Source organism: Rhodanobacter sp. G1 (assembly GCF_055397855.1).
The window spans coordinates 2,252,095-2,365,054 of sequence record NZ_AP039674.1 but is presented as its reverse complement, the minus strand read 5'-3'; the positions used below and the strand labels follow the sequence as shown (position 1 = coordinate 2,365,054).

Genomic DNA, 112,960 nt, shown 5'->3' with positions numbered 1-112,960 from the left:
AAGCGTTACCCGGACGTGCACGTGACGGTGGCCGGTTACACGGACAGCAAGGGCAAGCCGGACTACAACCAGGCGCTGTCGGAGCGTCGTGCGCAGATCGTGTACGACTACCTGACCAGCCACGGCATCGACGCGAGCCGTCTGGAAGGCCCGATCGGCCACGGTGCGAACGATCCGATCGGCGACAACGCCACCGACGCGGGCCGTGCGCAGAACCGTCGCGTGGAACTGCAGGTTCAGCAGTAATCCGACGACGTGTTGCAGTATCAAGAGAAAGCCCGGCTCAGGCCGGGCTTTCTCGTGTCTTGGATACAGTTGAAACAACGACGATTCGACAACCCTGAACGATAGTGTACTGGCCAGTGCAAAAGTTGTTCTGCAGCCGGTGCGGCGGCTTTAACGATTTTGCTACACTCGTCTCCGCTTGCAGAGCACAAGCGCCAAGCCGCAGGCGTTACAAGCTGTCGACAGAAAAGCAGCACGCGCAGCCCCATCCCCGATTGGCGCGTAGTGAACGCGAAGATCAAATTTTGACGAGGAGAGACCTGATGAAGCACAAGGGCCTTTATTTCATGGTTGCGCTGGCCTTGGCCGGCGCTGGCGCCACCCACGCGCAGGACAATACGGCGAGCACCGGCAGCAGCGACAGCGCCGCCGCGCCGGCGTGGCCGAACGGCTTCGATGACCGTTGGTACATCGCGCCGACCATCGGCGGCTACTACAACGACACGGATCGCAACACCAACAGCCGCCAGTTCTACTACGGCCTGGGCGTGGGCAAGTTCTTCGCGCCGAACCTCTCGCTGGATCTGTTCGTCGACCGTACCAAGCGCAGAACCGATGTGGGTGACAGCAGCTGGGCCAACAATACCGTGGGTGTTGCCGCGCGCTATTACTTTGGAGGCGGCTCGTGGCGTCCCTATCTGTTGGGCGGTGTGATGGGTAGCCATCACCAGAATGTGGTGGATAGCGGTTGGGCTCCGGCGGCCGAGTTGGGTCTGGGTGTGTCCAAGGCAGTGGCCGATAGCACCGACGTCCGCGTGGAAGCGGGCTACCGCTACGACTGGGACGACAAGAGCCAGCCGAGCAAGAGCGGCTACGGCGACTGGTTCCTGGGCCTGAGCATCGTGTCGCGCTTCGGCGCGGTGCCGGCGGCCCCGGCTCCGGCTGCCGCCCCGGCTCCGGCCCCCGCGCCGGCCCCGGTGGAGGAAGCCCCGGCTCCGCAGAAGGTGGTGATTGACCTGCGCGGCGTGAACTTCAAGTTCGACTTCCCGAAGAAGGGCCACGTGCACGCCTCGGAGATCGAGAAGGCGCTGGCGGTGCCGACATCGGACTCGGTGGCGATCCTGGATCAGGCGGTGGACACGCTGAAGCGCTATCCGGACGTGCACGTGACGGTGGCCGGTTACACGGACAGCAAGGGCACGCCGGTGTACAACCAGGCATTGTCGGAGCGTCGTGCGCAGATCGTGTACGACTACCTGACCAGCCATGGCATTGACGCCAGCCGCCTGGAAGGCCCGATCGGCCACGGCGAGAACGACCCGATCGGCGACAACGCCACCGACGCGGGCCGTGCGCAGAACCGTCGCGTGGAACTTCAGGTTCAGCAGTAACCCGACCTGTTGCAGCATCAAGAGAAAGCCCGGCTCAGGCCGGGCTTTTTCTTTGCTCGCGCGTCGCCTACGCTGCTGCGATGATCAAGATACGACAACATCAACCGCAGGATGGCAAGCGTCATGGCCTTGCCCGCGCCCTCAGCAAGCTGGGCGCGTGTTCGCGCAGCCAGGCCGAGGTGGCGGTGCGGGCAGGGCGTGTCGGCGTGGATGGCCGCCTGGTGCGCGACCCCGAGCATCCGGTTGATGCGGAGCGCCAGAAGATCAGCCTGGACGGCGTGGCGGTGGTGGCAGTGCAGCGCGCCTATCTTGCGCTCAACAAGCCACGCGGCATCGTGGTGAGCGCCGCCGACGAGCGCGGTCGCGATACCGTGTACGACCTGCTGCGCGATGCCGGCTTGCCATGGCTGGGGCCGGTGGGACGCTTGGACAAGGCCAGCGAGGGCCTGCTGTTGCTCAGCAACGACAGCGTGTGGGCGGCGGGCATCACCGAGCCGAGCACGCATCTCGACAAGACCTATCACGTGCAGGTGGCGGGACAGCCGGATGCCGAAGCCTTGGCGGCGATGCTGATCGGTGTGCGCGAAGGCGCGGATCTGCTCAAGGCGCGGAAGGTCGAACTGCTGCGTGCGGGCGAGAAGAACGCCTGGCTGGAAGTGGTGCTGGACGAAGGCCGCAACCGGCACATCCGCCGCCTGCTGGCGGCGTTGGGTTTCGAGGTACTGCGGCTGGTGCGTGTGGCGGTCGGGCCATTGCAGCTTGGCGAGCTTGCCAAGGGCCAATGGCGCCACCTCGATCCCGTCGAGGTGGCGCAGCTCAGGCGGCGTTGAGCGTCAGATCACGCCCAGTTGCTTGCCCACCTTGGTGAACGCCGCGATGGCACGATCAAGGTGCTCGCGGGTATGCGCCGCGCTCATCTGGGTGCGGATGCGCGCCTGGCCTTGCGGCACCACCGGATAGAAGAAACCGGTGACGTAGATACCCTCGTCCAGCAGCGCGGAGGCCATCGCCTGCGCCTTGGGCGCGTCGTAGATCATCACCGGCACGATGGGATGCACGCCGGGCTTGATGTCGAAGCCGGCCTGGGTCATCCGCTCGCGGAAATAGCGGGTGTTCTCCTGTACCTTCGCGCGCAGGTCACCGGCGGCTTCCAGCATGTCGAACACCTTGATCGCGGCGGCCACCACGTGCGGCGGCAGCGAGTTGGAGAACAGGTACGGGCGCGAACGCTGGCGCAGCATCTCGATCATCTCGGCACGGCCGGTGGTGAAGCCGCCCAGCGCACCGCCCAGCGCCTTGCCCAGCGTGCCGGTGAAGAGGTCGATCCTGTCCATCACGCCGTTGACTTCGGCGGAGCCGCGGCCGGTCGCGCCGAGGAAGCCGGTGCAATGGCACTCGTCGATATGCACCAGCGCGTTGTACTTCGCGGCCAGCGCGGTGATCTGGTCGAGCTTGGCGATGAAGCCGTCCATCGAGAACGCGCCGTCGGTGCTGATGAGCTTGGTGCGCGCGCCGGCTTCGTCTGCGGCCTGCAGCTGCTTCTCCAGGTCGGCCATGTCGCTGTTGGCATAGCGGAAGCGCCTGGCCTTGCACAGGCGGATGCCGTCGATGATCGACGCGTGGTTGAGCGCGTCGGAGATCACCGCGTCCTCCTCGCCCAGCAGCGGCTCGTACAGGCCGCCGTTGGCGTCGAAGCAGGCGGCGTAGAGGATGGTGTCCTCGGTGCCGAAGAAGTCGGCGATCTTCCTTTCCAGTTGCTTGTGCAGATCCTGCGTGCCGCAGATGAAGCGCACCGAGGCCATGCCGAAGCCGTGGGTGTCCAGCGCCTGCTTGGCGGCCTGGATGACCGCGGGGTGGTCGGCCAGGCCCAGGTAGTTGTTCGCGCAGAAGTTCAGCACCTTGCGTCCGCCCTCCAGCTCGATCTCGGCCGACTGCGGCGAGACGATCACGCGCTCGGCCTTGAACAGGCCCTGTTCGCGGATGGATTGCAGTTCGCTGGCGTAGCGCGCCTGGCCGGGGTAGCTCATGTGCGGAATCCTGGGTAGGGAAGCGCTTATTGTCGGCCTTTTTGCGACTGCCATCCATGGCGATCGCCCTTGGGCCATCGCTGATGCGACGCCAGGAATCGCTGCTGGCGGTTTCCTGAGTGCCGGGTATAACCGCCTAGTGCAGGCCGAAATCGACGCGCGTGGTCTTGCCCGTATCGTCGATGCCCTTGGCATCGAGCCTGGGCGCGAGCACGAACACGCGGTTGTCGTCGAGCTTGCCGCGCAGCGCGGCGCGCACCGCATCGGCGCGGCGTTCGGCAAGATGGCGCAGCGCGTCCGCGTCCACCGGCATGTTGGTTTCCAGCAGCGTGCGCATCACCTCCGGCGGCTGCGACTTGGTGAAGCCGATGGCGTCGCGCGGCTTGGGGAACTTGGCATGTTTGTAGGCCTTCTTCAGGTACTTGTCGTACTGCTTCGGCGTGAGCTTGGCGAGGTCGGCACCCTTGCCGGCTTCCTGTCGCACCAGGTCGTCCACCATCACCTTGCGCAGGCCGCTTTCGTCGAACTTCGGATCCATGCGGCCGGTGATGTCCAGCTTCAGCGAGGTCTTCTGCTGCAGGATCTTCACGATCTGCGCGAGCTTGTCCTGCGCCTTCGCGTCGAGCACGGCCGAACCGGGGGCGAATGTCACGTAGCCCAGATCCTGCTGCTTGCCGCCGCCGCCCATGGCCGAGGCGATCAGCCGGAACGGCGAGGTCACGGCGCGGCCGATCAGGTTCACGAAGGCGTGCCAGATCAGGCTGCCCACGCTGAACTTCGGATCGTCCAGCGAGCCCGACACCGGCACGTTCACGTCGATGTTGCCGTCGGCGTCCTTCAGCAGCGCCACCGCCAGCTTCACCGGCAGGTGGCTGACGCCGGGGCCCTGGATGGCATCGCCGAAGGTGAGCTGGGTGATGAAGATGTGGTTGTCGGCGTCGAGCTTGCCGTGGTCGAGCCGGTAGTGCACGTCCATCGTCAGGCGGCCCTTGGTGATCGGGTAGCCGGTGTACTTGCCCGAGTAGGGCGACAGATGGGTGAGCTCCACGCCATCGGCCTTGCCCTTCACGTCGAGCGAGGCCATCGGCGCCAGCGGGTCGATTGTGCCGGTGATGTCCACCGGCGCGTTGTCGTCGAGCTGGCCCTGCAGGTTCATCTCGGCGGGCGGGCCGCCCGCGGTGCCGAACGCGCCCACCTTGCCGGCCAACTGGGTGATGTTGGCGGTGTAGTTCGGCTTGATGAAGTTGTCCGTGTAGTTGAGATGGCCGCCGGCCAGCGTGATGCCGCCGATCCGGATGTCGGCGGCAGGCGCGGGCGCGCCGGCGACTTGCGGTTTCGGGCCCGGCGCAGCTGGCGCCTGCCGCGCCTGCGTCACCGAGACGGGCGCGGCAGCCGGGTTGGCCACCACGTCCTGCATGTTGATGCGGCCGTTCGCGTTGATGATGACGCGCGCGTAGAAATCGTCCAGCGCGAGCCCGGCCACCGAGACGTGCGGCACGTCCTCGCCCAGGCGCACGTCGAGGCCGCTGGCGTCCAGCGAGTTCCAGCGCAGGAAGTCGTCGCCGGTGAGCTTGTCCTGCACGCGCACGTTGCCGAGCGTGACGCGGCCGCGCCAGTCCACCAGCGCCTGCGGGCGATGGTCGCGATAGCGCACGCGGCCGTCCGCGCTGAGCAGGGCGCTGGAGAGCGTCACGTTGAGCGGCACGTCGACCAGCGACTGCAGCGGGGCGATGTTGAGCCGGGTGGTGCGCACGCGCAGCTCGGCGTCCAGCGGTTGCGGGCGCAGCGTGCCGTCCAGGTGCAGGCTGCCGCGGCCGATGCCGCCTTCCACCGCCAGTTTCAGCGGCTTGCGCATGTCGTCGGAGAGGCCGTCGACGTTGGCGCGCGTCAGCTTGAATTCGGTGCGGCTGCGCCGACCGGCGATGCGGGGATCGGTGAGCGCCAGCGTGCCGTCCGCGCCGACGTGGGCGATGTTCCAGTGCCAGCCGGGCGAGGGTTTGCGCGAACCATGCGACGGCGCGGACTTCACCAGGCCGGTCAGGTCGATGTTGCCGTTGCGCAGGCGGCGCGCCTCGACCTGCAGGCCGTGCAGGGTCACGTGGTCGAGTTGCGCCGTGCTGCTGGCGAGATCGAAGCGCGTGATGCCGGCTTCCAGCGATTGCCAGGCGAGCGGCGTGCGCTTGCCCTGCCGCAGGGCGAGATCGGCGATCGTCGCGGTGGTGTTTTGCAGCGTGAGGTTGAAAGCCTTGCCCCAGTCCGCCTGCAACTGGCCGTCGGCGCTCAGCGTGCCCTTGGCCAGTTCGGCGTCGAGCAGCGGCGGCGCCAGCGGCAGCAGGGGCGGCAGGCCCACGCCCTTCATGCCCAGCCTGCCGTCGTAGCGGCTGGCTGCCACGTCCAGCTTGCCGTTCATCGCAAGGCTGCCGCCATCGAGCGTGGCGGCGATGTCGAGCGCGGCGGGCGGCGCGGCGATCGTGGACAGTCCGCGCAAGCTGCCATGGATGTTTTCCAGCGCCAGCGTGGCAGGTTTGTGGCCGCTGGCATCGGTGTACTCGAAGCGGCTGCCTTGCAGGGCCAGGGTGGCGATGCTCACCTCGGTGGCGGGCGCGGCGGGCATGGCCGCTGGGGCTGGCTTCGCCGCATCGCCACCGGTCAGCGCGTCGAAGTTGCCGTGGCCGTCGGCCGTGCGGGTGTAGTGCAGGGCCAGGCCATCCAGTTGCACCGCACCGAGGCGGTAGCGCGAGAGCAGCGGCTCCACGTCGTCCAGCGCGGCGTCGGCATGCTTCATCTCGAGCAGAGGCGCGCCGTCGGGCGTGGCCAGCGCGAAGTCGTCCAACTGCAATTGGCCGCCGAGGCGCACCTGCGGGCCCGACTTCGCCTGCACGAACTGCAGGTCGAGCTTGCCGGACAGCTGGCCGCGCGGAATCGCCACCGGCAGCTTGGCCGGCACGTAGCCGAGGTAGCGCGGCAGGTCGAGGTGATCCAGCGTGAAGTCGACGTCCGATTCGCGGCTGTCCGCGAACGGCTTGGTCTGGCCGGCGATGCGCAGCGGGCTGCCGTCCACGTTCATCGCCAGCAGCGGCTGCACGAACACGTCGGTGTCGCGCGGCAGGTTGGCGATGAACGGGATGCCGAGGTCGAGGTGATCGATGCGGTGCGTGGCGTTCGACACCGCATCGGCGAACGTGACGTCGCCGTCGCTCACGTGGATGTTGGACAGCGCAAAGCGCGCCGGCTGGCCGTCCGGCTTCGGCGGCCCGCCCGCGAACTTTTCGACGAGGTCGGAGAAGTTGAACTGCTGCGGCGCGGTGCGCGCGATGTGCAGTTGCGGATGCTGCAGCGAAAGTTCGTCGAGGATCGGCGCCATGCGGAACAGCGACGTCCACGAGGCGTTGACCACGACGCGGTCGACGTCCACGAACGGCGAACGACCGTCGCGGTCGGCGATGTGCAGCTTGTCCAGCTCCAGCCGCAGGGTGAAGGGATCCAGGTGCACCGCTTGCACGCTGACCGGGCGGTCGAGCAGGGCGGTGAGTCGCGTCTGCAACTGGCTCCTGATGATCGGCGGCGCGACAAGGAAACCGAGCAGGCCGAACACGATCAGCACGATGGCGGCGATCAGCGTCGTCTTGCGCGCGCGCCGCGAGTGGTACAGCCGCTCGGCACGGTCGCGCGCCATCGCCAGACGGGAAGCTGCTGGTGGGCGGGGATCGTTCATGGTGGCGGTATCCGTTGGCGTTTCGAACCGGAGATGGATCGCCGGGGCCTCCCCTGACCGGCGCCTTGCGCCGGCCGGGAAAGTTTACGCAGATGCCGCGTCGAGGTGTCGCGACGGCGAAGCGCCGGTCAGTTCCAGGAACAGACGACCTTGCCGCACTGGCCGGCGTCCATCAGGTCGAAGCCCTTCTGGAAATCGTCGATGTGGATCTGGTGGGTGAGCACCTTCTGCAGCGGGAAGCCGGTGAGCACCATCTGGGTCATCTTGTACCAGGTCTCGTACATGCGGCGGCCGTAGATGCCCTGCAGGGTGAGGCCCTTGAAGATCACCCTGTCCCAGTCGATGCCGGCGCCCTTGGGCAGGATGCCGAGCAGGGCGACCTTGCCGCCGTGGTACATGCAGTCGAGCATGTCGTTGAAGGCGCGCGGGTTGCCGCTCATCTCCAGGCCCACGTCGAAGCCTTCCATGTGCAGATCCTTCATCACGTCCTTGAGCGAGGTGTTGGCGACGTTCACCACGCGGGTGGCGCCCATGTCGGCGGCCAGCTTCAGGCGGAAGTCGTTGACGTCGGTGACCACCACGTTGCGCGCGCCCACGTGCTTGGCGATGCCGGCGGCGATGATGCCAATGGGGCCGGCGCCGGTGATCAGCACGTCCTCGCCGATCAGGTCGAACTCCAGCGCGCAGTGCGCGGCGTTGCCGTAGGGGTCGAAGAAGGCGGCCAGCTCGGAGGGGATCTGGTCGGGGATCGGCCACAGGTTGGAGGCCGGCATGGTCATGTACTCGGCGAAGGCGCCGTTGCGGTTCACGCCGATGCCGATGGTGTTCGGGCACAGGTGCTGGCGGCCGGCGCGGCAGTTGCGGCAATGGCCGCAGACGATGTGGCCTTCGGCGGAGACGCGGTCGCCCACCTTGTAGCCGGTGACGCCGGGGCCGATTTCCACGATGCGGCCGACGAACTCGTGGCCGATGGTGAGACCCGGCTTGATCGTGCGCTGGCTCCACTCGTCCCACTTGTAGATGTGCAGGTCGGTGCCGCAGATCGCGGTCTTCTCCAGCTTGATCAGCACCTCGTTCGGGCCGACCTCGGGCACCGGCACCTCTTCCATCCAGATGCCTTTCTCGGCGTGGCGCTTCACCAGGGCTTTCATCGTCTGCGGCATGGGGGAATCCAGTGGCTGGCCCGGATGGGCGGGAAAGGCCGCGATTATAAATCCACGCCCCGGCGTCCCGCAGGCGAGGCGGGGTTCTATCCACAGCGGATGTGGATACGCACGGGACAAGCATGTGGACAACTCCGGTTCGCGCCGTCGCAACAGGCACTTGCCACGCGTTGGCGAAGTTTTGCGCAGGCGCGTTCGGCTACGCTTGCGGCTTCGTTGCCGCATCGACCCGCATGAGCCTCGACGCACGCCCCCTCGCGATCTTCCTGATGGGCCCCACGGCTTCGGGCAAGACCGCGCTTGCCTGCGAACTGGCGGATCGCTTTCCGCTGGGCCTGGTCAGCGTGGATTCGGCGCTGGTGTACCGCGGCCTCGACATCGGCGCGGCCAAGCCGGACGCGGCCACGTTGGCGCGCTGGCCGCATGCGCTGGTCGACATACGCGACCCGGCGCAGCCGTACTCGGCGGCGGAGTTCCGTGCCGATGCGCTGGCGGCGATGCGCGACATCGCGGCGCGGGGCAGGGTGCCGTTGCTGGTGGGCGGCACTGGCCTGTATTTCCGGGCCCTGCAGCGCGGGTTGTCCGAGCTGCCGGAGGCCGATCCGGAAGTCCGCGCGCAGTTGGCGGATGAAGCCGTGCGCATCGGCTGGCCGGCCATGCACGCGCGGCTGGCGCGGCTCGATCCTGCCGCTGCGGCGCGCATCGGCCCGAACGACGCCCAGCGCCTGCAGCGCGCGCTGGAGGTGATCGGGCTCAGCGGCAGGCCGTTGTCCGAACTGCAGCGTGGCGGCCATGGCGAGGCATTCCCGTGGCGCGTGCTCAAGCTGGCGCTGTTGCCGGCGGATCGGCAAGCGCTGCATGCGCGCATCGCGCGACGCTTCGATGCGATGCTGGAGGAAGGCTTCCTCGGCGAAGTGCGTGCGCTGCGCGAGCGCGGCGACCTGCATGCCGACCTGCCGGCGATCCGCGCGGTGGGCTACCGGCAGGGCTGGGAATACCTGGACGGCCAGGGCGACGCAGCCGCTTTCCGCGATCGCGCGATCTTCGCCACCCGCCAGTTGGCCAAGCGGCAGATCACCTGGCTGCGCGCCGAGCTGGATGCGCGCGTGTTCGATCCGGAGCGTGCGCCGCCACTGGCGCGGGCGGTCGACGCCGTGCGGCTGTTTCTCGGGGCGGCGCCCTGAAACGGGCGCAACTTCGTGCGCTGCCGCCCGAAAAACCGCTTCCTTCAACACCTTGAACCCGGTTACCATCGCTGCCGTTGGGCCGGGGCGCCGCTGGCGTTTTTTCCCCGGCCTGTTCGTCGCATCAGGGGAGAACAAGAAATGTCCAAGGGGCAATCGCTGCAGGATCCTTTCCTCAACGCCTTGCGCCGCGAGCGCGTGCCGGTGGCCATCTACCTGGTGAACGGCATCAAGCTGCAGGGCACGGTCGAGTCGTTCGACCAGTTCGTGGTGCTGCTGCGCAACCAGGTCAGCCAGATGGTGTACAAGCACGCCATCTCCACCGTGGTGCCCAGCCGCAACGTGCGCATCGGCACCGGCCACGACGGCCACGAGGCGCATGTCGACGCCGCTCCAGCGGCCGACGCCGCGGATGCTTGATTGACGGCCGGTCGGCCCATATGAAGGCGGAACCGTTCCGCGCAAAGGCCGCCATCCCACGTGTTTGACCGTCAGAAGAAAGGCGAACGCGCCGTACTCGTGCTGCCGCACGCGCGCGGCAGCGGCGACGCCGAACGCCGCGCGGCCGAGTTCGCCGAGCTGGCCAAGTCCGCCGGTGCCGAGGTGCTGGGCAGCGTTTCCGCGCGCGTCGAGGCGCCCAATCCGCGCTTCTACATCGGCAGCGGCAAGGCCGACGAAGTGGCCGAGATGGTGCGCGCGCTGGGCGCCGACCTGGTGCTGGTCGACCACCTGCTCAGCCCGGTGCAGGAGCGCAACCTCGAAAAGCACTTGAGTGCGCGCGTGGTGGATCGCGCCGGCCTGATCCTGGACATCTTCGCCCAGCGCGCCCGCTCGCACGAAGGCAAGCTGGAAGTGGAGCTGGCACAGCTCAAGCACGTCGCCACCCGGCTGGTGCGCGGCTGGACCCACCTGGACGCCCAGCGCGGCGGCGCCATCGGCAACCGCGGCCCCGGCGAGACCCAGCTGGAAACCGACCGCCGCCTGCTCGCCGAACGGGTGAAGCAGCTCACCAAGCGCCTGGAAAAGGTGCAGACCCAGCGCGGCCAGCAGCGCCGCGCGCGCCTGCGCAACACGGTGCCGCGGGTGGCGCTGGTGGGCTACACCAACGCCGGCAAGTCCACCCTGTTCAACACGCTCACCGCCGGCGGCGTGTATGCCGCCGACCAGTTGTTCGCCACGCTCGACCCCACCGTGCGCCGGCTCGACGACCTCGCCTGCGGCCCGGCGGTGATCGCCGACACGGTGGGCTTCATCCGCGAACTGCCGCACGACCTGGTTGCCGCCTTCCGCGGCACGCTGGCCGAGGCGCGCGACGCCGACCTGCTGCTGCACGTCAGCGACGCCGCCGACGAGGAACGCGAGCCGCTGCGCCGCGTGGTCGACCAGGTGCTGGAGGAGATCGGCGCGGGCGACGTGCCGCAGTTGCGGGTGTTCAACAAAATAGATCTGGTTGGGGGCGACGGTACCAGTGCCGGCATCCATGCCGGCGAGAGTCAAGAAGCCGCCATCCATGGCGGCACTTTGGAAGCTGGTGCCGGCGTCCTTGCAGGCGAAAATCAAGAAGCAGCCATCCTTGGCTGCACTCCGAAAGAAAGCTCTGCTCTGGCTGCGACGATGCAGCCGCGCATCGACCGCGACGCCGAGGGCCGACCGCAGGCGGTGTGGCTGTCCGCCGCCACCGGGGCGGGCATCGAGCTGCTGCGCGAGGCGCTGGGCGAGCTGCTCGGCGGCGAGCGCGTGCAGTCCGAGCTGTGCCTGCCGCTGACGGCGGGCCGGCTGCATGCGCGGCTCAAGGCCGCCGGCGCCATCGCCGGCGAGCAGGTGGACGAGCACGGCTGGCGCCTGCGCATCGACGCGCCGCGCAGCGTGATCGCGCCGCTCAACGGCGGCAGCGCGTCGGAAAACGAATTGCTGCGCGGCCTGCTGGCCGACGCACCATCGTGATCTTGTCCGCGTCTGCTAGAATGCAGGCGTTTGTGCGGCCTGAAAACCAGCCGCCACATCGACATGCAGCCCCGTCACGCCACATGCGATTTCCGTTCAACCCGATGCGTTCCGGCGCGGTTTGCCGACCTTCCCAGCGACGAGACTGACAATGGCCTGGAATGAACCCGGCGGCGGGCAACGCGACCCCTGGAACCGGCAGCGCCCGAGCAGCGGCGATTTCTCGCCGAACCAGTGGCTGAAGAACCTCAGTCGGCATTTCGGCCGGCTGGGCCGCGGCCCAGGCGGCATCCTCGTCGCGGTCGTCGTGATCGTCGCGGTATTCCTGCTGATGAGCAGCTACACCATCATCGACGCGCGCCAGGTAGGCGTGGTGCTGCGCTTCGGCGAATACTCGCGCACCTTGCCGCCGGGCTTCCACTTCAAGCTGCCCAGCCCGGTCGAGGTGGTGGACAAGGTCGAAGCCACGCGCATCCGTTCGGTCAACGACCGCGTGTCCATGCTCACCCGCGACGAGAACATCATCGCCATCGACTTCACCGTGCAGTACCAGGTGGACGACGCGCGCAAATACCTGTTCTCGGTGAGCGATCCCGACGGCAGCGTGAGCGCGGCGGCCGAGGCGGCGGTGCGCTCGGTGGTCGGCTCCAGCGACATGGATCAGATCCTTTCCGCCTCCGGCGCGAACCTGGTGACCGAGGCGCAGCAGGCGCTGCAGAAGACGCTGGACGCCTACGACAGCGGCCTGCGCGTCACCGAGGTGAGCTTCCAGAACGTGGCGCCGCCGGCCGAGGTGAAGGACGCCTTCGACGACGTGAACAACGCGCGCGAAGACAAGCAGAGCATCGAGAACAACGCGCTGGGCTACGCCAACAAGGTGGTGCCGGTGGCGCGCGGCGACGCGGCGCGCATCGCCGCCGAGGCCGCGGGCTACAAGGCCGAGCGTATTGCGCACGCGCAGGGCGACGCCGCGCGCTTCGGCCTGCTGCTGAAGGAATACAAGGCCGCGCCCGCGGTGACCCGCAAGCGCCTGTGGCTGGAGACGATGGAACAGGTGATGGCCGACAACCCCAAGGTGATCGACGGCTCCGGCGGACGCAACATCATCAATCTGCCGGCTGGCTATCATGCGCGCGCCGCGGCCACCGACGGCGGCAAGGCTGCCGCGGCCACCGCGCCGGCGACGGCGGCCCCGAACGGCGATGCGGCCGCGGACAAGGGAGCCCAGCCATGAAGCGCGTCGTAGCGGTTCTCGTCGTGCTGCTGCTGGCGCTGCTCGGCCTCAACAGCGCGTTCGTGGTGAGCGAAGGGCAGAGCGCCCTGCTGCTGCAGTTCGGCCGCATCGTGCGCGCCGACTACACGCCCGGCCTGCACCTCAAGCTGCCGGTGATCCAGCAGGTGCTGCATTTCGACAAGCGCATCCTCTCGCTGGACGCGCCGCCGGAGCGCTACTTCACCTCCGAGAAGAAGAGCGTCAACGTCGACTTCTACGTGAAGTGGCGCATCGCCGACAACGCGGCCTACTACCGCGCCACCGGTGGCGACCAGCTGCAGGCGGAGCAGCGGCTGCTGCCCATCGTCAAGGACGCGCTGCGCTTCGAGTTCAACGCGCGCACGCTGCAGGAGCTGATCTCCGGCGGCCGCAAGGACATCACCGAACGCGTGCGCCAGCAGACCGATGCCTCGGCGCGCAGGAACCTCGGCATAGCCGTGGTGGACGTGCGCATCAAGCGCATCGACCTGCCGGACGAGGTGAGCGAGTCGGTGTACAAGCGCATGCGCGCCGAGCGCCTGCAACTGGCCAACGAGCTGCGTTACACCGGCCAGGAGGCCGCAGAGAAGATCAAGGCCGACGCCGACCGCCAGGGCCAGGTGCTGCGCGCCGACGCCGAGCGCGACGCCGCCAAGGTGCGCGGCGAGGGCGACGCCGAGGCGGCGGCGATCTATGCGCAGGCCTACGGCCAGGATCCCGAATTCTTCGCGTTCTACCGCAGCCTCGCCGCGTACCGCAAATCCTTCGAGAGCGGCAACGGCGTGCTGATCCTGAAGCCCGATTCCGAATTCCTGCATTACTTCGGCAACCCCGACGCGGCGAAGCACTGACGCGATCGCGGCAGCCGGCGAACCATTTCAACATTCCAGCGAGAACATCATGGGCAAGTCAGTCGTCATCCTCGGGGCCCAATGGGGCGACGAAGGCAAAGGCAAGATCGTCGACCTGCTGACCGAACGGGTCGGTGCGGTCGCGCGTTTCCAGGGCGGCCACAACGCCGGCCACACGCTGGTCATCAAGGGCCAGAAGACCGTGCTGCACCTGATCCCTTCGGGCATCCTGCGCGACGACGCGCTGTGCCTGATCGGCAACGGCGTGGTGCTGTCGCCGGCCGCGCTCAAGCAGGAGATCGAGGAGCTGGAGGCGCAGGGCGTGGAAGTGCGTTCGCGCCTGAAGATCAGCCCCGCGACCCCGCTGATCATGCCGTACCACATCGCCGTCGATAAGGCGCGCGAGATCGCCGCCGGCAAGAGCGCCATTGGCACCACCGGCCGCGGCATCGGCCCGGCGTACGAAGACAAGGTCGCCCGCCGCAGCGTGCGCGTGGCCGACCTGATGTACCCGCACGAGCTGCCGGAGAAGATCAAGGCGGCGGTGGAGTACCACAACTTCATCCTCACCCAGTGGCTGAAGGCCGAGCCGGTGGACTACGACACCGTGCTGCAGGATGCGCTGGCCTACGGCGAATTCATCCGCCCGATGGTGGACGACGTCGCCACCATCCTGCACGACGTGCGCAAGGAAGGCGGCCACATCCTGTACGAAGGCGCGCAGGGCGCGTTGCTCGACATCGACCACGGCACCTACCCCTACGTCACATCAAGCAACACCACGGTGGGCGGCGCGCTGGCCGGCACCGGCGTGGGCGCGCATGACATCGACTACGTGCTGGGCATCTGCAAGGCCTACGCCACGCGCGTGGGCGGCGGCCCGTTCCCCACCGAGCTGCACGACGAGATGGGCGAGCGCCTGCGCAAGGTCGGCAACGAGTTCGGCGCCAGCACCGGTCGCCCGCGCCGCTGCGGCTGGATCGACCTCGTCGCGCTGAAGCGCGCGGTGCAGATCAACGGCATCAACGGCCTGGCCATCACCAAGCTCGACGTGCTCGACGGCCTGCCCAGCATCAAGGTCTGCATCGCCTACGAATACCGTGGCAAGCGCCGCGAACTCGCGCCGCTGGATGCGGACGGCTGGGACGAGTGCAAGCCGGTGTACCTGGAGTTCCCCGGCTGGGAAGAGTCCACCGCCGGCATCCGCGAGTGGGACAAGCTGCCGCCTGCCGCCCGCGCCTACCTGCGCGCGGTGGAGGAACTCTCCGGCTGCAAGCTCTCCATCGTCGCCACCGGCGCCGACCGCGACGACACCATCGTGCTGGACGATCCGTTCGCCTGATCGCTCCGCCTGTCCAAGCCGTACAACGAAAGAAGGCCCCGCATGCGGGGCCTTTTTCGTTTCGCGCGATGCCGTCCAGCATCGTGGCAAGGGGAATCAATGCCCCTGCGCGCTCGCGTCCGCGCTGCCGCCGGCCTGCGCCGAAGCGGAGATGCCGTGGCCGGCCTGGCCGCTGGCGCCGGCCTGGCCACTGGCCGAACCGCTCGCATTCGAGCCGGTGCTCGTGTTGCCGCTGGCGTTGCCCGAACCCGAGGCGCCGATGGACGTGCTGCCGTTGGTGGCGCTGGTGACCGAGCCAAGCGCGTTGCCTGCGTTGCTCGTAGTGGACGCGGCCGCATTCTCCAGCTTGCCGGCAGCCTGCGAACCCAGCGAACGTGCCGTGGACGTCCCGTCGGCGGCGACCTGCCGGGTCTTGCTGGCGCCGGTTCGGGCAATGTTCCCGGCGTCCGTGCGGGCGTCCTCAGCCGCATTCCGCGTGCGGTTCACTGCATTGGTGGCTCCGTGTTTGGCCGTCGAAATGGCTGAACGCGCCTGGTCGGCCGCAGTGCTCGCGGCGTCGCTCGCGCCGGAACCATCGAGGCTGCCGGAGCCGGACGCGCCCGCCCCGGCGGTGCCGCCCAGCGCGGCCTGACCGGCCACCTCGCCGGCAGCGCCGGCGAGGTGGCCGGTTCCGGTGGCGCTCGCCTGGCCGCTCGCACGCTTGGCGGTCTGCATTGCCGTCGTGCCGGTCGAGGTGGCGCGTTGGCGCAGGCGTTCGGCGCGCTGTTCGGCCATGCGCGAATCGATGTCGGGCATGCCGAGGTTGCCCATGCCTTGCATGGAGCCGCCAGCGTGGCCGTTCAACTGGCCCATCGTCGCGTGGAGTTGGCCGGCCGCACCGCCCACCAGACCACCGCCCAGGTGCTGCGCATATGCGCTGGTCACCGAGGCCAGCGCGAGCGCGCCGCTGCACAAGGCGATGCCGAGGGTCTTGTTGTTGAGGATTGTGTTGCGCATGTCGGAACCTCCTGCCGGCGGGGAATCCGCGGCTTCCGGGATCCACTACGCGTGCGGCTGGAGCATCCTTCCATCGCAGCCGGCCACGGTTGCTTGCGATTCAGTTTCAGGGCGACAGCAGGCCATGGCCGCAGCGTTGTCCCTGGCTTGCGGAAGGTGGCGACTGAACTTCGCCGATCAGGCCCTGCAATGCCTGGGCCGCGGCCCCGGGACGGGGAGCATCCAGCATCCTGGCCGCCTTGCGCGCCACGATGGGCGCCGCGAACGAGGTGCCGCGCAGCATGTCGCGACCGCTGCCGACCACGCCCAGCGCGCAGAAGGCCACCTGCTTGCCGCTGGCGGATTCGGGCAGCACGCGGCCGCGCGCATCGACGGCGCCGACGCCGATCACGCCGGGATAGGACGCCGGAAACAACGGCGGTGCCGCAGGCCCGTCGTTGCCCGCCGCGCCGACCAGCACGTGTCCGCGCGCGATCATTGCCTGCACCGCGCGGGCGAGCACTGGATTGTCGGGGCCGACCAGGCTGATGTTGATCACCGCCACGTGCTCGCGATCCATCCACGCGAGTGCATCCACCAATCCGGAGGTGGCGCCGCCGACCTCGTCGCCGCACCACAGGTCGGCGGCATACAAGATGTCCGCATCGCCGGCGACCAGGCGCGCGGCGACCGCCGTGCCGTGCCGCGAGGCGGTCGTCGCGCTGCAGCCGTGCCCTTCGATGCGTGCGTGCGCCAATGCGGGATCGCCCGGATCGACGCCGCCGTCGACCATGCCCACGTTGCGCGCCGCCACGGCGGACATGGGCGCGGGCGAGCTGGCGGCGGCCGCCGCGCCGGTATCGCCCGCAGGAAGGTAGAGGTGCTGATAGGTGAACGTGGCATCCGGCGCGGCCTGCTGCAGGACGCGCATGGCTTTCCGCGTGCTGCGCCCGCGGGTGTCGTGCAGCACCGTGAAGTCCAGCCCCAGTGTCGCATCTGCCGCGGTCTGCCTGTGCGCGGTGAAGCCTTGCGCCTGCACGGCGTCGAGTCGGACATCCGACAGGCCCATGGCGAGAAATTCCCCGCGCAGGATCGGTGCGCCGCTGGGATCGACGGTGACGCGCCGCGGCTCCCTGCGCAGCAGCGCATCGACCTGCACCTTCAGGCCGAGCGCCAGCGGCCGGTGCAGCAGGTCGTCGACTTGCTGCAGATCCGCGCCGGGCACCACGCCGGACAGCGGTGTGGACGGAAGCGGCAGGTTCGGCAATCCCCGTTGCACCGGGCCAAGCACCTGCGCCTGCGCGGGAGCGCCGCCAACCAGCGCGAGCACGATGGCCAGCACCGGAACGGACAGCATGGAAGCGCGACGCAACGGCATCTCCGGGCATCTCGGGAGCGACGGAGCCGGATGCTAGCATTGCCGCGCTTTATGTCCCCGAACCGCGCTGGTGCGCGCGAGGGAAGGAATCCGTCCCGCCAGGCGTAGTGGAGGGTGATGCGTGCAGACGAGCGATGCCGTGCGCGAAGGGCTGGTGGCGCTGCTGCCGCGACTGCGACGGCTGGCGCGGGCGCTGGCGGGACAGGCGGCCGATGCCGACGACCTGGTGCAGGTGGTGCTGGAACGCGCGCTGGCCCGTTCCGCGCAGTGGCGGCCGGACGCCGCGCTGGATAAGTGGGTGTTCGCGATCGCGCGCAACGCCTGGCGGGACGAGCTGCGCGCACGCGGTCGGGCGCAGCACCTGTTCGCGCCGGAAGAAGCCGGCGATACGGTGGCCGACGGCAGCGATGTGCGGCACGCGCGGCAGATGGAGGTGGCGGAGGCGCTTGCGCTGCTGCCGCCCGACCATCGCGAAGTGGTGGCGCTGGTGCTGGTCGAGGGCCTGTCCTACGACGAGGCCGCCGCCTTGCTGGAGGTGCCGGTGGGAACCGTGACCAGCCGTCTCGCACGCGCCCGCACTGCCTTGCAGGCCCATCTTGGGAACGACGCATGAACCCGATCGACGACGATACCTTGCAGGCCTACGTGGACGGCGAACTCGACGTGGCGTCCCGCGCGCGCATCGACGCCGTGTTGGCGCAGGACGAAGCGCTGGCCCGTCGCGTGCGGCAGATGCAGGCGCTGAACGCGCAACTGCGGGCCGCGTTCGATCCGGTGCTGGACGAGCCGGTGCCCGCGCGTCTGTCCGCCCTGCTGCAGCCGCGTCTGCCGCTCACGGTGCTGGAAGGCGGACGCGCGGATGCCGTCCGCCCTCGCGCGCCCAGCCGCTGGCTGGTGCCGGGCGCGGCGCTGGCGGCATCGGTGGCGCTGCTTGCCGTGGGCCTGTGGTGGCATGCCGGCAACGAGCTGGTACGCATGAGGAATGGTGAACCTTACGCAGCCGGCGTGCTCGGCCGCGCGCTCGACCAGTCGCTGGCGAGCGAGCCGGATGCGCAGGCTCCGGTCGCGATCGGCCTGAGCTTCCGCGCGGCCGACGGACAGATCTGCCGCACCTTCACCGTGCGCACGCCGCCGGCACGCGCCGGACTGGCTTGCCGCTCCGCGGCAGGCTGGGCCTTGCCCGTGCTGGGCCCCTCGGCTCCATCCGAAGGCGGTGATCTGCGCCAGGCGGCAAGCGATCTGCCGCCCGCGGTGCAGGCTGCGGTCGACGCCCGCCTGCGCGGCGAGGTCTTCGACGCGCAGCAGGAGCGCGCGGCGCGCGCGGCAGGCTGGCGTTGAGGCTGGTTGCCGAAGCCATGGTTCTTGGATCGGCTGCGCGCGCCCCCATCTCGGTTCGCGTCGACCACAGCGGAGACCTGCCATGCCCGATTACCGCAAGACACCCGAAGCCCTTGCGCGCCTGACGCCGGAGCAATACCGCGTCACGCAGGAGAACGCCACCGAGTACCCCGGCACCGGCGAATACCTGCACAACAAGGCCGCGGGCATCTACGTGGACGTGGTGTCGGGCGAACCGCTGTTCGCCTCCGCCGACAAGTTCGATTCGCACTGCGGCTGGCCCAGCTTCACCAAGCCGCTGCAGCCGGCCAGCGTGCGCGAGCTGCGCGACAGCACACACGGCATGATCCGCACCGAGGTGCGCTCGTCGCAGGGCGACAGCCACCTGGGCCACGTTTTCCCGGATGGCCCCGCCGAGCGCGGCGGCCTGCGCTATTGCATCAACTCCGCCTCGCTGCGCTTCGTGCCGCGCGCCGAGATGGAGGCCGAAGGCTACGGCGCGTACCTCGACCTGGTGGAGGGCGCATGATGGCCACCGAACGCGCCGTGCTCGCCGGCGGCTGTTTCTGGGGCGTGCAGGAGCTGCTGCGCCAGCAGCCGGGAGTGCTGTCCACGCGCACGGGCTACGCCGGCGGCGACGTGCCCAATGCCACCTATCGCCACCACGGCACGCATGCCGAGGCGGTGGAGATCGTGTTCGATCCCGCGCGCATCGGCTACCGCGAGCTGCTGGAGTTCTTCTTCCAGATCCACGATCCGAGCACGCCGAATAGGCAGGGCAACGACCGCGGCAGTTCCTACCGCTCGATGATCCTCTACACCAGCGAGGCGCAGAAATGCATCGCCGAGGACACCATCGCCGACGTGGACGCGTCGGGCCTGTGGCCAGGCAAGGTGGTCACCGAGGTGCAGCCGCTGGGCGATTTCTGGGAAGCCGAGCCCGAGCACCAGGACTACCTGCAGCATTATCCCACCGGCTACACCTGCCATTTCGTGCGGCCGGGCTGGCGTTTGCCGCGCCGCGAGGACGCGAGCTAACGCGCTTGCGCGATGCCGGCGGCACGCATGCAGCGGTCGAACGCGACGTTACGCAGATCGATGCTTGTGCTGTCCATCGCGTAAGCGGGAGCAACGGCGGCGCTTACCCTGCAGTTGCGCTCGGCATGCAGGCGCAGGATGTCGTGATCGAGGGGTTGCGAGGCGCATGCGGCCAGGCAAAGACCGGCCAAGCCGGCCAGGGTCAGCTTCAGCATGATGGGTTTTCCCGTGGTGGTGGGTGTTGCGCGCGGCCGTGTATGACCGGTCGCGCGTGGGGGATCACATGTTGCGGAACAGCGCCATGAAGGGTTGGCTTACGGTGAGGGTTTCGGGCCGCTGCTTGAGGCGCACGGTGCCCTTGCCGCTGTCGTCGCGCACGATGGCGGCGATCGCTTTCAGGTTGACGATGGTGGAGCGGTGGATCTGCTTGAACACGGCCGGGTCGAGCTGCTCCAGCAGTTCGCGGATCGGCTTGCGCAGCAGGGCTTCGCCGTCGGCGGTCATCGCCACGGTGTACTTGTGGTCGGCGCGGAAGTAGGCGACGTCGTCCACCATGATCAGCCGCGTCTCGCGGCCGGTGCCGGCGGTGATCCAGGTGAGCGGCGGTGCGGCGCCAGTCCGCGCAGCGCCCTGCGCCAGCTCGCGCAGCAGCAGGGCGAGGTCGCCGCGCGCAGTCTGGCCCGCGGTGGCGCGGCGCTTCAGCCGCTCGACGGTGGCGGCCAGGCGTTCGACGGCGATGGGCTTGAGCAGGTAGTCGATCGCGCCGCGCTCGAAGGCGTCGATGGCGTACTGGTCGTAGGCGGTGGTGAACACCACCTGCGTGGCGGGGCTGGCTTCGGCGGCCGCCGCGGCCACTTCGAGGCCGCTCAGGCCCGGCATGCGGATATCGAGGAAGGCCACGTCCGGCTGCTGCGCGGCGATGGCGTCCAGCGCGTCGGCGCCGTTGTCGCACTCGGCGACCACCTGCAGTTCCGGCCACGCCTCGCCGAGCAGGCGAGCCAGCGCGTCGCGCAGCAGCAGTTCGTCCTCGGCGATCACGGCGCGGGTCATGGCTGCGCTTCCGTTGCGACCAGCGCCGCCTGCTGCGCCGGCACGGTGAGCGTGGCGGCCACGCCTTCCGGCACGTTGGCCACCACCGCCAGCGAGGCGCGCGGGCCGTACACGAGTTGCAGGCGTTCGCGCACGTTCTTCAGGCCGATGCCGGTGCCGCCGCCGGCCGCGCCGAAGCCCTGGCCGTCGTCGGCCACGGTGATCGCCACGCTGTCGCCGTCGCGGCGGGCGAGGATCCACACGCTGCCGCCGCCGGGCTTGGGTTCCAGCCCGTGCTTGATCGCGTTCTCCACCAGGGTCTGCAGCATCATCGGCGGCAGCGTGACGGCGCGCAACGCATCGGGCACGTCGATCTTCAGCTCCAGCCGCGCGCCCATGCGGATCTTCAGGATTTCCAGGTAGGCGCGGGCGCGTTCCAGCTCCTCGCCGAGCGTGGACAGCGTTTCCTCCGCACTGGGCAGCGAGTGGCGCAGGTACTGAATGAGGTGGCCGAGCATGCGGTCGGCCTGCGCCGGCTCGCTGCGCGTGAGGTACTGCGCGCTGGCCAGCGTGTTGTAGAGGAAGTGCGGCTCCACTTGTGCGTGCAGCAGGTTGAGCTTGGCCTGCGCCAGTTCCTTGTCGGTGGCGGCCTGGGTGGCGGCCTGCTGTTCGCGGCGGCGGCGCTCGACCGTGCGGCGGGCGAGGGCGCGGGAGATGGCCTCGGCGTTGACCAGGTTGGTGCCGTCGTCCACGCGGAACCAGTCGGTCCAGGCGCCGCTTTCCGGTTCGCAGACCAGGGTGACGCTGCCGATGCCGTCGCCCGGCGTCACCGTGGCGAAGATCTGGTTGCGCCGGCTGCCCAGCCAGCTGAAGGGGTTGAGCCAGCCGAGCACGGTGCGGCCGTAGGGGTTGGGGCGGCGCACCTTGGCGCGCACCTGCAGGCTGTCGCGGGCGCTCTCGATTTCCTCGGTGTAGGGCAGCTCGCGGATCGCCGCGTCCAGCATGTCGAACGCCTCGTCGGCCTCGAACGGCAGCTCGATCTGCCGGCGCTGGCGGTTGCCCAGGGTGGCCAGGTTCACGTGTCCGGCGATCAGGCGCACCCGTCGCAGGTGGGAGAACGCGCCCGTGACCACCAGCGCCAGCACGACGCTGCCGATGATCACCGGCAGCAGCCCCGTGCTCTGGAACGGGCCGCTGCTGAACATCAGCGTCAGCACGACGATCAGCGCCAGCAGCCAGGCGACGACCAGCCGCATCACGAAGAAGAAGCCCTTGATCACGATGGAGTCCCCGTTGGTTGATCGTCGGGAGCGAGCATAGCGGCCGATTCCGCGGGTTTCGCCGGGCATGCGACCAAGCCGGGTTCGGCGGGTGCGGAATGGGCGAAAGGCGGCGCGAAGCCGCCATGGCAGGCATGACTTCCGGCCATTCCTGCCCATCGCGGCTGGCGCCACCATGGGCGGCAATCCATTCCCCACGCCCTCCAAGGAGAGGTTTCCATGCGCAAGTCCCTGGTTTCCGCGATCGCGCTGGCGCTCGCCGTGTCCGCCGGCGCCACGCTGGCGATGCCGGCGCAATCGGCGGCGGCCGCAGCGTCGCTCGCCCCCACGCAGTTGCCGCGCAACGTGCGGCCCACGCATTACGCCGTGGCCATCACGCCGCATGCGGACAAGCTGAACTTCGACGGCCAGGTCACCGTGGACGTGCAGGTGCTCAAGCCCAGCACCAGCATCACGCTCAACGCCGCAGGCATGACGTTCTCGTCGGTGACGCTGGCACCGGCCGCGGGCAAGGGTGCGGCCATCAAGGCCAAGGTCGCGGTGGACGAGAAGACGCAGACCGCCACCTTCAGCTTCGACAAGCCCGTCGCGCCGGGCCACTACAAGCTGGCGATGGACTACGTGGGCACCATCGGCACCCAGGCCAACGGCCTGTTCGCCATCGACTACCCCACGGCGTCGGGCAACAAGCGCGCGCTGTTCACGCAGTTCGAGAACTCCGACGCCCGCCGCTTCATCCCCTCATGGGACGAGCCGGCGTACAAGGCCACCTTCGACCTCAGCGTCACCGTGCCCGCCGGCGAGATGGCGGTGAGCAACATGCCGGTGGCCGCGAAGGCCGGTGTCGGCGATGGACTGGAGAAGGTCACCTTCCAGACCACGCCGAAGATGTCCACCTACCTGCTGTTCTTCGGCCTCGGTGACTTCGACCGCGTCACCACCAGCTCAGACGGCACCGAGATCGGCGTGGTCATGCAGAAGGGCAAGGGCGCGCAGGCGGCCTTCACGCTGGATTCGGCCAAGACCGTGCTGCACGACTACAACCAGTACTTCGGCATCAAGTACCCGCTGCCCAAGCTGGACAACATCGCCGCGCCGGGCAGCAGCCAGTTCTTCTCGGCGATGGAGAACTGGGGCGCGATCTTCACCTTCGAGTACGCCATGCTGCTCGACCCGTCGTACTCCACCCAGGGCGACAAGATGGAGGTGTTCAACACCGCCGCGCACGAGATGGCGCACCAGTGGTTCGGCGACCTGGTGACCATGGACTGGTGGGACAACCTGTGGCTCAACGAGGGCTTCGCCTCGTGGATGGCCGAGCGCGAAACCGAGAAGGTGCATCCGGAATGGAACACCGTGCTCGAAACCGTGGGCGTGCGCGAGGGCGCGATGTCGGTGGACGCGGTGGCCACCACGCACCCCATCGTGCAGAAGATCGCCACGGTGGAGCAGGCCAGCCAGGCCTTCGACACCATCACCTACTCCAAGGGCGAGGCGGTGATCCGCATGCTTGAGGCCTATGTCGGCCCGGAGAACTGGCGCCAGGGCGTGCACAACTACCTCAAGGCGCACGCCTACGGCAACACCGTGTCCGACGACCTGTGGCACGCGATGGACGGCGTGGCCGGCGGCAAGCCAATCACCCAGGTGGCGCACGACTTCACCCTGCAGCCGGGCGTGCCGCTGATCAAGGTGGACTCGGCCATGTGCAGCAACGGCGAGACCACGGTCAAGCTCACCCAGGGCGAGTTCACCAAGGATCGCCCGAACAAGCAGCCGCTGCGCTGGCACGTGCCGGTGATCGCCGAGGTGGTGGGCAACGCCAGCGCCAGCACCCTGGTGAACGGCTCCGCCACGCTCAAGCTGAAGGGCTGCGGCCCGGTGCTGGTGAACGCGGGGCAGAGCGGCTATTACCGCACGCTATACGCGCCCGCGCAGCTCGCCGCGCTGAAGCAGGACTTCAACAAGCTCGCGCCGATCGACCAGCTCGGCCTGATGAGCGACACCTGGGCCGAGAGCATGGCCGGCCTCGAACCGGTGTCGGATTTCCTCGACATGGCCAAGGCCACCCCGGCCGACGCCGCGCCGGAAATCTGGGCGGAAGTGGCCGAGAGCCTGGAAGGACTGGATCAGTACTACCGCGGCGACAAGGCACGGCAGGATCGTTTCCGCGCCTACGCCGTGGCGCAGCTCAAGCCGGTATTCGGGCGGGTGGGCTGGGACGCCAAGCCGGACGAGAGCACCTCGACCACGCTGCTGCGCACGCAGCTGATCGGTGCGCTGTCCGAGCTGGGCGACCAGGACATGCTGAAGGAAGTGCGCCGCCGCTACGACGCGCAGGCCACCGATCCCAAGGCGGTGCCGGCGGCCCTGCGCAAGACCATCCTCGCCATCGTGGCGGAGCATGCCGACGCGGCCACCTGGGACAAGCTGCACGCCGAGGCCCAGGCCGAGAAGTCGCCGATGATCAAGGATCGCCTGTACGGCCTGCTGTCCTACGCCAAGGACAAGGCGCTGGCGCAGCGCGCGCTCGACCTGGCGCTCACCGCCGAGCCCGGCGCCACCAACAGCGCCGGCATGATCCGTGGCGTGTCCTGGCAGCACCCGGAACTGGCCTACAACTTCGCCATGGCGCATCGCGCGCAGGTGGACAAGCTGGTCGATTCCACCTCCAGCAGCCGCTACTACCCGTCGCTGGGCAGCAGCTCGTTCGATCCGGCGATGATCGAGAAGATCAAGGCCTACGAGGCCACCATCGATCCCTCCGCACGCCGCCCGGCGAACGCCGTGATCGCCAACATCCAGTACCGCATGATGGTGCGCAAGGATCGCCTGCCGGCGGTGGATGCTTGGCTGGCGAAGAACGGCGGTTGAGGGTTTCCGCAAGTGACACGACAAGGCCCCGCATGCGGGGCCTTGTTTTTGGGGCGTCGGTCAGGAAGTGAACCTGCCCCCGTTTTGGCGGAACTTTAGGATCGTCGTCTCGTCCGGAATCGCGTCCTCGTTCAACTCCAGCTAGGCGAGCCGGCGCATTGACTCGATCGCGCGCCACTGTTGCATAAAGTGGATTCGCAGCATTGTCGACGCAGACATCGGCGGGCAACCACGGAGGCTGGACGTCGGATAGTTTGGCTCAATCAGCGCCAGCAACGCCTCCCACGGCACGACCTTGTCACTTTTCTCGCTGGGTCGGCTTCTTCTTGGCGTCGAAACTCAACGAGGCGAACGAACGCTGCTTCATCGGGGATGTGCTTCCTGTGGCTTGTCGCTATGATGCCGCAGACGGGGAATAAATCAGAGCGTCCCTGGTGTGCTCGACTGGGTGGAATTTATTTCCCTATTGCGCCAAGCAGACGGCCAAACTCCTTTGACAATTTTCGACCCGCCAATGCTTCTTTTCTCCAGAAAAGAAGGCGCTCAACTGCGCTGGCGCCCTGAATGTCGCCAAATAGAAATGCCCTTAGATAATACCTTGCTGCTTCGGCAAAATTCTTTTTGACTCCCACTCCTTGCTCATAACAAACTGCCAAATCAAAGGCTGCAAAAGCTATATTTTCTTCGGCTGCTTCCCGAAGAAGCTTGATTGCCGTCCGTATATTTTTTTTGACAAAAAATCCATGCAAGTACCATGTGCTTAATGCATACTTTGAGCTTGCATCGCCAGCTTCCGCGGCAGCCTCAAGTAACGCATATGCTTTGTCTTCACTGCCGCCGCGATTCATAATTCTTAAGGCATTTTTATATCGTTTGTCCACCGGCCCTGCATTATTGGGCTGGTTTAGGTGGCCATGGCCCTTTCCATTTGTCAGGTCGTTGACGCGGGAGTTGTGGACGGTTTTTGTCACCTTTTTCTCCACCCGCGTCTTGCTTTTTTCGCGTATTTCCTTTCTCGTGCTTCCCTTTGCTGCTCGGCCTAGCATTTTTTGTGTGCTCCTTAGTAAGCTGAACGGTCGAAGTATTTTTAATTTCTTGAGCAACTTTGGCTGTTACAGCAGTTGCTGTAGTGACAGCTAATCCGGTGCATACTGTGTTTGCAGCGCAAGCTGCTACCGTTTGCGATGCTGAGAGAGTAGTCGTGGTGGCGGCAGCCCCTGCAGCTACCTCGCTGGCTTCATAGGCTGAAACAAGGTATTCGACTCCCTCTGCTAGAAGGATGCCTTCACCGATGCAAGCATCTTCGAGGCATTTTCCATTCGGGTCGGTGTGGTTAATGGGGTTGTTATTGGTATACGCATACCGGTTGAAGTCAAATATATCTCCAGGGGTTGGTGTCACCGGATCCGGACTCAAGAATCTCCCGGTTGGCTGGTAGTACCGCGCCTGCATGTACACCAGCCCCGTCTCCGGGTCGTTCACATGCCCGGTGTAGCCTGGCTCATTCGGAGGGATGCCCAGCGACGACACCGAGTTGCCATAGGGTGTGTAGTCGTAGCGTGCAATGACGTTGCCCTGCGCATCCGTCTTCACTAACGGCGTGCCCTGTGGGTCGGTGTAGTAGTAATGCACCGTCCGCGTCTGTGCGTGGCATCGGCCTGACAGCGCTAGCATCAGCATAGCCACTGCCCACAGACAGATCCCTTGTCGACATGCACGCATTGCGTTGTCTCTCCCTGGGCCGGCGTGTTGCACGCAGGCAGGCTTTTACGAGTAGCGCGATGGCTTCATCGTGTCAATTGATCAACACAGTGGAGGCTGCGCTTTTGGCGACGCGAGGGTCTGAAAGCGGGGGCAGGTTCACTTAATTTTTCCTTCCATCTCAATGAGATGTCGCCTCGATGGCCTTCAGCGCCGCCTCGACGTCGCTTCGCGGCGTCCCGATGTTCATGCGCATGAACCCGCTGCCGCCAGGGCCGTAGTCGGTGCCGGGATTCAGGCCGAGCTTGCAGCGCTGCACGAAGAAATCGCGCAGTGCGTCGTCGTCCATGCCCAGCGCGCGGCAGTCCAGCCACAGCAGGTAGCCGGCTTCAAGTGATTGCAGGCGGATCGCCGGGATGCGCGTGCGCAGGCGTTCGGCGACGAGGTCGCGCGTGCCTGCGAGGTAGGCCAGCAGGGCGTCGAGCCAGTCGTCGCCGTGCGACCACGCCGCTTCCGCCGCGGTGACCGCGAACGGGTTGGCGCCGTCGAGATGCAGCGCGTCGACCTTGCGTGCCGCCGCCGTGCGCAGATCAGGCCGCGAGGCCACCAGCGTGGATAGCGCCAGGCCCTGCAGGTTGAAGGCCTTGCTGGGCGAGATCACCGAGACGATGCGGTCGTCCGCGCGGGCGAGCGTGGCCAGTGGCGTGTAGCGGGCGCCGGGCAGGGCGAGGTCGCCATGCACCTCGTCGCTGACGATGGCGAGTCCGTGGCGGCGCGCCACGTGCAGCAGTTCGTCCAGCTCGGTTTCGCTCCAGACGCGGCCTGCCGGGTTGTGCGGGTTGCATAGCAGCAGGGCGCGGGCGCCGTCCATCGCGTATTGCTCCAGCTGCGCGAAATCCATCGCGTAGCCGGCGTGGCTCTCGCGCAGCGGGTTGTGCAGCAGGCGACGGCCGCAGTCCGTCGTTGCCCGGAAGAAGCCGTTGTAGACCGGCGGCTGCACGATCACCGCGTCGCCGGGCGAAGTCACCGCCTGCAGCGCGGCGGAGAGCGAGGCCAGCACGCCATTGACCGGCACGATGTCTCCGGGGGCCACCGGCCAGCGATGGCGGCGCGCGCACCAGCCGGTCAGCGCCTCGAACAGGCTGGCCGGGTAGCGTGTGTAGCCGTAGACCGGATGATGCGCGCGCTCCCGCAGCGCTTCGACCACGCACGGCGGTGCGGCGAAATCCATGTCCGCGATCCACAGCGGCGCGACATCGGCCGTGCCGAACTTCTGCATGCGGCCGTCGAGCTTGGTGGCGTGCGTGTTGCGGCGGTCGATGGACTGGTCGAAGTCGGAAGGCACGGCCGGATCACCTGCGGCGGCACCGCTGCCGTTCCCGCGGAGGCAAGAACCCGTGGGGTTTGCTTGCATCAGGACTCGAGCGGAGCAAAGTCACTGGGCCCCGGCTTTCGCCGGAGCGACGGTGGGGCTATTGGAGTTATGGAGGCGACGGCTCACGCGCGCCGCCGCCACAGCGTCACCTCGGACAGGGTGTGCTGGAACTTGCGTCGCGTCTCGCGTATCACGAACGGCACCGCGCGCGGTTCGCCCAGCCGCTCGAAATGCACGCCAAGCACCGCGTCGAGGCCGTTCAGCGTGGTGAAGCTCTCGCCGTCCTTCTTGAAACCGCCCAGCCAGTCCGCGCGCGGCGTGTGTTCCACCAGCCAGGTGTAGGGCGAGGTAATCATCAGGATCCCGCCGGGATTCAACCGCTCGTGGATCGCTTCGAGGAATTGCGCGGGGTTATACAAGCGGTCGATCAGGTTGGCGGCGAGGATGAAGTCGTAGCCGGCGAACTGCGGCTTGAGGTTGCAGGCGTCGCCCTGGAAGAACTCCACCTTCGCGGCCGTGTCCGCGAGGCCGAGCTCGGCGAGGTTGCGCGACTTGTACTCGACCAGTTCGCCCTCGTCCTGCAGCAGGTAGCGCAGGCTGTCGCCGCGCGCCAGCGCCACGCCCTGGCCGATGAAGCGGGCGGAGAAGTCCACGCCGGTGACGTGGCCGAAGTGGCGCGCCAGTTCGAAGCTGGCGCGGCCGGAAGCGCAGCCGAGGTCGAGCGCCTTGCGCCTTGGTGCGTCGCCGAGAGCAGATATCGCCAGTTCCGCCAGCGCCTTCGAGAAGTTCGGCACGTCGAAGTAGGTGTCGCCGTAGTGGAACTCGGCGTATTCGGAGAGCAGCTTGTCGGTTTCGTAGTGCGAGGCCGGGGCGGGCTTGTGGTGCTTCGACACCACGTAGCGGAAGCCCGCGTGCTGGAAGAAGTGGCGGCGGAAGGCGTAGCGCGAGGCGGGTTCGGCCTCGTTGCCGGTGGCGATCCACGAGCCGCCCTTCATCAGGTTGTGGCGGCCGTCGAAGGTGGGCGTGGTGAAGTCGTCATAGATCGGGTGCACGGCGAAACCCTCGAACGGATAGATCGGGGTTTCCGTCCACTGCCAGGCGTTGCCGGCGACGTCGAAGAACTCGCCCTGCGCGAAGCGGTTCACCGGGCACGAAGAGGCCCAGTGCGCGAGGTTGAGGTTGGCGTCTGGTGCTTCGCCGTCCGGCGCGCCGCGCCGGCTCTCGGCGTACAGGCGATACCACTCGTCCTCGGTGGGCAGGCGTACCGGCTGGCCGCCATGCGCCGACTTCCAGCGGCAGAACGCCTTGGCCTCGTGGTAGTTCACCTCCACCGGCCAGTCCCACGGCATGGCCACTTCGCCGGTCATCAGGCGCAGTTGCCAGCCTGCGGCCGAGCGGCGCCAGAACGTGGGGTGTTCGGCCTTGGCGAATTCGCGCCAGCCGTTGCCTTCGTCTTCCCAGTACCCGGATTGCGCGTAGCCGCCGGCCTCGACGAAGGCCAGGAATTCCTGGTTGCTGACCAGGTGGCGGCTGGCCTCCAAGGCCGGCACCTCGGCTTCGTGGCGGCCGTATTCGTTGTCCCAGCCGTAGACGGCGCTGGAGATGTCGCGGCCCAGTGCGACCTTGCCGGCAGGCACCTTCACCAGCGTGTTCTCCGGTGCTTTGCCGGTCTGCGTGCAGGGCTGCCACGCAGGATGCGGCTTCACGTAGGCCAGCTTGTGCTGGCGGATCAGCACCGACGAGGTTTCCAGGTGGATGTGCTCGTGCTCGATGCCCATGACGATGGCCCACCACGGGTTGTCCCAGCCGATCGGCAGGGTCAGCGGCGCCTCGTCGATCAGGCGCAGCACCAAGGCGCGCACCTTGTCGCGGTAGGCCTGCACCTCGGCCACGCTGGGCCAGTCGTAGTGCGCGTCGTTGAGGTCGTCCCAGCCCATCTCGTCCACGCCCACCGCGAACACGGATTCCAGGTGCGGGTCGATGCGTTCGTCGATCATCCGCGTCAGCAGCAGCTTGTTGACGAAGAACGTCGCGGTGTGGCCGTAGTAGAAGATCAGCGGATGGCGCAGGGTGATCGGCGGCTCGTACCAGGCCGCGTCGACGGCCAGCGTCTGGAACAGCGACTCGTAGCGGTCGAAGCTGCTGGTGAAGTATTCGCGCAGCGTTGCGCGCATGCGTGCGGGATCGGTTTCGTGCAGGTTCGGTGTGCGCGGCAGCGGCGTGGTAGCGGCGCGGAGCGCAGGCTCGGCGAGCGTGGAAGCGTTCAAGGCGGTACCTCTCGATCCCGGGGAAACGTTGGTGCCTGGAGCCTGCATTCTGGCACGCGAGATGCCGTGCGGCCCGACGGGCTTGCGCATCCGTCATACGTGAGGCGTGTCGCCGCGGATTCAATGCCTCGATCCAGGCAATCGTTCCCGATCGCGAGAGTTGAACGGGCAGCCATCGATGGCCGCACTCTACAAACGAAAAGCCCCGCACGAGGCGGGGCTTTTGTCGAAGCCCCTCTCCCGCTTGCGGGAGAGGGGGGAAGGCTTTACGCCTCCACTTCTTCCTTGTACGCATCCACCGGAATGCAGGCGCACATGATGTTCTTGTCGCCGTAGACGTTGTCCACGCGCGCCACTGGCGACCAGTACTTCTGCAGCCTCAGCGAGGGCAGCGGGAAGGCGGCCAGCTCGCGCGGGTAGGCGTGCTCCCACTCGCTGGCGCTCACCGCGAACGCGGTGTGCGGGGCGTTGCGCAGCGGGTTGTCGTCGCGGTCCAGCTTGCCTTCCTCCACCGCGCGGATCTCGTCGCGGATCTGGATCATCGCGTCGATGAAGCGATCCAGCTCGTGCTGCGATTCGCTCTCGGTGGGCTCCACCATCAGCGTGCCGGCTACCGGGAAGCTCAGCGTGGGCGCGTGAAAGCCGAAGTCGATCAGGCGTTTCGCCACGTCCTCCGCGCTGATGCCGGTGGCGTCCTTGATCGGGCGCAGGTCGAGGATGCACTCGTGCGCCACCAGGCCGTTGCGGCCGGTGTAAAGGGTGGGGTAGTGCGGCGCGAGGCGCTTGGCGATGTAGTTGGCGTTGAGCAGGGCCACCTGGGTGGCCTTGCGCAGGCCCGCCGTGCCCATCAGGGTGATGTACATCCACGAGATCGGCAGGATCGACGCGCTGCCGAAGGTGGCGGCGCTGACCATCGCGCCGTTGCCGGTGCCCTGCGTGCGAGCGCCCTCGTTGCCGAGCGCGCCCGGCAGGAACGGCGCGAGGTGCGAGCGCACCGCGCACGGGCCCACGCCGGGGCCGCCGCCGCCGTGCGGGATGCAGAAGGTCTTGTGCAGGTTGAGGTGGCTGACGTCCGAGCCCCACTTGCCGGGCTTGGCCACGCCCACCAGCGCGTTCATGTTGGCGCCGTCGGTGTACACCTGTCCGCCGTGCTGGTGGACGATGTCGCAGATCGCCACCACGTCCTCCTCGAATACGCCGTGGGTGGACGGATAGGTGAGCATGATCGCGGCGAGGTTGGCCGAATGCTTCTCGGCCTGCGCGCGGATGTCCGCCACGTCCACGTTGCCGTTGGCGTCGCACTTGGTGACCACCACCTTCATGCCGCACAGGTGCGCGGAGGCCGGGTTGGTGCCGTGGGCGGACTCGGGGATCAGGCAGATGTCGCGGTGGCCTTCGCCGCGCGACTGGTGGTAGGCGCGGATCGCCAGCAGGCCGGCGTATTCGCCCTGCGCGCCGGAGTTCGGCTGCAGGCTCACCGCGTCGTAGCCGGTGATCTCCACCAGCTGCGCTTCCAGTTCGGCGATGAGCTCCTGGTAGCCCCGCGTCTGCGCGGCCGGCGCGAACGGATGGATGTTGGCGAACTCGGGCCAGGTCACCGGGATCATCTCGGCGGTGGCGTTGAGCTTCATCGTGCACGAACCCAGCGGGATCATCGTGCGATCCATCGCCAGATCCTTGTCGGCCAGCGCGCGCAGGTAGCGCAGCAGCTCATGCTCGCTGTGGTGGGTGTTGAACACCGGGTGCGTGAGGAACTCGGAGGTGCGCCGCAGCGCCGGCGGGATCAGCGCTGGCGCGCTGGCGTCCAGTTCGTCGATGCTGGGCAGGCTGGCGTCGTCGCCGCCGAAGATGCGCCACAGCAGTTCGATGTCGGCGCGCGTGGTGGTCTCGTCCAGCGAGATGCACAGGTACTCGTCCCATGCCTTGCGCAGGTTGGCGCCCAGCGCCACGGCACGCGCGGCGATGGCGTCGGTGCGTTCGCCGGTCTTCAGGCTGATCGTGTCGAACGCACTGTCGTGATGGCTGGCGGTGAAGCCGAGCTGCCCGAGGCCGGCCTTGAGGATCGCGGTGAGGCGCGCCACGCGCGAGGCGATGCGCACCAGGCCTTCCGGGCCGTGGTAGACGGCGTACATCGAGGCCATCACGGCGAGCAGCACCTGCGCGGTGCAGATGTTGCTGGTGGCCTTCTCGCGGCGGATGTGCTGCTCGCGCGTCTGCAGGGTGAGGCGGTAGGCCTTGTTGCCTTCGGCGTCGATGGACACGCCGATCAGGCGGCCCGGCATCGAGCGCTTGTAGGCGTCGCGGCAGGCCATGAAGGCGGCGTGCGGGCCGCCGAAGCCGAACGGCACGCCGAAGCGCTGCGTGTTGCCGATCACGATGTCGGCGCCCATCTCGCCCGGCGGCTTGAGCAGGGTCAGCGCCAGCAGGTCGCTGGCGAAGATGGCCAGCGCACCCTTGGCGTGGATCTTGGCGACGTCGCCGCTCCAGTCCATCAGCCAGCCGCTGCTGGCCGGGTACTGGATCAGTGCGGCGAAGTAGTCGTCCGCGGCGATCGCGGCGTCCCACGCCTCGGCGGAGTCGGCCAGCTTGACCGTCAGCCCCAGCGGTTCGGCGCGCGTGCGCATCACCTCGATGGTCTGCGGGTGCGCGTCGCCGGACACCACGATGACGTTGCCCTTGGCCTTGGCCGAACGCTTGGCCAGGGTCATCGCCTCGGCCGCCGCGGTGGCCTCGTCCAGCAGCGAGGCGTTGGCGATCTCCATGCCGGTGAGGTCGGCGCACATGGTCTGGAAGTTGATCAGTGCCTCCATGCGGCCCTGCGAGATCTCCGCCTGGTACGGCGTGTAGGCCGTGTACCAGGCCGGGTTCTCGAGGATGTTGCGCAGGATGACGTTGGGCGTGTGGGTGCCGTAGTAGCCCTGGCCGATGAAGCTCCTGAACACCTTGTTCTTGCCGGCGATGGCGCGGATCTTGGCCAGCGCCTCGACCTCGGTCATCGCGGCGGGCAGCGCCAGCGGGGCGGCGGACTTGATCTTCGCGGGCACGATGGCGTCGGTCATCGCCTCCAGCGTGTCGTGGCCGACGGTGTGCAGCATGTGCGCGATCTCGGCGTCGTTGGGGCCGATGTGGCGCGCGATGAAGGCGTCGTGGTTTTCCAGCTCGCGCAGGGAAATGGGGGTCTGGCTCATGGCAGGGGCGTCCGAAAGCAACGTGCGAGCCGCACGCGGGGCGCCCCTCTGTCCTTTTGCCTGAGAGTTTGGAAGCTTGCGCTTCGTGCCCCTTCGGCGGCGGATTCAACCGCTCTCTCCAGAGTGCTGTACGCAGGATGGTATGGGGCCTGAGCGATTACGGGCGTTGCGCCTTCGGCAGCGGTGCGTTCGCGCGGAACGGCCGCTTCTCCCACCCTGCGTTTACCACGGCGATTATACAGGGGCGGGATGCCCTATGGCCGAGCTGAAGAGGCCGGCTCAAGACATCGGATCGAGCGCCGCAGCCAGTTCGCCGCAATCGGCGAAATGCCAGTCCGCCAGGTCGGGCCAGCGGTTTTCCGGCAGGTTCACCAGCACCGCCTGCGCGCCGGCGGCACGGGCGCAGGCCAGGTCGTAGGCGTAGTCGCCGACCATCGTCAGTTGCGCGGGCTCGATCGCCCAATGTTCGGCCAGGCGATGCAGGCCGGCGGGATCGGGCTTCGGCGGCGCGTCCTCGCGGCCGATCACGTCGGCGGGGGCGAAGCAGTCGGCCAGGCCGATCGCCTCCAGCGAGAGCAGGGCCAGTTCGCGCAGGTTGCGGGTGAGGATGCCGAGCCGGCAGCCGTGCGCCGCGAGCGAGCGCACCAGCGCCACTGCGCCGATGGCAGGACGCGAGGCCAGTGCGAGTTCGCGTTCGTGTCCGAGCAGCCATGCGCGCTTGGCGTCGGCCTCGTGCGCGGGCAGGGCGGCGATGTGGGCGAGGATGTCCTCGTCGTCGCGGATGGCCAGTGCGCGGCGGATCGCGGCGAAATCATGCACCGCAACGGTCAGTGTGCCGTCGAGGTCGAACACCCAGTGGCGATTGGCGGCGAGTGCGTGTGGCGACGATGGCATCGGATGGATCGTCCGTTCGCGCGAACGTGGATCGCAGAAACGACGAAGCCCGCATCGCTGCGGGCTTCGTCTACAATTGGTGCCAGGAGAGGCGCCGAACTTGTCTCTAACATTTTGATTTTTATTATTTCAATTTTGCTGTTTTCTAAAAACATACCCAAAAGCATACCCAAGGATCACGAGTTGATGTGGTGTTTAGCGGCCGCGCCCTTTATGAGGGCTCGGCATTTATGCCGTCATGAACGACGACTGTAGTTCTGTGACCTGCCATGAGGGGCGTCTTGTTTGTTTCAGGAGTATGCGATGCAGGCTGCTTACTGTACGGCCGCCGGCGCACGCCCGATGACGTTGCCTTTGCCGTCATTGCAGATGTACTGACCGCAGGTGACGCCGCCTTGGCCAACATCCGCCGGGTTTACTGGAAACATCTCCTTGGCAACATCTGCAGCCGCTCCCATGGGTGTACCCGTACCGCCAACGCACTGGCCGTTAGACTCGCACTCGACTTGGTATTCAGGGTAGCCTGAGGGGGCCATGTCCATGACGGTCAACTCCGAGTGGATCAAGACCAGTGCGTCATCTATAGCGTCCAGCGGCGACTTTCCCGGATAGAACGAAGTCACTACGTTGCCGTAGGTGTTCATCGTCACCTTCGAGCTGCTGCCTTGCGCTTGAGTCGCCGCGTCCTGCTGGACAGCCTGTTGCATCGCCTGCTGACTTGGAGCTTGTGTTGGCTGCTGGACCTGAGCCGCCTGCGGCACCGGCGCACTGGCCGCAGAGGATCCCGAGCTACCTGTCCCATCGCTCGAATCGCCCAGCACGCTCGAAAGGGCCGATGTGTCGCTGCTAGCGGGACTGTTGTCCGGAGTGCTTCCGGCATAATTATCGAGTGTGTGCGAGCCACTATATAGGTAGCCAAAGCCACCCACCGCGGCAACAGCCACGATGACGATCAAGAGCACCCAAACTCCCTTGCCCACGAGGCGCTTCCCCGCTGGGGGAGACAATGTTTGGGAAATGGTCGCTTGGGGCGCGGGTGGCGGCTCTACGGCCGTCGCGTGGCCCTGGAGTACTTCTGCTTGGGCAACCTGTGGCCTGTCCGTCGCGAGAGGGGTTTGTGGCGCCGCCGCTTGGCCGATCTGTAACTTGGCTCGCTTGTACCCAAGAACGAACACGATCAAACGGACGAACACCAGAAAGCCCGCGAACATCTGGCCCGCAAAGTTGAACAGCAGCATGATGGCGAACATGATCGCAACCTGGATCCAGTAGCGCTGCAGCGGCTTCTGCGTGTTTCGCCAGCCCTGGAGCCAGCCGGCATGCTTTGCGCGCGCAGTCGGCTGGGGAAATTTATCGCCATAGGCCTTCATCACCATCACCGACAGATTGAAGGCTATCAGCAACGTCAAAATCAAAGTTACAGTGTCCATTATTCCCCCTACTGGTTTGGGTTGGTTACAAGCCCGGGCACAAGCACGAAGCGCTCCTTGCGGAGCGCTTCGTGTCTGTGGGCGGTCGTTCCAAGCAGCGTCTATCTTTCGACGTCAGCCGCCGAGGTTTGTTTCGACAACGTACTGCGCGTAGGTCGTCGTGTCGTTGCGAATCATGGCTTGGATGGCATGCTGAGTTCCGACGTCGTAGTAGTTCCTCAGCTTCTCTTTGCCGTTCTTATATTTGACATCGGAGCCAGCAAAGATAAGCACGGGGTCGCCGTTCTCGGACATGCTCCACTGGAACAGTTCCGCGATGCTGGTCGGTCTGTAATCTGCTATCCGCTGTAGCTCAGCCGCCTGATCGGCATCTACCTTGGCGAAGAATTTGTCCTTGTCGCCGAAAACGGCAGGGTTGTAGTCGTGCTTTGCCATCTGCGCCATCGAGTTGATTTTGTTGGTCGCGTTGGCCTCTGCCGTGTTCACGTAGTCATCAGCACCATTGAAAAAGCATCGGTACTCGACGATCTTCCGGCCCCGATCATCGGTGATCTCGTCCCACTTGACGGAATCGCACACTTTCCGATTGTCGAAGGCCTGCCCAACGGTGTAGGACTGATCCTGGTCGAGCGTCTGCTTCTTCACGGCGCTGATGTCGCTGTTACCGCACCCGGCAAGGCAGGCACACCAGGCTAGCGGCAGCACTTTTAGAAAGGCGTGCGGAACTGACTTGGCACCCCGAACTACATGCTTCATTTGTGTTCCCCTTCTTGCTTGATTTCAACGAGTTGGTCTCACTTCAAGGCACTAGCTGCTTGCAGCTTCTAAACGGCCGTAGCCTAGCTGTCCTACCGCCAAACATCAAATCTTTTGATATCAAATGTCGGCGTATCTAAACATGAGATTTAGGTTCACCTCGAACACGAGGTGGATCGATGCAGAAGCCCAAAAAACAGCGACCGAAGGCCCCGCCAGCACCGAAGAGCTTGCACCGCCCCGAATACGCCGCGGTGCTCAAGGTGTTGCTTGAGTTACGCGAAGAGGCTGATTTACTGCAGTCAGAGCTTGGAAAGAAGCTCGGGCGTTCGCAGTCCTACGTATCGATGGCTGAGCGCGGCGCGATCCGCCTCGATGCGCTGCAGTTACGAGATTGGTGCGCGGCATGTGGCACCACGTTAGCGGCCTTCGTCGAAACGCTTGAAGGAAAATGGAGCCAGGGAAAAAAGCGATAACTTCAACCGAGCTATTGGGCATCGGTTCCCTCTAAGGACAGAAAGAACCCGAGTGATACCGGGCTCTTTGCTGCCGCTCCTTTCAAGCCACCAGCTTCATCGCTTCGTCCCAAGCACGCTGCTTGAGCTGAGCACCCTGGCCGAACCATGCTGCATCCCTGCGGTGGTCATCGCTACGTGCACGGCGGTGGAAATCGACGTACTCCGTGACGCTGTTGAGCAGCCCCCACGCCGTATCGCGACTGCTGACCAGTTGGGCACCCCGGCCATGGCCGTCGTACAAGGCGCGGACGTTCGCTAGTGCCTGTTCACTGACCACGCTGACCTTGCCTTCCTGAACTGAGTAGGTGAGGACGCGACGCAGCAAGCCTTCGACCGAATCGGGATCGACCCGGCATTCGACTAGCGCCTTCATGCGATCCACGAACCCATCCCATGTGGCTACCGTGATGCCGAGCTGGCGCTTCACGGCAGAAGCATCGAACTCGGAACGGTGATGTACCTTCACCGCGCCACTGGCATTCCGTAAGGCGACGGCCAGTGTGTTGTTGCAGACCACGCGAACGGAGGTGAATTGTGCCGTGGTGGCCAACGTACCATCGCAGGCCGTGGCGAGCAGCAGATAACCGTCGACCTGATCCCGACCTTTCAGTGTGGTGCTCTGGCCGGTGCGCGCCAGCGCCCAGAACTTTCGCCCCTCCCGTAACACGCCTGCGGTTTCCAGTTCGAAGCCGTTGTCTTTGGTCAGGTCGCGGTAGAACTCCAGCACTTCGCCTGGTTGCACGACCTTGTAGCGGCTGGATACCACCGACAGCGGCATCTTGGTATCTGAGCGATAGAGCACTTGCTGACCGGGGTAATCGTGGATCGAACCGATGCCGCCTTTGCCGGCGATGTAACGCACGTCCGATGCTTCAATGTGCCAGTCCATGCCGGCCTGCTTGGCCCAGACTTCAATGGGTTGACCTGGAAGAAGGCGATTGCCCAGGCCATGCCATGGGGTTCTTCCGGCATAAGCCATCGTTTGTACGAGATGCATAAGTGACTCCTTTTCAGAGGGGCATAAACGCCCGGCGCCCGGTCAAAGCCGGGCGCTGGGCGTATGCGTGGATTGAGGGAAAACGGGCAACTTCCGCGTCAGGTAGGCTTGCTGCCGAAGGTGTAGCCGCAGTCGGTACAGCGGTACTTGTCGAGTACGTTGTCGTCGATGACTTCGCCGAACGCGGCGCCGGCTGCGCAACCTGTGGCACCCCCGATCAGCATGGCGAGCACGCCGCCGGTGAGTGCACCGATAGCCGAGCCGACGGGGCCACCCACGGCTCCGGCGACTGCTCCCATCTCGGCACCCGAGAGCACCAGGGCGACACCGCTGGTGGCACCAGCTACTGCACCGATAGTGCCACCGACTTTCTTGCCATACAGGCGGGTTTGGATGCGGATTGAACGGCACACCGGACAAGAGGGAGCACCCGGTATCAGGTCAGACGCTGGGATGGGTTCGTCTCGGTCCAGCGGGATAAGCGACGTTTGTTCATGCATCACCAACACTCCTAAGCAAAGAGGCACCCGTGCAGGGATCTGCATAGATGAAGCGGTACGGATGACCCGCTCGCATAGGTGATGTATGGCTGAAAAACTTTCGAATGAACGCAGGCATCGCCGCACGCTGAAGTCCCCTTTGGCCACAGTCGCTGGCAAGAGACGTATTGCGCACCCAAGCCATGCTGTACCACTAGCGGGAGGGATGGAGCCCATCGGCAAACGATGGTCGCCGCATTTCGTCAATCGAGCACCGTTTCGACACCAAACTCGCGTAACTCGTTCAGGGCCGACTTTTCAGAATCGGACATGAGGCGTACGCGCGCGGGACCGAGGTGATGTTCCGGCTGGCGGTCGATCCCTTGGTCCTTCAGGCTGCGATGATCGACACGTGCGGCGATTCCGCGAACAGCCAGGGCCTGGTTGATCGTGTCCGCAGCCTTCTTGCGCAGCGCAATCATGTCTTCGCGCAATTCCGTAGGGTGTTTGCCGCCGTTGTCCTTGCGGCGGCCACCTAGCTCCGGGTGTTCGCGGTTGTAGCGCGAGAACGTCTGTTGGGGGGAGCGTTCAATCCCGTCATCGACCCGATCCGAAACCATTAGGTGCATGTGAGGGTTCGCTGTGCCACCCAGCTTGCCCTCCGAAGTGTGGATCGCAAGCTGATAGGGTTTGTCTCCGGCCAACTCATTCGCTAGTTCTTTAGCGAGCGCGATGTTGGAAGCCTTGTCTAACTCGATGGGTAAGGCGATGACAAGCTCCCGGTACGCAGCACCGTTCTGACGCTCGTGCCGGTCAGCCGCTTGCCAAAATTTCCTGGAATCATTGCCTGCCCAACTGGGAAGGTTGCCATGTTCGCGATATGCCAGGTCTTCACGCTTGCCATGCTTGCCAGCTCGGTCGATGTACCGGGAATGCTCGCGGGCTGTGCCGCGCCGGCCGCTACTGATCTGCGTATGAAAACTTGCCATGGGAAATCCTCGTGCAAAAAAAAGAGCGCCTTAGGCGCTCTGTGATTGAAATCGAGTCGAGTCGTTTCCGGTGCTACGAGAAACGGTATGTGCGCGGGCCCTATGGCCCCCCCTATATATCGAGATCACTCACCGTTCATCCGACCAGTGCTCTTGCTCTTAGCTTTAGCTCTTGCTCTTAGCTTTTGCTTCCGTGCGCGCGCTCCATCACAACATAGGACCTAAAACGGTAAACTTTTACCTAGTATCGAAAGATAGGAGCTTGGAGCATTGCCAGGGATAGAGCCCTGGCAGGCTTGTCGGCAGCGATGTAGTACATTTGCATTCATGGAGGTGGCATTCCTCCACCCCCGGTACCCCGGGAGAAACCGCCACTGTGGCCGATGATGCCTGCTCACATTCCGGAGATCGGTTTTACCGTCTCAGGATGCAGGAGTCAGGTACGTGGACAATTCTCCGGCCCACCATGGGCTGCCATTTGCCAGCATTCTGTATCCGGGGTCGCTAGAGGCGGCTCCGGTGTTCGACCAGACGGCGCCTTCTTGCTTTCAGGACCTGCGTCTCGACCAGATCGTGGCGGCGGCAACCACCGGTCATGGTGGCAACGATTTGGGTCCCTTCTTCTATACACCGCTGCGGGACTTGGACGCGATTGCGTATCGCCAGGAAGTGATGCGGGATCTTGAAGATGGCCAGCTGATGGAGGCCATCCGCGCTTTCGGTCAGCGGATGCAAACGATGCGCGGACAGCTTGCCGGCATCGAGAAGGTCTACTGCAAACCCGAGAAGGAGCGTTGGTTCCTCGAGGCTGTCGTCATCTATTGCGATGCCGTCGAACGGCTGGCTCAGGCGTTGCGGATCACGTGCCCTCCCTCATCGCGTGGGTTGTGTGCGCTGCGGGAATACATCGAGTCGTACATCGCATCACCATCGTTCGCCCAACTCGCGGAAGGTGCACACGCGCTTGTCGTCAGTCTGGCCAACATTCGTTATTGCCTGCGCATCAAGGGCAACAGCGTGACGGTACGGCTATATGATGGCGAAGAAGACTATAGCCGGGTCGTGGAAGGCATCTTCGAGAAGTTTCGACGCAGCGGAGGCAAGGATTACCGCTCGGCCTTCGGCCATCGAGTCACCCTCAACCAGGTGGAGGAGCAAATACTCGACAGAGTAGCCTTGCTGTTTCCCGAGCAATTCCATGCCCTGGAAGCCTATTGCGCCAGTCATGTCGAATTTCTGGATGAGTGCATCACTCGTTTTGACCGCGAGGTTCTGTTCTATGTAGCGTGGCTTTCATACATCCGACGCTACCGTTCTACCGGCTTGGGCTTCTGCTATCCGGAGCTTTCTGTCACCTCGAAAGAAGTTGAGGCTGATAGCGCCTTCGATCTCGCATTGGCCGGGAAAATCCTGGATGAGGGCAGGCCGGTTGTCAGCAACGATTTCGCCCTGCGCGATCCGGAGCGCCTTCTGGTGGTCTCCGGCCCGAACCAGGGGGGCAAGACTACCTTCGCGCGGATGTTCGGTCAGTTGCACTATCTGGCGAGCCTGGGATGTCCGGTGCCGGGGCGCAAGGCCACGCTGTTCCTCTTCGATCGCTTGTTCACGCACTTCGAGAAGGAAGAGGACGTGGCGAGCCTGCGCGGCAAGCTCAAGGACGATCTGGTGCGGATACGCTCCATCCTCGACCAGGCGACACCGAGCAGCCTCGTCGTGATGAATGAGATCTTCGCGTCGACCACGTTCAGGGATGCGTTCTACTTGAGTCGACAGGTCATGGCGGCACTTTCGGATTTGGACGCACTGGGCGTGTACGTCACCTTCCTGACGGAATTGTCCACGTTCAACGAAAAGACGGCGAGCATGGTGGGAGCTGTCGATCCCGACGATCCATCCATCAGAACCTTTCGCATCGAACGCCGCGCTGCCGATGGATTGGCCTATGCCCAGGCCGTCGCACGCAAGCACCGCGTAACCGGCGAGTGGCTCCGCCAGAGGATTCCATCATGAAGGCGCGGCTGATGCACCCCGATCGCGATTTCGATCTGCAACGGATGTTGCCCGACCATGCGTCGGACTTGTGGCGAGATCTTGCGCTGGATTCGTTGTCTCGCATCATGGCGGATGGCGACGAGTTCATCTTTGACGTATCGCGGAAGACGTTGCTGCTGAGCACGACGCTGCACACCGACGCTGTCATCTACCGACAGGAAATACTGCGCGATGCCATCGCCAATCCGCAGGTGGTTCGCCGATGCTACGGCCTGGCAGCTGAGGCCATCCAGGGAAAACGCAAAAGCCATTGGGCCTTTGCCAGCAACTACCCTTCGTCGATCCTGCATGGCGCCATCGATATCCTGACGATGTTCGTGGACATCTTGCGCAAGCTGAGAGGGGAGGCCGATGCGCAGGCCGGTCGTTTCGGATCGAGAGGCTTCCGTTCGCTTTTCGCGATGCTGCAAACCGAGTTCACGGACGCGTACCTTGCCCAAGTGAGTGCTTGCCTGACCACGTTGAAACTCGATGATGGCGTCCTGTTGAGCGTGAAGCTTGGTCCAAGCAACGAGGGCAACGGTTATACGCTGAGGGAGATGAAATACAGCGATTCGCACTGGATCGATCGCCTGTTCAACAAAAGAGCGTCGTCAGGCTACACATTCCGGATTGCCGACCGCGACGAGGCCGGTGCCAGGGCCCTGTCCGATATCCGCCATCGCGGCATCAACGATGTCGCCAACGCGCTGGCGCAGTCGATGGATCACATCCTGGCATTCTTCGAGATGCTGCGGACGGAACTGGCCTTCTATGTCGGCTGCGTGAACCTGCACGAGCGATTGGAGGCGCTTGGTGTGCCAACTTGCTTTCCGCAGCCGTCATCCATGGGGACGGGAACCCTGCATTTCGAAAACCTTTCCGACCCTTGTCTGGCATTGAGCATGAACGGTGCCGTGGTGGGCAATACGCTCGATATCAGTGGCAAACGGCTGACGATCATCACGGGCGCCAACCAGGGTGGAAAGTCGAGCTTCCTGCGCAGCATCGGCCTTGCGCAGGTAATGATGCAGAGCGGCATGTACGTCGCCGCTACCGCCTTTGCCGGGGATCTGTGCGCTGGATTGTTCACGCACTACCGGCGCGAGGAGGACCCGGCCATGCGTGGCGGTCGGCTCGACGAGGAACTCCAGCGGCTCAGTGCGATGGCGAACGAACTGGTTCCGGGCGCGATGGTCCTGTTCAACGAGTCGTTTGCTTCGACGAACGAACGGGAAGGGTCCGAAATCGCCATCCAGACAGCGAGCGCCTTGAGGGATCGTGGCATCAGAGTTTTCTTCGTGACCCACTTGCATGGCTTCGCACATGGCTTCTTTGTGGAGAATGCGGGAGACATAGCGTGCCTGCGTGCGGAACGTCTGGCTGACGGTCGGCGCAGCTTCCGGATTGGCTTCGGTGCTCCGCTGGAGACGAGCCATGGCGAGGATGTCTATAGGGAGGTGTTCAATGCTTCGCCGCGGCAATAGGACTGCACAGGCCGGTGAAGTTGATCAGTGGAAGCAGTCGATCATGATCATCACGCAGTTACCCTTATTTGCGTGAGGTCACCGGCCGCAATCGGCCAGAAGCCGACGTACAAAGTTCCCCCCAGCCGAGATCGGACCTCCCCAGACCATTGTCAAGAACGTTCGAACGCCACTGGCCAATCTCCAGATTGCTGCTCAGAACGGTCGATGAAAATTTTTCCAGCTGCCGCTCCCTATCGTCTGACTAGCGGCGCAACCACTCGTCTCGGATCCTGTCGATCGCAAGATCCTTCCACTGTTGCTGCCAGAGATCCCAGTAGGGAATATCGGTCGATGCTGGGGCCACCGTGCAGACCTCGATCTGGACTACGGACGGCAGGGCGATCGATTCTCCAACCAGTAGCGCCTCACCCTGCTTGAAAGCCGGCATCTTGTCAATGAGCGTTCCCAGCGAGTCCGGCAGCAACTTGCGGACATAACCTTGGTCGACCGGATTGGTCAGGCGCATTGCGATAAAATTATTACACTGTGAAAAGATCGTCTCGGAGATCTCCGAGGGCCGTTGGCTCGCGAGGAGCAAGGTAACGCCATACTTGCGCCCCTCCTTGGCAATGCGCTCGATCGACATCTTCGACGCTCGGAATTTCGACAGTTCGCTGTTCGGCACATATTTGTGCGCCTCCTCGTAAACCAGAAGAATGGGCGCATCGTTGTTGATCTTTTCCTGCGGATCGGCGGCGCAGCGCAGGCGCTTGTAGAAGTAGCCATGCTCGAAGATCAGCCGTGAGATCAGCGAGACCGTGATGCTCAAAACCTCGAACGGGACACCGCTCAGATCGATGACGGTGACGTTGTGCTGCTTACCCGTGCTGTAGCCGAGAATGGATCGGAGCGTTTCCTCGAAAGAGATCGACTTGGATTTCTCGCCAAGGAAGAAGTCGAGGCGCCGGTCGTTGATCTTGCTCTCGAGACGATTCACAAAGTTGGTCAGTCGTCCATAGAGGCTGCCCTGCGTGAGCTTCGGCTGCCCGGCCTTCTCCTTGTTGCTCGCAGCATACACCTCGCCGCTATCGACCATCTCGGTGTTGCGATAGTTGGCGTGGGCCAGAACGTCGCGAATGTCGAACGGGAGCGGTGTGTCCAGATGGATGCGGCTCTTGTCGTCATCTCCTCCCGTGAAGTGCGCCTTACGGCTCTGGATCACGGCATCCTTAAACACGCTGCGCTGATTGTGATCATTCGCCTCTGTATCGAGGAAAAACTCCTCCAGTTCATCACCGCTAAGCATCCAGTAGGGGAGTACCAGGCTGGCGCTATCGATGAAATTCGCCTCCGGAAAGGCCGCACGATATTCTGAATGGATATCGAAAATGATCACGTGCGAGTTGTTCAGCGTGTAGTCGCCTTTCGCCCCGATCGCCTTCTGAACGATCTTTGCGACGGTGTGGGACTTACCGGAGCCCGTGGAACCGACCACCGCGATATGCTTGTTGAAGAATTTGTTCCCGTCGACGGGAACCTCGACCTCTTTGTTCGTCGCAAGCCTCGAGAAGCAGAAGCGATCCTTCACGGGCAAAGAGCTGCCATAGATCAGACGAATATCGTCGATCGTCGCCGGCTGGACCGTCTTCGGCGGGATCGCGAGGGCGTCTCCGCCGCGCTCAAACTTCTGATCCCGCAGAACGCCGAGCGGGAAAGCCTCGATTACATAGTCCTGGCTGCCGTCGTCGCGCGCCTGGATCTGGAAATTCTCAATGATGGCGACCAGTACCGCATTCTCATTGTCGGCGATCTTCAAATACGAGCCGACGCGGAGAGACTCCTCAGCGATCCTAAAATTCTCGAGGTCATCGACGACGATCTTGACTTTGTTAGGAAAGACCGCGACGACTTCCGCTTTTACATCACTCATGCCCACCCCCTAAATGATCTTGTCGATATCTTCATACTTGGGAATCTGGAATCGAATGTGGCTGATGGCACCATCACCAAAGTCTTCAACCGGCTCACTGCAGTAGAATTCGTAGATCTTGCGCGAGCGCTTGAACGATAGAAAGGTCTGCCGCGCCTCCGCCAGATCGCAGAATAGCCTCAGGGCCGGTCCGGCGGCGGCGAAGGAGGCCGGTCGGGAGATAGACCCGGCGTCGAACTGGGCTCCTTTGAAATCGTAGCCGTCGACGAAGCGAACGTCTTCGTTGTGTAGCTCCTGCTTGAGGCCGACAAGTTCGCTATCGTCAATGCCGACGAGCAGAACGTACGGCGAAAAGGGTTTTGCGTCGCGCTTGGACAGCTTGGAATATTTCCGGGAGATGGTCTTCAGAAGCGTTTTGACCGCGTTCCTACTGTAGCTGTCGCCAGCCGGATGGATGATGAAAAGCCGTTCGGCCGGGGAGACGTTGACGCCCGTTGCGAAAAACTCGTTGCGCAACCCGCGATAATATTCGGCCGTACCGAGCTTGGCGATGAACCACTCATCAAAGAGATACGATGATGTATCTATTCGTTTTATGAAGGCCGCCCTCGTTATGACACGCAGAGCCTCCTCCGGTTCGATGGCGAGTTCTTTGATGACCCGTAGGGCGCTGTTATAATAAAAGAACTCGGCTGCGAACGGCGAGCAGCCGAACTGTTTGACAAGACTCTCGATGATCGCCTGAAACTGATCCTCGAATTTCGCCGCATTCACGTCGATGGACAGACGTTTCAAGAAGTCCTCAAGCTCCGCATCACTGACACCCAGCTCTTCATGCTTTTTTATCGTTTTCTCTTTCGATGTAGTCGTGAGAAAACTGGCCTTGAGGAAACCAATATCGAATGGGAGCACCAACTTGTCCTGCCCCGACTCAAAATGGCCGCTGAGTTGGTATTGGATCGTTGGCCGACCGGCCGTGAGGCCCGCTTTGTAGTGCGCGAGCATGAACATGATCGCGGGCTTGATAATTGAATGGTTATACTCGGATTTCTCGTAGTATTTGCACTGGACGGCGGTCGTTTCCGTAGCTGTGTGGACGTCAATATCCTCAATGCATTCGATCGCCACCGAGTCATTCGCGCCGGTTAGCCCCAGGATGCTCAGGATCGAGCGATCGAACTGATAGAAATAGCCAGCAATCGTCGAAACTGCGCTCCGATCGGCCATCATTACCCCCTACGGTGATCTTCCGCGCGAACGTCACGTCCGCATTCGTTAGCCATCGAAATCCCCATTTTTCGGCCGTTCCCGTTTCTCGATGATCGCATATCCGCGATTGATGACTTCATGCTCACAACGCGATCCGATTTCCAGCGACATGTCTGAAGGCGCGATCGCGGCAGGTGAGGAGGACGACCTGCATGCGGGTCGCGGCCTCCGACAGAATCTCGATCATCGTGTCGAGACGGGCATCGTCGGAATAGACCAGCGGATCGTCGAGGATCAGCGACACGGGCTTCCCCTGCTCCAACAGCATATCGGCAAATGCAATCCGCGTGAGAACGGCAAGCTGCTCCTGTGTGCCGCGCGACAGGCTCGTGCAGCTTTCGTCCACGCCCGCACGGATCACGCTTTCGAGACCGAGATCCTCCGAAAAGGTGAGCTCGCATCCAGGCAGGAGGCGCTCGATATGACGCTTCGCCCGCGCCGCCAGCGGACCAACAAATTTGGCCGACGTCTCGTTACGGGCGGCGTCGAGGGTGCTTCGCAGCACCTTCAGCGTTTCCGCTTCATCGGTGATGCGCTGAAGAGCAAGACGAGCCGCCTCGACTTCCTCGGAGGCAGCAGCTGTCCGATCGGCGAGGCCGAGCCCGCCCTCGCTCTCGATCGTCCCTTCAAGGCGCGCGATATCGGTCTCCAGCCGCGTTCGCGTTTCCCCGGCCGTGCGCGCCCTCGCATCGATCAATTCGATCTTGCGTGTGATCGCCGCGACGTCGTGCGCAGAGGCATCGCGGAGCGCGTCTTCAACCTTGACCGAAGCCTCGGCAGCCTGCTCGCGCGCCTTGGCCAGATCTTCGGTCAGCGTCGTCCATTCAGGTCGTCGCTCGATCGCCTCAAGCGCGCTGACGGCGTTGGCAACATCGCTCGTGGCCCTGGCTTCTGCCGTCGCAAGCGGCGCTTCCTCCTGCTCGGCGCGACGCAGGGCCTCGATGGCGCTGTCCTGGGCCCCTTCGGCACGGGCTGCAGCGCTATCGGCCGTCTCCATCGCCTTCGTGAGCGCCGCGATATCGGGAAGTTCCCCCTTCCATACAGCCTCTTCCATGCCGAGCTCGGCGACGAACAGCTTGAGCGCCGCGGATCCAGCGGCAAGCTGAAGGGCATCATCGGCGGGCGTGGCCGCTTCGATGCGCGCCACCAGGGTTCGCAGATCCGCTGCGGCATCCCTGGCGATCTCGGTGCGGGCTCTCGCGGCAGCAAGATCGACGACACCGAGATCGTCGAGCGCCGTTTTCCGCTTATGAAGCGCAGACGCCAAGACCTCCGCGGCGCTGGCGGCAGACGCCGGTGGCGTGATCTGAAGCTCTGCGGCGCCGAAGCGGATATGAACCTCGCGATCAAGGCTCCGCGCGCCGAGTGCCATTGGCTCGCCATCGATCGTGATGCCGTCCGCTGAGCCGGACAACGCAATCCGGGTCGCGCCGGCGTTCACCACCGCCTGCGCTTCCGCAACGGTGCGATCATGCGCTTCAAGCGACGTGAGTACTTTCGGGGCGATCGTCGTGTCGGAGAGCGCCTTCGCGGCGCTATGTTGTTCCTCGAGCTTCAGGAGGTCGGCATGCCGCCGGCGCGCGGCCTGGATCGCTGCACCGCGACGGCTTTGTCGGATCCGCTCTTCGCCTTCAGCCAGGGCTGTTCGCGTGGCATGGCGGTCCGTGCGCGCGGAATCGAGCGCGGTGCGCGCATCTACGACCTTCTGCTTCGCCGCCGACAATATGTCGGCAACCCTGAGACGCTGTTCACTTGCCTGGGTCAGCGCGGCGTCCGCTTTCGTCCGGGCCAGCGTCGCGTCGTCGTGGCGCTGCCGAAGGTCCGCGAGCGCCTTCACCTTGCCGTTGACCGCTTCCTGCTCGGCACGACGGGTTGTGAGGATCTGGGCCGCCGCTCGTGCGATATCGAGCGAAGCAACCAGGCCGCTACGCGTCTGGGCGTCTGTGTTGTCCGCCATCTCGCGCTGGATGATCTTCAGGCGGCCGCGAGCCGCCTCGACATCTGAGAAGCTGCGCTCCAGCGTGGCCAATCGATCCGCGGCTTCGCGCGCCGTGGTCTCGGCGGCTTCGAGCCGCTCACGCGCGTCGGTTTGCCGGCCACGCTTCTGGCCCGTCGGTGTCCAGTAGAGCTCATATTGAGCTTCGACCCGATCCCTGACACGGCGATAGGCAGCGCCGCCCATGATCGACCCGACTTCCGCCTCAAGCGTCGAGGTGACGCTGTCGCGCACGATCTGGCCGGGCGCGGTCACGGACATGGCCTCGGTCTGGGCGACCCAAAGCAAACCAAGCGCGCCATAGGTCGCGACATCGCCGCCCCGGCTCGTGTCCCGGACCGAACCGAGCAGCGCATTCAAGCGCGCCTCGGCCTCCTCCCCTTGCGCACGGCCCTGAGGCCCCGAGACCTCGACCGATGCGCTGCGCAAGAAATGCTTGGTCACCGACCAGGGCGCGCCATCGACATCGAAAGCGACCTCGACCTTAGGACCGACCGCATCGCCATGTGGGGCGAAGGATTGGGCCAGCTGATTGCGCGTGTTGAAGCGGACGAAAAAGGCCGCGCGCAAGGCCTCGAGAAGCGTCGACTTGCCCGTCTCATTCGGCTCGATGACGACGTTGAGGCCGTCGGTGAGGCCCTCGATCACGACGGGTGCGCGGAATTTCCGGAAATTCTCCACCGCGATGCGACGAATGACGAGGCTCATGCCGACTCCTCCCGGCTATATTCGACGAAGAGGCGCTCAAGGGCCCGCTTCGCGACAGCCGCATCCTCGCCGTCGCCTTCGATCCTGGTATTAAGCATCGCCGCCGCCGCCCCGAGCATGCCCTCGACGGCCAGGTTCGCAATGTCTTCTTCGCTCGGCCGCCCCACCAGATCATTCGCGCGCACGTCGAGATACCGCAGCTGATGGCCGATATCGTTTTCGAGCCTACCTAGCATACCAATCCGGTCGCTGAGACTCGTGATACCAGCCAGCGTCAGGCACAAAAGCGTTGTGGGCGCGTCGATCGCGCCGAGGAGCAATTCGCACTCGGCATCGAACGCTGCCTGGTCACTAACCATCCAGTCCCGCAAAAGCCATTGGAAGCGGCCCGTGCGGATCGGCGTGACGGCTGGCTCCGCACCGGTGGACAGCTCCACGACGAGGGCCTGTCCGGGATCGTCCCGCTGGAAGCGGTCGACTTCGGGCGTACCGGCATACCAAGTGCGACCATCGACGCGGAGTGCCCCATGCCAGTCACCGAGCGCCAGATAGTCGAGGCCCGATCGGCGTGCGCGATCGGGAGCGATCTGGTTCTTCGTTTCGCCTTGCGAGCCAAAGTCGCGGATCGAACCGTGTGCGAGGCCAATACGCAGGGTCGCGCCGGGCGTCTCCATGGAGTCGAAACGGGCGGTTGGATCTTCGAGATTATGGCGATGCTCAAGCGGTGCGGGCAGCAGCCAAACGCCGGGGTTCATCTCGACCGGCTCGGGCGTCGACAAGATGACGATGTTCTCGCTCGCCCGTTGACGGACGCGATCCCATAATCCGCCGTTGCGCGCGAAATCATGGTTGCCTGGAAGCAGCCACCAGCGACAGCTGTGACGACTCATCCGGGATATAGCTTGGATAATCGTCCGGTCCTCCGGCCCTTCGGTGTCGAAGATGTCGCCGGCAACGACGACGTGCTTTGCCCCGTGTTCGAGCGCTGTGCGCCCAAGTGTGTCGATTGCCTCGAACCGCGCCTCGCTAAGGCCGGCCCGGACTTCGGGCTCGAAGCGTCGATACGGTTTGCCGAGTTGCCAGTCAGCAGAATGGATGAATTTCAAAATACTTCCCCCTGGTCAGGCGCTCCAGATCCTCGCTAGGCGCGAGAAGTTCTCGGCCGCCGCCGGCTCGATCTTAACCGGCAGGACGATGTTCGGCACACACAAATATCCTGTCGCCCCTTCGCTGGTTTTCAACCCCGCTAGGCATAGCGATTAACGCGTCAGGCGCTCGCGCGTCCCGACCAAGCAAGGGCCGCCTGCAGTACGACGTGGGCTTCTTTTATGAGTGCCACGTCGCGCTCCCACTGGCCATCCGGCCCACCACGGAATTTCTCGCCATGCAGGTAGTTATTTCGCACTCGGCAAACGCCTTGGATAATTAACTCGTACACGTTCGTTAAGGGCGCGGGTATTTCAGGTGCCCACACAAGGTCGTTCATCAGCCGACGCGGCGGCTCGCCGATCAAGGTCTTAGCGATGCCATTGTCGACGACCGCGGCGAAGAATTCTGGTCCGAGATCGCGGGCAAACGCATCCCAATCGGCCTCGGCAGTCTCCTTGTTTAGCCGAATCCGGCCGGATCGCTTCAAAGCGTATTCGGCATCGCCGAACTCTCTCGCGAAGGCTCCTGCGACGACGTAGGGATTGTCCAACGAAATCCTCCAAGCCTGATCCGTTATCCGGCTAAACGTTGTGTGCCGGCATACACTGCAAACGACTTTCTGAATGACCGCTTTGGGTCGATTCTGTTGAAAAACTCGCTTGAAGCGGCGCGGTGAAGCTGGTCCACTGACATCCCATCGATCGAGCGGGAAGTGGCGCGATGATGGGACGTCAGGAGGCGCAACAGGCGCCGTTGTTCTACACCTTCAACCTCGAGGGCCACGTGCCCGCCGATCATCTGTTGCGCGGCATCGATCGGTTCCTCGATCTGAGTGAGCTGCACCAGCATCTAGCGCCGCACTACAGCCCTACGGGACGCCCTTCCATCGATCCGGTGCTGCTGATCCGCATGCTGATCGTGGGCTACTGCTCCGGTATCCGTTCCGAGCGCCGGCTGTGCGAGGAGGTGCACCTGAACCTGGGTTACCGCTGGTTCTGCCGGCTGGGTCTGGAAGACAAGGTACCCGACCACTCGACGTTCTCGAAGAACCGGCACGGCCGCTTTCGCGACAACGACACCCTGCGGTTCGTCTTCGAGAAGGTGCTGGCGCGTTGCTTGGCGGAAGGCCTGGTCGGCGGCGAGGGCTTCGCTGTCGACGCCAGCGTCGTCAAGGCCGATGCCAGCCGCCAGCGTGGCGTGCCCGGAGAAGATGCCGAATGGAACCGGGAGTCGCCCTTGGCGCGACCGGTGCGTGAGTACCTGGAGGCGCTCGATGCGGCCGAGGAGCCACGCGCAGCGCCCAAGAACATTTCGCTGACCGACCCGGCGGCGCGCTGGACAGCAGCACCGGGTGGCCCGGCGTTCTACGCCTATTCCACGAACTATCTGATCGACACCAAGGCCGGGATCATCATGGACGTGGAGGCCACACCGGCCCACCGTACCGACGAAGTCAACTCGACCCGCACTATGGTCGAGCGCGTCGAGGATCAGCTCGCCATCAAGCCGAAGTACCTGATCGGCGATACCGCTTATGGCACCGCGCAGTTGCTGGGCTGGATGGTCGAGGAGAAGGCCATCGAGCCGCATGTCCCGGTCTGGGATAAGAGCGAACGCTCCGATGGCACCTTCTCGCGAAGCGACTTCCAGTGGTGTGAGGACGCCAACGAATACCGCTGTCCGGCCGGCAAGGCCTTGCGGAGTGACCGGCGACGATTCACGGTGCCCCGATCAGGCGTGACCAAGGCTGACACCATCATCTTCCGGGCGAGCACCAGCGACTGCGGCGAGTGCCCAATGAAAGCCAAATGCTGTCCGAACACATCGATGCGCAAGATTGCGCGTCAGCGCCACGAGGCGGCGCGTGACGTGGCCCGGCAACTTTCCAAAACGCCCCGGTATGAGCTATCGCGACGGCACCGCAAGAAGGTCGAGATGCTGTTCGCCCACCTCAAGCGCATCTTGCGTCTGGACCGCCTTCGGCTACGGGGGCTGAGGGGTGCCCGGGATGAATTCCTGATGGCCGCCACCGCGCAAAATCTGCGAAGGATGGCCGCCTGGTTGATGCCGATGCCGCAGGAAGCAGAGGTAAGGGTGCCTATCTGAGCGATGTGGGCGCCTGCGTCTCGAAAATGTGGTGTCGATGCGAGTCAGATCCGCATCGAAGACGAGCGGTTTTGCCGGCAGCTGCTTCCAACGAGGAGTTTTTCAACAGAATCGGTCGGTTTCGGTCGGTCGATTTAAACCCGTAGCTGACCATATTGGCCGGCGAATTGGTCATCGCCGATCGATCGGCTGATGTATCCGATCCGATGCTCGGAACTGACGGTGGCGATCACGCCGCGGTGCTACAAGGTGTCACGTCAGCGGATAAAGGCGGCCCGCCCGTCGAAACGTGCCTGTTCGCCCAGTTCATGCTCGATCCGCAGTAGCCGGTTGAATTTGGCGGTACGTTCGCCACGACAACCCGCTCCTGCCTTGATCTGGCCGCACCCCAGCGCGACAGCCAGATCTGCGATGAAGGTGTCCTCGGTATCGCCGGAACGTTGCGATACACAGCAAGCGTAGCCGGCTTCCTTCGCCTGCGCCGCGCAATCCAGGGTCTCGGTCACCGTGCCGATCTGGTTGGGCTTGAGCAGTATGGCGTTGGCAACTCGTTCGGTGATGCCGCGCCGGAGCCGGTCAGGATTGGTGCTGAAGATGTCATCGCCAACCAATTCGACCTGATCGCCAATTCGGGAGTACAGGGCGGCCCAACTATCCCAGTCGTGTTCGGAAAGCGGATCCTCAAGCATCACGATCGGGTAGTGCTGCACCCAGTCTTCCCATAGCGCAATCATGGCCGCACTGGTGCGCTCGATCTGGCTGGACTTGAAGAAACGATAGCGGCCGTGATGCCACATTTCGCCAGTAGCCGGATCTAGGGCGAGCGAAATGTCGCTCCCGGTCCGGTATCCGGCGCGATGGATGGCCTTGAGGATGAATTCCATCGCTTGCTCGTTGCTGTGCAGGTCCGGAGCGAAGCCGCCCTCGTCGCCGACGCCTGTCGACAGGCCGTGTTCCTTCAGCAGCGCACGAAGGGCATAGGACACTTCTGCTCCCATGCGTATCGCCTCGGAAAAGCTTGGTGCATGGTGCGGCACGATCGCGAATTCCTGGAAGTCGAGGGTATTGTCAGCATGCCGTCCCCCATTGATGACATTGAGGCACGGCACGGGCAGTAGCGTGGCATCCGCGCCGCCCAGGTGGCGATACAACGGCTCGTGTGCGGCCTGGGCACAAGCGCGGGCATAAGCGATCGATACGGCGAGGATGGCATTGGCACCCAGGCGACTCTTGTGTGGTGTGCCATCCATTTCCCGCAAACGCTGATCGAGCGAGCGCTGGTCGCCGGGATCAGTGCCAACCAGCACGGCGGCCATCTCCCCGCGTACATTCGCGACGGCCTTACGCACGCCCATGCCCCCGTAACGGCCTGGATCCCCGTCCCGCAACTCGACGGCTTCGTGCATGCCGGTGGATGCACCGGAGGGGACCAGCGCCAGCCCAGTGGAGCCGTCTTCCAACTGTAAGCAGACTTCCACGGTGGGATTGCCGCGGGAATCCAGAGCTTCAATGGCGTCCAATCGGCTGATACGCATGAGGTTGCCTCCAGAGCCGGGTCGCGATGGGGTGTCCTGCCTCTTGTTAGTGGACGCCAAGTGACCTTAGTCGAAGTGTCTTAGCAGTGGCGCGGGCTTCCAAGCGGCTATTGACGCCACCATGGCGAACTGGTCGACTATGCTTGATGTCGGGAGATGGCATACCTCCCTGAACCGCCGTAAGGCTGATGATGCCTACCATCCCGAATCCTCGGGTGGTGGCAGTGCGAACCGCCCCTCGATCCGGATCTTGATTTCGGCAGGTGGCGACGTGCACCCAAGAACTCTCCGATTTCCTGTCTGGTTGGTGGTCCGCATACGGCCGCATTTCTGCCGTTCGCATCCACGCATAGCGGGCGACGACGCGTTCCGGCCGAGAAAACTCGTTTGCCATGTCGACGAACCTCGTCACCGGGAGGCACCATGCAAGGCTATTCGCTTCGTTTCTACATGCACGAGAACCAGAAGCACCGCGGCATACTGTTGTACGAGTGGCTTCTGGAACAGGCAAAGAAGGCAAAGATCCACGGCGGCTCGGTGTTCAAGGCGATCGCCGGCTACGGACGGCACGGCGTGTTGCACGAACAGCACTTCTTCGAACTGGCTGGCGACATGACGGTGCTTGCGGAATTCATCGTCAGCGAGGACGAAGCCACCAAGCTGCTCGCTATCATTCATGAGGATGGCGCGCCATTGTTCTGGGCGAAATTCCCGGCAGAGTTCGGTATTGTCGAGAACGAATAAAGGCATGCCGTTTCACCCATCGATGCGTGCGGAACGGGCCAGCAATCGCAGACAGGTCCATGGCGCGCGCCAGAGCACGCGTGGCGGGAGGTCGGTTGCCGAGATATCGGCCTGGTGCCCTGCAATCAAGGTGGCCAGTACGGTGAAAGCCTTGCGCCGGACACGATGGTTTCGGTCCCCAAGGCGCTCGACCAGCCACTGCTGACGGCTTGGTAAGGGATAGCGCAAAAGGCAGGCCGTTGCCGCCATTCTGACTTGGACGTCGTCATGGCCAAGCATGGTCTCCAGCCATGGTGCGACAGGTTGGCGCCAGCGGAAAAGCGCCTCGGCCAAGTCGTCAGGTGAAATACCACGCACGATGTGGTGCAGGCGTTCTGCCGCATCCCCCGCCTGGCCGAGCATGATGTCGAGCAGGGCTCGCCGCGAAGTTGGGTTAGGGTAGTGGACGTTGCCGTAGACATCCGTTTCCTCATTCGCCTGCCAGGCGCGCACCAGCGGTTCAATGGGCCGGCCAGGGATGCTGCGCAGGTGTTCGCGGCAGGCCGCTGCCAGTTGTTCATCGGTACCGAGTGCCCCATGGGCAAGTGCTGATGCAACGGCATCCGCATCGCCAGGCGTCGTCTCGCCCATGCTCAATGCCGCAGCGGCGCGAACAGGCGAACAGGGATGGCGAAGCGCCTGCTGATGTGTTTCTGGCGGTGGTCGCTCCGCTGCGACTCGCAGCCAGAGGAATGCGCGGATCAATGCCAGGCGTGTGCGGGATGTGTCGGTATCCCCGCAGAGCCACGCTGCGATCGCCGCCAGGACGTCCGGCGTGCTTTCTGGGCGCAATGCGTGCAGGGCTTCGGCGGCAGCCTCTGCGAGCACGTCGTCCACGAGCAACGCGGCTATTGAGGGAGCCAGCGCATGCAGGCGGAGTTTGCCGGCGGCGCGCAAGGCCGAAGGCAGACGTTCGCCATGCACGCCGAAAGCCACATCGTCGGCTACGGCCGCACTCCATTGTTCGGCCAGGCCGGCCACGGCAGCGTCCTTGACGCGATATTCCGACTCCGCCAGGGCAGGTGACAGGTTGTGCAGCGGGTTGTCGTGCAGCAACCGGCGCAGACGCTCGGCCACGCGTGGATCGTGCAGCCGGGAGAGCATGCGTACGGCGAGTTCGCGTGGCTGGGAAACGAGCTGCGGTCCGCGATCGAGGTAGGCAGACAACGGGCCGATGGCGGCATGGCCGAGGATGAGGATGCCTTCGATCGCGCGCTCCGGATTGGCCAGATCATCGATCCAGTCCGCGACTTGCTCATCCAGCGCGAGCGCGCCTCCGGATGCCATTACGCCGTGACTCCTTGCTGGTCGTCACCTTTCAGCAGCGTGTCGAGATGGTGCAGGTCGGCTTCCAGTGCTGCGCGGTCGTTCGCTGCCGATAGCGTTGGTGTGTCTTCGAACGACTCCATCGCATGACGCCGCAGTTGTCGTACGGTTTGGTCGAGCCAATGGCCGAACTCGCTGGCATAGGCGTCGAAGCTGCTCTGCAGTTCCGAATTCCAGCGTCCCTGCAGTTGTCGCCGCAGCCATGCGCGGCGCCATGGCACCAGGGCTGCGCCGGTGGTCACAGAGCCTTCCGTCAGTGTTGCGGTGAACGGTGGGACGCCGCGCAGGGCCTGTACCGCGGCGGGGGAGGCGATGCGCGAGGCGATCTCGCGCAATTCGCCAAGAACGTCGCGGACCACCGCATCGGCAAGGCTGGCTGCACGGCCTGCGAGATTGCCGGCGTCCAGGGTGATGGCGGCAGGCGTCTGTGTAACGGCCTCCTCGACGATCACGTCGGAACCGCGTTCGGCCAGGTCGCGCACGAGATTGCGCAGGCGCCGATTGGTGTCGTCGAGGCTCGCCAGCGTGCTGCCGTGCCGCTGTGCCTCGCTGGCCGCTGCCGGTGTCGTTGCTGTGGCTGGCAGTTCGGCCAACGCCTGGCGTAGCGTAATCTGCACGCGCGTGGCCAGTTCGGCGATGCGGTGACGGTGGCGTTCCGAGGCTTTTTCGGCAGCGCGTTCCAGTTTCGGGCGCAGCACGTCGTCGCGCCAGGTCTCAAGCTCGCTGCGATGGGCGTCCTGCACGCTGAGCGCAGCCACTTGCACCGGCGATTGCAGGGCTTCGGTCAGTGCGTGTTCGATGTAGCGGCGCTGTTGGGTGAGCGCCTCCGCGCCGATAGTATCGGCCTTGGTCAGCACCACCAGCCAGTCGGCGCCGCCATCGCACAACGCGCGCAACAGGTCGAGATCCTGCGGCATCAGCGTGGCGGCTGCATCGACGGCGACGATGCCAAGATCGCAGCGCGGTAGGTAGTCCAGCGCATGCGCGGAGGCGTTCGCATGCAGTGAGCCGAGGCCGGGCGTGTCGGTGAGCACAATGCCGTGTTCGAGGATAGGCGCTGGGAAGCTCACATCCACCTCGCGCAACCGGCGCCGGTTGCCGGGATTGCCTGTCTCGTCGATGTAGTCGTGCAGTTCACCTGGGGCGATAGCCTGCACGTGGCCATCGATGTCCAGCGCGCGCACATCGACCGTGGCGCCATGACGCAAGCGCGTCACCACCGAGGTAACGGGTACCGCACCCACCGGCAATAGCGGTTGGCCGAGCAGGGCATTGACCAGCGAGGATTTGCCGCTGCTGACCCGGCCGAGCAGGGCCACTTCCACGCGGTCACCGTGCTCGCGCGCGAGCAGCGCCTCGACGCGGCTGCGGTATTCGAGCAGCCGGTGGTTTTCCACGATGCCGGCCAGCACGTCCAGCAACGCGTCGCCGCTACCGTCCGCGGGTAGGCGCAGCGGTTCGCGACGCAGTTCGCCTGCCATCGTATCCAGCAACACGCCCAGTTCGGCAGCTAGCGCGCGACAAGCCTGCTCGTCGTCGGTGTCGAGCGGTCCGTAGCCACGTACGTAACGAGGGCGCAGCTCGTAGGCGGCGTTGCGCACCATCGCCAAGCGAGCCTCGTAGCCCCGGGTGACCTCGATGACCGAGTCACCGGGATAGGCGATGCGGTAGGTATCCATGAAACGCCGCATCGCCGCGCGCAAACGTGCCTGCTGGGCGTGCAGGGCGTCGATGCGTTCCTGTGCCGGAAAGTCACGGTAGCGGGGAAACAATGCATCCGGTTCGCCGTCGTGCAGCAGTTCCACCGCCTCCTGCACTTCGTGCTCGACATGGCGCAGTAGGTTCTGCAGGTAACGACGATGGTTGTCGGTGAACATGCCGTCTCGTCAGGCGAGTCCCAGCGCGAGGATCAGTATCAGGAGGATGCCCACCATGCCCAGGTAGACGTTCATGTGGCCGGACTGCAACGGCCCCAAGGCACGCGCCAGTCGCCGCACAAAACGCGTGGGTGCACGGAAGATCGCTGCCTCGAACAGCGGAGAAACGCTGGCGTTATGGGTCATGCGCTGCACGAAATACGCCTGTCCCTCGCGCTCGACCTCGTCGGCTGGTCGGTAGACGAAGCTGTAGAAGGTGCGCATCGCATTGGAGAAGCTCAACGCGGTCGTGCGCCCGTGCGCCGGTCGCGGCAGGCCGCCGTACCACGCTGGTGCATGCCGCGGGCGATGGCGCGCTCGCGCGATGGCCAGCAGTGTCAGCGGTAGCAGGGCCAGCAGCGGGCAGACGATCACTAGCAGCGTTGGCGAGATGAAGGCAAAGGTGTTGGTCAGCGGTACCAGGATCAGTCCGTCGTGCAGCGGTGCCGCAGGCATGTCGGCAAAACGCACATGCACGGCCCCGTCCACCGCTGGCAACCACCACGGCATGCCAACGGCCAGCGCCAGCACACCCAGACCCAGCAGGCCGCTGGCCAGGGCGTAGCCTGGGTCGACTCCGGCGCCGCTGCTCGTGCGTCGCCCATCGCCGAGTATCCCAAGGCCGCATACCTTGACGAAGGTGGCGAAGGCGATCGCGGCGGTGAGCGCCATGCCCGCGCCGGCCAGCGACAGAGTCAACCGCCCCGGCATGCCGGCAAGATGGAAGCCTTGGAACAACGTTTGGAAGGTGAACCACTCGCTGACAAAGCCAGCCTGTGGCGGCATGGCCGCCAAGCTCATGGCGGCGAACACCACACCGACACCGAGCAGCCATGGGCTACGCCGCAGCAAGCCGCGTTGTACCAGGTTGTAACTGCCAGTCGCACCCCAGGCGCCATCGGCGGCCAACATCAGTGCACCTTTCGCCAGAGCGTGACCGGCGAGGTGCAGCAGCGCCACGGCAAAAGCCAGTGCAGCCAGCGGAAGTTGGCTCTCGCCGCGGAACAGCCGGCTGGCACCCAGCATGGTGACTGCAATGGCCGCATTCTCGGCGCTCGAGAAGGACAGCAGTCGTCGCCAGTCGTCCTCCTGGAAGGCATACAGCACGGTGAGGATGGCGCTGAACACGCCAACGGCGATCGTGACCACCGCCAGCAACACGTCGCCCGGCAGCCACGCCACGAATGCCCGCGCCAATGCGAAGAAGGCTGCGTTGAGCACGATGCCCGACAGCAACGCACCGCTGGCGCCGCTGCCCTGGCCATAAGCGTCGGGATACCACTCGTAGAACGGAAGCAGTCCCAGCTTGGCGCCAAAGCCGATCAGCAGCAGTACACCCACCGTCACCAGGCGCCAGCCGGTGAAACTTGTGCCCGCGCTGGCAAAGTCCGCAAAGTCTAGGCTGCCGGCACTGTGCGAGAGCATCAACATGGCTGCCAACAATGCGACGGCTCCCACTTCGAGCAATCCCAGCATGAACAGCAGGCTGCGGCCATCGCGCGTGGGTCCCAGCCGTTCGCCGATCAGCAGCACCGCGCCACCAAGGCTCATCACCTCCCATGACACCAGGAAGCTGGCAGCGTCCTGCAGACCAAAACAGCCCAGGGCACCCAGCAGGCAGCAGGCAGCACCGGCCCCCCAGCTTCGCCAACGCGGCGAGGGCGTACCCAGCGCGGTGGCAAAGAACGCGGCCAGCGCGCCGAACAACAGCAACCACGAGGCATCCGGTTCCAATGCAAAGCGCAGACGACCGGCGACGCCCCATGGAGCCAGCAGTACCGGCGTGGCCGCACCTGACGCGAGTTGCCACAGCGTGGCGAGGATCACCAAAAGCACCCCGAGCGCCAGTGCGATACGCGCCACCGCGCGTCCGCGACCGGCGCAGGCCAGCAACAACGCCAGCAACCAGAGTAGGACGGCTGCCAGGAGAAGCAGTTCAATCCGCATGCATGCGCCCTCCATGGATGCGTTGTGGTTTGCGTTCGAGGAGCAGCAGCAGCGCATCGATGATGGCGGCGGGATTGGGTGGGCAGCCTGGCAGCCACACGTCCACCGGTAACACGCCTTCGAGTCCGTGGCCGCTGGCGTAGGTGCCCGCGCTCACGCCGCCGCACACCGCACAGGTGCCGCAGGCGAGCACGCGACGGGGTTCGGGCATGGCCTCCCAGGTGGCCAGCAGTGATTCGTGCATCGCCGCGGTCACCGTGCCGGTGACCAGCAGCAGGTCGGCGGCACGCGGCGAGGGCGTGAAGAAGATGCCCAGGCGGTGCAGGTTGTAGAACGGATTGACCAAGGCCTGCAGCTCCGATTCACAGCCGTTGCAGGAACCGGCGTCGACATGGCGAATGTGCAGGCTGCCGCGGAAGCTGGATTCGATGCGTGAAGCCAACGCCTGCACAGGTGGCGTATCGGCATCCAGCGACCAGCGCAGGTCCTCGCGCTCGCGTACGCCAAAAGCCCATTCATGGCTGCTCTGCAGGGTACCGGAGGGGCAGCTCTCCACGCACAGCTGACAAGCGACGCAGCGGCCGTAATCGAGTTCGGCGAGATGCCCTCGCGTATCGAGCCGAATCGCCTTGGTCGGACACACCTCGGCACAGGCACGGCAGTTGTCATGGCATGACTGGGCGCTGATACCTGGCATGCCATAGCCGCCCTGTTGACCGTCGTCGCCTTTGGCACCATCTGGCCAGCGCGTGGTGGCGATGCCCTGGGTTAATCCTCGCAGTGTCCACAGTGGCATGGGATCTCCTAGCGATCGCAGCCGGCGATGCTGAGGCCAAAGCTGGCCTCGTTGATGGCGAAGTCCATCATGTTGGTGCGGTGTACCGTGAACGGAAATACGCGCCAGTTGGAGAACGAAGGCGACTTGATCTTCACCCGCGCCAACCGGCCGTCGGCACCGACGTGCACCGCGTAGAACAACGAGCCGCGCGGCGACTCGGCCCAGCCCAGGCCTTCCGCGCCTGGCGACGGCCGGCATTCCGCACGGATCGGGCCATCGACCAGCGTCGGTACGAGGGCATCGAGCAGTTGAAAGCTGGCGCGCAGCTCAGCCGCACGCACTTTTGCGCGGGCATAGGCGTCTCCTTCCTCCGCCAGCGGCACATCCAGCGTGTGCCATGCATAGGCGGCGTAGGGATGATCGCGGCGCAGGTCACGATCGAGTCCCGAGGCGCGTTCGACCGGACCGGTGGCGCCTTGGTCGAACGCCACCTGGCGGGTCAGTACGCCCGTGGTGATCAGGCGGTCGAGGTAGCTGGTGGTGCGTTCGAGTTGTTCCAAGTAGCCGTTCACTTGCTCGCGCAGCAGGTACATCGCGTGGAGGAAGTCGCCAGGCAATGCGATGTCGCGGCGCAAGCCGCCGGGAGTGAGCAGGTTGCGCAGGAAGCGGCTGCCGGTGAGGCGCCCGTTCAACTGCTTGACACGTTCGGACAGCAGCACCCCCTCGGCATGGCCAACCTTGAGCGTGGTGGTGTCGGCGAGGTGGCCGAAGTAGTACAGGTGGTTGTACAGCCGCTCCAGTTCGGCCAGCACCGAACGCAACTGTTGTGCGCGCTTGGGAACCTCGCAGCCAGCGGCGTCTTCCACCGCCTGGCAATAGGCCAGGGCATGGGCCACGCTGCCAGTACCTGATACGCGTTCGGCCAGCGTGGCGCTGTTGCAGGGATCCCGTCCCTCGAAGGCGCGTTCCATGCCGCGGTGCTTGAAGAACAACCGCGGCTGGTAGTGCAGGATCGCCTCGCCGATATAGAAGAACAGGTGTTGTGCGGATTCGACCACGCCAGCCCGTACCGGGCCCGAGCTGAGCAACTGCACGTCTTGGCCATGGATTTCCGGCACATGGCCAGGCGCGTGCAGGCAAGCCTGCACATCGTGGGCATTCACCAGAGGAGCGTCTTCCGTCCAACCTCCAGCGACCAGCGGGTAGGGCATCGGAAGACCGTCGAAGCGTACGCCGTACAGATCCTGGATCTCGCGTTCATACCAGCTGAGCAGCGGCGTCTGTGCGGTCAGGCTGGGCAAGGTGGGCGTGGCCGCGGTGCAGCACCAAAACTGGAATGGCTGGTTGGCACCGGGCGAGCCCAGATACCGCACCTGCACGCGATCCGGCTGCGGAAACCAGGCATACGCCATCTGCATGCGGCCGCCCGCAGCAAGCAAGTGGTCAACCCGGCCAGCCAACGCCGATGGAAGCACGGTGAATTTTTCCGCCGCACCGTTCATGGCGTGGCTCCCAGTCCGGCGGCAATGTGCTGGTACAGCACCGTCCATGCCGCGGGCCACCACACGCCGAGGACCAACAGGGGTGCCAATGCCAGCGCCATTGGCCAGGTCCGCCACAGGTTGCCGGAAGCCTCGTCCGACACGGACGGCGCCGGGGGCGACTCTAGGTACATGGCCCGGAAATGATTGAGGAAGGCGATGAAGATCACGATCAGCAGTACCAGCATCACGATGGCCGCCCACAGATACGTCCCGGTCCAACCGGCGCGCAGTATGGTGAATTCGCTGAGGAACAGGCCGAACGGTGGCGCGCCGGTGATTGCCACCGCGCCGCACAGCCACAGCCAACCCGAAACCGGAAACACGGACAGGACATCGCGGATGTCCCGGATGCGCTTGCTGCCGTAGCGGTGCATCGCGTTGCCGGCGCCGAAGAACAGCAGCGGTTTGCACAGCGAATGGTTGAGCATGTGGTACAACGCGCCGGCGATACCCAGTGGTCCGCCGAAGCCGAAGCCCAGCGCCAGCACCCCCATGTGCTCGATGCTGGAATAGGCCATCAACCGCTTGATCTGTTTCTGCCGCACGATGAACAGCGCGCCCACCAGCAGCGACAGCACGCCCAGCACCACCAAGGCGGTATGCGGCAGCAGGCCTTGGCCAGCGGCGTCAGTGGCGGCCAGGAAGCGCACGATGCCCAGCATCGCGGTGTTGAGCAGCGCGCCCGAGAGCATCGCCGACACCGGCGCCGGGCCCTCGCTGTGTGCGTCGGGCAACCAGGTATGCATGGGTGCCAGGCCGACCTTGGTGCCATAGCCGATCAGGGTGAACAGGAAGCCGAGCTTGAGCAGCACCGGCGGCATCTTCGGCGCCGACTGTGCCAGCGATTGCCAGGTGAGGTTGTAAGACTCGCCCAGCACGAAGCTGCCGCCCCAGTAGAGCAGGGTGGTACCGAGCAGGGCGAGGCTGATGCCGGCCGACACCACGATGATGTACTTCCATGCCGCTTCCATGCTCTCCGCGCTGCGCTCGAAGCCGACCAGGAAGGTGCTGACCAGCGTGGTCAGCTCGATCGCGATCCAGTACACGCCGACACTGTTGACCAGCGGCGCGAACAGCATGGTCAGCGCGAAGCCGGCGTGCAGCGCGTAGAACACGGGCAGGCGGCGATCGCCCGCCTCGTCATGGCGCATGTAGCCGATCGCGTAGATCGAGGAGAGCAGGTAGACCACCGCCACGCACAGCACCACCCACGCGCCGAGCGGATCGAGCAGCAGGTAACCGTGCAGCATCTCGCGCGGCGCATCGAGACCAAACGGCAGCGGCAGCGCGATGGTCAACACGACCAGGCTGGCCAGCAGGTTGAGGTATTCCGAGACGCGCGGGCGACGCACGGCCAGGCCGACCACGATCGGCAGCAGCGGCGCCAGCAACAGGATGGCAATGCGCACTTCCATGTTTACCCCGTCAGCCGGTTCAGTTCGCGACTGCTGGTGCTGCCGATGTGCGCCAGCAGGTAGCGCACCAGCACGCCGAAGCAGGCCACTGCCACCAACAGGTCGAACAACAGGACTAGCTCGATCATCAACGGCATGCCCGGCACCAGGATCTGGCTGCCGAGGAAGATGCCGTTCTCCAGCACCAGCAGGCCGAGAATGTGGCTGATCGCCTCATGCCGCAGCGTGAGCATCTGGAAGCCGATCAGCTTCATCGAGAACATCACGGTGAGCGCCAATACCACGACGTTGGAGGCGAGGCCGAGTGCGGAAGTGACATGCACGGCCACCAGGAAGGCAAAGATCACCAGCGCTGCGCCGAGGACCAAGCTGCTCGAGGGGCTGACAATCTCGTGCAGTTCGCGCTGCGCCGGCAGCTGCCGCAGGATGCGCAGGATCAGCCATGGCAGCACCAGGCCACGAAAAAGCACGGTCAACGCGCCCACCGCGTACAGTTCGTGATAACCGCCGTAGTAGCCGATCAGTGCGGAAAGGATGCCGATCAACCACGACTGCACGCCGAAGGCCAGCATGTAGTCCTTTAGCCAGCGCGAGCCCAGCATCACGAAGGCCAGCAGCAGACTGCCGATGACCAGCAGGCTGAAAAGGGCGGCGGCGAGCGGGGAAAGGTGGGCGGCAAGCATGGCGGTCACCGGATCTGATTGGCGACGATGGCCAGGATGGCCAGCATGAAGGCGGCCGCCAGCGGCTCCTGGTAGCGGTAGAAGCGCAGGCGGGACTGCGCCGTCTCCACCAGGATCACCGCGCACGCCACGATGCCGAACTTCACCAGGATGCCGAGCACCGCACCGCCGATGCCGGCCACCGTGCCCTGGTGCGAGAGTCCCCAAGGCAGCAGCAACACCTCGCAGAAGATGGTGTAGAGGATGAACTGCTTCATCATCGACGCCCACTTCAGAAGCGCCAGCAGCGGACCGGAGTACTCGAGGATGCGCGCCTCCTCGATCATGTACACCTCGATGTGCGTGCTGGAATGAATCGGCAGGCGGTCCGTCTCGGTCAGCAAGAGCACGAAGAAGGCAGCCACCAGAAAGAGGTGGGTCGGTCCCAGGTACACCTCCGGGTGGGCCACGAGAAGGTGATTCACCACGAATGGCAACATCGCGTGTGCCATCAGGGTGATACCGACGAACACCAGGATCAGTGTGGGCTCGGCGAGGATGGTGATCATCACCGTGCGACTGGCGCCGATGCCGCCATAGGCGCTGCCGGTATCCAGCGCCGCGAGGTTCACGAAAAAAGTGCCCAGGGTGAGGATCAGGCCGCCGCCGAGGATGTCACCCATGTCCGACAGGGGCAGGGGATAGTCGGTCAACACCGGAATCAGGATCGGTACCGTGAGCATGGCCGTGAACGACACGATGGGCGCGGTCCAGAAGATCCAGCTTGCCGTGTCGGGCACCACCAGTTGCTTGCGGAACAGCTTGCGCAGATCGCGATACGGTTGCAGCAACGATGGGCCGCGTGCCCGTTGCACGCGTTCCTCGTAGCGATGGATGAACCCTTGCAACAGTGGGGACAGCAGCAGCACCACCAGCACCTGGGCGGCTTGCGTCGCGATGTCGCGCCACATGGTGGCAAAGCCTCAGTATGGCCGCCGACGGAATGCCGTGATGCGCTGAGGTCTGACGAGCCTGGCGGGCCGGCGCAAGCCGGCAGCCGCTACGGCGCCAGAGAGGACGAGCAGGGATGACAGGACGATACAGGTCATGACGAAGCTCCAGGGCTGGAAAGCCGGATCGATCACTAGCCTGTAGGTGTCATCAGCCCTGAGGGCAGTCGAAGGCGGACACCATCGCCCCGTTGCGATGCAAATTAGCACGAATGCTTGCGCGCAAGGAATCCTTTCGCGCCGAAAAAAGCGGGATCTTCGTGAAGGCGGCGTGGAAGGCCATGGCCCGCGGATCGAGGTTCTTGCCGGCCCTGGGCGACCCCGATATTCTCGGATCAGGGAGATGGCATTCCTCCCGGCACGAAGTAACCGCCGCAAGGCTAATGATGCCTACCAAACGCGCGAATGCACGCGCGCCTCGGTAGGTTTCGCCCGGCGAATCCCGCTCAGGTACGTCTGTGTTTCGCGCACGGAAACCATTTCGCGCGGAGTGCATTCATGCCCATTTGCCACTGGATTACCACTGTCATCCTACCTGTGCCGACCCGCTATGGCCTCCAGTTTGAGGGGGTGTGGCCGTGAGCATGGAGCGCTTTCGCCTGCGCGCCGAGCGCCTGCTGGACAAGGCCGACGTACGCCTGGATGGGGTGCGTGCCACGGATCTGGCGATCCATGACGATCGTGTGTTTGCACGCACATTCGCTCACGGCACGCTGGGTTTTGGCGAGTCCTACATGGACGGCGACTGGGATGCCGAGGACATGCCGGGTCTGTTGAGCCGCTTGCTTGCGGCGCGGCTCGACGAGCAACTGCACAATGTCGAGACGTTGCTGCTTTGGGCGCGCGCGCGTTTCCTCAACATGCAGCGCGGACGGCATGCCTACACCATCGGCCGGCGTCACTACGATCTCGGCAACGACCTCTTTGCAGCCATGCTCGGCCGGAGGCTGGTCTACAGCTGCGGCTACTGGGCATCGGCCGAGGATCTCGATGCGGCACAGTGGGCCAAGTTGGACCTAGTCTGCCGCAAGCTTCAGTTGCGCCGCGGTATGCGCGTGCTCGACATTGGGTGCGGCTGGGGCGAGGCGCTGAAATTTGCCGCCGAGCATTATGGCGTGAGCGGTGTCGGCGTCACCATTTCAAGACAGCAGGCCGATTATGCGCGGAACCTCTGCGCGGGCCTGCCCGTCGAGATCCGGTTGCAGGACTATCGCAGCCTTCACGAGCCGTTCGATGCCGTGTTCTCCATAGGCATGTTCGAGCATGTAGGAGCACGCAACTACAGCCACTACTTCGATGTGGTACGCCGCTGCCTCGCGCCGGATGGATTGTCGCTGCTGCACACCATCGGCACCAACCAGATGCCGGATCGCCCTGATCCGTGGATCGAGCGCTACATTTTCCCCAACTCGCAGGTGCCAGCTATGAGCCAGGTCGCCAAGGCATTGGAAGAGAAATTCGTCGTCGAGGACTGGCACAACTTCGGTGCCGACTACGAGCGAACCCTGCTCGCATGGCTCGCCAACTTCGATGCCGCCTGGCCCGGGTTGGCCACACGCTACGATGAGCGATTCCGGCGCATGTGGCGGTTCTACCTTGCTGCTTCGGCAGCCTCTTTCCGTACCCGCCGCGATCAGCTTTGGCAGGTTACCTTGTCGTCACAGGGCGTTTGCGGTGGCTATCGGGTACCGCGCTGAGGTCGATATGGCTTGACACCCTAGCGTGCGTCCCAGATCATCTAAACCAAGGGAGATGGCATTCCTCCCGGGCCGTGCCCAATCGCCGCAAGGCTGATGATGCCTATCGAACGCGCCAGTCCCGTGGCGTGGTGTTGCGGTAGGCGCTTTCTCTCTCCCGCGATCCTGCGTTTCGACTCTGGCGTCCGATAGACGACGGCACCGGAGTCGAGCCATGCGCTTGCCCTGCAAAACTGATGAAACCCCACCCCATGCGGGATGGATGCCACGGACGGCACATGGACGTATGCCCCGTCCCACGGCTGCTGCCGATCGGGCTTGGGTATCCGCAACGTCCTGCGAGTCGAGAACGAAAAGACATAGCGTTCCCTGTATGACGCGACTCCGCGAGGAGCCGCTGCCATGACGACTCGAATCCTCGCGGTCTATAACCGCTCCCCGCTGGGCGATCTGGCGGTCGAGACCGCTTTCCAGTTTGCGCGTACCTGCGATGCAGCCGCACTGATCGTGTTGGCTGTACCCGAGGCGCCAGGAGACGCCAAGCAGCGCGAGGTGTTGCACGACGATTTGCTGCTGTTCGTCCATCTCGGCCAACGCCTGGGCATCGCCGTGGACGGCGAGATGATCGATGCACCAAACGCGGAACAACTCGCCCTGGAAATACTGCGCAGACGAGTCGATCACGTGATCATCGTCGAACCCGCCGAAAAGGGGCACGGGGGCACTGCGGAATACATGTCGGCTCTGGATACTGCGGCAGGAGCAACGGGTGCCACCACGATCGTAGTGCGTGAGGAAAGCCCATGAGCGCCAGCAATGAAGCCGTCATACTGACGTTGCGGTCCGAACACAATGCTCTCCGCGCGCGTCGCGCACTGCGTTTCGTCGTCATGGTCGGGATCGTCAGCCTGTTTGCCGACATGACCTACGAAGGAGCGCGCAGCATCAATGGCCAGTTCCTTGGTGTGCTGGGTGCCAGCGGATTCTGGGTTTCGGCCATCGCCGGCATGGGCGAGCTGACCGGCTACGGATTGCGCATGTTCACCGGTTGGTTGGCCGATCGCACGGGCCGTTACTGGGCCGTCACTATTGCGGGCTTTGCGGTAAACCTGCTGGTAGTTCCGTTAATGGCGCTGGCTGGGCATTGGCAGGTTGCCGGCTTGCTCATCATAGGTGAACGCATCGGCAAAGGCATCCATACACCCGCACGGGACGCCATGCTGTCGCATGCGGGACGTAGCCTCGGTAGCGGTTGGGCGTTTGGTTTGCACGAAGCACTGGATCAGACCGGTGCCACCGTAGGCCCTTTGCTGGTGACCCTTGTGCTTTTCCTTCACCGTGGCTACCACGCAGCCTATGCACTGTTGCTGTTGCCCGCAGTCTGCGCGTTGTCCGCCTTGTTGCTGGCCCGCGTCGCCTTTCCCACGCCCCGCGATCTGGAGCCACCGCTGCATATACCGGTGGTGAATTCGAACCGGCGCTTCCTGCTCTACCTGATAGGCACTTCGCTGGTGGCAGCGGGCTTTGCCGACTATTCGCTGATCGCTTTCCACGCCCATGCTACGCGCGTGCTGGCCGACATCTGGATCCCGCCGCTGTATGCGCTTGGGATGGTGGCCGCAGCGGTCAGCGCATTGGCGTTTGGGCGTTTGTTCGATCGTTACGGCGTAGTGGCTCTGCTGTTGGCGACTGCGCTGTCCGCGTTGTTCGCGCCATGCGTCTTTCTGGGTGGCCCTGCATGGATCGTCGCAGGTGTCGCGCTATGGGGTATTGGCGTGGGTGCGCACGAATCGGTGATGCGTGCCGCCGTTTCGCGCTTGTTTCCGCCGGACCGGCGCGCCTCGGCTTTTGGGGTGTTCAACGCCGTGTTCGGCGTGGCCTGGTTCCTGGGAAGTCTGGCACTGGGATGGGCTTACGAACATGCGCTGTGGGGTGTCGTTGCACTGTCGATCGCGTTGCAACTCCTCGGCATGCCATTGCTGCTCTTTGCGCGGTCACCTGAATCATCGCTTCCACTTTTCCCAGGGAGAAATACACCATGACCACGATCTTGCTGATTCGCCACGGAGAAGTGGCCGGCATCACACCACCGCGCTTTCGCGGTCGCGAGGATCTGACGCTGACCCCTCACGGCATCCGCCAGACTGAACTGGTGCGTGATGCCATTGCCCTACGCTGGATACCCAATGCGGTGTACTGCAGTCCGCTCACACGCTGCGTGCGGACTGCAGATGCCATCGGTGAGCCGTTTGGCCTGGATACGCGAACGCATCAGGGTCTGAACGATATTAGCTACGGTGCTTGGCAGGGCATGACGGTGACCGAGGTGGCGCAGCGCTGGCCCGAGGAATTGCAGCGCTGGCACAGCTCGCCGCATTCCATGCGCATACCCGGCGGCGAGACGCTGCAGGAGGTACAGGCACGCGCGGTCGATGCCTTGCAGGCCATCCTTCATGCGCACCACCATGGAACGGTCGTGATAGTGGCGCACGACAGCGTCAATCGCATCCTTCTTGGGCATGCGCTCAGCCTTCCGTTGAGCGGCTATTGGTCATTGTCGCAATCCCCCTGCGCGATCAGCGAGATCACTTTCGCCGACGACCGTTTCATCATCCACTCCATCAACGAAACCCTGCACCTCAGCGAGTAATCAGCCATGGCTCTCGATCTCATTTCACCCGGCCCGGATGTCCCCAACGCGATCCACTCGATCATCGAGATCCCGATGGATGCGGATCCCATCAAGTACGAAGTGGACAAGGAAAGCGGGGCCATCTTCGTTGACCGCGTGCTTTCCACGCCGATGCGCTACCCCTGCAACTACGGCTACATGCCGGGCACGCTGTGCGGCGACGGCGATCCGCTCGATGTGCTGATCGTGATGCCCATCCCGTTGATCCCGGGTTCGGTGATTGCGTGCCGGCCGCTCGGCGTGATGGACATGAGCGACGAGAACGGCGAGGACACCAAGCTGATCGCGGTGCCGGTCACGCGCGTCTTTCCCGGTTACGCGCACTATCAGGTGCTGGCCGACGTCCCGGAAACCACCCGCAACCGCATCCAGCATTTCTTCGAGCATTACAAGGATCTGGAAAAGGGCAAGTGGGTACGATTCGAGGGCTGGCGCGACGTGGCGGAGGCGCGCGAGGAAATCATGGCCTGCATCGAACGGTATCAAGCACACAAGCGGGCGGCCTCCGACTGACCGCCCGCGTTGCCCCTGGGTTACGCTTACTTCGCCTTGGTACCCTGCGACGCCTGCGTGAATACGTCGCGTCCAAATACCGGGACCCCGTTCTCTCCGGCATAGCCAAGGTACGGCAGCCCGAACCACTGCTCGATGCTGCGTAGCGTCGAGTAGTGGTTGTATGGATGGTCTGAAACCGTACCTGGACGAATGAAGGGTGAAAGCATCACTGCGCCGATCCGCCCCCCGCCCGGTCCGTACTGGCCGGGCTGCGGACCGCCCGGCAGGCCCCGCTCGCCGCAACAGGCCTGGGCATCGGTGCCTTCGTCGAAGGTAATGATCAGCAGGCCATTCTTGCGAAATGCCGGCGAGTGGGTGATGCGCGGTACCCAGGTGCGCAGGAACTGGTCCGCCGAAACCAATCCGCCTGGTTCGCCGTTGCGGCAGGGCGCGTCGTGGCCGTCATGGCACAGATCCGGAGTGATGAAGGCGAAGTTGGGTGTGGTCGCCACTTTCTGCAGGTCTTTCATCATCTCGTCCAGTGGCACCACGTGTGCGCCGCAATAGGCCGGATCGTCGATGATCGAGTGGAAGTAGACGAAGGGATTGTGCTTGTCGGCGTAGCGATCTTTCAGCGACTCGCCGTTGGTGTGGTCGCGACTGCCGATGGCCACGTGACCGCATTGCGCGGCTTCGCGTGCCGGGTCACTGCCCATGCCCTCCATGTAGCCCTTCCATGACAGTCCGGCCGTATGCAGTTGGTCGGCCAGTGTCTTGACCTGCGTCGGAAAGATGCAGCCACGGCCGGCGAGCTGGCCACTGGCATCGAGCTTGCCGGCAGTGGGGTGAAACTCCACATACGTGCCGCAGTCGTTCTGGGTATCCGGGTTGGGTGCCTGTCCGCTGATCAACGAGATGTAGTTGTCCAGGCTGTAGTGGCCCGTGGCGTAGTACTGGCTCAGTAGGGCACCTTGCGCAGGCAGCGTATGTGCAAGATAGGGCGCCAGAGATTTCGCGCCAAAGGTGACATCGAACGGCTCGTTCTCGAGCACGATCAGGAAGACATGGCGAACCGGTGCTGCCGAGGCGGGTTGGCCTGCCTTCATTGCCGCCGGGCCGCCAAACGCCGATGCGGATACCAGTGTCATCGACAGCCATGCCATGGCGTTTCGCCACAAGGGGAACGCTTGTGATTTCATGGAAAACTCCTGGGGAGGGACGAGGGGATGAACCCCTCGCCCTGTTTCAAAGGCATGCAGGTCAGTGCATCGGATCAGCGGACGAAGGCGGCGCGGCCGGCGAAACGAGCACGCGCTCCGAGCTCGTGCTCGATCCGCAGCAGCCGGTTGAACTTGGCGGTGCGTTCGCCACGGCAACCCGAGCCGGTCTTGATGTGGCCGCAACCCAAGGCGACCACGAGATCGGCGATGAAGGTGTCTTCCGTCTCGCCGGAACGGTGCGAAACATAGCAGCCGTAGCCGGCGGCCTTTGCTTCCGCAGCGCAGTCGATCGTCTCGGTCACCGTGCCGATCTGGTTGGGCTTGAGCAGGATCGAATTAGCCACGCCTTCGCGGATACCCCGGCTGAGCAGGCCGGGGTTGGTGCAGAAGATGTCGTCGCCAACCAGCTCCACGCGATCTCCCAAGCGCTGGGTGAGTGCGTTCCAGCCCTCCCAGTCGTGTTCCGCCAGCGGGTCTTCCAGCAGCACGATCGGATAGCGCGTGAGCCAGTCCTCCCACAGTGCGGTCATGGTCGCGCTGTCGCACTCGTGTTGGTCGGACTTGAAGAAACGGTAGCGGCCGTGGTGCCACATCTCGCTGGCGGCGGGGTCGAGCGCCAGTGCGACGTCGTCGCCGGGCTTGTAGCCGGCAGCCTCGATCGCCTTGAGGATCAGTTCGACCGCCTGCTCGTTGCTTTGCAGGTTGGGCGCGAAGCCACCTTCGTCGCCCACGCCGGTGGACAGCCCGTGCTCATGCAGCAGCTTCTTGAGCGCGTGGAACACCTCTTCGCCCATGCGGATCGATTCCGCGAAGCTGGTGGCGTGGTGCGGCACGATCTTGAATTCCTGGAAATCGACCGTGTTGTCGGCGTGGCGGCCACCATTGATCACGTTGAGGCACGGCACCGGCAGCAGCGTGGCTTCGTCGCCACCGAGGTGGCGGTACAGCGGAAGCTTGCGTGAAGCAGCCACGGCGCGGGCATAGGCGATCGACACGGCCAGGATGGCGTTGGCGCCCAGGCGCGACTTGTTCGGCGTGCCGTCCAGTTCGCGCAGGCGCGCGTCCAGTTCGCGCTGTTCGCCGGCATCCTTGCCGGTCAGCGCCGCAGCGATCTCGCCGCGTACGTTGTCGACGGCCTGCAGGACGCCTTTGCCGCCGTAGCGGTGCGGGTCGCCATCGCGCAGCTCGGTCGCCTCGTTCGCGCCGGTGGAGGCGCCGGACGGGGTGATGGCGCGGCCCTCGGAGCCGTCCTCCAGCTGCAGGACGGCCTCGACCGTGGGATTGCCGCGCGAGTCGAGAACCTCGAGCGCGTCGATTCGTGTGATCCGCATGAAACGTACTCCGTGCTTGTGGGTGGGGGGTGGTGGATGGGGGCCGTCAAGGCGGCGGTGGCAGGTCGAACAGCTTGCGCAAATCCCCGCCGTCCAGGCGCGCCAATGGGGTGGCGGCATCGCCGAGCATGGCGTCGGCCAGATCGCTCTTATGCTCCTTCATCGACTCGATGCGCTCTTCGATGGTGTCGTCGCACAGCAGTTTGTAGACGAATACCGGTTGCTCGCGGCCGAGCCGGTGCGCGCGATCCACTGCCTGCGTTTCCACCGCCGGATTCCACCACGGGTCGTAGTGGATCACCGCGTCGGCGGCAGTGAGATTGAGGCCCACGCCGCCAGCCTTGAGACTGGCCAAAAGGATGGGCGTATCGCCCGCCTGGAAGCGACGCACCGGGGTGGCGCGATCGGCGGTGTCGCCGGTGAGCAGCGCGTAGTCCAGCTTCGCTTCGTCCAATGCCCGACCGATCAGTTCCAGCATCGAGGTGAACTGGCTGAACACCAAAACCTGGCGGCCGTCTTCGCGCAGCGACTGGAGCAGTTCCAACAGCGCGTCGAGCTTGGCCGATTCCGGCGGATCGTCAAGGCCATCGATCAGGCGAGGATCGCAACATACCTGGCGCAGGCGGAGCAGGGCGGACAACACGACGATGCGCGACTGTTCATCGCGGTAGCGTGCCAGCGCTTCGCGCACGCGCTCGCTTTGGGCCAATCGCAGCGACTCGTACAAGCGGCGCTGGCGCTCACCCATCGACACGCGCAGCACGGTCTCGGTCTTGGGGGGCAGTTCCGGCGCTACCGCCGTCTTGCTGCGGCGGAGCAGGAAGGGCGCGATGCGCTGGCGCAGGATCGCGCGGCGCGTGTCGTCGTCGTGCTGCTCGATAGGCTGGCGGAAGCTGCGATTGAACGTACGGTAGTCGCCGAGGTAGCCGGGCAGTACGGCATCGAAGTGTGCCCACAGTTCGCCGAGGTGGTTTTCCAATGGGGTGCCGGTGACCGCGAGGCGATGCTCGGCACGCAGCCGGCGCACCGCGCGGGCGGTCTGGGTCAGCGGGTTCTTGATCCACTGCGCCTCGTCCAGCACCAGCAGCGAGTAATCGATGCTCCCCAGCGTGTCGAGGTCGATGGCGAGCAGGGCATAGCTGGTGATGATGACGTGCGCCTGCGCCAATCGTTCGCGCAGCGACGCGCGGTTGGAGCCGGTGTAGTTGAGGCAGTCCAGCGTGGGTGCGAACGCGGCGATCTCGTCTAACCAGTTGAACACCAGGCTGGTGGGTGCGATGACGAGCGCGGGATGTTCCAGCCGCCCGGCTTCCTGTTCGACCAGCAAGTGGGCGATGACCTGCACGGTCTTGCCCAGCCCCATGTCGTCGGCCAGCACGCCGCCGAGCCGGCTTTGCCGCAGTGCCTGCAGCCATTGCAGGCCTTCACGCTGGTAACGGCGCAGGGTGCCGTGAAAGCTCGGCGGTGGGTCGATCGCGGAAGTTGAAGCTGCAGCGTCGCGTAGTGCGGCCAACGTCGTGCCAGCTTCCGCAGCTCGATTGCCTTCGATGTCGATGCCCTGCTGTTGCAGGCTGTTGCTGAGCGCCAGCGTCTGCGAGCGAGTCAGCGCCAGCCGGCGCGTCTGGTCCCCCAATGGGCGGTCAAGGCACTCGACGAGAGGCGCCATCCATTCGCGCAAATGCCGCAGCGGCAACGGCAGCCAGCGGTTCGTGCCGATCGGGGCCAGCCAGTGCGCGTCGCGCGGCTCGTTGGGCAGGGGCGTCAGGGAGAAGGCATGCCGCGCAAGGCCGCCGAGCACGATGGGCAGTACGTCGATTTCTTCTCCGTCGATGACGGTCGCCAATTCGAACTGGGTAAAGCCCGCAGGCTCGTCGGCGTCGAGCGTGGCCTTCAGTTTCGTCTCGCGGGGCAGCACCGCGAAGGCCAGTTCGGCGTCGTATTCCAGCGTGAAGCCGGCATCGCCCAGCCCCTGCAGGGCAGCTTCCAGGGCGACAAAGGTTTCGGCGCCGCCCCGCCAGTGCGTGCGATGCACCAGCGCATCGGGATCGGGTACGGGTTCGAGCAGGCGTCGAACGTCGGATGGCAGCGGGGTCAGATCGGCTTCGTCGAGCACGTGCCGGGCCTGGGCCTCGCCGTCGATGTCGCGGGCGATGGCGACGTATCCGTCCGGACCGCGGCGAACGGCATGTTGCCGGAAGGTATCGTCTGCCAGTGGCAGACGATGGCCCGCATAGTCGGCGTATGCATGCAGGTGAAACACCTGGTCGCCGCGCTGCGCATGGCGCGCGGCGCCGAGCACGAGGACAGGGCGCAACGGAGCCGCCACGTCCTTTATCGTCGGTGGGGAAGGGGGCGGGGGGATTTTGGCCAGCAGTGGATGTGTCGGCCAGTCCAGGGTGCATGCGGCAGCCTCCTGGGGAGGTATGGGCGGCATGCGCCGTACGCTGTCCCATACCGCCTGCGAAAGACGCAGCGTGCCGGTTTCGCCGCTGGAAAGATCCAGGTAGCGCAGACCATCGAGTTCGAACAGCCGGACATCCTGCCCAGATGGCCAATGCAGCCCGATCCGGGCCCGGCCATCGCCGTCGTGCCACCACTCCCAGGAGGGATCGCGGTCGGCACCGATGCGCAAGGCCTGCATCGTAGGCAGATAGTGGACGATGCCGGCGCCCAGGCATTCGTCGAGCAAGCGATGGCCGCTATCGCCGCTGAGTTCGTAGCCGGCATCATTGCCGCGTCGCCGCTTCTGGGTAAGGCTCAGCTGCGCCAGCCAGGTCATCGCCTGACGCGAAAGGTGGGGCTGGACACGCGGGTGATCGAGCGGGAGTTCGCCCGGCGAACCAGCGTCGGTGTCGGGTACCACCGCGACCAATTGCATCAGCGGCGCGGCTGGCGAATTGGCATCCTCAAGCCGCAGCAGGCAGCGCAGCGGCCATGTCGCCTGTTCCCGGTGAACCGCCCTAGATTGCGCTGGCGATTCTGGCAGGTTTTCCAGGCTCTGCTGCCAGCGCTGCAAGGGCGTCATCGCACGAGGCCACTCAAGTAGCTGCTGTAGACGGATCAGCAGCGCAGCGGCATGGATGCAGCGTGCCTGCCCACAGGTGCAGCGGGTCTCCAACATGTTCTGGCCGAACAGTGGATACAGATAGACCGTGACGCATGGGCTCATGCCGGCAGCATCGATCAGCTCGCACTGCAGGGCCTGCGTCCGCGGGCTGTCGTCGGGCTGAAACCATATCAGCGGCTTGCGCCAATCTTTGCCACGTAACGCCAAGGCTTCCGCCTGCCTGAGTATGGCGCGACTGAAATGACCAGACAGGGCAAGCTGCTGGACCGTGTCCATCAGCATGCGCCGGGCATCTTCTATGCGCGGCGGCGGGGCGGTATCCGGCAAGGCTGACATGACGGCCTCAGGCGGCTGCCTGTTGCGGAGTGGCCGTACGAAGCCACTCCGCGGCCCTGCCTGCGGGCTGCCGCCATTTCCTAGGTCGAATTTGGATGCCCATACCGATCTCCGCAAGCGCTACTCGTCGAAAGTGCGCTCCGGGCGGGGCATTGGAAGGAAAGCATCGCCTACCAAGGCATCGCGCACCGGATGGCGCGACGGGTAGGCATCATCAGCCTTGCGGCGGTTGGTTCGAGGGAGGAATGCCATCTCCCGTGTCGAAAGTTACCTTACCCCCCATGGGCGTTCAAGATGGTTGATGCAGTGGGTTTCAGGCGAACTGCAGCTGGTGCCAGCGCGCATATTGCCCCTGCGCTTCTAGCAGCGAAGCATGCGTGCCGCGTTCCATGATGCGGCCCTTGTCGATCAGGACGATCTGGTCGGCATGCTGGATGGTCGACAGGCGGTGGGCGATGACGATCGTCGTGCGCTGGCGCATCAGTCGTTCCAATGCATCCTGGATCAGCCGCTCCGATTCCATGTCGAGCGAGGACGTGGCCTCGTCCAGCACCAGCAAGGGCGCATCCTTGAGGATGGCTCGCGCGATGGCGATGCGCTGGCGTTGGCCACCCGAAAGCAGGCAGCCGTCCGGGCCGATGTGGCTGTGCAAGCCATGCGGAAGCTGCTCGATGAACGACCAGGCGTTGGCGGCACAAGCTGCCTCCATAATGGCCGCCTCGCTGGCGCCAGCAAGTTCGCCGTAGGCGATGTTCTGGGCGATCGTGCCATCGAAGAGCGGAATCGATTGGCCTACCCAAGCCATCTGACGCCGCAGGCATGGCAATGTGTAGTCGCGCAGATCGTGTCCATCGAGAAGAATGGCGCCCGTCTGGGGGTTGTGGAAGCGCGGGATCAGGCTCGACAACGTACTCTTCCCGCTGCCAGAACGCCCGATCAGGGCCGTTACCGTGCCGGGATGACAATCCAGCACGATGTCCTGCAGCGCAGGAGTGTGGGAACCCGGGTAACTGAAGCCCACATAACGGAATTGCAGGTGGCCGGCGACACGCGGCACATCGAGCAACCCTTCGTCAGGCTCCGCGGGCATGTCGATGACCGAGAAAAGATCCTCGGCGGCGGCCATGCCGCGCTGGATACTGGACTGGACGGTGGTCAGGCGCTTCAAGGAAGGCAGGATGCCTCCCATGGCCATGAGAACGGCGAAGAACGTACCAGGCGACATCGTGGCCAGCATTCCGGGGCGCGTCGCAACGACGATGATGATGGCCAACGCAATCGCCGCGATGAACTGCACCAGTCCGGTGGAAAGTGCGTTGGTCGAGGCGACCTTGAGGTTCAACTGCCGGACACGCTGGTTGATTACCGAAAAGCGCGCCCGCTCGTAGGCTTGGCCACCGTAGACGCGCATTTCGCGGCGATTGTCGACCACCTCGGAAACGGTGTCGGTCACCAGACCCATGGCCGTTTGCACGCGCAGCCCGGTCTTGCGGTAAGAGCGGGCGACGCGGGCAGCGACCAGGCCGACCGTCGGAACCATTACCAGCAGCGCCAGCGTCAGCAGCGGGCTGTAGTAAAACATCACCGCAACCAGTCCGACGATCGTCAGGCCATCGATCAGGCCGGTCTTGACGGCATTGGTCGAAGCTTCGGCCACCTGTTCACAGGTGTAGGTGACGCGCGCGATCTTGGCGCCATTGGCCTCGTCTGAATAGAAACGATCGGAAAGCCGCAGATAAGTGTCGAACACATCTTCCCGTATGGCTTGGACTACCCCGCGGCCAACGTAGGCCATGCCGTAATCGCTGAGGTAGGAAGCGACGCTGCGTAGCGCAAAGATGCCCAGGATCCAGAGCGGCATCCAGAAAATGGTGGAGGCGTCCTTGTCGATGAAGAGCCGGTCGAGCATCGGCTTGATCAGCTTGGCGAACAACGCGGTGCACGCGGCACTCGCGATCATGCCGAGTACGGCCAGTAGGGCCATGCGCCAATAGGCAGTGCTGTAGCCGATAAGACGCCGATACGTTGGCCAGACCGGCGAGGAAGGGGAGTGTGATGGCATGGATGAACCGCTCATGCGCCAGGGGCTGGGCGATCGATCCGGTGGCGCACCGGGCAAGGCGCCGCGGGCAGCCGGGCCTTGGCGCAATGCATGGCCCAACATCGAGCGGATACCTTCCGATCGACGCCAAAGGAAGATTCCAGCGCAGAGCCCGGAACCTGCCTATGGCATGGTCGGTAGGCATCATTAGCCTTACGGCGGTTGCTTCATGCAGGGAGGTATGCCATCTCCCGCGTCCAAGATAGCGGGTGCACAGTAGAGCGGCAAGCAGCGGGACGGGCGCCCGTGCAATGCCGGGGCGACGGGTTGCTGCCATAATGGCCGGCTTGTTTCAGGCTGGCTGCGTTCGTGCGGCCGCGGTGGATCGCATGCGCATCGGAATCGATTTCGGAACCAGTTATTCGGCGGCAGCCGCCATCGTCGATGGGCAGCTGGCGTTGGTTTGCTTCGGCGATACCCAGCAGTTTCGTACGGCCGTGTTCTTTCCCGAACAAGTGCCGGATCCCGCCGACTTCGAGCTGACCCCGGCACTTGCCGCACGGGTCGAATCCATTGTGCGGAGCTTGCGCATGCAGCAAGCACAGGCCAACGAAGCGCAATTGCGGCGCGACGCGCTGCGTGTGGTGCGGCGCCAATGGATGGAAGAGCAGACGCGCGCAGGCGCGGTATCCATTGCTGACTTCCAGCGCGCACTGTTTGGCGACGAAGCGGTCGATGCCTACTTGGATGAGGGTGGTGGTCACCTGGTCGAGTCCCCCAAGTCGATGCTGGGCTATCGACTCGATCCGCCGGTGCGGCAGATCATCGTGAACATTGCCGCCCACATCCTCGAACACATCCGGCTGACGGCTACGCGCCAATTCGGCGTGCCTGTGCGCGGCGCAGTTATTGGTCGACCGGTGGAATTCCGCAGCTCGATGGGCGAGGCGGGCGGTGCGCAGGCGCTGGAGCTGCTGCGCGAGGCAGCGGCGATTGCCGGTTTCGACGATGTGTCGTTTCTTGAGGAACCTGCCGCCGCGGCCATGCACTATCACTTGGGGTTGGCCGAGCGGCAGAGCACGTTGATCGTGGATATCGGCGGTGGCACCACCGATATCGCCTATGCCGAACTGGGTGGTGACGAACCACCGCTGATCCACCGCAGCTGGGGCCTTCCCAAGGGCGGCAGCGACCTCGACCTGGGCGTCAACCTGCACAGCTTCATGCCGCATCTTGGTCGTGGAGATGCAGTGATACCGGCGCATCACTTCGTCGAAGCGGCCAGCGTGCACATTCTTCCGAAACAGCGCGAGTTTCGTCGGCAGAACTATCGCTTGGTCGCGGATCCGTTCGGTTCGCGTTTGCGCGCGTTGCAGCAGCCTGGCGCCACTACGCGGCTGAACCGACTGGCTGAGCGCATCAAGATCGAGCTGGGCAGCGCATCCTGCAGCGTGGCATCGCTGGAATTCATCGAGAGTGGACTGAAAGTGGCCGTGGAGCAGGGCGATTTTGCGCTGGCTTCGGAAGATTTCATGGTTCGCTTCCGGCGACTGTTGGAACAAGCCGGCGGAGACATCGGTGCGGTACCGGCTACGGTATTCATGACCGGGGGCAGCTCGCGTTCACCGCGCCTGCAGGCAGCTGTGCGGGAATGCTTCCCCGAGGCAGCGCTGGTCGAAGGTGATCCGTCGCTGGGCGTGGTATCGGGGCTGGCCGTGGCCGCTTGTGCTTGAGCGGTGGGAACATCGGATGTGGTAGTTTGCAGATCGGGTGATGGAGTTCACCTGTAATTGCCCATTGGGCTGATGACTCCTACTGGTTTCGATCACACACCAGTCAGGAGCTATCCATGTCATACAGCAGCGAACACCTGCCGATCCTTGCCACGCCCTCAGAAGGGGGATCGCCAGTCTCCGCGCCCGATGAGAGTCTGCGAGGTCGTCTTACTACTGCATTGCAGCGCGCAAGGGCATATCTGCTTAGCAAACAGTCACCCTATGGTGGCTTCTGTTTCTATCGCGGTTACTACCTCGAAGAATCCAATCTCGCAGATACGTGGTACGGCTTAGATGCGCTCTGCAACCTGCTGCAAACGGCGGTTCCGCAACGGGAGCGTCATGCGGAGTTCGTCATCAGCCAGCCGGTGGAGCTGCAGCCCTTTGCGTTGTATTGCCGTGTGCGTTCGCTGCGCACGTTGGACGTGATCGATCCTCATGCGGAAGAAGTGCGCCGTGCGGTCGAGGCGCTGCAGCCAAGCCTGTCTGATGCTGCCCTGCTCGATGCGCCGGAAGCAGCCCTGAATCGCTTGCGATACACCATTTGGTTGAAGCGCCACTTCGGCACTCCGCAGCTATTTGATCGATTGATGGATGCATTGCTCAGTACCGAACATGCACAAGGCGGTTTCGGGGTGCCCCCGAACATGATCGATACCGCTGCTGCCGTAGCCATACTCGCGCTTTGCGGACGAACGGCTTCTGAGCGTACCGGCGGCTTCGTGAATCGATTGTCGGAACCGTGCTACGGCTTCCGACTGACAACGAACTCGCTTTCACCCAATCTGGAAACCACTTGTGCCGGCATCATCGCTTGCGCGCAGATGGGCTTGTCAGTGCCATACATGACTGACGCAGTGTCCTTCATTTTGAGCTGCCAGACCGGTAACGGTGGCTTTGCGCGTGCGTCTGATGCGCTGCCCGGCATCATGCTGACTCATTTGGCCTTGGATGCACTAGTGAAGTGCATGTCACCTCAAAAATGGCGTGAGGTGATTGAGTAGGGCTGCGCCAGCGCTCTGGGGCACGCAGTGACGTGCGCGTGAAGTGGGCAGCAAGCTGATCGTCGATGTCGCCGGTCATCACCAGCGCATTACAGACGGCGCTGCTGGGGAGATCGGCTACGTATGGTTCATCATGCGATGCGAGGGCAAAGTGGTGCACTTTCGCAGGTATATAGGCACCCGTTGCAGCTCTCGAACCGCTAGGCAAACGGCAGACCGGTAAGGCGGTAACGCTTTAGTGTGGCCGTTGAGGGTGGTTCGAGCGAAAAATTGGAAGTTTTTTTCTGGATGCCCGCATTTTTGCTACAAATTGTCGCAAAAATGCGGGTTATTCAGAAAAAAGTACCGTGGAAAAACTGGGCCGGCATGGCGTACCACCATGACCGACCCGAATGCGCTATGGACGCCTAGCCGCTTAACGGGCCTTGGGCAGATGTCGTCGTGACGCCGCTGCCGATGCCATATTTAAAGTCCTCTGGCGGGCCAGCTACCTGACGCGGGTGGTAGTAGTCGTACGACGTTGCGGCGTACGGCCGTATGAAGGTATCGGGAATGTCGCCCACGAAGGTCTCAGCCGAGAGCTTGGAGAACAGCTTGTGGTCAAGGTGGATGCGCTCTGCACTCCCAGATTTGTCCCGCAGGATATAGCCGCAGCGCTCCAGGTGGTCGAGAGCGGCTTTCACCTCGGGAGCGCCGCCTTCGATATGCGCGCCGCGGAGTACGTCGATATATGCGGCGGGCAGGTTGCCTTCCACCCAGTTATGTCTGTAAAGGTTCCTCAGGATCAGCCAAGCGTTCTTGACGGTCTTTGGGATGCCGTCGTAGGTATCGTCAAAGATGCGGCGGGCCTGCATCAGGTAGTAGCGGGCAATAGCGATCGCGGATTGCAGGGTATGGGTCTGAATGTCGCCTTCGTTGCCCGGGAAATAATGAATCATGCCTGCCAAACGGCTGACATGGCCCATGTGCTTGGCGGCGAACTCACGCATGTATTCGAGCTGACCGCCTGCCTTCATCTCGTTCCGGATGACCTGGCGCTCCTCTTCCCAGATGTCTGCCGCTTCGGGCGAGAAGCGCAATGTGGTGCGGGAGAACGCCCCCTCCGCATTGCGCTTGCTGGTGTGCTCCAAGTGCACAGAAAGGCAGTCTAGGAACTGCTGCGTCTTTGGTGGCGTGGGACCGCCTGGTGGAATGTCGTCATCGCCATAAATGGGCCTCACCTCGACGATAAGGCAGCGGGGGAGGAAGCCGGATCCGATCGCGATGCCATCGTCTTTGCGAGCGAAGGGATGGAAGTGCTTGGGCTGCAACATGAGGAGCGCAGTCAACAGCAGATCTGGGTATTCGCGGCGGACGTGCGCGCGGCGGTAGGTGAGGACTTCGTTGTTTTCCCAGATGGTGCACCAATCTTCAAGGTGATCGAACAATCCGTTACGGATGGCTGATTTTGCCTCGACAGTTGCCAGAACGCGGCGACTGTGACGGCCACTCAAATCCTCCATGAAGGAGGCATAGCTACCGCTCTCAATGAGAGCTAGGCTTTGAGTTGGCCTCTTGGGCTTGTTTTCCAGATGATCACGCAATACGTCCATTGCATCTGCTTGATCATCGCTGCTGTCTGCTTTGCCGAACTTCTTGGCCGCTTTGGTCAGTAATTGCTTCTTCGTTTCCCACATCTCTAGGTCGATCTGGTGGGTTGCGATAATGTTGTTGTAACGCTCGGCTTCTTGCGTCAGATGCTCGATGATGGGACTAAACAAGGTTTTAAAAATCGGTGTTTTGCCGATGCCCGTGTCCGCCACGACGACCACATATTCCGATATGACACTGATCTTGTCATCAGGTGATAGCACGTCGACGTGATGCATGCCAGCCACCGAAATGGCGGCAATAGCCGCGCTGAGGATGATCGGCTTGCTGTGGTGCGGATTTCCCTTGGCTTCGGCGAGAAGGCCTTGCAAGAAATCAGGGAGTGCCTCTTCGGGAAGAGTGCGCGAAAAGGGGAGGGTGCTCATAGAGCACCCCCTTGACCTTCTCCGCCGATCAAGCCGAGCGATGCCGATCCAGGCGAGTCATCGACTTGCGAGTCATCTACTTGGGTGATAACGACTGGATGATTGCGCTCGCGCTCGTTGGCGAGATATTTGTTGAACGTGTTAAGCGACAACGACAGTCCCTTCTTGGCAAGCGAGTTAAGGATTTTGACCTTCGTCACCCTTTTGATAAGGGCAAGTTCGATCAAGGGATAGTGCTTGCGAAACTTGTCGCGTTTCAGGCTGCGCTCGTCCGGCGAAAGAGCGTTAAGCGCATTGGCGATATCCATGTCTTCAGGATCAACTTCCATGATGATGTGATCTTCGAATTTCATGGTGCGCCCCCTGCATTAGAGCTGTGAGCCTTTGCGGCCTGCGCCTTGACCCATGCTTTTATCTGGCTGCGCCAGAAAAACTGGCAGCCGGATATGACGAAGGGCAGGGGGAATGTGTCGTCAAATTTCTCGTGTTTAGGGTTGCGCAGGTCATAGAAAACCGTCCGGCTGAGACCGGCTTCCTCGATGGTTTGACTTGTGCGCAAGGGTTTGTCGTCCAGCTCGTCTACTACGGCCGAAGCGCGTGAGATCAGCGTTTCGCTGAGCGCGAGCAAGAGTTCGCGATTCTGGACCAGCAGACGATAGATGTCGTCAGGCGTGGCGTTGCCGGGCATGGCAGCCGCGCTGATCGAAGCAGAGAGCACGGTCTTGGCGTGCTGATGCACGCGACCGGCGTTAGGGGTTGTAGAACACATACGCTTCCTTCCCGAGCCGCAGTGCGGTCAAGGTCAAAGTGAAAAAGGAATTTAGCGCTGGGCTGCAAGAGCTGCGTCTTGCAGGGCATGCGCTGCATGTGCCGGCTCGGCAATGTATGGGGCCGAGTTTAGATGGGGGATTCCCTGCGTCGGATATTCCTTCGATACCGATTATCGGGAATGGCACTCTAGCGTGGCACTTGCCTATCGCCCCATATGCGTAGGCTGCTCTTGGCTAGTGGCAGGTGATCGTAAAGCGTCATGAGGGACGCCGGTTCAGCCAGCGATTCATTGCTAGCCTTGCCACAACCTATACAGCAAGAGGCGGTAAAATGTAAACCCAATCGACGAATTGCTTCGACTGTCGGTTGCTGTACTGCCATCGCAGTGTTTCTATCCCTGAGTGAACTACTCGATACGCGCTCACGTCTGCCTATGGTGGGCCGACTGCTTGCCTGTGATTTGCTGCTGTCCATAGCTATCCATGGTTACCCATGGATGTCCAAGGCGCTGACCAAGTGTCATCCGAATTTGCGCTTAAGTGCCATTACCGCACCGCCTGTGCGTAAGCGATCCAGATAGTCCGCCCATGCTTGCATCACCTGTCGCCGCTGCTCCTTGAACTTCACGCGTGCGTAGGCGGCTTCAACCTCATCCTTGGGTGCGTGGGCAAGCTGAGCCTCCAGTACATCGACGTCGATACCCAGTCGTTCGCGGCCTAGTGTGCGTAGCGAGGCGCGAAATCCATGAGTGGTATGTTGGCCTTGAAAGCCCATGTCGCGCAGCGCTTTGCTGAGTGAATCGCGATGGAGGTGGGGAGTTTTTTGTCGCGCTTGGGGTGGAAATACGTACTCCTCGTCTCCGCGCAGCTTGTGCAGCTCTTGCAGGGCTTCAACTGCCTGATTGGGTAGCGATGTGGTGAAATCCTGCCCGGTCTTCATGCGATTGCTGCCATCTGGATTCAGGCCTGGGATCTTCCACTCGCCTTTGTCGAGGTCGATCTCTTCCCAGCGCGCGCTGGCGGCGATGCCTGGGCGTATCGCAGTCATGGCAGCCAGGATGAGGGCCGCACGCACAACCTTGTTGCCATGGGCGTAGATGCTGCGCATGACGTCGCCGAGCGAGGAGTCATCGTCCGTGATCGCTGGCATGTGACCACTTCGCGACGTCGGCAAGATGCGTGTAAGTCGCAGTGAGCTTTCGTCGGGGCGCAGTCCTTCGTTGATGGCCTGATCCACGATACTGGCGACGTACTGGCGCGCTTTGCGCGCCAACTGCGGTGTGCCCTTGGCCATTGTCACCAACATGGTACGGACGTCTTTCGTTTCAAGCCTCCTCATATCGAGGTCGCCCAGGTTCGGAATCAGGTATGAATCGACTACCAGGCGGGCTTTGCGATAGGTTTCCGTGGCCCATGTGAGCCGCTTCTCGGCCATCCATCGGGTAGATACCGAGCGAAAGGTGGCTTGCTCAGATTCTGCTTGTGCTTTAGCTACGGCTTCCTGCTCAGCGTTTCCGGTCGCGGTGACTGCTTTCCGTACCTCGCGGATGCTCGGGCTAGTTTTGCCTTGCCTCGCATCGCGCTGCACTTCAATGGCTTTGACGCGCGCCTCTGCGAGCGACATTGATGGGTAGTGTCCAATGGTCGCTGGCGTGGGGCGTGAACCATCCATTAGGCGATAGCGCACCTGCCAAGACTTGAGGCCGGATGGGCTGATCTGCAACGTGAGTCCGTTGCCATCAGACAGGAAGTATTTCCGCTCCGCGGGCTTAGCCTTGCGAATCTGGAGCTCATTCAAAGAGGTTGCGAGGCGAGGCATGCCTTGTGAGACCTACTTGGGTATGTTTGGAGAAATCATACCCAAAAGCATACCCAAAGGCTTTGGATTGCCTTGGATGAGCCCGGATGCCCTCGGAGATCGCACAAACGAAAAACCCCGCAGCTATGCGGGGTTGTCGTTGATCTTGGATTGCTTCGGACGAATCCGGATCGTACCATGGTGCCCAGGAGAGGACTCGAACCTCCACGGTTTTACCCGCTAGTACCTGAAACTAGTGCGTCTACCAATTCCGCCACCTGGGCAGGTGTCGCGCTGGCCTTTTCGGGCTGCGCGAGCCGCGTAGATTAGGCGCCTGTCCGGCTCCTGTCAACACTTTGTTGACGCATTCCATCTTTCGGCTGCACCGTCCATGGCGCGGCCATCCACACAAGGCTATTTCGTGACCAGAAAGAACAACAAGGACAAGCAAGACCAGCGCACCAACCCGGCAGCGAGCAGGCGCAAGCGTGCCGATGCCGGGCGCGATCCGCACGCCGAGCGCGAGGCGCAGCGCTACGAGCGTCCCATTCCCAGCCGCGAGGCCATCCTCGCCCTGCTGGAGGAACGCGGCGAGATGCTCACCGAGGCGCGCATCGCCGAGGCGCTGGCGCTGCAAGAGTCCAGCGACCTGTTCGCATTGCACAAGCGCCTCGGCGCAATGGTGCGCGACGGCCAGTTGCTGCTGGGCCGGCGCGGCGGCTACGCGCCGACGAAGAAGCTCGACCTGATCCCCGGCGTGGTGCTGGCGAACGCGGAGGGCTACGGCTTCCTGCGCCCCGACGAAGGCGGCGAAGACCTCTACCTTTCGCCGCAGCAGATGCGCGGCGTGCTGCACGGCGACCGCGTGCTGGCCAGCGTGGTGGGCGTGGATCGGCGCGGTCGCCGCCAGGGCGCGATCGCCGAAGTGCTGCAGCGCCGCTCGCCGCGACTGGTGGGCCGCGTGGTGGTCGAGAACGGCGTGACCCTGGTGGCGCCCGACGACCGCCGCCTGCACCAGGACGTGATGATCCCGCCCGGCGAAACGCAGGGCGCGCGCGCCGGCCAGATCGTGGTGGCCGAGATCACCGATCCGCCCACGCCGCACCGCGGCCCGCTGGGCGCGATCCGCGCCGTGCTGGGCGAGCGCCTGCAGCCTTCGCTGCTGATCGAGATGGCCATCGCCAGCCACGACCTGCCGCACGAGTGGCCGCCCGAAGTGCTGCGCGACGCGGCCGAGGTGGAACCCGAGGTCACCGCCGCCGAGCGCGAGGGCCGCGTCGACCTGCGCAAGTTGCCGCTGGTGACCATCGACGGCGCCGACGCGCGCGATTTCGACGACGCGGTGTACGCCGAGCCGAAGCGTGGCGGCGGCTGGCGGCTGGTGGTCGCCATCGCCGACGTGTCGCACTACGTGCCGGTCGGCAGCGCGCTGGACAAGGAGGCGTTCGAACGCAGCACCTCCACCTATTTCCCCGGCTTCGTGGTGCCGATGCTGCCGGAGACGCTGTCCAACGGTATCTGTTCGCTCAATCCCAAGGTCGAGCGGCTGTGCATGGTCTGCGACATGGTGGTGGACGGCGCGGGCGAAGTGGTGAAGTCGAAGTTCTATCCGGCGGTGATGCGCTCGCACGCGCGGCTCACCTACGACCAGGTGTGGCAGGCGGTGGGCCTGCGCGAGGCGGGCGCGCTGGATCAGGTGCGCGACGTGCTGCCGCAACTGGAGAACCTGCACGCGCTGTACAAGGCGATGGCCGCCCAGCGCAAGCAGCGCGGCGCGATCGACTTCGAGACGCCGGAGGTGAAGTTCCGCCTCGACCAGCGCGGCGAGGTGGAGTCGGCCGGCGCCACCGAGCGCAACGACGCGCACAAGCTGATCGAGGAATGCATGATCGCCGCCAACGTGCAGGCGGCGCTGTTCCTGGAAAAGAAGAAGATCCCCGCGCTGTTCCGCGCGCACGAGCCGCCGCCGGCGGAGAAGTACGAAGACCTGCAGCAGTTCCTGCGCGAGTTCAAGCTGCGCATGCCGCCGGTGGAGGAGGTGACGCCCGCCGATTTCGCCGACGTGCTGCGGCTGGTGGCCGAGCGCCCCGAGCGCGAGCTGATCCAGAGCGTGCTGCTGCGCGCGCAGAGCATGGCGGCCTACCAGCCAGACAATCGCGGCCACTTCGGTCTGGCGCTGTCGGCCTACGCGCACTTCACCTCGCCGATCCGCCGTTATCCCGACCTGCTGGTGCATCGCGCGATCCGCTACGCGCTCACCGGCGGCAAGCCCGCGGGCTACACCTACACGCCGGCGCAGATGGCCACGATGGCTGTGCATTGCTCGCAGCGCGAGCGCCGCGCCGAGGAAGCCGAGCGCGACGTGGACGAGCGCTACAAGTGCGCGTGGATGGCCAAGCACGTGGGCGAGGAGTTCGCGGGCGTGGTCACCGGCGTCACCTCGTTCGGCCTGTTCGTGGAGCTGGACGAGTCCAAGGTGTCCGGCCTCGTCCACATCAGCCAGCTCAGCAACGACTACTACCACTTCGATCCGCAGCGCCACCTGCTGAAGGGCGAGCGCAGCGGCGCGCAGTACCGGCTGGGCGACCACGTGTGCGTGCAGGTGCTGCGCGCCAGCCTGGAGGATCGCAAGATCGACTTCCGGCTGGCTGCACCGCGCGCTTCCGCGTCGCCGTCGCCGCGCCCCGGCAAGGCCTACGACTACGCCGCGGCGGGCGAGCGTTATTCGCTGCCGAAACCGGCTGCCGCAGCGGCGAAGGCGCCAGGCATGTTCGGCAAGGCGGCCAAGGCGATCGGCCGCGCGTTCGGGCGCAAGGATGTCCCGGCCGTGGCGCAGGCATCGCCGTATCGCGCTGCATCGGGCGATAATCCGCCGGCCGGTTCGCACGCCTCCGCGCAGCGCGATACCGGTGCGCGCTCCGCACGGACGCCGAAGGCAGGCAAGAGCGACCGGCCAGCGGCCTCCGCGCGTCAGGCAGGCGCCGCGAAACGCGGCGTGGCGTCTCCCGCCGCGCCGGCCCCGAAGAAGAACGCCGGCCGCAGGCCGGGCAAACCGAAAGGCAGGTCATGAGCGAAAGTTGGATCGTCGGCATCAACCCGGTCGACGGCGCGCTGAACAACGATGCCGCGCGCGTGCGCGAGCTGCTGGTCGAGAACGGCCAGCGCAACCCGCGCGTGCACGAACTGGCCGAGCGCGCCAAGGCGTTGAAGATCCCGGTGCACCACCGCCCGCGCGAGCAGCTCGACAAGCTTGCCGGCGAGGCGCGCCACCAGGGCGTGGCCGCGTTGTACGAAGCGCCCGCGATGGCGACGGAAGGCGACCTGCCGGAACTGCTGGAACAGGCCGGCGGCGCGGCGCTGGTGCTGGTGCTGGACGGCGTCACCGATCCGCACAACCTCGGCGCCTGCCTGCGCAGCGCGGCGGCGGCCAACGCCACCTGCGTGATCGTGCCCAAGGATCGCGCCGTGGGCCTCACCCCGGTGGTGCGCCGCGCCTCGGCGGGCGGCGCGGATCGCGTGCCGCTGATCGCGGTGACCAACCTCGCGCGCACGCTGAAGGTGCTGAAGGATGCCGGCGTGTGGATCACCGGGCTGGCCGGCGACACGGATCAATCCATCTACGCCATCGACCTGAAAGGCCCGGTGGCCGTGGTGATGGGTAGCGAGGGCGAGGGCATGCGCCGGCTCACCCGCGAGACCTGCGATTTCACGGCGAAGATCCCGATGCCGGGCGCGATGGAAAGCCTCAACGTTTCCGTGGCGACCGGCGTGGTGCTGTTCGAGGCCCTGCGGCAGAGGAGCGCATCGCGATGACCTTTCACTGGTACGACTGGGCTGGCTACATCGGCGTGCTGCTGGTGTTGCTGGCCTACTTCCTGCTGCAGGCCCGCAAGCTGCACGGCAACAAGCTGGCCTACCAGTTGATGAACATCTTCGGCGCGTTCGGCGTGCTGCTGTCGCTGGTGTTCGGCAGCTTCAACTGGTCGGCGTTCCTGCTCGAAGTGGCGTGGATCGCCGTCGGCATCTACGGCATCGTGCGCGGAGTGCAGCTGCGGCGCATCGAGCGCTGACTTTGTTCTCGTCATGCCGGCGCAGGCCGGCATCCAGCAGCGGTTATGCCTGTTCGAGCCATGCGGTTACTGGATGCCGGCCTGCGCCGGCATGACGATTCAGGCAGTCGGCTGGATGATCGGCCTCAGTCCCCGCGGTCGCCCAGCTTCGGCATCTCCGGGTTCGCCGTGAGGTCGCGCTTGTTGCGCTGGGCGGTGAGCGGTTCGCCGTTGACCTGGTACCACACGTTCTCGGCGATGTTGGTGGCGTGGTCGCCGATGCGCTCGATGTTCTTGGCCATGAACAGCAGGTGCGTGCACGGCGTGATGTTGCGCGGGTCTTCCATCATGTAGGTGAGCAGCTGGCGGAAGTAGCCGGTGTAGGCGTCGTCCAGCTCCACGTCGTCCTTCCACACCTGGTAGGCGCGCTCGGCGTCGCGGTCGCGGTAGGCCTGCAGCACTTCGCGCACTTCGGAGGCGGCGAGTTCGGCGAGGTGGGCGAGGCCGCTGGTGGGGTGGATCGGCGCGGCCATCGACAGCGGAATGGAACGCTTGGCCACGTTGGCGGCGTAGTCGCCGATGCGCTCGATGTCGGCGGCGATGCGCAGCGCGGCGAACACGTTGCGCAGGTCGCCGGCCATCGGCGCGCGCAGCGCCAGCAGGCGCACCACGTCGTGGCTGATTTCCTGCTCTAGCTGGTCGATCGCGTCGTCGTTGCCCACCACGTGCTGGGCGGCGCGTTCGTCGCGGCGCTCCACCACGTCGATGGCGGCTTCCAGCTGGCTCACCGCCAGCTCGCCCATGCGCACCAGCTCGCCGGTGAGGCGCGCCAGTTCGTCGTCGTAGCTCTTGATGATGTGTTCTTTGCCAGTGCTCATGGTCGAGTTCCGTAGTGTCCAATAGGGAAGGGCATCGCGGGGCGGCCCCTCACCCTAACCCTCTCCCCGAAGGGGAGAGGGGATGTCGCCATGGCTAACCAAAGCGGCCGGTGATGTAGTCCTCGGTCTGCTTCTTCGAGGGCTTGGTGAAGATCTTCTCGGTGTTATCGAACTCGATCAGCTCGCCCATGTACATGAAGGCGGTGCGGTCGGAAACGCGCGCGGCCTGCTGCATGTTGTGGGTGACGATGACGATGGTGTAGTCGTGCTTGAGCTCTTCGACCAGCTGCTCGATGCGGCCGGTGGCGATGGGGTCGAGCGCCGAGGTGGGCTCGTCCAGCAGCAGCACCTCGGGGCGCAGCGCGATGCCGCGCGCGATGCACAGGCGCTGCTGCTGGCCGCCGGAGAGGCCCAGCGCGCTCTGCTTGAGCTTGTCCTTCACCTCGTCCCACAGCGCGGCGCGGCGCAGCGCCTGCTCGACGCGCGCCTCCATCTCGGGCTTGGACAGCTTCTCGTGGTGGCGGATGCCGTAGGCGACGTTCTCGAAGATCGTCATCGGGAACGGCACCGGCTTCTGGAACACCATGCCGACCTTGCTGCGCAGCCGGTTCAGCGAGTACGCCGGGTCGAGCACGTTCTCGCCGTCCAGCGTCACGCTGCCGGTGGCCTGCAGCCTGGGATAGATCGCGTAGATGCGGTTGAAGATGCGCAGCAGGGTGGACTTGCCGCAGCCGGACGGCCCGATGATGGCCGTGACCTGCTTCTCCGGGATGTCCATGTCGATGCCGCGCAGGGCATGGAAGCCGTTGTAGTAGAAGTCCAGCCCGCGCACTTCGATCTTGGTGCGGGCGGCAGCGCTGGCCGCGGCCGCGTCGGCGGTGCCCACGGCATCGTTGGCGGCGAAATCAGTCATGGGAAACCTTCTTGCGCGAGAACAGCAGGCGGGTCAGCAGGCTCAGGGCGAGCACGAACAGCGTGATCAGCAGCGCGCCGGCCCAGGCGATGCCGTGCAGCGCCGGATTGGGGTCGTTGGTGTACTGGTAGATCGCCACCGGCAGGCTCTCCATCTTGTCCAGCGGATGCACCGCCATGAAGTTGTTGCCGAAGGCGGTGAACAGCAGCGGCGCGGTCTCGCCGGCCAGCCGCGCCAGCGCCAGCAGCACGCCGGTGACGATGCCGGAGGTGGCCGCGCGCATCAGCACCTGGATGGTCATTTTCCACTGCGGGATGCCCAGCGACAGCGCGGCCTCGCGCAGGGTGCCGGGCACCAGCTGCAGCATCTCGTCGGTGGTGCGCACGATCACCGGCAGGCCGATCAGCGCCAGCGCCACGCCGCCGGCGAAGCCGGAGAACGACACCGCGCCGTGGGTGAGGTTGGACATCGGCAGCACGATGATCACGTAGACGAACAGGCCGAGCACGATCGACGGCGCGGACAGCAGGATGTCGTTGAGGAAGCGGATGGTGGCGCCCAGCTTCGAGCGGTGGGCGTATTCCGCGAGGAAGGCGCCGGCCAGCACGCCCACCGGCGCGCAGATCAGCAGCGCGATGGTGTCCATGATCAGGCTGCCCACGATGGCGTTGGACAGGCCGCCCTGGTCGGCGTAGGCGGTGATCTTGGTGAACAGGTTCCAGTTGATCGCATGCAGGCCGCTCTGCAGCGTCACCCACAGGATCCAGGCCAGGAAGATCAGGCCGATCAGGGTGGCGCAGCTGCTGAGGATCAGCGCGGCGACGTTGACCACGCGGCGGCGGGTGTGGACGGGAGCCATCAGTTGCCCTCCCGCCTGGCCAGGCGGCGCAGCATCAGGCGGGCGATCAGCAGCACCACGAAGGTCACCACGAACAGCAGGAAGCCCAGCGCGATCAGCGCCGAGCGGTGCGTGCCCACCGCCTCGTTGAACTCGTTGGCGATGCTGGACGAGATCGAGGTGCCCGGCATCAGCAGCGACGAGGTGATGTTGTACGAGTTGCCCAGCACGAAGGTCACCGCCATCGTCTCGCCCAGCGCGCGGCCCAGCCCCAGGAAGATGCCGCCGATCACCGCCGAACGCGTGTACGGCAGCACGATGTCCCACACCACCTCCCAGGTGGTCGAGCCCAGCGCGTACGAGGATTCCTTCAGCCGGGTCGGCACGGTCTGGAACACCTCGCGCATCACCGAGCAGATGAAGGGCAGGATCATCACCGCCAGCACGATGCCCGCGGTGAGCAGACCCAGTCCGATCGGCGGGCCCTGGAACAACTTGCCGACCAGCGGCAGCTTGCCCAGCGTGTCGCTCAGCGACGGTTCGATGCTGGCCATGAACGGCACGAACACGAACAGGCCCCACATGCCGTAGATGATCGACGGGATGCTGGCCAGCAGCTCGATGGCGGTGGCGACCGGGCCGCGCAGCCAGTTGGGCGCGATCTCGGTAAGAAACAGGGCGATGCCGAAACTGGTCGGCACGGCGAGTATCAGGGCGATCAGCGAAGTCGCCAGGGTGCCGAAGATCGGCGCCAGCGCGCCGTAGTCGTCGGTGACCGGGTTCCAGGCGTCGCTGGTGAGGAAGTGCAGGCCGTGGCCGAACAGCACCTCGCGTCCGCCCCACAGGGTGGACAGCGCGGCGCCCAGCAGGGTGGCCAGCACCAGCAGCGCGCAGAACTTGAGCAGCCGGCGGAACAGCCGGTCGTTGCGCGCGTCCGCATGGCTGCGACGGTCGGCGTCGGCGACGGACTTGGTCGTGGCGGGAATCGAGGACATGCGGCCTTCGCGAGGGGTGATGGGTCTTTCCCTTCTCCCTCCGCAGAAGCTGCCCGAAGGAGGATGGGGCGGGCGAGGTCAAGCGTATCGGCGTGCCGGAGCCTTCACCCCAACCCCTCTCCGCGCGGGAGAGGGGTTCGAGTGCAGGAGCTTACAGCTTGAACTGGGTCTGCCAGTACGTTTCGATCTGCTTCACCAGCGTGTCGGGCAGCGGCACGTAGTCGAGCGAGCGGGCCTGATCCTGGCCGTGCTCGTAGGACCACTTGAAGAAGTCGAAGGTCACCTTGGTGTTGGCCAGGTTCTTCGGCTGCTTGTACATGATCACCCACGAGGTGGCGGTGATCGGCCACGCGTCGGCGCCCGGCGCGTTGGTCATCAGCAGGTCGAAGTCCTTGGCGTTGGCCCAGTCGGCCGTGGCGGCGGCGGCCTGGAAGCTGGAGGTCATCGGCTTGACCACCTTGCCTGCGGCGTTCTTCATCAGCGCGTAGCCGATGTGGTTCTGCAGGGCGTAGGCGTACTCGACGTAGCCCAGCGAGTTCGGGATCTGCTTGATGTAGGCCGAGACGCCCTCGTTGCCCTTGCCGCCGATGCCGGCCGGCCAGTTCACGGCGGTGCCTTCGCCGACCTTGGACTTCCATTCCGGGCTGACCTTGGACAGGTAATCGGAGAAGTTGAAGGTGGTGCCCGAGCCGTCCGAGCGGTGCACCACGGTGATCTTGGCGGAGGGCAGCTTCAGGCCCGGGTTGAGCTTGGCGATGGCCGGATCGTTCCAGCTGGTGATCTTGCCCAGGTAGATGTCGGCCAGGGTCGGGCCGTCCAGCACCATCTTGCCCGGCGCCACGCCCTGCACGTTGAACGCCGGCACGATGCCGCCGATCACGTCGGGGAACTGGCCGAAGCCGAACTTCTGCAGCGTGGCCGGATCAAGCGGCATGTCGGACGCGCCGAAGTCCACGGTGCCGGCCTTGATCTGGGCGATGCCGCCGCCCGAACCGATCGACTGGTAGTTGACGTGGTTGCCGGTCTTCTCGGCGTAGCTGGCCGACCACTTGGAGATCACGGGGTAGACGAAGCTGGAACCCGCGCCGGTGATGTCGGTGGCCTGGGCGGTGCCGCCCAGCGCGATGGCGACGACGGCGGCGATCAGGCCCAGACGCGGGGTGAGGCGGATGGATTTCGACACGTTGGCTCCTTGGGAGGGACGACGGGCGGTGCCCGGTGCCGTTATTTCAGGCGTCCCGCATTGCAAGGATGTGAGGTAAATATTTCAGCGCGATGACAGGCGCGCGGCTGCCGTCGATCCATGCCGCTTTCAGGGCGTGGTTGCGGCCGATTGCAGCGTCTCCAGCTGGCGCCAGCGGTTGACGATGGTGCAGAACAGTTCGGCCGTGCGCTCGGCGTCGTACACCGCCGAATGCGCCTCGCGCGTGTCGAAGGAGAGGCCTGCCGCGCTGACGGCCTTGCTCAACACGGTTTGCCCGTAGGCCAGGCCGCCCAGGGTGGCCGTGTCGAAGCAGCTGAAGGGATGGAACGGATTGCGCTTGTTGCCGACGCGGCGGACGGCGGCATTGAGGAAGCCGAGGTCGAAGGCGGCGTTGTGGCCGACCAGGATCGCGCGCTGGCATCCGCAATCGCGCATGGCCTGGCGTACCGGCTGGAAGACGTGCTCCAGCGCGATGCGTTCGTCCAGCGCGCCGCGCAGCGGGTTGTCCGGATCGATGCCGGTGATCTCCAGCGCGCGCGGATCGAGGTTGGCGCCAGGGAACGGCTCCACGTGCGTGGAGACGGCCGGTTGCGGGTACAGGAAACCGGCCTCGTCCATGCCAAGCGTCACCGCGGCGATTTCCAGCAACGCATCGCGCTCGGCGTCGAAGCCGCCGGTTTCCACGTCCACGATCACGGGCAGGAAGCCGCGGAAACGCTCCGCCATGCGGCGGGCCATGCTGTTGCTGTTCGCATCCATCGGTCAAGCATATCAGCCGCTCGCCGCCTTTCGCGCCGGCGGCGCGGCCGCTGTCTTCATTCCGTAACGCGGATGGAATCGAACGGTCATTCGGCGGCGACATCCTGCTCGCGTTCCTGACAGGGCCGGCCAGCAGATCGATCAGGGGGCGGTCGTCGTGATTCCTACCATCCAGTGGAGAACATCAATGCGTTCCAAATTGCTCGCGGTGGCGATTGCCGCCGGCCTTGGCGTAAGCAGCTTCGCGGCCGCCGCCGCGCCTGCGCAGACCCACAACCACAAGAAGTCCGACAAGGTGTCGGTCAGCGCCAGCGAGCTGGCCGAAATGAAAGCCGAGATCGCCGCCCTGCAGCAGAAGGTGGATCAGCTCCAGTCCCAGTCCACCGACCAGGCGCAGGCCCAGCAGCAGACCGCCCAGCAGGTGCAGCAGGTGCAGGCGCAGCAGCAGGCCGTGGCCGCCGCGCCCGCGCCGGACGCCGCGCTCAGCAAGCGCGTGGACGCGCTGGACAAGCTGGTGAACAACACCACGCTCGGCGGCAAGATGTATTTCGACTTCAGCAACATCAACCAGAAGAACAGCGACACCGGCAAGACCAACAACACCGGCAACGGCTTCGACGTGAAGCGCTTCTACCTGAGCGTGACGCACAAGTTCGACGACATCTGGTCGGCCAACCTGACCACCGACTTCAACTACGTCAGCAGCGACGGCGAGACCAACCTGTTCGTGAAGAAGGCCTATGTGCAGGGCGCGTTCGACAAGGCGGCGATCCTGCGCGTCGGTTCGGCCGACATGCCGTGGATTCCGTTCGTGGAAGACTGGTACGGCTTCCGCTACATCGAGAACACCCTGACCGACCGCCTGCACTACGCGAACTCCGCCGACTGGGGCGTGCACATGCTCGGCACGGCCGGCGGCGGCATGTTCAACTACGCCGTGTCGGCGGTGAACGGCGGTGGCTACAAGAACCCGAACCGCAACAAGGGCCTGGACGTCGAAGCGCGCGTCGGCTTCCAGCCGGTCGAAGGCCTGATGGTCGCTCTGGGCGGCTATTCCGGCCACCTCGGCAAGGAAACCGAGAACACCAGCGCCGACCACACCGCGCAGCGCGGCGACCTGATGGTGGCCTATAAGAACAAGGCGTTCCGCGTCGGTGTCGAGTACTTCACCGCGAAGGACTGGAACAACGTGATGGTGCCGCAGTCCGACAAGGCGCACGGCTACTCGGTGTGGGGCAGCGTGGCGCTGAACGATTACCTGGCCCTGTTCGCCCGCTACGACAACGCCAAGCTCAGCCAGGATCTGGATCCGAACAAGAAGGACACGTACTACAACGCCGGCCTGCAGTACGCCGTGACCAAGGGTTTCGACCTGGCGCTGGCGTGGAAGCACGAGTCGGCCGACGCCGGAGTGGCCGCCCCGGTGCCGCCGCACGTGCAGAACGTGAAGACCAACGAGATCGGCGTGTTCGGCCAGGTCGCGTTCTGACACGCGGGTGTCCCGAAAGCGTCATCTGCCTGCGGCATCATCGCGCAGGCAGGCACGGATATCGTAAGGAGTTCGACCCATGGACGGAAAACGGCGGGCGCAAGCCCGCCGTTTGCTTTTCGCGCCGGTCGCTCGGATCAGCCGGCGACCGTCTTGTCCTTGTAGCGGCACAGGTCGCGGATCACGCAGTCCGGGCAGTCCGGCTTGCGCGCCTTGCACACGTAGCGGCCGTGCAGGATCAGCCAGTGGTGGGCGTCCTGCTTGAACTCGGCGGGCACCACCTTCTCCAGCTTCTCCTCCACCGCGCGCACGTCCTTGCCGGGGGCGAGGCCGGTGCGGTTGGCGACGCGGAAGATGTGCGTGTCCACCGCGATGGTGGGTTCGCCGAACGCGGTGTTGAGCATCACGTTGGCGGTCTTGCGGCCCACGCCGGGCAGCGCCTCCAGCGCCTCGCGCGTGCGCGGCACCTCGCCGCCGTGCTGCTCCAGCAGGATGCCGCACAGCGCGATCACGTTCTTCGCCTTGGCGTTGAACAGGCCGATGGTGGAGATGTATTTCTTCAGCCCTTCCTCGCCGAGGTCGAGGATCGCCTGCGGGGTGTTGGCCACCGGATAGAGCTTGCGCGTGGCCTTGTTCACGCCGACGTCGGTGGCCTGCGCGGAGAGCACCACGGCCACCAGCAGCTCGAACGGCGTGGTGTAGGCCAGTTCGGTGGTGGGATGCGGGTTCAGGTCGCGCAGGCGGGTGAACAGCTCGACCACGTCGGCGCGTTTCATGGGCATGTTCTCGGGTTCGTCAGGTGATTTTCCGGCCGTTCGCGCAGGTGCTGCCGAGTTAATCCCTCTCCTTTCGGGAGAGGGTGGCGGCAGCCGGGAGAGGGTACGGGCGGAGTGAGGTGCAGCGGCGCCACCGAACCCTCACCCCAACCCCTCTCCCGACGGGAGAGGGGCTCGGCATTGTCGTTGCCTGCCATGTAGTCGCCACGATGAACCGCGTTCACGGCGACTGTTCTCGTTGCTTCGCGCGGGCGCGTGCCAGCGCGGCCAGCACCGGATTGGTCGAGGCAGCGGTGTCCACCGCCGCCTTGCGCGCGGCCAGCTCCGCCTCGCGTTCGGCGGCTTCGCGCGCCAGTCGTGCCTCGCGTTGCCGGAAATGCTCGCGCGCGGCGTCGGCGTGGGCCTGGTCGATCTGTTCCGTCGGCATGGGTTCCAGCACGATGCAGTCCACCGGGCAGGCAGGCACGCACAGCTCGCAGCCGGTGCAGTCGTCGGCCAGCACGGTGTGCATCAGCTTGGCCGCGCCCACGATGGCGTGCACCGGGCAGGCCTGGATGCACTTGGTGCAGCCGATGCATTCATCCTCGACCACCCGCGCCAGCATGCGCGGCTTCTCGATGCCATGTGCCGGATCGAGCGGCAGCGCCGGCTTATCCAGCAGCGCCGCCAGTTTCGCGATGCCGGCTGTGCCGCCGGGCGGGCATTGGTTGATCCCGGCTTCGCCGCGCGCGATCGCTTCGGCGTAGGGCCGGCAGCCATGGTAGCCGCATTGTTCGCATTGCGTCTGCGGCAGGATCGCGTCGATGCGGTCGGCGAGTGAGTGCGTCACGGCAGCACGCTGTTCTCCCTATCCCCTTCGGGGAGAGGGCAGGGGTGAGGGGCGGGGCTGGCGATGAACTTCAAGATGGCGAAGATTGCTGCGCGCATATGTGGGCTATGGCGAGTGTGTCCCCTCACCCTGACCCTCTCCCCGGAGGGGAGAGAGGATGAAGGCACTTACCGCACCGTGGCGCCCGGCTGCGCGCCCTGGTCGGCATCGAGCAGGAACAGGTCGCTGCCGCCATCGCCGGCGGAGAGGATCATGCCCTCGGAGAGGCCGAAGCGCATCTTGCGGGGGGCGAGGTTGGCGATGAACACCACGTTGCGGCCGACCAGTTTCTCCGGCTCGCCGTAGGCGGCGCGGATGCCGGAGAAGATCTGCCGCTTGCCCAGCGCGCCGGCGTCCAGCTCGAAGCGCAGCAGCTTGTCCGAGCCGTCCACGAACTCGCAGGCCAGCACCTTGCCCACGCGCAGGTCGAGCTTGGCGAAGTCGTCGATCGCGATGGTGGCGGGTGCATCGGTGGATACAGAGGCGGCAGCAGGCTTGGCGGTGTCGTTCATGGGCTTTTTCTTGGGTGGTTCGGCAGCGGGCGCAGGCGTGCCCAGCGATTCCTTCGAGGCTTCGACCATCGCCTCGACCAGCTTGGGATCGAGGCGCGCGAGCAGCGGCTCGAAGGCGTGGATGGCGTGGCCGTGCAGCGCGTCGCGCGCATCGGCGAAGGTGGCGATGGGGGTGGCGAGGAATTGCTCGGCGGCGTCCACGGTGGCGGGCACGATGGGCTTGAGCAGGCCGGCGAGCAGGCGGAACGCGGCCAGTGCGAACGAGCACACCTGGTGCAGCTCGGCGCGTCGCGTGTCGTCTTTGGCCATCGCCCATGGCGCCTTCGCGGCGATGTGGCCGTTGACCAGGTCGGCCATCAGCACGAAGCGGCGGGTGAGTTCGGCGAATTCGCCGCCTTCGTACAGCGCCTCGATGCCTTCGTACTGGGCAAGCAGTTGCTGCCACAGCGCGGCGTGCTCCGCGTCGAAGCCGCCCGCGAGTCGGCCATCGAAGAACTTGTGTACGAAGCCCGCGGTGCGGCTGGCGATGTTCACCCACTTGCCGACCAGGTGCGAGTTGACGCGTTCCTCGAAGGCCTTGAGGTCGAGATCCACGTCCACCGGCGTGTCGTTGAGCAGGCTGGCGAAGTAGTAGCGCAGGTACTCGGGGTTGAGTCCGGCGTCGAGGTAGCTGCGTGCCTGGATGAAGGTGCCGCGCGACTTGGACATCTTCGCGCCGTTCACGGTGAGGTAGCCGTTGACGTGCAGTGCGGTGGGCGTGCGGAAATCCGCACCGTGCAGCATCGCCGGCCAGAACAGGCCGTGGAAGTTGATGATGTCCTTGCCGATGAAGTGGTGCATCTCGGCGCCGCTGTCCGCGCCGAGGTAGTCGTCGAACTTCAAGCCGGTGCGGTCGCACAGCGCCTTGAAGCTGGCGAGGTAGCCCACCGGCGCGTCCAGCCACACGTAGAAGAACTTGCCCGGCGCATCGGGAATGGGAAAACCGAAATAGGGCGCGTCGCGCGAGATGTCCCAGTCCTTCAGTCCGCCGTCCAGCCACTCGCGCAGCTTGGCGGCCACGCCCGCGTTCGCCACCGGCTTGCCGTTGGAATACTTGCCGGCAAACCAGTCGCGCAGCAATTGCTCGAACTTGCCCAGCTCGAAGAAGTAGTGTTCCGAATCCTTCAGCACCGGCGTGGCGCCCGACATCACCGAATACGGGTTGATCAGGTCGGTGGGCGCGTAGGTGGCGCCGCAGTGCTCGCAGTTGTCGCCGTACTGGTCGGGCGTGCCGCACTTCGGGCAGGTGCCCTTGATGTAGCGGTCGGGCAGGAACATCTGCTTCTCGGGATCGAACAGCTGCTGGATGCTGCGCCTGGCGATGCGTCCGCCGTCGCGCAGCCGCGTGTAGATCAGCGAGGCCAGCTCGCGGTTCTCGTCCGAGTGCGTGGAGTGGTAGTGGTCGAAGGCCACGCCGAAGGCGGCGAAGTCGGCCTCGTGGCCTACGCGGATGCCGGCGATGAAGGCTTCCGGCGTCATGCCGGCCTTCTCGGCGGCCAGCATGATCGGCGTGCCGTGGGCGTCGTCGGCGCAGACGTAGGCCACCTGGTTGCCCATCATCCGCTGCGCCCGCACCCAGATGTCGGCCTGGATGTAGCCCAGCAGGTGACCCATGTGCAGCGGGCCGTTGGCGTAGGGCAGGGCGTTGGTGACGAGCAGGCGGCGGCTCATGGCGTCTCGTGTAGGCAGGTGGATTCGCGATTATGGCATGCGGGCCTCGATGGCCGTCGCCGGCATTCCCGCGGTTGGCCGGCGCGAACCCGCTGACGCCATGGATGCGTTTGGATACATTCGTGCCTGTCTTGGCGAAGCGGCGGGTGGCGATGAACGGGAAACGCGACGCGGTCGATACCGTGGTGTTCGACCTGGGCGGCGTGCTGATCGATTGGAATCCGCGCCATCTCTATCGCCGGCTGTTCGACGACGAGGCGGCGATGGAGCGCTTCCTCGCCGAAGTCTGCACCGGCGCCTGGAACGAGCAGCAGGATGCGGGCCGCCCGTGGCGCGAAGCGGTGGACAGCCTCAGCGCGCAGTTTCCGCAGCATGCCGAGCTGATCGCGGCTTACCGCGACGGCTGGCGGGACATGCTGGGCGACGCGATCCAGGGCAGCGTGGATCTGCTCGCCGAACTGAGGGCGCGCGGCGTGCGCCTGTATGCGTTGACCAACTGGTCGCACGAAACCTTCCCGCTTGCGAAGGAGATCGAGCGGTTCGGTTTCCTGCACTGGTTCGAGGGCATCGTCGTTTCCGGCGAGGAGCGGCTGATCAAGCCGGATCCGCGCATCTACCGGCGGCTGTTCGAGCGCTACGCGATCGATCCTGCGCGGGCGATCTACATCGACGACGCGCGGCGCAACGTCGATGCGGCGTCAGCGCTGGGCATGCATGCGTGGTGGTTCCGCGATCCCGCGGGCCTGCGCGGCTGGCTGGCTTCGTACGGGCTGGTATCGGCGTAGCGGAGGCTCCTGTCGCCGGCAACGCCGTCGCAGGCGGGCTGGGTGTTACGAAAAACGCGGGCCATGGGCCCGCGTTTCGTCATGGATGCGATTTTGCCCGCGAAGCGGCCGGCTACGGCTGCCGTTCCCAGGTCTGGCTGCGCCCCAGCAGCGCGAAGCCGATGTAGCCGTGTACGTCGAGCTTCCGGCCGCCGTCCTCCAGCGTGAGCTTCACCTTGTAGGTCTTGCCGTTGTGCGGGTCGAGGATCTTGCCGCCGTCCCACACGTCGTCGTCCTTGCGCACGCCCCACATGATCACCATGCCCTCGACGGGCTGGTTCTTGCGCGAACCGTCGCACTTGACGCAGACCGGGTGCGGGCCCTCGTCGGACTGCAGCACCTGCAGCACCTTGGCCTGCAGCTCGCTGCCCTGCTCGTAGATCTGCACGATGGACTTGGGCTTGCTGGTCTGGTCGTCGATGGTCTTCCACGTGCCCACCGGCGTGCTGGTGTCGGCGGCGGAAACGGCGCCCGCGCTCAGCAGCAGGCCGAAGGCGAGGGCGAGACGAACTGCGTGCTTCATGACGGGCTCCCGTGCGTGACAGTATGGTTTCGAGCCTGCCGGTACCCGGCGGGGGCGTCAAGCTGCGTCGCGCCATGCGGCTGACCTGCATCAGCCGGGGCGCTGGCCGCCGCTGGCATAATGTCCAACTCCCCATCGCATCCAGACACGACATGACGCAGGCGAACGAAGCCCTGGTGCGCCGATTGCTCGGCGAACTCACCGACCCCCACACCGGCGCGCCGCTGGCCGAAGCCGCGCGCGCGGTGGGCGTGGACGGGGCGCGGGTGTCGGTGGATCTGCAACTGGGCTATCCCGCCGGCGGAGCCATCGAGGCCTTGGCCGCACGGGTGAAGCAGGCGCTGGAGGCCGACCCCGCCATCGAGTCGGCCGCCGTCTCCGTCACCAGCCGCATCCAGTCGCACAAGGTGCAGGGCACGCTGGCGCCGCTGCCCAACGTGAAGAACATCATCGTGGTGGCCTCGGGCAAGGGCGGCGTGGGCAAGTCCACGGTGGCGGCCAACCTCGCGCTGGCGCTGCAGGCCGAAGGCGCGAAGGTGGGCGTGCTCGACGCCGACATCTACGGCCCCAGCCAGCCGCGCATGCTCGGCATCGGCGGCAAGCCGGAATCGCCCGACGGCAAGAGCATCACGCCGATGCAGGCGCACGGCCTGCAGGCGATGTCGATCGGTTTCCTGGTGGACGAGGAGACGCCGATGATCTGGCGCGGCCCGATGGTCACCCAGGCGATGATGCAACTGCTCACCGACTCGCGCTGGGACATGCTCGACTATCTCGTGATCGACCTGCCGCCCGGCACCGGCGACATCCAGCTCACGCTGTCGCAGAAGGTGCCGGTGGCCGGCGCGGTGATCGTCACCACGCCGCAGGACATCGCCCTGCTGGATGCGCGCAAGGCGCTCAAGATGTTCGAGAAGGTGGAGGTGCCGGTGCTCGGCGTGGTGGAGAACATGGCCACCCACGTCTGCTCGAACTGCGGCCACGAGGAGCACATCTTCGGCGAGGGCGGTGGCGCGCGCATGGCGGAGCAATACGGCGTGGCCTACCTCGGCTCGCTGCCGCTGGACATCCGCATCCGCGAACAGGCCGACGGCGGCACGCCCACCGTGGTGGCGATGCCGGACTCCGACCTCGCCGCGCGCTACCGCGGGATCGCCCGCAACGCCGCCGGGCGGCTGTCGCGCCAGCCGCGCAACAAGTCGCTGGGGCTGGGCAAGATCGTGGTGCAGGGCACCCCGTGAGAACCCGTTCGGAAGCTACTGCGCGAACACAGGGCGAGCGCGGTCGATGCTCGAAATCCTCATGTATTGACCCATACACTCCGGTTCCTGCGCGTCGCCCACGCCCGCCCTGCGTCCGCTCGCTACGCTTCCGAACAGGTTCTCAAGCATGAACACCCCGCGGCGCGTGCTGTGCCTGTGCGGCAGCCTGCGCCGGGTCTCGTCCAACCGCGCCGCGCTGGAAGCCGCGCGGCGACTGGCTCCCGCGTCGCTGGATCTGGCGCTGTACGACGGTCTTGCAGCCCTGCCGCTGTTCAATCCGGACGACGAGGTCGACCCGCTGCCGCCAGCCGTGCTGGCGCTGCGCGAAGCCGTGGGCCGCGCCGATGCGTTGCTGGTCGCCTGTCCCGAATACGCCCACGGCGTGCCCGGCGCGTTCAAGAACCTGCTGGACTGGCTGGTCGGCAGCGTGGAGTTTCCCGGCAAGCCGGTGCTGCTGCTGAATGCCTCCGCGCGCGGTTCGCATCACGCGCAGGAGGCATTGGCCGAGATCCTGCGCACCATGTCGGCCGAGCTGCTGACGACGCGGCCCATGCCGGTGGCCTTGCCCGGCGCGGGCTGCACGGTGGAGCAGGTGCTGGACAGCACGGAACGCTGCGCGGAACTGCGTGCGGCGATGGATTGTCTGAAGGCCGGGCCAGGGTGATTCGCCGTTCCGCTGGCGCCGCGCCTCCCCGACCATGTATTTTTGCCGCTTTACGCCCGGCCCGGCCGGGCGCCACGCTGATTGCGGAGCGCACGTGAGCATCAAGTCCGACAAGTGGATCCGCCGCATGGCCGAGGGCCACGGCATGATCGAGCCGTTCGAGCCGGGCCAGGTCAAGCAGAACGGCGACGGGCGCATCGTGTCGTACGGCACCTCCAGCTACGGCTACGACGTGCGCTGCGCGCGCGAGTTCAAGGTGTTCACCAACATCAATTCCACCATCGTCGACCCCAAGGCGTTCGACCCGAACAGCTTCGTGGACGTGACCTCGGACGTGTGCATCATCCCGCCGAATTCCTTCGCGCTGGCGCGCACGGTGGAGTACTTCCGCATCCCGCGCGACGTGCTGGTGGTGTGCCTGGGCAAGAGCACCTACGCGCGCTGCGGGATCATCGTCAACGTCACGCCGCTGGAGCCGGAATGGGAGGGCCACGTGACGCTGGAGTTCTCCAACACCACGCCGCTGCCGGCGAAGATCTACGCCAACGAAGGCGTGGCGCAGATGCTGTTCTTCGAATCCGACGAGCCCTGCGAAACCAGCTACCGCGACCGCGGCGGCAAGTACCAGGGCCAGCAGGGCGTGACCCTGCCGCGTACCTGAACAGGCCCGCCGCGCCCGCGCGCCGGCGACGCCCCGCGCACTAAACTCGCCAAGCCATCTCGACCGCTTTTTGCAGGAGAAACCGATGACCCGTCTTTCCACTCTTTTGACCCGTGCTGCAGCCGCACTGGTGCTCGGCAGCGCGCTCGTGCTCAGCGGGTGCCACAGGGAAAGCGTCAAGCAGCAACAGGCCGACGCGGCCCAGTGGAAGGGCAAGTTCGACACCACCATCGAGGCCTACAAGGAAGGCCAGTTCCTGATCGACGGCGCGGTGCTGTCGGCGGTCGACGCGGGCAGCCACTTCGCCTACCTCAAGGACATCGGCAAGATGCCCCGCACCGTGCTGCTGTTGGCCAGCGACGACTCCAAGGTGCGCAAGGTGCACCTGCAGTACATGGCGCGCATGTCCATCGACTACGGCTTCACCGTGTACTACGACAAGGGCGGCCAGCTCGTGCAGATCAACGCGATCAACACCAAGGCGCGCCAGTTACAGGATTACCATGCGCCGGCGAAGGCCGACGGCAACAGCCAGGATTGCAGCAAGACCGCCGCCGGCTGCGACAACCTCGATCAGGCCGCGCAGCAGCAGCGCTGATCCGGCCCCAGTTCGGAACGAAGCCCGCGGAGCGATCCGCGGGCTTTTGCTTGGTCTTTGCAATCATCCCTGATTGCGGGAGTCAAACGGGCGGCCATCCATGGCCGCACTTTTCAGTTCTTCGAGCTTTTGCCGCAGCGCGGCCAGCCGCGCGGCCAGTGCCTCAGCGGCGTAGGGCACGGCGCCGCCGCTTCCCCATACCGGGCCGGGCCAGGCGGCGTCGCCCTGCGTGCGCGCCACCACGTGCAGATGCAGCTGGCGCACGATGTTGCCCAGCGCGCCGAGGTTGAGCTTGTCGCAGTGGGCGGTCGCGCGCAGCGCGGCGCCGGCCTGGTTCGCCTCGCGCCACAACTGCTGCTGTTCCGCTTCGGCAAGGTCGACCACTTCCACCATGCCCGCGCGGCGCGGCACCAGCACCAGCCACGCGAAGCGCGTGTCGTTCATCAGGAGCAACTCGCACAACGGCAGCGTGGCGACGTGGTAGGTGTCGGCTTCCAGCCGTGGGTCGAGCGCGAAGGTCGCCTCGCTCATGCGCCGGCCAACTGCTGGTCGAAGAACGCCAGCGTGCGCTGCCAGGCCAGCGTCGCGCTGGGTTCGTGGTAGTGCGCGTCGGCGTCGCGGTTGAACGCATGGCCCGCGCCGGCGTAGGTGAACACTTCCATCTGCGGCAGCAGTTCGCGGTGCTGCGCCACCGCCTCGGGCGGGATCGAAGGGTCGTTCTCGCCGAAATGGAACATCACCGGCGCCTTCGGCTTCTCGCCGAGGAAGGGCACGTTGCGCGCGCCGTAATAGCTCACCGCGGGCAGGCCGAGCCGCAGCGCGGAAAGCAGCGCGATGGTGCCGCCCCAGCAGTAGCCCACCACGCCTACCTTGCCGGAGGAAGCGATGGACTCGGCGGCGCTGGCCACGTCCTCCAGCGGACGATCCAGTCCCAGTTCGGAAATCAGCGCGCGGCCGCGCGCCATGCCCGTCTCGTCGTAGTCCAGCTCCAGCCACGATTCCAGGTGGTCGAAGAAGGCCGGTGCGATGGCCGTATAGCCGGCCGCGGCGAAGCGGTCGGCCACGCTGCGGATGTGCGCGGTGACGCCGAAGATCTCCTGCACCACCACGATGCCGCCCTTGGGCTTGCCCTCGGGCTGGGCGAGGTAGCCGCCGATGCACTGCGTGCGCGAGGTGGGGATGTTGATGTGCTGGCCCATGGCGGTGGTTCCCGTGGCGGCGATGCGGGCGATTCTAGCTGGCGCACGTGCTGGCGGCGGGTGAAGACACGATGCTTCCGCCCTCCGCCCGTCATTCCGGCCTTTACCCACTGCTGTCCGGAATAATTTTGAACATTCGTGGCCGCGGTCTTTCTCGTCATTCCGGCGCAGGCCGGAATCCAGTGGCCGTGCGGCCTGAGCGAACATGGTCGCTACTGGATCCCGGCCTTCGCCGGGATGACAGTCTGGATAGGTGGTCGTTATCGGAAATGAAGTCGCTTTCTCGCAATGCTTCGTGCAAGCGGCGCGGGCCTTCATCCTTCGACACCGTCCCCAGATTATTCCGGACAGTAGTGGGCCTTTACCGGAATGACGGGCTTGCGTTCGGAGCCTTGGCCCAGGCTGCATACCCGTATAATTCGCCGTTTCCCCTTCAGTCCACGGTTGCCGCCGCCATGTCGCAGGCCTCGCAGAAAATCGGTTTCGTCAGCCTCGGCTGCCCCAAGGCGCTGGTGGATTCCGAGCGCATCCTCACCCAGCTCAAGGTCGAGGGCTACGAGATCGTGCCCAGCTACGGCGAGGCCGACGCGGTGGTGGTGAACACCTGCGGTTTCATCGACGCGGCGGTGCAGGAGTCGCTGGACTCCATCGGCACCGCCCTGCACGAGAACGGCAAGGTGATCGTCACCGGCTGCCTCGGCAAGCGCGCCGAGCTGATCCGCGAGGCCTACCCCGACGTGCTCTCGATCAGCGGCCCGCAGGACTACGCCAGCGTGATGCACGCGGTGCACGAGGCGCTGCCGCCGGTGCGCAACAAGTTCCTCGACATCGTGCCGGACACCGGCATCAAGCTGACGCCGAAGCACTACGCGTACCTCAAGATTTCCGAAGGCTGCAACCACCGCTGCAGCTTCTGCATCATCCCGTCGATGCGCGGCGACCTGGTCTCGCGCCCGGTGGATCAGGTGCTGCTGGAAGCCGAGAAGCTGGTCAAGGGCGGCGTGAAGGAGCTGCTGGTGATCTCGCAGGACACCAGCGCCTACGGCGTCGACCTCAAGTACGCCGAACGCGAATGGCGCGGCAAGGCATACCGCACGCGCATGACCGAACTGTGCGAGGGGCTGGCCGAGCTGGGCGCGTGGACGCGCCTGCACTACGTCTACCCGTATCCGCACGTGGACGAGGTGATGCCGCTGATGGCGGAAGGGAAGCTGCTGCCGTACCTCGACATCCCGTTCCAGCACGCCAGCCCGCGCATCCTCAAGCTGATGAAGCGCCCCGGCAACATCGACAAGACGCTGGAGCGCATCCGCAACTGGCGCAAGCTGGTGCCCGACCTCACCATCCGCAGCACCTTCATCGTGGGCTTTCCCGGCGAAACGGATGCGGAGTTCGAGGAGCTGCTGGACTTCCTGCGCGAAGCCGAGCTGGATCGCGTGGGCGCCTTCGCCTACTCGCCGGTGGACGGCGCCAAGGCCAACGAACTGCCCGGCGCCGTTTCAGAGGAACTGAAGGAAGACCGTCTCGAACAGTTCATGGCCGTGCAGGCGGAAATCTCCGCCGCCAAGCTGCAGCGCAAGATCGGCCGCACCATCAAGGTGCTGGTGGACGAGGCGAGCGCCGAGGGCGCCGTGGCGCGTTCCGCCGCCGACGCGCCGGAGATCGACGGCAGCGTGTTGATCGCCGATGGGCAAGGCCTCAAACCCGGCCAGTTCGTCGACGTGGTGGTCGAGTCGGCGAGCGAGCACGACCTGCATGCGCGCCTGGCGCATCCCGCGCTCAAGGTGATTTGAGTGCTGGCCGCTGCGGGTGTTCCGATTACCCGCAAAGTGCACGCCAACCCTCACCGTTCGCCCCCGGATCAAGTCCGGAGCAGGCTCCGAGCACGCTACTTCACCGTTCGTCCTGAGCGTAGCGAAGCGGAGTCGAAGGACACCGGCGGAAACTATTCGCAGGCCTGACCAATTAGGCGTGCGCAGGAGTGGGCGCATGAAGAAATCCCGCTACGTGGCACCGTTTCGCGACGCGGTCGATCCGCAGGTGTTCGGGCGGATGCCGCTGGCGGCGTGGCGCGAATACGCCGGGCTGACCGAAGGCCACGACTGGCCGGGCATCGACACGCTCAACGCCGTCCGGCCCGCCGGTATGCGCGAACGCTTCGTCGCGCAGACCCGCGAACTGCTGGCCGACGATCTGCACTACGAGCAGCGCATTGCCGAACGCGGCGACATCGCCACCCGCGAAAACAACTGGCACGACCTGTTCAACGCCCTGGTCTGGCTGCGCCATCCGGCTTTGAAGCGTGCGCTCAACGCGCGGCAGATGGCCGAGATCGCCCACATGGGGCCGAAGCAACGTTCGCGTGCCCAATACGCACTCACTCATTTCGACGAAGCCGGTGTGGTGGTCGCGCTGCGCGATCCGGCGTTGCTCGCGCTGTGGGATGCCCACGACTGGCACGGCCTGTTCTGGCGCGAGCGCGCGGCGTGGCTGGATGACCGCATCCAGGTGGAGCTGTTCGGCCATGCGTTGCTCGAACATGCGCTGACGCCGGGGCAGCTGTTGGTGGGGAAAGCACTGGTGATGGTTGACCCCGGTGTATCGCCAGCAGCGGCCATCGACGCCAGTGCGAGGGCGATCCACGCGGGCAAAGCGTTGTGCGATCCATTGGAGTTGCGGCCCTTGCCATTGGCCGGTGTACCCGGCTGGCATGCCGGCAACGGACGTGAAGCCTTTTTCGCCGAAGCGCTGTGCTTCCGGCCGTTACGTGCGGGGCGGTGCTATCCTGCCGCAATGCCACTTGTGATTGGGGCCACGAGGGACAGGTAACTCCGCTAGTTGTCTGCAGGCTCTATTCGTACGCAAGGAGGAGGTCATGGCGAATACGGACAAGGCGCTTTGGCGCTCGGTGCGCAAGGAGGATTTTCCCGATGGTACGGTGACTGGGAGTGATCCCGCGCCGGGCGTACTCTATCCGGACTTTTATGCGCGGATGCTGCCCAACGGCTCGATCCGGCAAGCGGATGTAGTGCTGTATCGTGACGGCCTCGGGCAAGAGTGGGTGAAGTCCGCCGGTGGAACTTCGCTGTTCGACGTAAAGGGCGCCTTCAAGGGCAAGAGCTGGCTTTCTTTCGAAATTCCTGAAGGCACGCTGATTCCGGATTCGCTGATTGTTCGTGAGACTGGCTATAACCCGCGCTACAAGGCCAATCACTACCAGATTGAGTGTGCGGCCAAGTCAATGCGCATCGATGCGTTCAAGGGTGCGCTGGACAACCTGGCCCGAAACGCCATTGTCCGTGCAGTGGAGCGCGCATGAGTGAATATTGCGGCTTGAGTGAGAATCATGGCTAATGTTGACGGTCAGACGCTGTTGATGGCGGTGCAGGCGGTACAGGCACAGATCCGCTTTCTGGAAGTGCAGATCGATAACGCCAGTGAGGACGACGACATCAGCGACCAGGAAGACCTGTTGATGGGTTACTCGAAAGCCGCAGATGCACTGCGGCTTGCTTATGAAGCAGAGGAACTTTCCAGCAGCAACCTCCCCCCTTACGACATGCTGATACCCGCGAAGGGATAGTCATCCGACATCAAGCGGCTTGATGAGGGCAACTTTTCGCAGCACTCGAAATTTCCGGGAACAATGGTTTTCACGCCAAGCTTGGCCGGGAAGTGGGTGGTGCGGGTTCGACGGCAGCTTGCAATGATTCCGGAATAGGCTATTCGCGAAACTCCTTGGCGCTCTGCGGCCGTGTATGGATTACTTGTTGCGTGCTTGGCTGTGCCTGTAGCGAGTGTGCGATGCCAAGCTGGCCTCATTGAAAGGTTGGCGATGTCACAAGATCACATCTCGAGAAGAAGCCGCATCCAGGGCGCCCTGTTGGGTGCCTTCATCGGCGATGCGCTGGCCCTCGGGCCGCACTGGTACTACGACCTCGACGCGCTCAGGCGCGACTACGGCGACTGGATCGACGGCTACACGGCACCGAAGCCGGGGCGTTATCACGAAGGCTTGCCGGCCGGGGCGTCGTCGCAGGCGGGCTTCATCCTGGCGTTGACCACGCGCTCGCTAGTGGATCGCGGCGGCTACGACGAAGCGGATTTCTGCGCGCGGATGGATGGCGAGCTGTTTCCGCTGCTGGACGGCACGCCGATGGCGGGGCCGGGCGGATACACCAGCCAGTCGATCCGCGAGGCGTGGCGCAAGCGTCGCGCCGGCCTGCCGTGGGGACAGGTGGCGGGGCTGGCGGACAACTCCGAGGCGGCGGAGCGCGTGCTGGCGATTGCGCTGCGCTACGCGAGAGAGCCGGCGCAGTTGGCGCGGCACGTGAGCGGCAACGTGGCGCTCACCCAGCGCGATCCCACGGTGGGCGCGATGACGCTGGCGTTCGCCGTGGTGCTGGGGCAACTGGCGGACGGCGTGCCGCTGGATGGCGAACTGTCGGGGCGCCTGATGGCGCTGGTGAAGTCCGGCGAGCTGCCGTTCCACACCGTGACCAGCGGCGAGCTGGACGTGCCGCAAGGCGCGGAGGCGCCCTTGCAGGCCGGGCAGTTCGCCTCGCCCGACGCCTTGCTCACGGTGTCGTCCATCGCGCGGGCGGCGCACGATCCCGGCGTCGCCATCGAGCCGGCCTCGAAGGTGGGCCTGGTCTACGGCCTGCCGTGCGCGGTGTATCACCAGTTTCCCGCGGCCTATTACCTCGCGGCGCGCTTCCAGGGCGACGTGGAGCAGGGCCTGCTCAATGCGGTGAACGCGGGCGGGCAGAACCAGGCGCGCGCCATGCTCGCCGGCGCGCTGTGCGGCGCGATCGGGGGGATCGAGGCGATTCCCCAGCGTTTCATCGCGGGGCTGGAAAAGGGGGCGGAATACCTGGCGCTGGCGGAGGCGCTGGCGCTTCAGTCGGATTGACCGGCGCCCGGAGGCTATCCATGAAACGTACGTGGATCATCATCGGCGTGCGCGATGTCGCCCGCAGTTTCGCGTGGTACCAGCGACTGTTCGGCCAGCCAGCGACGGCGCCCGAGCACGACTATTTCGGGCAACTCGTCGACGCGGATGGCACGGTGCTGCTCTGCCTGCACGCGTGGGGCGCGCACGACCATCCTTCCCTGGCCAGCCCCGACCTCGCCACGCCCGGCAACGGCCTGCTGCTGTTCTTCCGCGTCGACGATTTCGAGCTGGCGCTGCAAAGGGCGCGCGACCTCGTGCCCCGGCTGGAAGAGGAGCCCAACCGCAATCCGGCCACGGGAACCCTGGAGTTCGCGCTGCGCGATCCCGACGGCTACTGCGTCATGGTCAGCGCGCTTTCCTAGCGCGGGTACCACGGGCGCGAACGCGCGCTCAGGCCTCGTAGCGCACCTTGACGATCAGGAACCGCATGCGCCCGCCGGGCAGGTCGGCCTCGAACTCGTCGTCGAGGCGCTTCTTCAGCACCGCCCGCGCCATGGGCGAATCGATGCTGATCCAGCCCAGCTTCGCGTCCGTCTCGTCGGGGCCGACGATGCGATAGACGACCTCTTCGCCGCTGGCGAGGTTCTCCAGCGCGATGCTGGCGCCGAAGAACACCGCCTCGCGGTCGGCGGGCAGGCCTTCGGCCACCTTGAGCGCGGGGATGCGCTTGCTGAGGTAGCGCACGTGGCGGTCGATCTCGCCGAGCTGCTTCTTGCGGTAGGTGTACTCGGCGTTTTCCGAGCGGTCGCCTTCGGCCGCGGCGGCGGCCAGCGCCTTCACCACTTCGGGGCGCAGCGTGTGCCACAGGTGATCCAGCTCGGCCTTGAGCTTCTCGAAGCCGGCGCGGGTGATGATGGCCGTGGAGCCGGGCGAGGGCGGGCGCCAGCGGCTCATGCGTAGGCCTCGTCGTCGTCGGGTGCGTGCAGCAATAGCCATGCGGCGCCGATCAGCCAGCCCAGCATCAGCAGGATCAGCGCCTTCTGGCTGAGGCCGCGCGGCAATGCGCGCCAGAACGCCTGCACCCACAGCAGCGCAAAGCACAGCGCGGCATACGCGAACGCAGGCCGGAACCAGCGCCGCCAGCGCACGTCGCCGCGCAGCCGCCAGGCCTGCAGCAACATGGCGGTGGCCGTGCACAGGAAGGCGGTCTGTGCCGCCATGCCGTGCACGTAGCCGTGCAGCGTGGGCGGGTGGTTCCAGGTGTCGGTGGTTTCGATGGCGGTGAGCGCCAGCGCCGCGCCGCCCACGGCGAACAGCAGCAGCGGCGCAGCGCTGCGTGCGGCGGGAGCCAGCGCGGAATAGGCACCCGCGCCGAGCAGCGGCAGGGCCAGCGCCAGCGCGTAGTAGCCGGCGCGCACCATGCCGCCCCACGGGCCGATCAGGTAGAAGCTGTTGGGCACGCGCACCCAGTCGAGGTCGGGTCGCAGGCACTGCGCCGCGATGCCGGTGGCGAGGAAGACGAGCATGCCGGTGAGCGCGACGGCGGCGGCGCGTCGGCCGGTGCTCATGCGGCGCCCGCCAGTTGCCGCTGCAGGGCGGCGATGTCGTTGCGCAGCGGGTGCTCGGGCCAGGCGTCGGCGAGCTTCTGCAGCAGCGCGAGGGCCTCGCTGCGGTGTTCGGCCTGCGCGCCCAGCAGGCGCGCGACGAGCAGGCCGTAGTGCGGCGCGCGTTCGTCGCGCGGCCAGTGCGCGAGGTAGCCGCGGCCGAGGTGGATGGCGAGGCGCTCCATGCCCAGGCGCGCGGCGAGATCGGCCAGTTCGCCGCAGGTGCGCGGGTCGTCGGGGACGAAGGCCGGATCGAGGGTGCTGCATTCCTGCAGCACGCCCAGCGCGCGGCGCGCCTCGTTCTGCGCGATCAGCGCGGCGATCC

The 112,960-nt window shown here is 65.0% G+C and carries 97 protein-coding genes, 1 tRNA gene, 1 other RNA gene, 1 pseudogene and 9 riboswitches (2 of these 109 running past the window's edge); of the genes and pseudogenes, 42 read left to right on the top strand and 58 right to left on the bottom strand.

All coding sequences use genetic code 11. The features are described from left to right. The 3 genes from ACZ5Z2_RS10705 to ACZ5Z2_RS10695 form a co-directional block, all read left to right on the top strand. Positions 1-246, top strand: partial view of an OmpA family protein gene (locus tag ACZ5Z2_RS10705; protein ID WP_464758554.1) — the 3' portion only. It extends 825 nt beyond the left edge of the window; only the last 246 of its 1,071 coding nucleotides appear in the window; its start codon lies beyond the left edge, outside the window; the stop codon is at positions 244-246. A 302-nt stretch (positions 247-548) separates the two neighbouring features. Then, positions 549-1,616 carry an OmpA family protein gene (locus ACZ5Z2_RS10700; protein ID WP_464758553.1) on the top strand — a complete coding sequence of 356 codons (1,068 nt, stop codon included), beginning with the start codon at positions 549-551 and terminating at the stop codon, positions 1,614-1,616. An 80-nt stretch (positions 1,617-1,696) separates the two neighbouring features. Continuing rightward, positions 1,697-2,446, top strand: a complete 750-nt coding sequence (locus ACZ5Z2_RS10695; RefSeq protein WP_464758552.1) for a pseudouridine synthase — start codon at positions 1,697-1,699, stop codon at positions 2,444-2,446. A 3-nt stretch (positions 2,447-2,449) separates the two neighbouring features. Here ACZ5Z2_RS10695 and kbl read toward each other — a convergent pair whose 3' ends face one another. From kbl to tdh, 3 genes are all read right to left on the bottom strand, one after another. Next, positions 2,450-3,643, bottom strand: coding sequence for a glycine C-acetyltransferase (kbl, locus tag ACZ5Z2_RS10690; RefSeq protein ID WP_464758551.1), 1,194 nt, complete (start codon positions 3,641-3,643; stop codon positions 2,450-2,452). A gap of 136 nt (positions 3,644-3,779) precedes the next feature. Then, entirely contained in the window at positions 3,780-7,358 is a 3,579-nt protein-coding gene (locus tag ACZ5Z2_RS10685; protein ID WP_464758549.1) for a DUF748 domain-containing protein, read from the bottom strand. Between the two features lie 128 nt (positions 7,359-7,486). Continuing rightward, a complete protein-coding gene (tdh, locus tag ACZ5Z2_RS10680; RefSeq protein WP_464758548.1) occupies positions 7,487-8,521 on the bottom strand; it encodes an L-threonine 3-dehydrogenase in 1,035 nt (344 codons plus the stop codon). Positions 8,522-8,754: 233 nt separating this feature from the next. Here tdh and miaA point away from each other — a divergent pair, with 233 nt between their 5' ends. The 6 genes from miaA (at position 8,755) to ACZ5Z2_RS10650 (ending at position 15,094) form a co-directional block, all read left to right on the top strand. Further along, entirely contained in the window at positions 8,755-9,705 is a 951-nt protein-coding gene (miaA, locus tag ACZ5Z2_RS10675) for a tRNA (adenosine(37)-N6)-dimethylallyltransferase MiaA (protein ID WP_464758547.1), read from the top strand. A 141-nt stretch (positions 9,706-9,846) separates the two neighbouring features. Further along, positions 9,847-10,125: an RNA chaperone Hfq gene (gene hfq, locus ACZ5Z2_RS10670; protein WP_464758545.1), complete on the top strand. Its 279-nt coding sequence runs from the start codon at positions 9,847-9,849 to the stop codon at positions 10,123-10,125. Between the two features lie 60 nt (positions 10,126-10,185). Beyond that, the gene (hflX, locus tag ACZ5Z2_RS10665) at positions 10,186-11,649 is read left to right on the top strand and encodes a ribosome rescue GTPase HflX (protein ID WP_464758544.1); all 1,464 of its coding nucleotides are present in this window, start codon (positions 10,186-10,188) and stop codon (positions 11,647-11,649) included. 151 nt (positions 11,650-11,800) lie between these two features. After that, entirely contained in the window at positions 11,801-12,883 is a 1,083-nt protein-coding gene (gene hflK / locus ACZ5Z2_RS10660; protein ID WP_464758543.1) for an FtsH protease activity modulator HflK, read from the top strand. Beyond that, positions 12,880-13,752 carry a protease modulator HflC gene (gene hflC, locus ACZ5Z2_RS10655; protein ID WP_464758542.1) on the top strand — a complete coding sequence of 291 codons (873 nt, stop codon included), beginning with the start codon at positions 12,880-12,882 and terminating at the stop codon, positions 13,750-13,752. The genes hflK and hflC overlap by 4 nt, the downstream gene beginning before the upstream one ends. A gap of 49 nt (positions 13,753-13,801) precedes the next feature. Then, positions 13,802-15,094, top strand: coding sequence for an adenylosuccinate synthase (locus ACZ5Z2_RS10650; protein WP_464758541.1), 1,293 nt, complete (start codon positions 13,802-13,804; stop codon positions 15,092-15,094). Between the two features lie 96 nt (positions 15,095-15,190). On the opposite strand, the gene ACZ5Z2_RS10645 is transcribed toward ACZ5Z2_RS10650, so the two are convergent. Both ACZ5Z2_RS10645 and ACZ5Z2_RS10640 read right to left on the bottom strand, forming a co-directional pair. After that, a complete protein-coding gene (locus ACZ5Z2_RS10645) occupies positions 15,191-16,090 on the bottom strand; it encodes a hypothetical protein (RefSeq protein ID WP_464758540.1) in 900 nt (299 codons plus the stop codon). A 106-nt stretch (positions 16,091-16,196) separates the two neighbouring features. Then, positions 16,197-17,426, bottom strand: a complete 1,230-nt coding sequence (locus ACZ5Z2_RS10640; protein ID WP_464758539.1) for a S8 family serine peptidase — start codon at positions 17,424-17,426, stop codon at positions 16,197-16,199. A 142-nt stretch (positions 17,427-17,568) separates the two neighbouring features. Here ACZ5Z2_RS10640 and ACZ5Z2_RS10635 point away from each other — a divergent pair, with 142 nt between their 5' ends. The 4 genes from ACZ5Z2_RS10635 to msrA all read left to right on the top strand — a co-directional run bounded on the left by ACZ5Z2_RS10635 (position 17,569) and on the right by msrA (position 19,823). Next, positions 17,569-18,060, top strand: coding sequence for an RNA polymerase sigma factor (locus ACZ5Z2_RS10635; protein ID WP_464758538.1), 492 nt, complete (start codon positions 17,569-17,571; stop codon positions 18,058-18,060). After that, positions 18,057-18,785 carry an anti-sigma factor family protein gene (locus ACZ5Z2_RS10630; protein WP_464758536.1) on the top strand — a complete coding sequence of 243 codons (729 nt, stop codon included), beginning with the start codon at positions 18,057-18,059 and terminating at the stop codon, positions 18,783-18,785. The genes ACZ5Z2_RS10635 and ACZ5Z2_RS10630 overlap by 4 nt, the downstream gene beginning before the upstream one ends. Positions 18,786-18,867: 82 nt before the next feature. Next, complete coding sequence (msrB, locus tag ACZ5Z2_RS10625; RefSeq protein ID WP_464758535.1) at positions 18,868-19,314, top strand: peptide-methionine (R)-S-oxide reductase MsrB; 447 nt, start codon at positions 18,868-18,870, stop codon at positions 19,312-19,314. Continuing rightward, positions 19,314-19,823, top strand: coding sequence for a peptide-methionine (S)-S-oxide reductase MsrA (msrA, locus tag ACZ5Z2_RS10620; RefSeq protein ID WP_464761694.1), 510 nt, complete (start codon positions 19,314-19,316; stop codon positions 19,821-19,823). Before msrB ends, msrA begins: the two co-directional genes overlap by 1 nt. Here the strand turns inward: msrA and ACZ5Z2_RS10615 are convergent. The 3 genes from ACZ5Z2_RS10615 to ACZ5Z2_RS10605 all read right to left on the bottom strand — a co-directional run bounded on the left by ACZ5Z2_RS10615 (position 19,820) and on the right by ACZ5Z2_RS10605 (position 22,132). Next, positions 19,820-20,038: a hypothetical protein gene (locus ACZ5Z2_RS10615; protein WP_464758534.1), complete on the bottom strand. Its 219-nt coding sequence runs from the start codon at positions 20,036-20,038 to the stop codon at positions 19,820-19,822. The genes msrA and ACZ5Z2_RS10615 overlap by 4 nt on opposite strands. A 64-nt stretch (positions 20,039-20,102) precedes the next feature. Continuing rightward, a complete protein-coding gene (locus tag ACZ5Z2_RS10610) occupies positions 20,103-20,873 on the bottom strand; it encodes a LytR/AlgR family response regulator transcription factor (RefSeq protein WP_464758532.1) in 771 nt (256 codons plus the stop codon). After that, a complete protein-coding gene (locus tag ACZ5Z2_RS10605) occupies positions 20,870-22,132 on the bottom strand; it encodes a sensor histidine kinase (protein ID WP_464758531.1) in 1,263 nt (420 codons plus the stop codon). The genes ACZ5Z2_RS10610 and ACZ5Z2_RS10605 overlap by 4 nt, the downstream gene beginning before the upstream one ends. 219 nt (positions 22,133-22,351) lie before the next feature. On the opposite strand from ACZ5Z2_RS10605, the gene ACZ5Z2_RS10600 reads away from it, so the two are divergent. Next, entirely contained in the window at positions 22,352-25,006 is a 2,655-nt protein-coding gene (locus ACZ5Z2_RS10600) for a M1 family metallopeptidase (protein ID WP_464758530.1), read from the top strand. A 144-nt stretch (positions 25,007-25,150) separates the two neighbouring features. Here ACZ5Z2_RS10600 and ACZ5Z2_RS10595 read toward each other — a convergent pair. From ACZ5Z2_RS10595 to ACZ5Z2_RS10555, 9 genes and pseudogenes are all read right to left on the bottom strand, one after another. After that, positions 25,151-25,373, bottom strand: a pseudogene (locus ACZ5Z2_RS10595) (transposase); the annotation flags it as partial. Positions 25,374-25,461: 88 nt separating this feature from the next. Then, entirely contained in the window at positions 25,462-25,887 is a 426-nt protein-coding gene (locus ACZ5Z2_RS10590) for a tetratricopeptide repeat protein (RefSeq protein ID WP_464758528.1), read from the bottom strand. A 10-nt stretch (positions 25,888-25,897) separates the two neighbouring features. Then, positions 25,898-26,638, bottom strand: a complete 741-nt coding sequence (locus ACZ5Z2_RS10585; RefSeq protein ID WP_464758527.1) for an RHS repeat-associated core domain-containing protein — start codon at positions 26,636-26,638, stop codon at positions 25,898-25,900. 250 nt (positions 26,639-26,888) lie between these two features. Continuing rightward, on the bottom strand, positions 26,889-28,052 hold the full coding sequence (locus ACZ5Z2_RS10580; RefSeq protein WP_464758526.1) for a MalY/PatB family protein: 1,164 nt from the start codon (positions 28,050-28,052) through the stop codon (positions 26,889-26,891). A gap of 152 nt (positions 28,053-28,204) precedes the next feature. After that, on the bottom strand, positions 28,205-30,349 hold the full coding sequence (gene ovoA / locus ACZ5Z2_RS10575; RefSeq protein WP_464758525.1) for a 5-histidylcysteine sulfoxide synthase: 2,145 nt from the start codon (positions 30,347-30,349) through the stop codon (positions 28,205-28,207). A 266-nt stretch (positions 30,350-30,615) separates the two neighbouring features. Next, positions 30,616-33,537, bottom strand: a complete 2,922-nt coding sequence (gene gcvP / locus ACZ5Z2_RS10570; protein WP_464758524.1) for an aminomethyl-transferring glycine dehydrogenase — start codon at positions 33,535-33,537, stop codon at positions 30,616-30,618. A 38-nt stretch (positions 33,538-33,575) separates the two neighbouring features. Then, a riboswitch (glycine riboswitch) is annotated at positions 33,576-33,669 on the bottom strand. A 147-nt stretch (positions 33,670-33,816) separates the two neighbouring features. Further along, positions 33,817-34,431, bottom strand: coding sequence for an HAD family hydrolase (locus tag ACZ5Z2_RS10565; RefSeq protein WP_464758522.1), 615 nt, complete (start codon positions 34,429-34,431; stop codon positions 33,817-33,819). Positions 34,432-34,745: 314 nt separating this feature from the next. After that, positions 34,746-35,861 carry a hypothetical protein gene (locus ACZ5Z2_RS10560; RefSeq protein WP_464758521.1) on the bottom strand — a complete coding sequence of 372 codons (1,116 nt, stop codon included), beginning with the start codon at positions 35,859-35,861 and terminating at the stop codon, positions 34,746-34,748. Between the two features lie 114 nt (positions 35,862-35,975). Beyond that, entirely contained in the window at positions 35,976-36,617 is a 642-nt protein-coding gene (locus ACZ5Z2_RS10555; RefSeq protein ID WP_464758519.1) for a hypothetical protein, read from the bottom strand. Between the two features lie 179 nt (positions 36,618-36,796). On the opposite strand from ACZ5Z2_RS10555, the gene ACZ5Z2_RS10550 reads away from it, so the two are divergent. Next, the gene (locus tag ACZ5Z2_RS10550) at positions 36,797-37,093 is read left to right on the top strand and encodes a helix-turn-helix domain-containing protein (protein WP_464758518.1); all 297 of its coding nucleotides are present in this window, start codon (positions 36,797-36,799) and stop codon (positions 37,091-37,093) included. A gap of 82 nt (positions 37,094-37,175) precedes the next feature. On the opposite strand, the gene ACZ5Z2_RS10545 is transcribed toward ACZ5Z2_RS10550, so the two are convergent. The 3 genes from ACZ5Z2_RS10545 to ACZ5Z2_RS10535 form a co-directional block, all read right to left on the bottom strand. Further along, positions 37,176-38,132 carry a DUF932 domain-containing protein gene (locus ACZ5Z2_RS10545; protein WP_464758517.1) on the bottom strand — a complete coding sequence of 319 codons (957 nt, stop codon included), beginning with the start codon at positions 38,130-38,132 and terminating at the stop codon, positions 37,176-37,178. Positions 38,133-38,230: 98 nt separating this feature from the next. Continuing rightward, a complete protein-coding gene (locus ACZ5Z2_RS10540; RefSeq protein ID WP_464758516.1) occupies positions 38,231-38,632 on the bottom strand; it encodes a hypothetical protein in 402 nt (133 codons plus the stop codon). A 242-nt stretch (positions 38,633-38,874) separates the two neighbouring features. Continuing rightward, the gene (locus ACZ5Z2_RS10535; RefSeq protein WP_464758515.1) at positions 38,875-39,600 is read right to left on the bottom strand and encodes a MobA/MobL family protein; all 726 of its coding nucleotides are present in this window, start codon (positions 39,598-39,600) and stop codon (positions 38,875-38,877) included. A gap of 320 nt (positions 39,601-39,920) precedes the next feature. Then, a riboswitch (Fluoride riboswitch) is annotated at positions 39,921-40,000 on the top strand. A gap of 44 nt (positions 40,001-40,044) precedes the next feature. Between ACZ5Z2_RS10535 and ACZ5Z2_RS10530 the strand changes: the two genes are divergently transcribed. Beyond that, positions 40,045-41,610, top strand: a complete 1,566-nt coding sequence (locus tag ACZ5Z2_RS10530; RefSeq protein ID WP_464758514.1) for a MutS-related protein — start codon at positions 40,045-40,047, stop codon at positions 41,608-41,610. After that, positions 41,607-43,118 (top strand): MutS-related protein, encoded by a 1,512-nt coding sequence (locus ACZ5Z2_RS10525; protein ID WP_464758512.1) that lies wholly within the window; start codon positions 41,607-41,609, stop codon positions 43,116-43,118. Before ACZ5Z2_RS10530 ends, ACZ5Z2_RS10525 begins: the two co-directional genes overlap by 4 nt. 244 nt (positions 43,119-43,362) lie before the next feature. Here the strand turns inward: ACZ5Z2_RS10525 and ACZ5Z2_RS10520 are convergent, their stop codons facing one another. The 5 genes from ACZ5Z2_RS10520 to ACZ5Z2_RS10500 form a co-directional block, all read right to left on the bottom strand. Continuing rightward, on the bottom strand, positions 43,363-45,030 hold the full coding sequence (locus ACZ5Z2_RS10520) for an ATP-binding protein (protein ID WP_464758510.1): 1,668 nt from the start codon (positions 45,028-45,030) through the stop codon (positions 43,363-43,365). 9 nt (positions 45,031-45,039) lie between these two features. Further along, positions 45,040-46,260, bottom strand: coding sequence for a DUF4297 family anti-phage-associated protein (locus tag ACZ5Z2_RS10515; RefSeq protein WP_464758508.1), 1,221 nt, complete (start codon positions 46,258-46,260; stop codon positions 45,040-45,042). Positions 46,261-46,381: 121 nt separating this feature from the next. Then, positions 46,382-49,003, bottom strand: coding sequence for an AAA family ATPase (locus tag ACZ5Z2_RS10510; RefSeq protein WP_464758507.1), 2,622 nt, complete (start codon positions 49,001-49,003; stop codon positions 46,382-46,384). Further along, positions 49,000-50,109, bottom strand: a complete 1,110-nt coding sequence (locus ACZ5Z2_RS10505) for a metallophosphoesterase family protein (protein WP_464758506.1) — start codon at positions 50,107-50,109, stop codon at positions 49,000-49,002. Before ACZ5Z2_RS10505 ends, ACZ5Z2_RS10510 begins: the two co-directional genes overlap by 4 nt. 161 nt (positions 50,110-50,270) lie before the next feature. Further along, entirely contained in the window at positions 50,271-50,702 is a 432-nt protein-coding gene (locus tag ACZ5Z2_RS10500; protein ID WP_464758505.1) for a hypothetical protein, read from the bottom strand. Between the two features lie 170 nt (positions 50,703-50,872). Between ACZ5Z2_RS10500 and ACZ5Z2_RS10495 the strand changes: the two genes are divergently transcribed. Then, positions 50,873-52,258 carry a transposase gene (locus ACZ5Z2_RS10495; RefSeq protein WP_464758504.1) on the top strand — a complete coding sequence of 462 codons (1,386 nt, stop codon included), beginning with the start codon at positions 50,873-50,875 and terminating at the stop codon, positions 52,256-52,258. 257 nt (positions 52,259-52,515) lie between these two features. Here ACZ5Z2_RS10495 and eno (ACZ5Z2_RS10490) read toward each other — a convergent pair whose 3' ends face one another. After that, entirely contained in the window at positions 52,516-53,793 is a 1,278-nt protein-coding gene (gene eno, locus ACZ5Z2_RS10490) for a phosphopyruvate hydratase (RefSeq protein WP_464758503.1), read from the bottom strand. Positions 53,794-53,936: 143 nt separating this feature from the next. After that, positions 53,937-53,998: riboswitch (Fluoride riboswitch) on the top strand. Positions 53,999-54,216: 218 nt separating this feature from the next. Here eno (ACZ5Z2_RS10490) and ACZ5Z2_RS10485 point away from each other — a divergent pair. Further along, the gene (locus ACZ5Z2_RS10485) at positions 54,217-54,537 is read left to right on the top strand and encodes a DUF190 domain-containing protein (protein WP_464758501.1); all 321 of its coding nucleotides are present in this window, start codon (positions 54,217-54,219) and stop codon (positions 54,535-54,537) included. A 12-nt stretch (positions 54,538-54,549) separates the two neighbouring features. On the opposite strand, the gene ACZ5Z2_RS10480 is transcribed toward ACZ5Z2_RS10485, so the two are convergent. Genes ACZ5Z2_RS10480 through ACZ5Z2_RS10445 form a run of 8 tightly spaced genes read right to left on the bottom strand, consistent with a single transcriptional unit; the run spans position 54,550 to position 65,135 of the window. Then, entirely contained in the window at positions 54,550-55,863 is a 1,314-nt protein-coding gene (locus ACZ5Z2_RS10480) for a hypothetical protein (protein ID WP_464758500.1), read from the bottom strand. Continuing rightward, entirely contained in the window at positions 55,863-57,779 is a 1,917-nt protein-coding gene (locus tag ACZ5Z2_RS10475; protein ID WP_464758499.1) for a dynamin family protein, read from the bottom strand. Before ACZ5Z2_RS10475 ends, ACZ5Z2_RS10480 begins: the two co-directional genes overlap by 1 nt. Before the next feature lie 9 nt (positions 57,780-57,788). Continuing rightward, positions 57,789-59,765, bottom strand: coding sequence for a proton-conducting transporter transmembrane domain-containing protein (locus ACZ5Z2_RS10470; protein ID WP_464758498.1), 1,977 nt, complete (start codon positions 59,763-59,765; stop codon positions 57,789-57,791). Then, entirely contained in the window at positions 59,755-60,561 is an 807-nt protein-coding gene (locus ACZ5Z2_RS10465; RefSeq protein WP_464758497.1) for an NADH-quinone oxidoreductase subunit B family protein, read from the bottom strand. Before ACZ5Z2_RS10465 ends, ACZ5Z2_RS10470 begins: the two co-directional genes overlap by 11 nt. A gap of 8 nt (positions 60,562-60,569) precedes the next feature. Next, positions 60,570-62,045: a hydrogenase large subunit gene (locus ACZ5Z2_RS10460; protein ID WP_464758496.1), complete on the bottom strand. Its 1,476-nt coding sequence runs from the start codon at positions 62,043-62,045 to the stop codon at positions 60,570-60,572. After that, complete coding sequence (locus ACZ5Z2_RS10455; protein WP_464758495.1) at positions 62,042-63,502, bottom strand: proton-conducting transporter transmembrane domain-containing protein; 1,461 nt, start codon at positions 63,500-63,502, stop codon at positions 62,042-62,044. Before ACZ5Z2_RS10455 ends, ACZ5Z2_RS10460 begins: the two co-directional genes overlap by 4 nt. Before the next feature lie 2 nt (positions 63,503-63,504). Then, complete coding sequence (locus tag ACZ5Z2_RS10450; protein ID WP_464758494.1) at positions 63,505-64,185, bottom strand: hypothetical protein; 681 nt, start codon at positions 64,183-64,185, stop codon at positions 63,505-63,507. Between the two features lie 5 nt (positions 64,186-64,190). Continuing rightward, on the bottom strand, positions 64,191-65,135 hold the full coding sequence (locus ACZ5Z2_RS10445) for a respiratory chain complex I subunit 1 family protein (protein ID WP_464758492.1): 945 nt from the start codon (positions 65,133-65,135) through the stop codon (positions 64,191-64,193). Between the two features lie 174 nt (positions 65,136-65,309). Continuing rightward, positions 65,310-65,371: riboswitch (Fluoride riboswitch) on the bottom strand. 133 nt (positions 65,372-65,504) lie between these two features. After that, a riboswitch (Fluoride riboswitch) is annotated at positions 65,505-65,574 on the top strand. A 184-nt stretch (positions 65,575-65,758) separates the two neighbouring features. Here ACZ5Z2_RS10445 and cfa point away from each other — a divergent pair. The 5 genes from cfa to ppa all read left to right on the top strand — a co-directional run bounded on the left by cfa (position 65,759) and on the right by ppa (position 70,076). Then, a complete protein-coding gene (cfa, locus tag ACZ5Z2_RS10440; RefSeq protein ID WP_464761693.1) occupies positions 65,759-66,871 on the top strand; it encodes a cyclopropane fatty acyl phospholipid synthase in 1,113 nt (370 codons plus the stop codon). A gap of 42 nt (positions 66,872-66,913) precedes the next feature. Beyond that, a riboswitch (Fluoride riboswitch) is annotated at positions 66,914-66,984 on the top strand. 289 nt (positions 66,985-67,273) lie between these two features. Next, a complete protein-coding gene (locus tag ACZ5Z2_RS10435) occupies positions 67,274-67,678 on the top strand; it encodes a hypothetical protein (protein ID WP_464758491.1) in 405 nt (134 codons plus the stop codon). Continuing rightward, positions 67,675-68,913 (top strand): MFS transporter, encoded by a 1,239-nt coding sequence (locus ACZ5Z2_RS10430; protein WP_464758490.1) that lies wholly within the window; start codon positions 67,675-67,677, stop codon positions 68,911-68,913. Before ACZ5Z2_RS10435 ends, ACZ5Z2_RS10430 begins: the two co-directional genes overlap by 4 nt. Beyond that, a complete protein-coding gene (locus ACZ5Z2_RS10425; RefSeq protein ID WP_464758489.1) occupies positions 68,910-69,521 on the top strand; it encodes a histidine phosphatase family protein in 612 nt (203 codons plus the stop codon). Before ACZ5Z2_RS10430 ends, ACZ5Z2_RS10425 begins: the two co-directional genes overlap by 4 nt. A gap of 6 nt (positions 69,522-69,527) precedes the next feature. After that, the gene (ppa, locus tag ACZ5Z2_RS10420; RefSeq protein WP_464758487.1) at positions 69,528-70,076 is read left to right on the top strand and encodes an inorganic diphosphatase; all 549 of its coding nucleotides are present in this window, start codon (positions 69,528-69,530) and stop codon (positions 70,074-70,076) included. A gap of 26 nt (positions 70,077-70,102) precedes the next feature. Here the strand turns inward: ppa and ACZ5Z2_RS10415 are convergent, their stop codons facing one another. The 4 genes from ACZ5Z2_RS10415 to msbA all read right to left on the bottom strand — a co-directional run bounded on the left by ACZ5Z2_RS10415 (position 70,103) and on the right by msbA (position 78,074). Then, positions 70,103-71,257, bottom strand: a complete 1,155-nt coding sequence (locus ACZ5Z2_RS10415; protein WP_464758486.1) for an alkaline phosphatase family protein — start codon at positions 71,255-71,257, stop codon at positions 70,103-70,105. A 74-nt stretch (positions 71,258-71,331) separates the two neighbouring features. Further along, a complete protein-coding gene (gene eno / locus ACZ5Z2_RS10410) occupies positions 71,332-72,609 on the bottom strand; it encodes a phosphopyruvate hydratase (protein ID WP_464758485.1) in 1,278 nt (425 codons plus the stop codon). 46 nt (positions 72,610-72,655) lie between these two features. Further along, positions 72,656-75,958 (bottom strand): DEAD/DEAH box helicase, encoded by a 3,303-nt coding sequence (locus ACZ5Z2_RS10405; protein ID WP_464758484.1) that lies wholly within the window; start codon positions 75,956-75,958, stop codon positions 72,656-72,658. Positions 75,959-76,210: 252 nt separating this feature from the next. Beyond that, positions 76,211-76,277, bottom strand: a riboswitch (Fluoride riboswitch). 48 nt (positions 76,278-76,325) lie between these two features. Next, on the bottom strand, positions 76,326-78,074 hold the full coding sequence (gene msbA, locus ACZ5Z2_RS10400; protein ID WP_464758483.1) for a lipid A export permease/ATP-binding protein MsbA: 1,749 nt from the start codon (positions 78,072-78,074) through the stop codon (positions 76,326-76,328). A gap of 170 nt (positions 78,075-78,244) precedes the next feature. After that, positions 78,245-78,314: riboswitch (Fluoride riboswitch) on the bottom strand. Positions 78,315-78,442: 128 nt separating this feature from the next. Between msbA and ACZ5Z2_RS10395 the strand changes: the two genes are divergently transcribed. Continuing rightward, positions 78,443-79,786, top strand: a complete 1,344-nt coding sequence (locus ACZ5Z2_RS10395; RefSeq protein ID WP_464758481.1) for an Hsp70 family protein — start codon at positions 78,443-78,445, stop codon at positions 79,784-79,786. Between the two features lie 27 nt (positions 79,787-79,813). Beyond that, positions 79,814-79,875, top strand: a riboswitch (Fluoride riboswitch). A 27-nt stretch (positions 79,876-79,902) separates the two neighbouring features. Continuing rightward, positions 79,903-80,832, top strand: a complete 930-nt coding sequence (locus ACZ5Z2_RS10390; protein WP_464758480.1) for a prenyltransferase/squalene oxidase repeat-containing protein — start codon at positions 79,903-79,905, stop codon at positions 80,830-80,832. A 407-nt stretch (positions 80,833-81,239) separates the two neighbouring features. On the opposite strand, the gene ACZ5Z2_RS10385 is transcribed toward ACZ5Z2_RS10390, so the two are convergent. From ACZ5Z2_RS10385 to ACZ5Z2_RS10365, 5 genes are all read right to left on the bottom strand, one after another. Then, positions 81,240-82,847 (bottom strand): DUF3987 domain-containing protein, encoded by a 1,608-nt coding sequence (locus ACZ5Z2_RS10385; RefSeq protein ID WP_464758479.1) that lies wholly within the window; start codon positions 82,845-82,847, stop codon positions 81,240-81,242. Then, entirely contained in the window at positions 82,844-83,200 is a 357-nt protein-coding gene (locus ACZ5Z2_RS10380) for a hypothetical protein (protein ID WP_464758478.1), read from the bottom strand. The genes ACZ5Z2_RS10385 and ACZ5Z2_RS10380 overlap by 4 nt, the downstream gene beginning before the upstream one ends. Then, entirely contained in the window at positions 83,197-83,586 is a 390-nt protein-coding gene (locus ACZ5Z2_RS10375) for a helix-turn-helix transcriptional regulator (protein WP_464758477.1), read from the bottom strand. The genes ACZ5Z2_RS10380 and ACZ5Z2_RS10375 overlap by 4 nt, the downstream gene beginning before the upstream one ends. Positions 83,587-84,137: 551 nt before the next feature. Further along, positions 84,138-85,436, bottom strand: a complete 1,299-nt coding sequence (locus tag ACZ5Z2_RS10370) for a tyrosine-type recombinase/integrase (protein ID WP_464758476.1) — start codon at positions 85,434-85,436, stop codon at positions 84,138-84,140. A 178-nt stretch (positions 85,437-85,614) separates the two neighbouring features. After that, positions 85,615-85,699: transfer RNA gene (locus tag ACZ5Z2_RS10365), tRNA-Leu, on the bottom strand. Between the two features lie 137 nt (positions 85,700-85,836). Between ACZ5Z2_RS10365 and rnr the strand changes: the two genes are divergently transcribed. From rnr to ACZ5Z2_RS10350, 3 genes are read left to right on the top strand one after another with little or no spacing between them, the layout of a single operon-like run. Beyond that, complete coding sequence (gene rnr / locus ACZ5Z2_RS10360; protein ID WP_464758475.1) at positions 85,837-88,485, top strand: ribonuclease R; 2,649 nt, start codon at positions 85,837-85,839, stop codon at positions 88,483-88,485. After that, entirely contained in the window at positions 88,482-89,228 is a 747-nt protein-coding gene (gene rlmB / locus ACZ5Z2_RS10355) for a 23S rRNA (guanosine(2251)-2'-O)-methyltransferase RlmB (RefSeq protein ID WP_464758474.1), read from the top strand. Before rnr ends, rlmB begins: the two co-directional genes overlap by 4 nt. Continuing rightward, positions 89,225-89,485: a CBU_0592 family membrane protein gene (locus ACZ5Z2_RS10350; protein WP_464758473.1), complete on the top strand. Its 261-nt coding sequence runs from the start codon at positions 89,225-89,227 to the stop codon at positions 89,483-89,485. The genes rlmB and ACZ5Z2_RS10350 overlap by 4 nt, the downstream gene beginning before the upstream one ends. A 125-nt stretch (positions 89,486-89,610) precedes the next feature. Here ACZ5Z2_RS10350 and phoU read toward each other — a convergent pair whose 3' ends face one another. The 6 genes from phoU to rnt all read right to left on the bottom strand — a co-directional run bounded on the left by phoU (position 89,611) and on the right by rnt (position 95,051). Beyond that, positions 89,611-90,342, bottom strand: a complete 732-nt coding sequence (gene phoU / locus ACZ5Z2_RS10345; protein ID WP_464758472.1) for a phosphate signaling complex protein PhoU — start codon at positions 90,340-90,342, stop codon at positions 89,611-89,613. A 94-nt stretch (positions 90,343-90,436) separates the two neighbouring features. Beyond that, a complete protein-coding gene (pstB, locus tag ACZ5Z2_RS10340; RefSeq protein ID WP_464758471.1) occupies positions 90,437-91,255 on the bottom strand; it encodes a phosphate ABC transporter ATP-binding protein PstB in 819 nt (272 codons plus the stop codon). Next, complete coding sequence (gene pstA / locus ACZ5Z2_RS10335) at positions 91,248-92,114, bottom strand: phosphate ABC transporter permease PstA (protein ID WP_464758470.1); 867 nt, start codon at positions 92,112-92,114, stop codon at positions 91,248-91,250. The genes pstB and pstA overlap by 8 nt, the downstream gene beginning before the upstream one ends. Further along, positions 92,114-93,088 (bottom strand): phosphate ABC transporter permease subunit PstC, encoded by a 975-nt coding sequence (gene pstC, locus ACZ5Z2_RS10330; protein WP_464758469.1) that lies wholly within the window; start codon positions 93,086-93,088, stop codon positions 92,114-92,116. Before pstC ends, pstA begins: the two co-directional genes overlap by 1 nt. 151 nt (positions 93,089-93,239) lie before the next feature. Beyond that, a complete protein-coding gene (gene pstS, locus ACZ5Z2_RS10325; protein ID WP_464761692.1) occupies positions 93,240-94,241 on the bottom strand; it encodes a phosphate ABC transporter substrate-binding protein PstS in 1,002 nt (333 codons plus the stop codon). Between the two features lie 159 nt (positions 94,242-94,400). Then, positions 94,401-95,051, bottom strand: coding sequence for a ribonuclease T (gene rnt, locus ACZ5Z2_RS10320; RefSeq protein ID WP_464758468.1), 651 nt, complete (start codon positions 95,049-95,051; stop codon positions 94,401-94,403). A 187-nt stretch (positions 95,052-95,238) separates the two neighbouring features. Here rnt and ACZ5Z2_RS10315 point away from each other — a divergent pair, with 187 nt between their 5' ends. Then, positions 95,239-96,540: a porin gene (locus ACZ5Z2_RS10315; protein WP_464758467.1), complete on the top strand. Its 1,302-nt coding sequence runs from the start codon at positions 95,239-95,241 to the stop codon at positions 96,538-96,540. A gap of 137 nt (positions 96,541-96,677) precedes the next feature. On the opposite strand, the gene nth is transcribed toward ACZ5Z2_RS10315, so the two are convergent. The 3 genes from nth to metG all read right to left on the bottom strand — a co-directional run bounded on the left by nth (position 96,678) and on the right by metG (position 100,406). Next, positions 96,678-97,316 (bottom strand): endonuclease III, encoded by a 639-nt coding sequence (nth, locus tag ACZ5Z2_RS10310; RefSeq protein WP_464758466.1) that lies wholly within the window; start codon positions 97,314-97,316, stop codon positions 96,678-96,680. Positions 97,317-97,536: 220 nt separating this feature from the next. Continuing rightward, complete coding sequence (locus ACZ5Z2_RS10305; RefSeq protein WP_464758465.1) at positions 97,537-98,145, bottom strand: RnfABCDGE type electron transport complex subunit B; 609 nt, start codon at positions 98,143-98,145, stop codon at positions 97,537-97,539. Positions 98,146-98,312: 167 nt separating this feature from the next. Continuing rightward, positions 98,313-100,406, bottom strand: a complete 2,094-nt coding sequence (metG, locus tag ACZ5Z2_RS10300) for a methionine--tRNA ligase (protein WP_464758463.1) — start codon at positions 100,404-100,406, stop codon at positions 98,313-98,315. Positions 100,407-100,558: 152 nt separating this feature from the next. Here metG and ACZ5Z2_RS10295 point away from each other — a divergent pair, with 152 nt between their 5' ends. Continuing rightward, positions 100,559-101,191, top strand: coding sequence for an HAD family hydrolase (locus tag ACZ5Z2_RS10295; protein WP_464758462.1), 633 nt, complete (start codon positions 100,559-100,561; stop codon positions 101,189-101,191). A 112-nt stretch (positions 101,192-101,303) separates the two neighbouring features. Here the strand turns inward: ACZ5Z2_RS10295 and ACZ5Z2_RS10290 are convergent, their stop codons facing one another. After that, the gene (locus ACZ5Z2_RS10290) at positions 101,304-101,753 is read right to left on the bottom strand and encodes a DUF2147 domain-containing protein (protein WP_464758461.1); all 450 of its coding nucleotides are present in this window, start codon (positions 101,751-101,753) and stop codon (positions 101,304-101,306) included. A 152-nt stretch (positions 101,754-101,905) separates the two neighbouring features. Between ACZ5Z2_RS10290 and apbC the strand changes: the two genes are divergently transcribed. The 5 genes from apbC (at position 101,906) to ACZ5Z2_RS10265 (ending at position 104,938) form a co-directional block, all read left to right on the top strand. Beyond that, positions 101,906-102,994, top strand: coding sequence for an iron-sulfur cluster carrier protein ApbC (apbC, locus tag ACZ5Z2_RS10285; protein ID WP_464758460.1), 1,089 nt, complete (start codon positions 101,906-101,908; stop codon positions 102,992-102,994). A gap of 61 nt (positions 102,995-103,055) precedes the next feature. Continuing rightward, positions 103,056-103,131: non-coding RNA, sX9 sRNA (locus ACZ5Z2_RS10280), on the top strand. Positions 103,132-103,142: 11 nt separating this feature from the next. Beyond that, positions 103,143-103,679: an NADPH-dependent FMN reductase gene (locus tag ACZ5Z2_RS10275; protein WP_464758459.1), complete on the top strand. Its 537-nt coding sequence runs from the start codon at positions 103,143-103,145 to the stop codon at positions 103,677-103,679. A 94-nt stretch (positions 103,680-103,773) separates the two neighbouring features. Then, a complete protein-coding gene (gene dcd / locus ACZ5Z2_RS10270; RefSeq protein WP_464758458.1) occupies positions 103,774-104,340 on the top strand; it encodes a dCTP deaminase in 567 nt (188 codons plus the stop codon). A gap of 85 nt (positions 104,341-104,425) precedes the next feature. Next, positions 104,426-104,938 carry a hypothetical protein gene (locus ACZ5Z2_RS10265; RefSeq protein ID WP_464758457.1) on the top strand — a complete coding sequence of 171 codons (513 nt, stop codon included), beginning with the start codon at positions 104,426-104,428 and terminating at the stop codon, positions 104,936-104,938. Positions 104,939-105,001: 63 nt separating this feature from the next. On the opposite strand, the gene ACZ5Z2_RS10260 is transcribed toward ACZ5Z2_RS10265, so the two are convergent. Together ACZ5Z2_RS10260 and ACZ5Z2_RS10255 are read right to left on the bottom strand one after the other, a co-directional pair. Then, a complete protein-coding gene (locus ACZ5Z2_RS10260) occupies positions 105,002-105,469 on the bottom strand; it encodes an HIT domain-containing protein (protein WP_464758455.1) in 468 nt (155 codons plus the stop codon). Then, complete coding sequence (locus ACZ5Z2_RS10255) at positions 105,466-106,137, bottom strand: dienelactone hydrolase family protein (protein WP_464758454.1); 672 nt, start codon at positions 106,135-106,137, stop codon at positions 105,466-105,468. The genes ACZ5Z2_RS10260 and ACZ5Z2_RS10255 overlap by 4 nt, the downstream gene beginning before the upstream one ends. A 455-nt stretch (positions 106,138-106,592) precedes the next feature. Between ACZ5Z2_RS10255 and rimO the strand changes: the two genes are divergently transcribed. The 6 genes from rimO (at position 106,593) to ACZ5Z2_RS10225 (ending at position 111,453) form a co-directional block, all read left to right on the top strand. Then, positions 106,593-107,930 carry a 30S ribosomal protein S12 methylthiotransferase RimO gene (gene rimO / locus ACZ5Z2_RS10250; protein ID WP_464758453.1) on the top strand — a complete coding sequence of 446 codons (1,338 nt, stop codon included), beginning with the start codon at positions 106,593-106,595 and terminating at the stop codon, positions 107,928-107,930. A 196-nt stretch (positions 107,931-108,126) separates the two neighbouring features. Then, positions 108,127-108,966 (top strand): DUF3025 domain-containing protein, encoded by an 840-nt coding sequence (locus ACZ5Z2_RS10245; protein ID WP_464758452.1) that lies wholly within the window; start codon positions 108,127-108,129, stop codon positions 108,964-108,966. 46 nt (positions 108,967-109,012) lie between these two features. Next, the gene (locus ACZ5Z2_RS10240; protein WP_464758451.1) at positions 109,013-109,456 is read left to right on the top strand and encodes a Tse2 family ADP-ribosyltransferase toxin; all 444 of its coding nucleotides are present in this window, start codon (positions 109,013-109,015) and stop codon (positions 109,454-109,456) included. A 27-nt stretch (positions 109,457-109,483) separates the two neighbouring features. Next, positions 109,484-109,720, top strand: a complete 237-nt coding sequence (locus tag ACZ5Z2_RS10235) for a Tsi2 family anti-toxin (protein WP_464758450.1) — start codon at positions 109,484-109,486, stop codon at positions 109,718-109,720. A 252-nt stretch (positions 109,721-109,972) separates the two neighbouring features. Continuing rightward, positions 109,973-111,049 (top strand): ADP-ribosylglycohydrolase family protein, encoded by a 1,077-nt coding sequence (locus ACZ5Z2_RS10230; RefSeq protein ID WP_464758449.1) that lies wholly within the window; start codon positions 109,973-109,975, stop codon positions 111,047-111,049. Positions 111,050-111,069: 20 nt separating this feature from the next. Beyond that, positions 111,070-111,453 (top strand): VOC family protein, encoded by a 384-nt coding sequence (locus tag ACZ5Z2_RS10225; RefSeq protein WP_464758448.1) that lies wholly within the window; start codon positions 111,070-111,072, stop codon positions 111,451-111,453. A gap of 28 nt (positions 111,454-111,481) precedes the next feature. Here ACZ5Z2_RS10225 and greB read toward each other — a convergent pair whose 3' ends face one another. The 3 genes in view from greB to ACZ5Z2_RS10210 are tightly spaced (each overlapping or abutting the next) and all read right to left on the bottom strand, a layout consistent with a single transcriptional unit that may run on beyond the window. Beyond that, positions 111,482-111,985 carry a transcription elongation factor GreB gene (greB, locus tag ACZ5Z2_RS10220; protein WP_464758447.1) on the bottom strand — a complete coding sequence of 168 codons (504 nt, stop codon included), beginning with the start codon at positions 111,983-111,985 and terminating at the stop codon, positions 111,482-111,484. Next, entirely contained in the window at positions 111,982-112,599 is a 618-nt protein-coding gene (locus ACZ5Z2_RS10215; RefSeq protein WP_464758446.1) for a DUF998 domain-containing protein, read from the bottom strand. The genes greB and ACZ5Z2_RS10215 overlap by 4 nt, the downstream gene beginning before the upstream one ends. Then, positions 112,596-112,960, bottom strand: partial view of a hypothetical protein gene (locus tag ACZ5Z2_RS10210; RefSeq protein WP_464758445.1) — the end only. Its footprint extends 892 nt past the window's final position; only the last 365 of its 1,257 coding nucleotides appear in the window; its start codon lies beyond the right edge, outside the window — the gene reads right to left on this strand; it ends in the stop codon at positions 112,596-112,598. Before ACZ5Z2_RS10210 ends, ACZ5Z2_RS10215 begins: the two co-directional genes overlap by 4 nt.

Bases quoted from the DNA above. Each gene is read 5' to 3' on its own strand.
- ACZ5Z2_RS10610 (WP_464758532.1), bottom strand. From the start codon at position 20,873: ATGACCCGCGCCGTGATCGCCGAGGACGAACTGCTGCTGCGCGACGCG.
- ACZ5Z2_RS10535 (WP_464758515.1), bottom strand. From the start codon at position 39,600: ATGGCAAGTTTTCATACGCAGATCAGTAGCGGCCGGCGCGGCACAGCC.
- eno (WP_464758503.1), bottom strand. From the start codon at position 53,793: ATGCGTATCAGCCGATTGGACGCCATTGAAGCTCTGGATTCCCGCGGC.
- ACZ5Z2_RS10695 (WP_464758552.1), top strand. From the start codon at position 1,697: ATGATCAAGATACGACAACATCAACCGCAGGATGGCAAGCGTCATGGC.
- ACZ5Z2_RS10640 (WP_464758539.1), bottom strand. From the start codon at position 17,426: ATGCTGTCCGTTCCGGTGCTGGCCATCGTGCTCGCGCTGGTTGGCGGC.
- ACZ5Z2_RS10370 (WP_464758476.1), bottom strand. From the start codon at position 85,436: ATGCCTCGCCTCGCAACCTCTTTGAATGAGCTCCAGATTCGCAAGGCT.
- miaA (WP_464758547.1), top strand. From the start codon at position 8,755: ATGAGCCTCGACGCACGCCCCCTCGCGATCTTCCTGATGGGCCCCACG.
- ACZ5Z2_RS10540 (WP_464758516.1), bottom strand. From the start codon at position 38,632: ATGCATGAACAAACGTCGCTTATCCCGCTGGACCGAGACGAACCCATC.
- rlmB (WP_464758474.1), top strand. From the start codon at position 88,482: ATGAGCGAAAGTTGGATCGTCGGCATCAACCCGGTCGACGGCGCGCTG.
- ACZ5Z2_RS10430 (WP_464758490.1), top strand. From the start codon at position 67,675: ATGAGCGCCAGCAATGAAGCCGTCATACTGACGTTGCGGTCCGAACAC.
- ACZ5Z2_RS10275 (WP_464758459.1), top strand. From the start codon at position 103,143: ATGAACACCCCGCGGCGCGTGCTGTGCCTGTGCGGCAGCCTGCGCCGG.
- ACZ5Z2_RS10460 (WP_464758496.1), bottom strand. From the start codon at position 62,045: ATGAACGGTGCGGCGGAAAAATTCACCGTGCTTCCATCGGCGTTGGCT.
- ACZ5Z2_RS10425 (WP_464758489.1), top strand. From the start codon at position 68,910: ATGACCACGATCTTGCTGATTCGCCACGGAGAAGTGGCCGGCATCACA.
- eno (WP_464758485.1), bottom strand. From the start codon at position 72,609: ATGCGGATCACACGAATCGACGCGCTCGAGGTTCTCGACTCGCGCGGC.
- ACZ5Z2_RS10475 (WP_464758499.1), bottom strand. From the start codon at position 57,779: ATGTTCACCGACAACCATCGTCGTTACCTGCAGAACCTACTGCGCCAT.
- ACZ5Z2_RS10630 (WP_464758536.1), top strand. From the start codon at position 18,057: ATGAACCCGATCGACGACGATACCTTGCAGGCCTACGTGGACGGCGAA.
- msrA (WP_464761694.1), top strand. From the start codon at position 19,314: ATGGCCACCGAACGCGCCGTGCTCGCCGGCGGCTGTTTCTGGGGCGTG.
- ACZ5Z2_RS10415 (WP_464758486.1), bottom strand. From the start codon at position 71,257: ATGAAATCACAAGCGTTCCCCTTGTGGCGAAACGCCATGGCATGGCTG.
- ACZ5Z2_RS10260 (WP_464758455.1), bottom strand. From the start codon at position 105,469: ATGAGCGAGGCGACCTTCGCGCTCGACCCACGGCTGGAAGCCGACACC.
- greB (WP_464758447.1), bottom strand. From the start codon at position 111,985: ATGAGCCGCTGGCGCCCGCCCTCGCCCGGCTCCACGGCCATCATCACC.
- ACZ5Z2_RS10515 (WP_464758508.1), bottom strand. From the start codon at position 46,260: ATGATGGCCGATCGGAGCGCAGTTTCGACGATTGCTGGCTATTTCTAT.
- tdh (WP_464758548.1), bottom strand. From the start codon at position 8,521: ATGCCGCAGACGATGAAAGCCCTGGTGAAGCGCCACGCCGAGAAAGGC.
- ACZ5Z2_RS10560 (WP_464758521.1), bottom strand. From the start codon at position 35,861: ATGGACACTGTAACTTTGATTTTGACGTTGCTGATAGCCTTCAATCTG.
- pstC (WP_464758469.1), bottom strand. From the start codon at position 93,088: ATGTCCTCGATTCCCGCCACGACCAAGTCCGTCGCCGACGCCGACCGT.
- ACZ5Z2_RS10235 (WP_464758450.1), top strand. From the start codon at position 109,484: ATGGCTAATGTTGACGGTCAGACGCTGTTGATGGCGGTGCAGGCGGTA.
- hfq (WP_464758545.1), top strand. From the start codon at position 9,847: ATGTCCAAGGGGCAATCGCTGCAGGATCCTTTCCTCAACGCCTTGCGC.
- ACZ5Z2_RS10385 (WP_464758479.1), bottom strand. From the start codon at position 82,847: ATGAGCACCCTCCCCTTTTCGCGCACTCTTCCCGAAGAGGCACTCCCT.
- ACZ5Z2_RS10290 (WP_464758461.1), bottom strand. From the start codon at position 101,753: ATGAAGCACGCAGTTCGTCTCGCCCTCGCCTTCGGCCTGCTGCTGAGC.
- ACZ5Z2_RS10435 (WP_464758491.1), top strand. From the start codon at position 67,274: ATGACGACTCGAATCCTCGCGGTCTATAACCGCTCCCCGCTGGGCGAT.
- ACZ5Z2_RS10225 (WP_464758448.1), top strand. From the start codon at position 111,070: ATGAAACGTACGTGGATCATCATCGGCGTGCGCGATGTCGCCCGCAGT.
- ACZ5Z2_RS10545 (WP_464758517.1), bottom strand. From the start codon at position 38,132: ATGCATCTCGTACAAACGATGGCTTATGCCGGAAGAACCCCATGGCAT.
- ACZ5Z2_RS10465 (WP_464758497.1), bottom strand. From the start codon at position 60,561: ATGCCACTGTGGACACTGCGAGGATTAACCCAGGGCATCGCCACCACG.
- ACZ5Z2_RS10390 (WP_464758480.1), top strand. From the start codon at position 79,903: ATGTCATACAGCAGCGAACACCTGCCGATCCTTGCCACGCCCTCAGAA.
- msrB (WP_464758535.1), top strand. From the start codon at position 18,868: ATGCCCGATTACCGCAAGACACCCGAAGCCCTTGCGCGCCTGACGCCG.
- ppa (WP_464758487.1), top strand. From the start codon at position 69,528: ATGGCTCTCGATCTCATTTCACCCGGCCCGGATGTCCCCAACGCGATC.
- rnt (WP_464758468.1), bottom strand. From the start codon at position 95,051: ATGGATGCGAACAGCAACAGCATGGCCCGCCGCATGGCGGAGCGTTTC.
- ACZ5Z2_RS10565 (WP_464758522.1), bottom strand. From the start codon at position 34,431: ATGCCATCGTCGCCACACGCACTCGCCGCCAATCGCCACTGGGTGTTC.
- ACZ5Z2_RS10495 (WP_464758504.1), top strand. From the start codon at position 50,873: ATGATGGGACGTCAGGAGGCGCAACAGGCGCCGTTGTTCTACACCTTC.
- ACZ5Z2_RS10380 (WP_464758478.1), bottom strand. From the start codon at position 83,200: ATGAAATTCGAAGATCACATCATCATGGAAGTTGATCCTGAAGACATG.
- ACZ5Z2_RS10600 (WP_464758530.1), top strand. From the start codon at position 22,352: ATGCGCAAGTCCCTGGTTTCCGCGATCGCGCTGGCGCTCGCCGTGTCC.
- ACZ5Z2_RS10405 (WP_464758484.1), bottom strand. From the start codon at position 75,958: ATGCTGATGGACACGGTCCAGCAGCTTGCCCTGTCTGGTCATTTCAGT.
- ACZ5Z2_RS10455 (WP_464758495.1), bottom strand. From the start codon at position 63,502: ATGGAAGTGCGCATTGCCATCCTGTTGCTGGCGCCGCTGCTGCCGATC.
- ACZ5Z2_RS10245 (WP_464758452.1), top strand. From the start codon at position 108,127: ATGAAGAAATCCCGCTACGTGGCACCGTTTCGCGACGCGGTCGATCCG.
- pstB (WP_464758471.1), bottom strand. From the start codon at position 91,255: ATGACTGATTTCGCCGCCAACGATGCCGTGGGCACCGCCGACGCGGCC.
- kbl (WP_464758551.1), bottom strand. From the start codon at position 3,643: ATGAGCTACCCCGGCCAGGCGCGCTACGCCAGCGAACTGCAATCCATC.
- rimO (WP_464758453.1), top strand. From the start codon at position 106,593: ATGTCGCAGGCCTCGCAGAAAATCGGTTTCGTCAGCCTCGGCTGCCCC.
- ACZ5Z2_RS10445 (WP_464758492.1), bottom strand. From the start codon at position 65,135: ATGTGGCGCGACATCGCGACGCAAGCCGCCCAGGTGCTGGTGGTGCTG.
- ACZ5Z2_RS10215 (WP_464758446.1), bottom strand. From the start codon at position 112,599: ATGAGCACCGGCCGACGCGCCGCCGCCGTCGCGCTCACCGGCATGCTC.
- ACZ5Z2_RS10650 (WP_464758541.1), top strand. From the start codon at position 13,802: ATGGGCAAGTCAGTCGTCATCCTCGGGGCCCAATGGGGCGACGAAGGC.
- gcvP (WP_464758524.1), bottom strand. From the start codon at position 33,537: ATGAGCCAGACCCCCATTTCCCTGCGCGAGCTGGAAAACCACGACGCC.
- ACZ5Z2_RS10510 (WP_464758507.1), bottom strand. From the start codon at position 49,003: ATGAGCCTCGTCATTCGTCGCATCGCGGTGGAGAATTTCCGGAAATTC.
- ACZ5Z2_RS10550 (WP_464758518.1), top strand. From the start codon at position 36,797: ATGCAGAAGCCCAAAAAACAGCGACCGAAGGCCCCGCCAGCACCGAAG.
- cfa (WP_464761693.1), top strand. From the start codon at position 65,759: ATGGAGCGCTTTCGCCTGCGCGCCGAGCGCCTGCTGGACAAGGCCGAC.
- ACZ5Z2_RS10520 (WP_464758510.1), bottom strand. From the start codon at position 45,030: ATGAGTGATGTAAAAGCGGAAGTCGTCGCGGTCTTTCCTAACAAAGTC.
- nth (WP_464758466.1), bottom strand. From the start codon at position 97,316: ATGAAACGCGCCGACGTGGTCGAGCTGTTCACCCGCCTGCGCGACCTG.
- ACZ5Z2_RS10485 (WP_464758501.1), top strand. From the start codon at position 54,217: ATGCAAGGCTATTCGCTTCGTTTCTACATGCACGAGAACCAGAAGCAC.
- phoU (WP_464758472.1), bottom strand. From the start codon at position 90,342: ATGAGCACTGGCAAAGAACACATCATCAAGAGCTACGACGACGAACTG.
- ACZ5Z2_RS10645 (WP_464758540.1), bottom strand. From the start codon at position 16,090: ATGCGCAACACAATCCTCAACAACAAGACCCTCGGCATCGCCTTGTGC.
- pstA (WP_464758470.1), bottom strand. From the start codon at position 92,114: ATGGCTCCCGTCCACACCCGCCGCCGCGTGGTCAACGTCGCCGCGCTG.
- ACZ5Z2_RS10685 (WP_464758549.1), bottom strand. From the start codon at position 7,358: ATGAACGATCCCCGCCCACCAGCAGCTTCCCGTCTGGCGATGGCGCGC.
- ACZ5Z2_RS10450 (WP_464758494.1), bottom strand. From the start codon at position 64,185: ATGCTTGCCGCCCACCTTTCCCCGCTCGCCGCCGCCCTTTTCAGCCTG.
- msbA (WP_464758483.1), bottom strand. From the start codon at position 78,074: ATGCCATCACACTCCCCTTCCTCGCCGGTCTGGCCAACGTATCGGCGT.
- hflK (WP_464758543.1), top strand. From the start codon at position 11,801: ATGGCCTGGAATGAACCCGGCGGCGGGCAACGCGACCCCTGGAACCGG.
- ACZ5Z2_RS10700 (WP_464758553.1), top strand. From the start codon at position 549: ATGAAGCACAAGGGCCTTTATTTCATGGTTGCGCTGGCCTTGGCCGGC.
- apbC (WP_464758460.1), top strand. From the start codon at position 101,906: ATGACGCAGGCGAACGAAGCCCTGGTGCGCCGATTGCTCGGCGAACTC.
- ACZ5Z2_RS10470 (WP_464758498.1), bottom strand. From the start codon at position 59,765: ATGCGGATTGAACTGCTTCTCCTGGCAGCCGTCCTACTCTGGTTGCTG.
- ACZ5Z2_RS10350 (WP_464758473.1), top strand. From the start codon at position 89,225: ATGACCTTTCACTGGTACGACTGGGCTGGCTACATCGGCGTGCTGCTG.
- ACZ5Z2_RS10315 (WP_464758467.1), top strand. From the start codon at position 95,239: ATGCGTTCCAAATTGCTCGCGGTGGCGATTGCCGCCGGCCTTGGCGTA.
- ACZ5Z2_RS10395 (WP_464758481.1), top strand. From the start codon at position 78,443: ATGCGCATCGGAATCGATTTCGGAACCAGTTATTCGGCGGCAGCCGCC.
- ACZ5Z2_RS10555 (WP_464758519.1), bottom strand. From the start codon at position 36,617: ATGAAGCATGTAGTTCGGGGTGCCAAGTCAGTTCCGCACGCCTTTCTA.
- ACZ5Z2_RS10255 (WP_464758454.1), bottom strand. From the start codon at position 106,137: ATGGGCCAGCACATCAACATCCCCACCTCGCGCACGCAGTGCATCGGC.
- ACZ5Z2_RS10525 (WP_464758512.1), top strand. From the start codon at position 41,607: ATGAAGGCGCGGCTGATGCACCCCGATCGCGATTTCGATCTGCAACGG.
- ACZ5Z2_RS10615 (WP_464758534.1), bottom strand. From the start codon at position 20,038: ATGCTGAAGCTGACCCTGGCCGGCTTGGCCGGTCTTTGCCTGGCCGCA.
- ACZ5Z2_RS10480 (WP_464758500.1), bottom strand. From the start codon at position 55,863: ATGGCATCCGGAGGCGCGCTCGCGCTGGATGAGCAAGTCGCGGACTGG.
- ACZ5Z2_RS10295 (WP_464758462.1), top strand. From the start codon at position 100,559: ATGAACGGGAAACGCGACGCGGTCGATACCGTGGTGTTCGACCTGGGC.
- ACZ5Z2_RS10230 (WP_464758449.1), top strand. From the start codon at position 109,973: ATGTCACAAGATCACATCTCGAGAAGAAGCCGCATCCAGGGCGCCCTG.
- ACZ5Z2_RS10265 (WP_464758457.1), top strand. From the start codon at position 104,426: ATGACCCGTCTTTCCACTCTTTTGACCCGTGCTGCAGCCGCACTGGTG.
- ACZ5Z2_RS10240 (WP_464758451.1), top strand. From the start codon at position 109,013: ATGGCGAATACGGACAAGGCGCTTTGGCGCTCGGTGCGCAAGGAGGAT.
- hflC (WP_464758542.1), top strand. From the start codon at position 12,880: ATGAAGCGCGTCGTAGCGGTTCTCGTCGTGCTGCTGCTGGCGCTGCTC.
- metG (WP_464758463.1), bottom strand. From the start codon at position 100,406: ATGAGCCGCCGCCTGCTCGTCACCAACGCCCTGCCCTACGCCAACGGC.